The following is a 113,798-nucleotide window of genomic DNA, read 5'->3' as shown; positions in this document are numbered from 1 at the left end:
CTGCCCAGTCCGGTACCGGCATCGCCATGGACATGCGTCGCGCCCTCTGGGATGGCAAGGCCTCGCAAGCAGCGGCGGTTGCCAGCGCAAACGGTAGTGCCGGTACCAGCGAGCGCAAGGACGTATCGGCGCTGCTGAACTCCCGGCGCCTGGCCATGCCCAGCAAGGCCAGCGCGGCCCAGAGTCAGGAAGCCCTGCTGGCAGCGGCGGCCAACACCGCCAATGCCACGGGCAATAGCGCCACCGCTGCCAACGCCACCAACTGGAAGGCCGTGCAGCAGCTGGGCAAGTCTGCCGTAGCCAGCGTGAGCGGCAGTGCGCAGCTCAACGGCGGCGGTGCCGTCTCGCTGGGCCAGACCACCGGGAAGTCGGTATTCCGCTCGCGTCAGGAATTCGTCGACGCCATGCTGCCCATGGCCCAGGAAGCCGCCAAAAAAATCGGTGTGGATGCCCACTATCTGGTGGCGCAGGCCGCCCTGGAGACCGGCTGGGGCAAGTCCATCATCCGCGAGCGGGACGGCAGCACCAGCAACAACCTGTTCGGCATCAAGGCTCATTCGAGCTGGGACGGTGACGTCGCCACCACCCTGACCACCGAATACCGCAATGGCAAGGCGAGCAAGGAAGCCGCGGATTTTCGCTCCTACGATTCCTTCAAGCAGAGCTTCGACGACTACGTGAGCTTCCTGCAGAGCAACGACCGTTACGGCAAGGCCCTGGCCAAGGGTGGCGATTCCAGCCAGTTCATGCACGAGCTGCAGCGGGCCGGCTATGCGAGCGATCCGCAGTACGCCCGCAAGGTCACCCAGATCGCCCGCCAGATGAAGAGCACCTACGAAAACATCGCTGCGGTCGATACCTCGGTAAAGCGTACCTAAGGACAATCCATGGCCAGTCTCATTTCCATCGGGCTTTCGGGTATCCAGGCCAGCCAGTCGGCGCTCAGCACGACCGGCAACAACATCACCAACGTCGATACCGCCGGCTATTCCCGGCAGACGACGGAGCAGTACGCGGCTCCGGCGCAGAGCGTCGGCGTCGCCTACATCGGCAACGGCACGACCCTGGCGGACGTGCGTCGCTCCTACAGCCAGTACTTGACGACTCAGCTGCAGACCAGCACCGCGCTGGACAACGAGGCCCAGACCTTCTCCACGGCGGCCAGCTCGGTGGATTCACTGTTGGCCGACAGCACCACCGGGATCAGCACTGCCCTGAGCAAATTCTTCTCGGCGTTGCAGACGGCCTCGGCCACGCCCACCGATAGCGCCTCGCGTTCCCTGGTGCTGACCAGCAGCTCCACGCTCAGCCAGAGATTCAATTCGCTCTCCAGCCAGCTTTCCGACCAGAGCAGCTACATCAATACCCAGCTGAGTGCCTCGGCGACCCAGGTTAATACGCTGGCGAACAAGATCGCCCAGTACAACCAGGCCATCACCGTGGCCTCTGCCGGCGGCACCACCCCCAACTCGTTGCTGGACGCGCGGGACCAGGCCATCAACGATATGTCCAAGCTGGTCGGGGTGAGCGTGGTCAACCAGGATGGCAACTACAACGTCTACATCGGCTCCGGTCAGCCGCTGGTGGTGGGGGGCTCGGTGAGCTCGCTCAGTGCCCAGTCCAGTACCCTGGATCCCTCGCAATATGCCCTGACGCTGAAAATGCCCAGCGGGATCTCGGTGAATGTCACCCAGTCGATTTCCGGCGGCTCCATGACCGGGCTGGTGCGCTATCGCGACGAGGTGGTGAATCCATCGCTCAACAGCCTGGGCCGGCTGGCCCTGGTGGCTTCGGACTCGATCAACAAGCAGCAGGCCCAGGGGCTGGACCTGAAGGGAAATTTCGGCTCCAAGGTGTTGAACGACATCAACAGCGCCACGGCCATCGCCTCGCGCAGTATCGGGCGCTCCACCAACAGCGACGTCAACGCCAACCTCAATGTCACCATCGCCGACAGCAGCGACCTGACCGTCAGCGACTATCGCGTGGTCTTCACCAGTGCCACCCAGTACAGTGTCACGCGCCTGTCCGACGGCCAGGACCTGGGCAGCCACAACCTCGGCGCCTCGCCCGCGGATGAGATCGATGGCCTGCAGTTGGGTCTCAGGACCGGCAGCGTGGCCGCCGGTGACACCTTCACCGTCCAGCCCACGCGCCTGGCTGCCAGCCAGGCGGCGGTCACCATGACCGATGCCCAGGACCTGGCGTTCGCCTCGCCGCTGAAAGCGGCGAGCAGCGCCGCCAACACCGGGACCGGCACCGTGAGCGCGCCGTCCCTGGTCACCCAGCGCAGCATCTACGACAGCGTTTCGGCCAGCAGCCTGGCGACCAGCGTGCAGAACGCCATGCCGGTGAAACTCCAGTTCGCGGCCGCGGCGAGCGATGGCAGCCAGGGCTACACGATCTACGACGCGGGCGGCAATAGCCTCGGTACCGGCTCCATCGTCGCCGGCCAGAGCAACACGGTGAACGTCAACATAGCGGCCAACGGCTCGACGATACCCAGCGCCTTCACCTTCCAGCTGACCCTGGCGGGCAAGCCTTCCAGTGGGGATACCTTCAGTGTTTCCTTCGGCTCCGCCGGCAGCACCGACAACACCAACGCCCTGGGTCTGTTGAACCTGCAGACGTCGGCCACCGTCGGCAACGCGAGCATGAACAACACCTACAGCAGCCTGGTGGAAACGGTCGGCGCCAAGACCAACCAGGCCAGCCTGGATGCCAGTGCGACGTCGGCGATCCTCAAGCAGGCGCAGGCGAGCCAATCCTCGCTGTCGGGCGTCAACCTGGACGAGGAGGCGGCCAACCTGATCAAGTATCAGCAGTACTACAGTGCCTCGGCGAAGATCATCGAAATCTCGCAGACCGTCTTCAATACATTGATTCAAGCCTTCTAAGGGACGTCGGCCATGCGTATCTCCACCCCCCAGATGTTCTCGTCCAGCACCCAGGGCTACTCCGACGGCTATTCCAACATGACCAAGACCCTGGAGCAGATCTCCAGTGGGGTGCGCATCCAGACGCCGGCGGACGACCCGGTCGGCTCGGCGCGTCTGCTGCAGCTGGATCAGCAGAAGACGCTGTTGACCCAGTACAGCGGCAACATGACCACCGCCAACAATGCGCTGACCAATGAAGAGTCGGTACTGACCACCATCACCAACGTGCTGCAGAATGCGCGCGCCCTGGCCGTGCAGGCCGGCAACGGGTCCTACACCGACGCCAACCGGAGCGCCATCAGCGACCAGTTGGGCGACATCCAGGATCAGCTGTTCTCGCTGATGAACAGCAAGGATGCCAACGGCAACTACCTCTTCGCCGGCAGCAATGGCACGGTGCAGCCCTTCGTCAAGAATCCCGATGGCAGCTACAGCTACAAGGGTGACCAGAGCTCCCTGTCGGTACAGGTTTCCGACACCCTCAACCTGGCCATCAGCGACAACGGCTGGAGCACGTTCCAGAGCGCCCAGAACGCCGACCTGACCACCTCGAGCCTGACCACCAACCCCAATGCCGACGGGACCCAGCGCGTCTTCCTGTCCCAGGGCACGGTGACCGACGACAACAGCTTCAACAGCAGCTTCCGTAGCGGCGCGCCCTACAAGCTGCAAGTCCTCAGCAGCACCCAGTTTAAGATATTTGATGCCAACAACACCGACGTGACCAGCGAGGTCAGTGGCAACGGCTCCTACCAGACGACCACGGGCGATGCGGTAACCGTCAATTTCCGTGGCGCGCAGCTGGCCCTGGACGTGTCCCTGAAGTCCACTGACGACAGTACCGCCACCAGTTCGCTGGTGGCGGGGTACAGCTTCAGTTTCGGGGTCAAGCCGGAGACCTTCGACATCACCCGGACCGCGTCCAACACATCGACCGCCCAGCTCAGCGGTGGCAGCGTTACCAACGCCACCACCTACAGCACTACTTTCCCCAACAACGGCGTGCTGTTGAAATTCAGCTCGGCGACCGACTATTCGGTGTATGCGCTGCCGACCACCACCAGCAGCACCCTGTTGTCCACGGGTACCCTGGGCGGTACCTATCCGGCGTCCATCACCATCAATGGCGCCCAGTTCAGCATCAATTCGGCGGCGGCCAGCGGTGACCAGTTCACCGTGGCCGGCAGCAGCAACCAGACGCAGAACATCCTCGACACCATCAAGAACCTGCGGACCGCCCTGGATACGCCCACCACCAATGATCCCCAGGCCGAACTGAATATCCGCAACGCCGTGGCCTCGGCCATCACCAACCTCGACAACGGCATGAACCAGGTCTACAAGGTCACCTCGTCGCTGGGCGCGCGGCAGCAGACCATCGACACCCTGACCACCGAGAGCCAGAGCCTGTCGCTGTCCAACGCCACCACCCAGTCGTCCATTCGCGACACCGACATGTCCGAGGCCACGTCGAAGCTCACCTTGCAGCAGACCATGTTAGAGGCCGCCCAGGCCGCCTTCGCCAAGGTTTCCCAGCTAAGCTTGTTCGACAAGATCTGAAGGGGACGCCCGGCGCCATGAGCCAGCCATTCGATACCGCCAACATCGAGATCAAGAAACTCTTCGTCACGCCCTTGGCGCAGCTGGTGCATCCCGACGCCGAGCGGCTAAATGCCGAGCTCAGGGCTGTGATCCTGGCGCGTCGCGCGCAGGACGCCGGGACTCGACACAGCAACGAGGGGGGCTGGCAATCGAGCCATGACTTCGACAGCTGGTCCGGCGCACCCGGAGCGGAACTCGCGGCCTTCGCCCAGGCCTTCGCGACCCAGCTCACCGCCGTCCACTCCGCGGAGCACGGCCTCATCGAGCCGTCCTTCCAATGGCGGTACAACGCCTGGGCCAACGTCAACGAAGCGGGGCAGGGCAATGCCCTGCATGGCCATCCCGGAGCCTTCTGGTCGGGCGTCTATTGGGTGGACGACGGCGGCGCCCAGTCCGCCGACTGTGCCGGCGAGCTGGAATTCGTCGATCCGCGTGGCCTGATGCCTTCGGTCTACAATCCCGAATTGCGCATGCGCATCGAAGGCTGCTTGAGCGCGGGCTACTCGACCACCATCAGCCCATCCAGCGGCACCTTCGTGATGTTCCCCTCGTGGCTGATGCACGCGGTACGCCGGTTCACTGGCCAACGGCCACGCATTTCGGTGGCGTTCAACTTCGGTATTTAAGATCGGCTCGATGATGCAACGCCGATCATGGAGGATGACATATGAAGGCAGTTATCTTGGCCGGAGGCCTTGGTACGCGAATCAGTGAAGAATCCCATCTGCGGCCCAAGCCAATGATCGAGATCGGAGGCAAGCCGATCCTCTGGCATATCATGAAGCAATACGCCTTTCACGGCGTGAACGACTTCATCATTTGTCTGGGCTACCGGGGCTATGTGATCAAGGACTTCTTCGCCAACTACTTCCTGCATACTTCCGACGTTACCTTCGACATGCGCGAAAACCGCATGGAGGTGCATCAGAACTACAGTGAGCCTTGGCGGGTAACGCTGGTCGATACCGGAGAGGCGTCCATGACCGGTGGTCGGCTAAAGCGAGTCCGCCGTTATCTGCAGGACGATTCAGCCTTTTGCCTTACCTACGGCGATGGCGTGTCGGATCTGAATATCACTCAACTGATAGATTTCCACCACAGTCATGGTCGCCTAGCTACCGTGACGGCCGTGCAGCCCCTGGGTCGTTACGGATCGCTGGACTGTGTTGGTGATACGGTGCGGGGGTTTATCGAGAAGCCTCGCGGAGACGGCGGCTGGGTCAATGGTGGCTTCTTCGTCCTTTCCCCACCTGTGCTCGACTTCATCGAGGGTGACGATACGATTTGGGAGGACACTCCCTTGTCTCGCCTGGCAGCCGAGCAGCAACTCCACGCCTTCCAACACCAGGGTTTCTGGCATCCGATGGATACGCTAAGGGACAAGAACTATCTCGAGCAGCTCTGGCAGGAGGGCGTAGCGCCTTGGCGGGTCTGGCAATGAACCCAGCCTTCTGGGTAGGCAAACGTGTGCTGGTCACCGGGCATACGGGGTTCAAAGGAACCTGGTTGCTCTGGCTGTTGCACCGGCTCGGCGCGAAGGTGGCCGGATTGGCGTTGCCAGCCACGTCGCCCAGCCTGTTCGAACTGACTGGCGCGCGCTCCATCGTTGATCATCATGAAGGCGATATCCGTGATCTCTCCACAGTGCGCCGGGTCATGGGAGAGGTGCGTCCGGAGATCGTTCTCCATCTCGCTGCCCAGGCGTTGGTCCGCGAGAGCTACAATGACCCGGTAAGTACCTATGGCAGTAACGTCATGGGTACGCTCCATGTGCTGGAAGCGATCAGATCCGTTGGCGGTGTCAGGGCCTGCGTGGTGGTGACTACTGACAAGATCTATGCAAACCGCGAGTGGCAATGGCCTTACCGTGAGAACGAGGCGCTGGGTGGACATGATCCCTATAGCGCCAGCAAGGCTTGTTGCGAACTCTTGGCGGAGTCCTATGCGGCGTCGTTCTTCGCTCCGGAGCGTTACGCTGAGCATGGTGTGGCGATCGCCACCGCGCGTGCTGGCAACGTACTGGGTGGTGGTGACTTCGCAACCAATCGACTGATTCCCGACGTGCTTGCCGCCTGGAGCAAAGGGGGTTCGGTCACCCTGCGTTACCCGTCGGCTGTCCGTCCCTGGCAACACGTCCTGGAACCATTGTCGGGTTATCTCCTGCTGGCCGAACGTTTGACCACCACCGCCGAGCGTGCCCGCGGCGCCTGGAATTTCGGCCCCGCCGAAGACGCCACCTGTACTGTCGAGCGGCTGGTCCAGTTGCTCGCCCGCGACTGGCCTCAAGCACCCGGCGTGCGAGTCGATCCGGCCGAATTGCACGAAGCCGGGTTGCTCAAGCTTGATAGCAGTCGCGCGCGTGAGTACCTGGGTTGGCGGCCCCGTTGGTCGCTGGAGACGTGCCTCTCTCAAACCCTCGCTTGGCATCGAGCGTGGCACGCCGGACTGGATCCGCGGCAGACCACTCAAGCCCAGATCGATAGCTACCTGGGCGCGTCATGACGGACATGGCCCTGCGCGATCTTCCGCTCCCTGGCCTGCGGTTGTTAACGCACCGGACGCATCAGGACGCGCGGGGGCGCTTCTCACGTCTCTACTGCCTCACCTGGCTGAATCAGGCGACAGCCCCATTCACCGTACGGCAGATCAATCTGTCGCAGACGTCACGTTGTGGCAGCGTTCGCGGGTTGCATTATCAACTCCCGCCCTTCAGCGAAGATAAGTTGATTACCTGTCTACGGGGCAGCGTTTGGGATGTCGCGGTGGATGTTCGCCAGGATTCGCCTACCTTTCTGAAATGGCACGCCGAGCGCCTGCAGGCGGGAGATGGTCGCAGCCTGTGGCTACCACCCGGCTTCGCGCATGGCTTTCAGGCGCTCAGCGACGACGTCGAGTTGCTCTACCTGCACAGTGCCGACTACGTACCTGATCAGGAGTCCGGGCTTGCACCCGACGATTCGCGGCTGGGGATCTCGTGGCCGTTGCCAGTCGTCAACCTGTCATCTCGGGATGCGGCACATCCGCCGCTAACGGACGCTTTTCGAGGAATAGTTGTATGAAGTGTCGTGCCTGCCAGTCACCCCTAAGGCTACCGCTGATCGACTTGGGAACGGCACCGCCGTCCAACGCCTTCCTCATCGAATCAGCCCTGAACCAGGTCGAGAATTGGGTACCGTTGAAAGTGATGGTCTGCGAGCAGTGCTGGCTCGTGCAGACCGTGGATTATCGCAGCGCTGAGACGCTATTCGATGCGGATTATGTCTATTTCAGCTCCTACTCGTCGTCCTGGTTGGCTCATGCGCGACGCTATGTAGAGGGCGTCATCGAGCGCTTTAGCCTGGATGAGCGCCATCGGGTGGTCGAGATAGCCGCCAACGATGGTTATCTGCTGCAATATTTTGCCGCCGCGGGTGTTCCCTGCTGGGGCGTGGAGCCCACGGCGAGTACTGCCCGAGCCGCTCGCGCCAAGGGCCTGGAGATACGCGAAGTGTTCTTTGGCGCTGGTAGCGCCAGTGAACTGAGCGCAGAATTGGGTCGTGCCGACTTGATCATCGCCAACAACGTCTTGGCGCACGTCCCAGACATCAACGACTTTCTCGCGGGGTTCTCCCTGCTGCTGGCCCCAACGGGAGTGATCACTTTCGAGTTTCCGCATCTCCTCCGGCTGCTCGAGGCCCACCAGTTCGACACGCTGTACCACGAGCACTACTCCTATCTTTCCCTGAGCGTGGTCAAGCGCCTGGCGTGGAAGCAAGGCCTGGAGGTGTTTGACGTCGAACAGTTGGCCACTCATGGTGGTTCGTTGCGTCTCTACCTCCAGCACCGGAACGACGGTCGCCAGCAGGTGAGCGCAGCGGTGGCGCGACTGCGGCATGAAGAGCAACTCGCTGGGCTCGATAGCGCCGCTCGGTATGCCACCCTGGCACCTGCTGCGGAGCGGATCAAACACGACTTTCTGCGCTTTTTGCTCGAGGCCAAGGCCGCTGGCAAGCGAGTCGTTGGCTACGGTGCCGCGGCCAAGGGCAATACCCTGCTGAACTATGCCGGTGTTCGTCAGGACCTCTTGGCCTGGGTGGCTGATGCCAGTCCGCACAAGCAGGGGCGCTACTTGCCGGGTAGTCGTATTCCCGTGGTGTTGCCCGCTCGGCTACTCGAGGAGCGTCCGGATTATGTGGTGGTGTTGCCCTGGAATCTGGTCGATGAAATTTCAACCGAATGGGCGTCCATCCAGACATGGGGCGGACGCTTCGTGACGGTTGTTCCAGAGCTGACCATCCGATGAGTGTTCTGCTGCTGACAGGAGCCAGTGGTTTCATTGGTAGCCCCTTGGTCAGGCAGCTCCTCGCGCAAGGACATCAGGTCCATGCCACCACGACGCGAACGCCGGAGTCTTGCACAACGCAATCAGGATTGAACTGGCATCGGATCGATCTGCTTGGAGGGGAGGCTGGTATTCAGTCGCTCTGCCGTCGAGTGGGCGCCGATCAACTGATCCATCTGGCCTGGTGCGTTGCGCCGAGCAACTACTGGACGACACCGGACAATCTCAAGTGGATAGTAGCCACTCAACAATTGGTGAGCGCCTTTCATGCCCAAGGCGGACGCCATGCGGTACTGGCAGGAACGTGTGCCGAGTACGACTGGCGCCAGGGTCTTTGTCGCGAGGATGTCACGCCGCTAACGCCGGCTACGCCCTATGGACGCAGTAAAAGACTGGTTCAGGAATGGGCGGTGCTGTTCGGTGAAATGCATGGGCTGAGCGTTGCCTGGGCGCGCATCTTTCACTTGTTCGGGCCTTGGGAAGCGGAGACGCGCCTGGTGCCCTCGGTCATCCGGGCCCTGCTCAGGGGGGAAGCAGCCCTGTGTTCTTCGGGTGAGCAGTGGCGTGATTTCCTGCACGTGGAAGACGTTGCCGCGGCATTCGTCCATCTGAGTGAGCAGCAGGCAACTGGCGTATTCAACGTGGGAAGCGGGGAGCCGGTACAGCTCAAGACCGTGATTGGATATTTGGCCCGGTCCCTGCAGGCGGAAGGTCTCGTACGACTGGGCGCCAGAAAAGCGTCGGAGAACGATCCGGCCTTTCTGGTCTCCGACTCGCGACGTCTGCACGCGTTGGGCTGGCGACCGTCATTTTCTCTGGAGGATGGCTTGGACGACGCGATGTCGTGGTGGCGCTCAAGGCTCCTGACCCACTGAATCTTGCACGTCCGCCGTGCGAAGGAAGGCTATGCAGCTGCAAGGTATGGATCGAGTAGGGCTACGTGATTACGTGACGCGCCAGCTGGAGCACTTCTTTCCTGATGGCCAGGCGCCGGGCCCGAGCCTGGACATAGCCTTGGATAAGGCCCTGCACCGGCTGCAGCATTGCATAGCTCACGTCAAGGCCTGGCACTCGGATCGCTTTGATTACCTACACTCCAGCCAATATGCGACGTTTCTATACTTCCTCGCCAACAGCCTTTGGCAAGTCGACCCGGATGCGCGCGTCTGTACCAAGCTGTTCCTGCTCAACAAGGCACTAAACGGTATCGATCTCTTCTACGAGATCGAGCTGCCACCCGTATTCTTCATTGGTCATTCGGTGGGGATCGTGCTTTCTAAGGCTCGCTATGGAAACTTCCTCGTGCTCTATCAGAACACCACCGTAGGCCGAAACCACGGCATCTATCCCGAGCTGGGAGAAGGTGTCGTCCTCTATCCTAACAGCGCTGTCATCGGTCGTTGCAACGTCGGGCCGCGCAGTTACATCGGTCAGGGGGTGAGCGTGATCAACCGGGATTTACCCGGGCACAGCTGCGTCTTCCAAGCCGAGGCTGGTGACCTACTCTGTCGTGAGCCGAAGCACGACATCCTCGGCGATTTCTTTCGCCTCTGATTGCGCGTCAGGTTTCGCGCTTTCTTCCCCTATTTGCCAGAGTGTCCACCATGAACGATCTCCTGACACTGGTCTTGCTCACCCACAACCGTCCCGCCTTTCTGGAACGTGCTTTGCGGTACTACGCGCGATTTCCTTGTCGCTTGTTGGTACTGGACTCTTCCGCCGTTCCTCAGCAAGCCTTGGTAGAGAGTTTCTCACGGGCTGAATACCGGCATTTTCCAGGTGATACGTTCACCTTCCTAGACAAGCTCAAGGCTGGCGTTCCGCATATCCAAACGCCACTGATGGCCTTCGTGCCAGACGATGATTTCATCCTGGGTGATGCATTGCAGGCGAGCGTGGAGTTTCTGACCGCTCATCCGGACTATTCGACGTGCCACGGCTATTGCCTGATGTATCTTGCCGAAGCGGCTTGTACCGTCTATCTGCGGCGCGATAAGAAGGTTTGCGAGGACCACTCTGCGTCACGGATTGCACAGCGATTGCACACGGGCTTCGGTGAGTACATTCCGCCGTTCTATTCGGTGGTCCGCACTCAGGTCGTTCAAGACTGGTACCGGTTGGTTCCGCAAGACACCACGCTCGAGTACCAGGAGATCGGCCACGCGTTCTATCTGCTGGCGCGAGGCAAAGTAAGGATCCTGCCGCAGCCTTATGTGATTCGCGAACTCAACTACCCGGTTTCGGACCACAACACCGATGTCCGGCTGGCACTGCAGGACAGTACGCCTGCGGGACTTCAACGCAAGCGGCAGTTCGCCGACCTCTTCGGCCAGTTGCTGGTGACACTGGAAGGAGCCGGCACGTCGCCGGGTCAGGCGCGCGATATCCTGTTGGGCGCCTTCCAGCGACTTGCCGATTGCCTGCAGCAGGAGCGCTCCCTCACTGCCGAACGTCTATTTCGGTCGCAGTGGGTGGCGCCCGTGGCCGAGCCGCAGTGGCTGTTCGAGCCCCGCCAAGTGCCGGAGATGCCCTTTTACCGGCCTGAATTCTTCGCGTTTCTGGCACGCCTGGATTTCATGGTGCAGGGTTTGCCGGCTGGCAAGCTGCAACTGCAGCAGCGCGCTGAAATGCAGGCGTTGTTGGCTCCTCTGCTAGATGTCGTTCAGCACGACGGATTCGCGCAAGCCACCGTGGAGCAGCACCAGGGCGATATCCGTAAAGCCGTGGCCGCCTTACCTTTCCATGCAGCCCTGGTGAAATGCATGACCCTTCTGGGCTCCGCCGAGGAGCGCCAACGGTGGCTGGAATGGCAGCAGGCTATCGCCGAATTGCAGCAGGAAGCACCGCAGGCCATCGAAAAGGGCACCGGCTTGCCGGCCGAGGTGACGACTGGCCAGCTATCCATCGACCTGGACGATGTACTGGTACTCAATAGGCCCGTCAAAGACGGCGAGCGCGACCCGGTCGCGGTAGTGATTCACGCGTTCTATCCGGACGTCTTGGCGAGCATTCTCGACCGGCTCGTCCGACTCCAGCAGCCCTTGCATCTTTATGTGACGTGTCCGCCAGAGGCGGCGGAGGCGGTGCAACTCCTGCTGGCCCAGAGCGGCTATCGGCACAGCCTGCTACGCACCGAGAATCGTGGCCGCGACGTCTTGCCTTTCCTGCGCATCCTGCATCTGGTACGGAAGGATGGGCTGCCGGTCGTGTTGAAGCTGCATACCAAGAAGTCGTTGCATCTGGAGTTGGGTGCCGAGTGGGCGGATGCACTTTTTGACGATTTGCTGGCGCCTGCCCGTTTCGAGAAGAGTGTCGCTCAGCTGGAAAGCGGGCAGGGCGTCCTGATGGTAGGGCCGGAAAACGGTCTTCTGCCAGTTTCGCAGTTCCTCAAGGGTAACAATCTGCCCAACCTCCAGCGGCTTGCCCAACGGGCGGGATTGGCCGAAGACCAGATCCTCAATGGCGAGTTCTTCGCCGGTACCATGTTCTTCGCCCACCTTGATGTACTTCAACGCGTCTTGGATCTGGGCCTGGTGGCGGCGGATTTCGAAGCGGAGGCCGGTCAGACAGAAGGTACCCTGGCGCATGCCCTAGAGCGCTTTTTCTATCCTCTTGCCTGTGCGAGCGGCGGTGATCGCCAAGGCCAGGATTATCGCAATTGGTTGAAGACGCGGGTACTTGCAGACGTCGAGTACGAGCGTGTTCCGGCGCGCATCCAGCGCTGGGCGTTCCAGCCGAGCTTGCTGGCGGTGATAGTCGACGAGGTCGGCGACCCAGCCTATGTTCAGCAGACGCTGGATAGTCTTGCCGCGCAGCTCTATGACTGCGCCGCGATCCTGGTGCTATCGGATGCTGAACCCAGCGGCATAGCCGCGGCAGACAACCTCGTCTGGCAATCGCTCGGTGCCGGATGGGCGGCGCAGCTCAACGGCCTGCTGCCGCAAATCGAAGTGGACTGGTTCTTCGTCGTACGTAGCGGTGACCACCTTGATCGCCACGCGTTGTTAGCCGTGGGCGATCGGATCGATAGCCATCCTCAGGCGCTCTGCTATTACACCGACGAGGACGAGATTAGCGGCGATCTCTATCGCGAACCCGTGTTCAAGCCGGGATTCAATCTCGACCTTCTGCGTAGCTACCCCTATGTCGGGCCCGTGTTCTTCATGCAGCGTCAAGCCTTGATCGAGATAGGAGGTTTTACCGAGGTACACGGCGCACTGGCCGGAGTGGACGTAATGTTCCGCTTGGTAGAGCAATGTGGGCTGGACAGCGTCGGGCATATCGCCGACGTTCTGCTGCACGCTCGTCTTCACCTGGGTCGCTGGTTGTCGAACGATCGGATACCAGAACTATCGCGCCAGGTAGTGGGCGCCCATCTGGATCGACTAGGCGTGTCCCACCAATTCATGGTGGGTGCCATGCCGTTGATCAACCGTATAGCCTATCTGAGAGAGACCTCCCCGCTCGTTTCCATAGTCATCCCGACGAAAAACCAACTCCCCATGCTGCGGCGCTGTGTGGAGTCGCTGCTCGAGCGTACCCAGTACCAGAACTACGAGATCCTCGTGGTGGATAACGATAGCCAAGAGGCGGATGCCCGCCAGTGGTTGGCTGGCATGGAAGAGATGGGTAGCTCCAAGGTACGCATCTTGCGCTATCCCTATCCGTTCAACTACTCGGCTATCAATAACTTCGCGATTACTCAGGCACTGGGCGACTATGTCGTTCTGCTGAACAACGATACCGCGATCTTCGACGGGGGCTGGCTCAGCGCCTTGCTCAATCACGCCCAGCGACCCGAGGTGGGTGCCGTGGGCGCCAAGCTCTATTATCCCGATGGCCGCATCCAGCACGGTGGCGTGGTCCTGGGCCTGCGTGGCGTGGCGGACCATCCCTTCATCGGCGAGCCCGGCCAGGCGCCCGGCTACATGCACCGCCTGCAGGTCGACCAGAACTACAGCATAGTGACGGCTGCCTGTCTGATGATACGGAAAGCCATCTATCTCGAAGTAGGGGGAATGGACGAGCAGGACCTGAAGGTTTCGTTCAACGATGTGGACTTCTGCCTGAAGCTCACCGCGGCCGGCTACCTGAACGTCTGGACGCCCTACGCCGTGGTGATGCACGAAGCGAACGTGAGCCAGAATCTGGTCGATACCACGGCCATGGAAGCCAAGATCAAACGTTTCCAGGGCGAGCAGGCGGTCATGTATCAGCGCTGGCTGCCGCGCATCGCGCGTGATCCGGCCTACAACTCCAACCTGAGCCTGGACGGTAGCGGCTTTGCCCTGGATCACCGCAGCGAGACCGGGTGGCATCCCTTCGCCGTTCGCCAACTACCCTATGCGCTGTGCCATCCTGCCGATCCCTATGGGTGCGGGCACTACCGGATACGCAAGCCATTCGAAGCGATGCAAGGCGCGGGATTGCTGGAAGGCGGACTCAGCGAAAGGCTCCTGACTCCGGTGGAAAAGGAGCGGCTGGCACCGACCAGCATCGTCTTCCAGCGCCAGATCATGTCCTTGCAGATCGAATCGATCCGGGAGGCAAAGCGCTATTCCCAGGCGTTCAGGATCTACGAACTCGACGACTATATTGTCGATCTGCCGATCAAGAATCGCCACCGGGCCCATATGCCGAGGGATGTCGCCAAGCAGCTTCGGCGCGGTGTCGCCCTGTGCGACCGCTTCGTCGTCTCGACGGCTCCGCTGGCCGAGGCGTTCAAGGATCTGCATCCCGATATTCGTGTCGCCGAAAACCTGCTGCCGTTGGATTGGTGGCAAAGCGTCAAGGGGCAGCGCCGCGACACCAGCAAGCCGCGCGTAGGCTGGGGCGGTGGCGTCAGTCACGATGGTGACCTGGAGCTGATCAGAGACGTGGTGAAGGATCTCGCGCATGAGGTGGACTGGGTCTTCTTCGGTATGTGCCCCGACGAGCTCCGCCCCTATATCAAGGAGTTCCACGGCGGCGTGCCTATCGACCGCTACGCGGCCAAGCTGGCGAGCCTGGATCTGGATCTGGCGCTGGCCCCCTTGGAAGAAAACCTGTTCAACAACTGCAAGAGCAACCTGCGACTACTGGAATATGGAGCCTGTGGCTTCGCCGTGGTCTGCTCGGACCTGGTCTGCTATCGGGGCGACCTGCCGGTGACCCGGGTGAAAAATCGCTATCGCGACTGGATGGACGCCATTCGCATGCACCTCGCCGACCGGGAGGCCAGTCATAAAGCCGGTGAGGCGCTGCGCGAGGCCGTGCAGCGTGACTGGATGCTGACCGGCGCACGCCTGGAACGCTGGGGTTCTGTCTGGCTGCCGAATTGAGCCAGCCCCCGTACCGAAACCAACGGCCAGAGAAATCTGGCCGTTCGCGTTTGCGGAGCCATCAAGTTTCTCGCCTTCCGCCCGATAACAAGAGGGAGTGAAGACATACGCCTTCGCTGTCTCGTCCAGAGTCAAGGTTTTTCCAAAAAAACCTAAAGAAATCTCCAGGCAAGACGATAACCATATCGAAGGTTCTCCAGGTCACATCGGGCGGTCCCCTTGGCCGGGAGCTAAAGCAGTATCCTAATCCACGAGGTTCTCCATCATGATGACCGTCAATACCAACATCGCTTCCTTGACCGTTCAGAAGAACCTGAACAACGCGTCGGGCAACCTGACCACCGCCATGACCCGTCTGTCCACCGGCCTGAAGATCAACAGCGCCAAGGACGATGCCGCCGGCCTGCAGATCTCCAACCGCCTGACCAGCCAGGTCAAGGGTCTGGACCAAGCCGTCTCCAACGCCAACGATGCCAACGCCATCGCCCAGACCGCCGAAGGCGCCCTGCAGGAATCCACCAACATCCTGCAGCGTATGCGTGTCCTCGCCGTCCAGTCCTCCAGCGGCAGCAACAGCACCGAAGACCGTACCTCGCTGAACCAGGAATTCGAGTCGCTGACCTCGGAACTGACCCGTATCTCCAGCACCACCACCTACGGTGGCGGCAGCAGCGGCATCAACCTGCTGGACGGTACCGCCGGCACCAACGGCACCCTGACCTTCCAGGTCGGCGCCAACGCCAACCAGACCGTCAGCTTCACCCTGAGCAACATGAGCGCCAGCAGCCTGTCCGGCTCCTCGTCGGTAGCCACCGGCGGCCTGGACCTGAGCAGCCTGGGCGTCTCGGCTTCGGGCGGTACCACCAGCTCCAGCGGTACCCTGAGCATCGCCGGCCAGACCGTGACCTACGCCTCCGGCGCCAGCTTCAACGACATCGTCAGCTCCATCAACAACAACATTAGTGGCGTCTCGGCTACTGCGGCCAGCTCGGGTAGCTCGACCATCAACCTCAGCTCCGCCAAAACCATCGACATCGGCGCGGGTACCGGTGGCGCCACCGGCGTATCCAGTGGTTCCTACTCCTCGGTTACCACCACCGGCAGCGTCCAGTCGCTGGACATCACCACGGCGGCCAACGCCCAGAGCGCCATGCAGGTCATCGACGGCGCCCTGAAGCAGATCGATACCCAGCGCTCCACGCTCGGTGCCGTGCAGAACCGTCTGGACTCCACCATCTCCAACCTGCAGAACATCTCGGAAAACGCCACGGCAGCCCGCAGTACCATCCAGGATGCGGACTTCGCGGCGGAGACCGCCGAGATGACCAAGCAGCAGACCCTGCAGTCGGCAGCGACCTCGGTACTGGCCCAAGCCAACCAGCAGCCCGCCTCCGTACTGAAACTGCTCCAGTAATTCTGATCAGGGAAAGGGGAGGGCGCTGCGGCGCCCTTTCCGCGTTGTTAGGTTTTTTGGGAGGGTTGCACCATGAGCATCAACGTGAATTCGGTCGTTACGGGAACTGCCACGACGACCAGCGCGGCAGGGACGCCATCAGGCAACGTCGTTGGCGCCCCTTCCGCTACGGCCAACGCCAGCGGTAACGGAGCGACACTGGCCGACCAGGCCAAGACCGCCCCTGTATCGCCTAGTCGGGAAGAGCTGGAAAAGGCCGTTAAGGATTTAAGTTCCAGCGCCCAAGACTTGCATCGCAACCTTGAGTTTTCCTTAGATCAGGATTCCGGCGTTACCGTGGTTAAGGTGGTAAACAGCGCCAATGGCGAGTTGATCCGGCAGATCCCGTCGGAGGTCGTGGTCAAGCTGGCTGCGGACTTCAAGGAGTCCCGTCACCTGCTCAACGAGAAAGCCTAGTTGGTGTGTCTTTTGCTTTAGTGATGCTACAGCAGCTGGACCGTCAATGTTTTGAGGACAGATCATGACCACTATCTCGTCAACTTCTTCGACTAGTTCGACCACTTCAAGCAGTTCGACTAGCTCGACGACGAGCAATTCTGCGTCCAGTGCCTCCGCCACTTCCGGGGCGATCAAGTCATCCACCGGTCTCGGTTCCGGGATCAACATCGGTTCGATCGTCGAGGTGCTGGTCAACGCCCAAACTGCCGGCAAGCAACAACAGATCACGACTCTGCAAAATTCGGCGCAGAATCGCCTGACTGCAGTAGGTACCCTGACCTCGGCGTTGAACGATTTCCAGTTGGCCGTGGCCAACCTGAATACCACGACCTCCTTTGCCGGATTGACCACGACTTCCAGTACCCCCGCAACGGCGACGGCAACGGTGGATGCCACCGCGGTAGCGGGTACCTATGCGCTGGATGTATCAAATCTTGCGACCGCGTCGAAGGTCGGCACCCAGTACGTCTCGTCCGGGACCACCTTCGGCTCAGGCAGCCTGACGCTGAGCCAGAATGGCAAGAGCTACAATATCAGCGTGAGTGACGGTGCCAGTCTGTCCAACATCCGCGACAGCATCAACAAGCAGAGCGCCACCTCGGGCATCTCGGCGAACGTCGTCACCGACTCCACGGGATCACGGCTAGTCCTGAGCTCCACCACTACGGGCGCCAACTCTACGATCGGCGTGTCGACCACCGGTAGCAGCTCTCTGTCGTCTTTAGCTATCGATGGCACTAAGGCCTATTCGACGTCGGGCGGCGGTTATCTGGTGCAGGGTACCGACGCCAAGTACACCCTAGACGGTTTGAGCATGACTAGCTCCAGCAATACCCTGGATACCGCCGTCACCGGAGTGACCTTTACGCTGGCGGCGCCAGGAAAGACCGACGTTACCGTGGGAGCCAATACCTCTGGGTTGCAGACCAACATCCAGACGTTCGTTGACGCCTACAATACGCTGGTTAATACCATCGGTACCCTTACCAAGGTCAGTACCACGACCGGAGAAGACGGCGCTTCCAGCACGAGCTCCGGGGCCCTGACTAGTGACGCCATGACCCGCACACTCATGCGCAGCCTACAGAGTACGGTTTTCGGTACGTCCGCCGGCAGCGGCAATCTAAAGAACCTTACACAGCTCGGGATTTCCATGACTAACTCGGGAAACCTGACGCTGAACTCTTCGGCCCTTTCCACGGCCCTCGCGACTAACGCCAGCGATGTGCAGAACTTCTTCTCGGCTAAGTCGGGGCTGCTGAACAACATGAACAAGCTGGTCAATACCTATACCCAGAGTGGTACGGGGCTGATCGCTCAAGAGAAGTCGACGATCCAGACCAACCTGACGGATCTCAAGACGCAGCAGACCACGCTCACCGCGCGTCAGGCCAAGCTTACCGATATTCTCACCGCGAAATACAATGCGATGGATAGCCTAGTCGCCAAGCTGAACAGCACCAGCAGTAGTGTGCTGACTACCCTGAACGTGCTGAACAAGAACTCGTCTTCAAGCTGATCCTAGCTGCTTATTAAGGCTAAAGATTGCAGGGCGCGGGCCGATAGCTTGGATATCCAACACAGCATCATCTGTTGATTCCAAGGTAGCCAAATCATGTACGCACAATCTGCAGCGCTGCGCCAATATCAGAATATTGGTGTTCAATCCGGGGTCTTCGAGGCTTCACCGCATCGCCTGATCCAGATGTTGCTGGAGGGTGGTTTGAGCCGCATCGCCCAGGCCAAGGGCGCCATGCAAAACCAGAGGTACCTTTTGAAAGGCCAGTTGATCGGCAAGGCCCTGGCCATCATCGCCGGCCTGCGTGATGCCTTGAACTTCGATGCGGGCGAACTGGCGTATCGCCTCGACGCCCTGTACGGTTACATGGCTACCCGCTTGGCCGAGGCCAACCGTACCAACGATGCTCGCATCCTGGACGAGGTTGCTCAGCTGCTGCGTAATATCAAAGAAGGTTGGGACGGCATAACCGCTGTCTGACCGGGAGGGTGAGAGCCATGGCTACCATCGTTGTTCGTATCAATCAGCTTCGCGGTCAGCTGGAGCAGGCCCTCGTCGAACAGGACTGGGAGGCCATCGGCCGTCTTGATCTGGATTGCCGCCTGGCGGTCGATGTCGCCATGCAGGAAGCGCCGGGTGGTGAGACCGAGCTGACGTTCGCCTTGCAAAATCTTCTCAAGACTTACAAGGCCTTGATCGCCGCCACCACGGCCGAACGTTCTGCCATCGCGGTCGAGCTGACGCAGGCGCAACGCGCCGACAAGGCCGCCAAGGTCTATCAGCTGTTCGGTTGACCGTCATCTGTTGGACAGTAATTCAAAGTTTAGAAATTTCGCCGCCATAAAATTGACCCCGCATCACAATTTGTCTTAACTTGCGCAAGATGCCGACCAGTTGGCACTTGGATGCAGGCGACACCTGCACGTAGCGAACCGACAAGCCGAATTGGGGCAGGGACATGTGGCGTGAAACCAAGATCCTTCTGATCGACGATGAAGCCGAGCGGCGCAAGGCAGTATCGGTCATTCTCGATTTTCTCGGCGAAGATCACCTCGCCTGCACCAGTTCCGATTGGCAAGCCACTCTCGAAGCGCTCGACAGCAGTCGGCAGGTCAGCTGTGTGCTGGTCGGTCGCGTCGACAGCCGGGGCAACAGCGTCGAGCTGCTCAAGCAGGTCGTGGCCTGGGACGAGATGGTCCCACTGCTGTTACTGGGCGAAGCGGCGCAGCCGGAGTGGCCGGACGACGTCCGCCGCCGCGTGCTGGTCTCTCTCCAGTATCCGCTGGCCTACAACAAGCTGCTGGATTCGCTGCACCGCGCCCAGGTCTATCGCGAGATGTACGACCAGGCCCGGGAGCGCGGTCGGCAGCGCGAGCCGGAGTTGTTCCGCAGCCTGGTGGGTACCAGCCGCGCCATTCAGGGTGTGCGCAAGATGATGCAGCAGGTAGCCGATACCGAGGCGACGGTGCTCATCCTCGGCGAATCCGGCACCGGCAAGGAGGTGGTTGCGCGCAATCTGCACTTCCACTCCAAGCGCCGCGAGGCGCCTTTCGTGCCGGTCAACTGCGGCGCCATTCCGGCCGAGTTGCTGGAAAGCGAGCTGTTCGGCCACGAGAAGGGCGCCTTCACCGGCGCCATCACCAGTCGCGCCGGACGCTTCGAACTGGCCAACACCGGCACCCTGTTCCTCGACGAGATCGGCGACATGCCGCTGCCCATGCAGGTCAAGCTGCTACGGGTACTGCAGGAGCGGACCTACGAGCGGGTGGGTAGCAACAAGACCCAGAGCGTAGATGTGCGCATCATCGCGGCGACCCACAAGAATCTGGAACAGATGATCGCCGCGGGCACCTTCCGCGAAGACCTCTACTATCGCCTCAACGTCTTCCCCATCGACATGGCGCCGCTGCGCGAGCGGGGTGAAGACATCCCGTTGCTGATCAACGAACTGATCGCCCGGATGGAGCACGAGAAGCGTGGCTCCATCCGCTTCAATTCGGCGGCGATCATGTCGCTATGCCGCCACGAGTGGCCGGGCAACGTCCGCGAACTGGCCAACCTGGTGGAACGCATGGCGATCATGCATCCCTATGGCGTCATCGGCGTGGCCGAATTGCCGCTCAAGTTTCGCTACGTGGAAGACGAAGCCGATCCCATGGTGGAATCCCTGCGCGAGGAATTGCAGGAACGCGAGGCCATGGCCGGCATTGGAACGCTCGAGGTGTCCTCCTCGGCGCTGCTGCCCAGTGAAGGCCTGGATCTCAAGGACTACCTGGCAAATCTGGAAAAGAGCTTCATCCAGCAGGCGCTGGATGATGCTGGTGGCGTAGTGGCGCGTGCCGCTGAGCGGCTGCGCATCCGTCGCACCACCCTGGTCGAGAAGATGCGCAAGTACGGCATGGGGCGCCGCGACGACGAGTTTGAAGAAGAGATCTAAGGTTCGCCTGAAAAGTCGTATTAGGTAGGCTAAGTCTGTGATTGCAGCGGAGGCAAGCACTAACACTAGCTAGCGTTATGGCCTTTTGAATGAGTGCTGGCGTTGAGCGAGGAGATCGTTTCCCCGCCCGAGGGATGGGACGCCCACGTTGTGATGATCGGCAAATGCTCAATGGCATCCTCTGGATCCTACGCTCGGGCGCAAAATGGCGTGGCTTACGCGATCACTATGGTCCTGGAAAATGGTCTGCCAGGGCTGCTAACAAGTGCGATGACGGTACCTTCGAATCCCTCCTGGCGCCCGCTGCATCTGAAGCTGCGTCAGGATTGTTATGTAGACCTGGACACCTGGATGATCGATGCCAGTACGATCCCCGTGCCTCACGAGCCCTCATGGTAGGCAGAAAAAGCCTACCCAGACGAACCGCTAGATCATGCGCTAGGCAGTAACTGTGACGGACTAGGTACCGCTCCATCTGCTCTGGTAAGTCTATAGGTATCCGCTGACCTCAAGGTTTTGCCCGGGCAGCAGGCCGACTCGCAGCGCGCTTCTTTCCCTGCTCGAAAATGTGTGGTGGCGAGGTACCAAAGATAGGCCATGCGAATGCTGCCGACGTGTCTTGGTCAACGCGGGATTTGATAGCGAAGCGCTTCGGCATCATTGGGACTGCGTGGGTATTAATCTGTCGTTGCCCAACGCAAGAGGCGTCGTAAGCCTCGTTTCAATCAATTCATGTACCACCAGCGCAATGCGGTCGAACGCCTACTCAGCCAGCCAACGGAAAAACGCAGCCTCTCCACTCGGTTCGAGAAGCCGGCTAGCAGCTTCAAGGCAATGGTCACTCTGGCCTGTATGGACTGCTACTGGCACACCGACTTTTCGAAAAAAGCTTGGGTTCTTTGAGTCAAGCATCGACTTGACGGGGCGTCGTTACCCAACTTGACAAGAGCCAGTTCAGAATTGCGGTTCTGCCTACTCCGGAGCCGGCGAGGCTTAGTCTCATGCTGCGCTCAAAGCGATGAATCCATAGTCCGTTTGCGTCAAGGCCGAAGCGATCAGCGCGCCGGTCGCCTTGAGCTGCTCCGCTAATTCGCGGTGCGATACATGAAGCGTCCAGTCCGTGGCCGCATCCATCGGTGGGTTGGTCATCACCTGCTCGGTCGCTGCCAAAAAATCTTGACCGTAAGGTCGGTAGGCGGTGAAGCCATCGCCTTTGAGTGCCGATGTGCGAATGCCTAAGGCTGCGCAAATCGCCGCCTTCTGACCTATTTCATCCCGATCAGCCTGTCGTGACCGCTCGATGAGCGTAATCAGCTCCACGTCCTGCAAACGCCCACCATGAATCAACGTCGGCCCCTGTTCCCAGGCATGCGGCGGACAATCTTTCATATGGGGCCTCAAGGGAAGATGCGGATTAATCTCCATTGGATAGATACGGCAGACCAGGGGTCGCTCGTCATAAATCGAGCAGCGGTTGTCGGCATCTAGTCGCATGCAACGCCCTGGGTTATAGGCGGCGAAGGTAATAGCGACATAGGCGCGTGTCTCCCCGCACCACACCGGAAGAGAGCGCTGCTCGGCATGCTCGCGCTGCACCTGCGAGATCCCTTGACCGTCCTCGAGAAACGCTTCGACCAGGACGAGCAACTCACCCCGTTGCTGAACCCATCGGATCGCCTCGCTCAACGTTAGCGGGATATGGTGCGAGGTGCAGCATTTGCCGCATCCTACGCAAGAAAAGTGAGTGGACATCAGCGTAGCCTCTGGTGTGCAGGGAGATTAATGATCGGCAGAAAAATGTCGCCTTCGGTCTGGAGTGTGATCCATAGCAAGTCTTGCGCCAGCTGAGCTCGGCGCGAAGGGCCATGCGGCTTCGCTAACTAAAAGTACGACTCTTCAGCCAAACTCCAGGCTGGTAGGTAAAGCTGAGCGCAGCGAAGCCAAGCCCAACTTTTCCAGCGCCGACCTCCTGTGTTGGGCTTCGACGATAGAAGGCTTCCGGTCCAACGTGTGCCTGGTAGCTCCCTGCCGGACCTCCCTCATCTACTTCTGCCTATGTGGCGCTCCAAAAGTGGAAAAGGCCATGCCGTTTTCCACGCTACGGCGCCTTGCGCCAGGCCGGCATGGGTCTTGCTCCAGCCTGGATAATGTCAATTGTCCGTCGCGAGTCCTAGCCGATGCCTGCGCAAGCCCTTTCTTCCTCTGTCTCCACAGACGCTGTCGTGGAGGCTTCCGCCCCGGCGCAGGCCCGTGAAGCCCTGGGGCAGATGTCGCGCCAGCTGAGCGAATCCTTCCAGTTGCTCGAAGCCCGGATGAATTCGCTGCAGGGCGAACTGGAGTGGGTATCCGCCCAGCGCCTGCAGGAGCTGGCGGAAAAGGAGCGCCTGGCCAGCCGGCTGCAGAATCTGCTCGATGTGCTGCCCGCCGGCATCGTGGTGGTGGATGGCGCCGGGCGCGTGCGCGACGCCAACCCCGTGGCGGAGGCCCTGCTCGGCGAACCCTTGGCCGGCGAGCTGTGGCGAACGGTGATCGCAAGGGCCTTTGCGCCGCGTCATGACGACGGCCACGAGGTGTCCCTGCGCGACGGCCGACGCCTGTCCATCGCCATCCGCTCCCTGAATGGCGAGCCGGGGCAATTGGTGCTGCTCAACGACCTTACCGAAACCCGCCATCTGCAAGGCGAACTGGCACGGCATGAACGGCTTTCGGCACTGGGTCGGACCATGGCCTCGCTGGCGCATCAGATCCGTACGCCGCTGACCGCGGCGCTACTCTATGCCAGCCATCTGGAGGAGGGTGGTCTGGCGCTGGCGCAACAGCAGCGTTTCGCCAGCCGTCTCAAGGAGCGGCTGCACGAACTGGAAAATCAGGTCCGCGACATGCTGGTATTCGCTCGCGGCGAATTGCCCCTGGCGGATCGACTGACGCCCGCCGCGCTGTTCGCTGCCCTGCGCGAAGCCGCGAACCCGCATCTCGGCGACTGCCCCGTGCGCTGGCAGCTCGATGCCCAGGGCGGGCTGCTCGCCTGCAACCGTGACATGCTGGTGGGTGCTGCCCTGAACCTTATCCACAACGCCCTGCAGGCCATGGCCGGCAGCGGTGGCTCAGCGCGACTCAAGGTGCATCTCCATCGTCGTGACGGGGAGTTGCGCCTGGCGATCAGCGACAGCGGTCCCGGCATTCCACTGGCGGTCCAGCAGCGCCTGGGCGAACCCTTTCTCAGCACCAAGACCACCGGCACCGGCCTCGGCCTGCCGGTCGCCCTGGCGATGGCCAAGGCCCATGGCGGTCGGCTGACCGTGCGCTCCCGGTTGGGCCGTGGCACGGTGGTGACCTTCATCCTGCCGCTGCTGGCGCGCGAGGAGACCTCGGCATGACCCTGCCCATCCTGCTGGTGGAAGACGATCGTGCCCTGCTCGAAGCTCTGGCCGATACCCTGGAGCTCGGCGGCTACCGCTATCGCGCCGTGGATAGCGGCGAGGCGGCGCTGCTGGCGCTGGCCGAGGAGCCCTTTGGCCTGGTGATCAGCGACGTCAACATGCCGGGTATCGACGGGCATCAATTGCTGGCCAGCATCCGACTGCGCGATCCGGCGTTGCCGGTGCTGCTGATGACCGCCTTTGGCAGTATCGAGCGCGCCGTCGAGGCCATGCGCGGCGGGGCGGCGGATTATCTGGTCAAGCCCTTCGAGCCGCGCCTGCTGCTGGAGACCCTGGCGCGCTGCTGCCCCCAGGGCCGGCGAGCGCCCGGTGCTCGGCAGCCGGTGGCGGCTGATCCCCAGAGTCGGCAACTGCTGGAGCTGGCCAGCCGGGTGGCCCGGAGCGAGGCCACGGTGCTCATCACCGGCGAGTCGGGCACCGGCAAGGAGGTGCTGGCGCGCTTCATCCATGACCAGTCGGCGCGGGCGGACGGTCCCTTCGTGGCGGTTAATTGCGCGGCCATTCCCGATCACCTGCTCGAGGCCATTCTCTTCGGGCACGAAAAGGGCGCCTTCACCGGTGCCATCGCCGCCCAGCCCGGCAAGTTCGAACTGGCCCAGGGCGGTACCCTGCTCCTGGACGAGATTTCCGAGATGCCGCTGGGATTGCAGGCCAAGCTGCTACGGGTCTTGCAGGAGCGCGAGGTGGAGCGGGTCGGCGCGCGCAAGCCGCTGGCACTGGACATCCGCGTGGTGGCCACCAGCAACCGCAAGCTGGCGGAGGAGGTGGCCGCCGGGCGCTTCCGTGAAGACCTCTTCTATCGCCTGTCGGTGTTTCCGCTGGCCTGGCTGCCACTGCGCCAGCGACCAGCCGATATCGTGCCCCTGGCCGAACGACTGCTGACGGTCCAGGCCGCGCGGATGAACCGGCCGGTACCCGTCCTGAGCCCGGCCGCACGCCAGGCCCTGGCCGAGCATCCCTGGCCGGGCAACGTGCGCGAACTGGACAACGCGGTGCAGCGGGCGCTGATCCTGCAACCGGGCCACCAGCTGCAGGCCGAGGACTTCGGGCTGCACTGGCTGGCGACCGGGGGCTCCCTGACGCCTGCAACAGCGCCTGTGCCCGCGACAGGCCTGGGCGATGAAGCGCGCCCACTGGATGCCGATCTGCGCGAGCGGGAATTCCAGGTGATCCTCGATACCCTCAGGGCCGAGCGTGGTCGGCGCAAGGAGACCGCCGAGCGCCTGGGCATCAGTGCCCGTACCCTCAGGTACAAGCTTGCGCAGATGCGCGATGCTGGGCTGGACGTGGACCAGGAATTGCTCGCCGGTTGATGAGCGAGCAAGTCGATAGCCGGCTATCTACCTAGAGGGAACCAACCGTCTAAGGCGCTGTTCTAGAGAAAGGATCGCGACTGCGGCGTGGGGTCGCAGAGGATGCATGCCCCCGCCGTCCCGGACCCCGTCCGGCCGCTTTGCTTTCTTCTCCTAGGCGCTGCCTTTGCTGAAAACGGTTTCACGGACGGTGTTTGCCGTTTTCGCCGCGGGTGGCGCGCCTGCCAGCACGAGGACGCTTGCCATGGGTTCCACCGCACCTTCCAGCTCCAACGCCGACCAGCTTGTCATCAATACCATCCGTACCCTGTCCATGGACGCGGTGCAAAAGGCCAACTCCGGCCACCCCGGTACGCCGATGGCCCTGGCCCCGGTCGGCCACACGCTGTGGAGCCGCTTCCTCCGCTATCACCCCGAGCATCCGGACTGGCCCAACCGCGACCGCTTCGTGCTGTCGGTCGGCCATGCCTCCATGCTGCTCTATTCGTTGCTGCATCTCGCGGGCGTCAAGGAGATCGACGAGCACGGCACCGCGACCGGCAAGGAAGCGGTCAGCCTCGACGACATCAAGCAGTTCCGCCAGCTGGACTCCAAGACCCCGGGCCATCCCGAGTACCGCATGACCACCGGCATCGAGACCACCACCGGTCCGCTGGGGCAGGGCTGCGGCAACAGCGTGGGCATGGCGCTGGCGCAGAAGTGGCTGGCCGCACGCTTCAACCAGCCGGGCGTGACCCTGTTCGACTATGACGTCTACGTGCTCTGCGGCGATGGCGACATGATGGAAGGCGTCACCGGCGAGGCGGCCTCCATGGCCGGTCACCTGGGTCTGGACAACCTCTGCTGGATCTACGACAACAACACCATCAGCATCGAAGGCCACACCGAGCTGGCCTTCAGTGAAGACGTGGCCGAACGCTTCCGCGGCTATGGCTGGCACACCCTGCACGTGAAGGATGCCAATGACGCCGAGGCCCTGGCCGCCGCCCTGCATCGCTTCAAGGGCAACACCGGCAAACCGACCCTGATCGTGGTCGACAGCCTCATCGGCTACGGTGCTCCCAACAAGCAGAACACCGCGGCGGCCCACGGCGAGCCCCTGGGGGCGGACGAGATCAAGCTGGCGAAGAAGGCTTATGGCTGGCCCGAGGATGCCGACTTCCTGGTGCCCGACGACGCCCGTCACCACCTGCGCGATGCCCTGCTGGAACGGGCCAGCGGTCTTTACGAAGATTGGAACCGTGCCTTCGATCGCCTGCGTCAGGACGATCCGACCCGCGCCGATGAACTCCAGCGCATGCGCGCCGGTGAGATGCCGGAAGGGTGGGACGCCAGGCTGCCCAGCTTCGATACCGATGCCAAGGGCGTGGCCTCCCGCGAGTCCGGTGGCAAGGCGCTCAATGCCTTTGCCCAGAATATTCCCTGGCTGGTCGGCGGCGCGGCGGACCTGGCGCCGTCCACCAAGACCAATCTCAAGTTCGATGGCGCGGGCAGCTTCTCCGCCCGTGAGCCGTCCGGGCGCAACATGCACTTCGGCATTCGCGAGCACGCCATGGGCTCCATCGCCAATGGCATGGCGCTCTGCTACCTGCGCAGCTTCACCGCCACCTTCCTGGTGTTCAGCGACTACATGAAGCCGCCGATCCGCCTGGCGTCCATCATGGAATTGCCGGTGGTGTTCGTCTTCACCCACGATTCCATCGGCGTCGGCGAAGACGGCCCTACCCACCAGCCCATCGAACACCTGGCGCAACTCCGTGCAACCCCAGGCTTGTTGACCCTGCGTCCGGGTGATGCCAACGAAGCGGTGCAGGCCTGGAAGATCGCCCTGCAGCAGACCAATCGGCCTTCGTGCATGGTGCTGTCGCGCCAGCCGCTGCCGACCTTGGATCGCAGCAAGTACGCCAGCGCCGAAGGCGTGGCCCAGGGTGCCTATGTGGTAGCCGATGCCGAGGGTGGCACGCCCCAGGTCATCATCATGGCTACCGGCAGCGAGCTGGGTCTGGCGATGCAGGCCTATGAGCAGCTCAGCGGCGAGGGTGTGAAGGCGCGGGTTGTCTCCATGCCCTGCTGGGAACTTTTCGAGGAGCAGGACGAGGCCTACAAGCAGTCGGTGCTGCCGGACGAGGTCCTGGGCCGCGTTGCCATCGAGCAGGCCGGCCCCCTGGGTTGGGAGCGCTACATCGGTCGCAAGGGTGCCTCGGTCACCATGAGCACCTTTGGTGCCTCAGCGCCCATCGGCAAGCTGCAGGCGAAATATGGCTACACCGTGGAAAACGTGGTCAAGCTGGCCAAGGAGCAGGCGCAACGCAAAGGGAGCGCCACATGAGCAATCCACTCAAACAGCTGACGGAGCAGGGCCAGGCGGTCTGGCTCGACTTCGTCAGCCGCGAATTCCTCGCCAAGGGTGAGCTGCAAAAGCTGATCGAGCGTGACGGCCTCACCGGTGTCACCTCCAACCCTTCGATCTTCGAGAAGGCCATGGGCCACGGCAGTGACTACGATGCCAGCCTCGAGGCCTTTCTGAAAAAGGCCGATGCCGAGCCGGTGGACGTCTACGAGCATCTGGCCATCGAGGACATCCAGCAGGCGGCCGACATCCTGCGGCCGGTCTATGACCGACTCGAAGGGCGCGATGGTTATGTGAGCCTGGAAGTTTCGCCCTATCTGGCGCTGGATACCCGTGCCACCCTGGAGGAGGCGCGCCGCCTCTGGCAGGCAGTGGATCGGCCCAACCTCATGGTCAAGGTGCCCGGTACGCCCGAAGGGGCGGTGGCCATCCGCACATTGATCGAGGAGGGGATCAACGTCAACGTGACCCTGCTGTTCGATCGGAGTGCCTACATGGCCGTGGCGGAGGCCTATATCGCGGGCCTGGAAGCACGGTTGCACCAAGGCAAGGACATTAGTCGGCTCGCCAGTGTCGCCAGCTTCTTCATCAGCCGGGTCGACGGCGTGCTGGACAAGTTGATCGACGAGCGCAAGGGCAACGATGGCGAACTGGCCGAGTTGCGCGGCAAGGTCGCCATCGCCAATGCCAAGCTGGCCTACCAGGACTATCTACGGTTGATTCAGTCGCCGCGCTGGAAGGTGCTGGAAGCCAAGGGCGCTCATCCGCAGCGACTGCTGTGGGCGTCTACCGGCTCCAAGGATCCCGCCTATCCCGATACGCTGTATGTCGATCAGCTGATCGGTCCCGATACCGTCAACACCATGCCGCCCAAGACCATGGACGCCTTCCGCGACCATGGCACGGCAGCCCCCATGCTGAGCACCGACATCGAAGCCGCGCAGCGTGTCGTGGATGCCACTGTCCGTTTCGGCCTGGATCTCGATGGCGTGGCCAGGCGGCTGGTCAAGGACGGCGCCCGGCAATTCGAAGATGCCGCCGATGCGCTCCTGGGTGCGGTTGGCCAGAAGCGCCTCGATTTTCTCGGCGAACGCCTGAATGCCGCGGACTATCGTCTGCCACAGGATCTGCATGAAGCCGTCGAGGCCCGGCTGGAAGAGGCGCGGCGTGAAGGCTGGTCGCGCCGGCTCTGGCAGGGCGACGCCTCGCTCTGGACCGGTCGTGACGAAGACCAGTGGGTCGGTTGGCTGGCCGCGGCCCAGGGTCGTCAGGCTGATCCCCAGGCGCTGGAAGCCCTGGCTGAAGCGGCGCGCCAAGAGGGCCTGGATACCGTGGTGCTGCTGGGCATGGGCGGTTCGAGCCTGGGTCCGGAAGTCCTGTCCAACACCCTGGGTACCGCCAAAGGCGGACTTACGCTCAAGGTACTGGATTCCACCGATCCGGCGCAGATCGCTGCACTGGAGGAACAAATGGACCTGCACAGGACGCTGTTCCTGGTATCGAGCAAATCCGGCTCGACCCTGGAGCCGGAAATCCTGCGGGCCTACTTTCACAAGGCCGTCGAGCAGGTGCTGGGTGCGGAAGAGGCCCGGCGGCGCTTCGTCGCCATCACCGATCCGGGTTCCAAGCTCGAAGCCAGTGCCACGGCCGAGGGCTATCGCGCCATCTTCCAGGGCGACCCCCACATCGGTGGACGCTATTCGGTGCTGTCAGTGTTCGGCATGGTGCCCCTGGCGCTGCTTGGCCATTCGGTGGCCGACTTCTTCCAGGTGACCCAGCCCATGGTGCTGGCCTGCAGCCCCAGTGCGCCGCCGGCCATCAATCCCGGCATCCGCCTGGGCGTGGTCCTGGGCGAGGCGGTGCGCGCCGGACGCGACAAGGTCACGCTGATCGCGTCACCAGGTGTCGCCAGTCTGGGCGCCTGGCTGGAGCAGCTGCTCGCCGAGAGCACCGGCAAGCAGGGCAAGGGCATCATCCCGGTAGACCTTGAGCCCCTCGGAGAGCCAGCCGTCTACGGTAGGGACCGGGTGTTCGTCAGCCTGGTGCTGGCCGGCGAGGAAGACGCCGAGCGCGACGGTCGCCTGCAGGCCCTGGCCACGGCCGGGCATCCGGTGGTGGACATCCGCCTCGCCCGTGCCGAACTGATCGGCCAGGAATTCTTCCGCTGGGAGGTGGCGACCGAGGTGGCCGGTGCCGTCATCGGCATCAATCCCTTTGATCAGCCGGACGTGGAAGCCAGCAAGATCAAGACCCGTGCCCTTACCGATGGCTACGAGCGCGAGGGTCGTCTGGCCGGCGACGAGCCGCTGCTGGAGGAGGGCACGCTGACGCTGTTCGGCGATGCCGACCTGCAGGGGCAGGACACCGCCCGCGCGGCGATCAAGGCGCACCTGGCACGCTTGCAGCCTGGCGATTATCTCGCCGTGCTGGCCTATCTCGAGCGCAACGCCGTGCACGAGGAGGCCTTGGGCGCCATGCGTGATAGCATTCGCGACAGCAAGCGCGTAGCGACCGTCGGCGGCTTCGGCCCCCGTTTCCTACACTCCACCGGACAGGCCTACAAGGGCGGTCCCAACTCGGGTGTGTTCATCCAGATTACCGCCGATGCCCAGAACGACCTGCAGATTCCAGGGCGGAGTCTGAGCTTTGGTGTCGTCGAGGCCGCCCAGGCCAAAGGCGACCTCGAGGTGCTGGCCGAACGGGGACGGCGCTATCTGCGCGTGCATATCAAGGGCGGCGACATCGACGCCGGCCTGCAACAAATCGTCGAACTGGTCGAGGCGGCGGTCGCCTGACCTCAAGGAGTCATCAGCATGCAATTGGGAATCATCGGACTGGGCCGCATGGGCGGCAACATCGCACGGCGTTTGATGAAGCATGGGCATGAAGTCGCGGTCTACGACCGCAGTGCCGAAACCGTAGCCGGCCTCGGCAAGGAAGGCGCCATCACCGCTGACAGCCTGGATGGCGTCATTGCCGCCCTGGCACAGCCGCGGGCCATCTGGGTCATGCTGCCGGCGGGTGCGCCGACCGAACAGACCATCGCCGAGCTGGCCGACCGCCTGGCTCCCGGTGACGTCATCATCGATGGCGGCAACACCTACTACAAGGACGACATCCGTCGCGCCAAGACCCTGGCCGAGAAGGGCATCGACTATGTCGACGTCGGCACCTCCGGCGGTGTCTGGGGCCTGGAGCGTGGCTACTGCATGATGATCGGCGGCAAGTCCGAGGCCGTGGAGCGCCTGGAGCCCATCTTCGAAGCCCTGGCCCCCGGCTACGGCAGCATCGAGCGTACCCGCGGCCGCAATGCCCCGGACGAACGTGCCGAGCGTGGCTTCATCTTCACCGGTCCGGCCGGCTCGGGTCATTTCGTCAAGATGGTGCACAACGGCATCGAGTACGGCCTGATGCAGGCCTACGCCGAAGGCTTCGACATCCTCAAGATGAAGAACAGCGACAAGCTGCCGGAAGACGAGCGCTTCGACCTGGACCTGGCCGACATCGCCGAAGTCTGGCGCCGTGGCAGCGTGGTGTCTTCCTGGCTGCTGGACCTGACCGCCCAGGCCCTGGCCGGCGACGTTGAACTGGAGAAGTTCTCCGGTTCGGTAGCCGACAGCGGCGAAGGCCGCTGGACCATCGAGGCGGCCATCGAGGAAGCGGTGCCGGTCAATGTCCTGTCCGCCGCCCTCTATGCGCGCTTCCGTTCCCGCCAGCAAGCCACCTACGCCGACAAGCTGCTGTCGGCCATGCGCTTCGGCTTTGGCGGCCACGTCGAAATCCCGCAATAAAACCCCGGCCGTTCCCCTGTGGAGCGGCCACGGGCCGCGTCCCGGGGGACGGCATCAGCCGCCCTCGTGGATAAGGCCCTGTCATGACCGATTCTCCTGCCGTTACTCCCAGCACCGCCGCCCAGGAGCGCCGCTCCTGCACCAAGGCGCCCACCGCGCCGCCAGCCACGCTCTTTCTGTTCGGCGCCAATGGCGATCTGGTCAAACGACTGCTGATCCCCTCGCTGTACAACCTCCTGCGTGACGGTCTGCTCGACGACCGTACCCAGATCATCGGTGTCGACCACAACCCCAACACCGACGAAGGTTTCGCCGACCGGCTGGAAGCCTTCATCCGCGATCAGGCCGAAGCCAAGGGCAAGTCCCGGGACGAGGCGCTGGATGCCGATCTGTGGGGCCAGCTGCGCGGGCGCATCCACTATCTGCAGGGTGACTTCCTCGAAGATGCCACCTATCAGGCGGTAAGCGAGCGCATCGCCCAGGCCGACACCGACAACGCGGTCTTCTACCTGGCCACCGCCGCCCGCTTCTTTGGCGACGTGGCCGAGCGCCTCGGCAAGGCCGGGCTGCTGGAGGAGCGTGAAGACGCCTATCGCCGACTGGTGGTGGAAAAGCCCTTTGGTGCCGACCTGGCCAGTGCCCAGGCGCTTAACCAGCGCCTGCTGGCGAACATGGAAGAAAAGCAGATCTATCGGATCGACCATTACCTGGGCAAGGAGACGGTGCAGAACATCCTGGTCAGCCGTTTTTCCAATGCGCTGTTCGAGTCGTTCTGGAACAATCACTACATCGACCATGTGCAGATCACCGCGGCCGAGACCGTGGGCGTGGAGTCGCGCGGCGATTTCTACGAGAAGACCGGCACCCTGAGGGACATGGTGCCCAACCACCTGTTCCAGCTGCTGGCCATGGTCGCCATGGAGCCGCCGGCATCCTTCAATGCCACCTCGGTGCGTGACGAGAAGGCCAAGGTGGTCGGCGCCATCCGTCCCCAGACCCCCGAAGAGGCCCTGGCCAATTCGGTACGTGGCCAGTACACCGCCGGGACGATGAACGACAAGCCCGTCAAAGGCTATCGCGAGGAAGAGCGGGTCGATCCGCAGAGCCAGACCGAGACCTATGTGGCACTCAAGCTGTTCGTCGACAACTGGCGCTGGGCCGGGGTGCCCTTCTACCTGCGCACCGGCAAGCGCCTGACCGCGCGCGATACCGAGATCGCCATCTGCTTCAAGCACGCGCCCTATGCGCAATTCCGCGATACCAAGATCGACCGGATGCGGCCCAATTACCTGATCATCCAGATCCAGCCCGACGAAGGCATGTGGTTCGACTTCCACGCCAAGCGCCCGGGACCGCTGGTGGAGCTGGAGAACATCCGCATGGGCTTCGCCTACAGCGACTTCTTCGAGATGCAGCCCTCCACCGGCTACGAAACCCTGATCTACGATTCCCTGATCGGCGACCAGACCCTGTTCCAGCGCGCCGACAACATCGAGAACGGCTGGCGCGCCGTGCAACCCATCCTCGACGCCTGGCAACAGGGCGGCGCGGTGGAAAGCTACGCCGCGGGCAGTGCCGGTCCCGCCGGTGCCGATGAACTCCTGCAGAAGGACGGCCGCTCATGGCATCCGCTGACCTGATCCCCATCGACCTGCTGGTGTCGGATATCGACGGCACCCTGGTGCGTGACGACAAGAGCCTGAGCGAGGCGGTGATCGCCGCCGTCAAACGGCTACAGGCGGCCGGCAAGGCCATCACCCTGGTCAGCAGCCGCCCGCCGCGGGCGCTGCTGCCGCTGGTACGGCAACTGGGCATTCATCAGGCGGTGGCCGGTTTCAATGGCGGCAATCTGGTGGAGGCGGACGGTACCCTGATCCGCGCCCATCGCCTGGCGGAGCAGGTCACCCGTCAGGTGCTGGACCGCCTGGACCGTGAAGCCTTCGAGATCTGGCTGTTCGCCGACGACCTCTGGCTGACGCGCGATGGACAGGGCGCCTACGTTCCGCGTGAGACTCGGGCGCTGGGGTATGGGCCGACCGTGGTGGACTCCTTCGAACCCTACCTGGATCGCGTCGACAAGATCGTTGCCGCCGGTAGCGATCACGCCGGCCTCGAAGCCCTGGAGGGTGAGCTGGGCGAGCGGCTGGGGGAGGGCGCCACGGTGCTGCGCTCCCAGCTCTACTACCTAGACATCACTCATCCCAAGGCCAACAAAGGCGATGCCCTCATCGAACTGGCCCAGGCTGCGGGCGTACCGGTGGCGCGCACCGCGGCCATCGGCGATGGCAGCAACGACGTGCCCATGTTCCGCCAGGCCGGTCTGGCCATCGCCATGGGGCAGGCCGGGGCGGCGGTGCGGGAGGCGGCCGACCGGGTAACGGCCAGCAACCAGGAAGACGGCCTGGCCCAGGCTATCGATCGGTGGATCCTGGAGAGCTGATGGCAGGTGGGCGATGTTGGGCTTCGCTGCGCTCAACCCAACCTACAGGACGTGTAGGTTGGGTTACGGCGGCTCCATCGCCGAAGCCCGACATGGCCTACCTTCGCATCAGATGGAAAAGGCTGCGCCGTTTTCCACGCTACGCTCTGATGGGTGATGTCGGGCTTCGCTGCGCTCAATCCAACCTACAAGACGCGTAGGTTGGGTTAAGGCGGCTCCATCGCCGAAGCCCAACATGGCTCGCTCTCGCACCAGGTGGAAAAGGCTGCGCCGTTTTCCACCCTACGCGGGGTCAGGCGGGCGTCCCTCTCCTCCGGCCTACCCCTCGTTCTCCTCCCGATACCCCCGCACATGCTCCACCAGCGCCCGCAGCTTGGGCGCCAGGTTGTGGCGGTTCGGATAGTAGAGGTAGAAGCCGGGAAAGGGCGGCAGATAGTCTTCCAGCACCCGCTCCAGTTCACCCCGCGCCAGATAGGGGCGGAAGGTGTCCTCCATGCCAAAGGTGATGCCGCCTCCGGCCAGGGCGGTGCGCACCATCAGCAGCATGTCATTGGTGGTGATCCGTGGCGCGACGGTCACATCGAAGGCGCGACCGTTCTCGCTGAATTCCCAGCGCCAGGGCGCCACTTCCGGGGCCGGGCGCCAGCCGATGCAGCGATGATCCGCCAGTTCGCGCGGGTGCCGGGGTCGGCCATGACGGGTGAAATAGCCTGGGGTCGCCACCGCCACCTCGCGCTGCGGTCCGGTCACCGGAATGGCGATCATGTCCTGCTCGATCACCTCGCCCAGCCGTACGCCGGCATCGAAACCACGCGCGACGATATCGAATTCCTCGTCGGTGACAGTGATGTCCAGGGTCACCTCCGGATAGGCCTCGACGAAGCTGGCCAGCAGCGGTCCATCGAGAAAGCGCTCGGCGATGGACGTGACCGCGACCCGTAACAACCCTCGCGGCGGGCCGGCGTGGCTGGCGTCTTCCAGGGCGCCCAGCAGACCGGCCAGGGGGCCGGCAATTTTCCGTTGCAAGCGTTCGCCAGCCTCCGTCAGGCGCACGCTGCGGGTGGTGCGCTGCACCAGCGAACTGCCCAGTTCGTCTTCCAGACGGCGGATGGCCTGGCTCACCGCGGAGCGGCTGACGCCCAGGCGATCAGCCGCCACGCGGAAATTGTCGGCGGTGGCCACCACGACGAAGACCTTGAGCAGATTCAGATCGGTGTGCATTGGTAAGTCCGGCTAACCATGGCAGTCAAGATCATGGGAATTATCACGACAATGAGCCTTCGCTAAGGTAGTGGCAAGCCTGGAAGGGCACGCAGCCGACCAGCAGGTCGTCCAGGCAAACCACTCCCTTCAAGAGGAACACTACATGGCTATCGACAAGGTCGTACTCATCACCGGCGCCTCCAGTGGCATAGGCGCGGGCATCGCCCGCGAACTGGGCGCGGCCGGCTGCAAGCTGTTGCTCGGCGCACGCCGCAGCGAACGGCTGGAGGCCCTGGCGGCCGAGATCAACGCCGCGGGTGGCGAGGCCGCCTGCCGCCGGCTGGACGTCACCGACAGCGCCGACGTGGCCACCTTCGCCCAGGCGGCTCGCGAGCGCTGGGGGCGGGTGGACGTCATCGTCAACAACGCCGGGATCATGCCGCTGTCGCCCATGGCCTCGCTCAAGACCGAAGAGTGGATGCAGATGGTCGACGTCAACATCAAGGGCGTGCTCAACGGCATCGCCGCGGTGCTGCCGGAATTCACCGCTCGTGGCGCCGGGCACATCATCAACCTGGGCTCCATCGGTGCGCTGTCGGTGGTGCCCACGGCGGCGGTCTATTGCGCCACCAAGCACGCGGTGCGGGCGATCTCCGAGGGACTGCGCCAAGAGCGCGACGATCTGCGGGTCACCTGCATCCACCCGGGTGTGGTGGAAAGCGAATTGGCTTCCACCATCACCGATCCCGCGGCGCGGGCGATGATGGACGACTATCGCGCCATTGCCCTGCAACCCGACGCCATCGGCCGCGCGGTACGCTACGCCCTCGAGCAGCCGGACGACGTGGACGTCAACGAGATCGTCGTCCGCCCGACCCGCAGCGCCAACTAGACGGTCTCGGCCAGGGCTTCGAGAAAGCGCTCCAGCACCAGATTCGGTCGCCGGCCCTTGCGGGTAACGGCGGCCAGGGTGGTGTCGAAGTGGAAGCGCTCGGGATTCAGGGCGCGCAACTGACCCTGGGTCACCCAGGGTTGGGCGACGTGGTCGGGCAGGTAGCCGATGTAGCAGCCGGTGAGGATGAGAAAGGCCACGCCTTCGCGATCCGAGGCGCGTGCCGTGCAGTTCAGCGCGGCATGGCGCTCGTGGCCGTCCTGGTTGAGGAGGTGATTGGGACCGACGGCGTCCTGAGCGGCCAGGAGGCCGTCGTCCAGCGCCGCGTCGGCCACCTCGAACAGTGGATGGCTGCGGCTGCAATAGAGCAGGGCGCGCTCTTCGTAGAGTGGCAGGTAGTCCAGCCCGGCCAGGGCATTGATCAGCGGCAGCACGCCCAGGTGCAGGTGGCCGTCGAGCACGCCGGTCTCGATCTCGCCGGGCAGGGTCATGCCGATGTTGACCACCACGCCCGGCGCGGCGCGCTTGAGCGCGGCCAGGGCATGGGTGATGCGCATGCGCGGCTGGGTCACCAGGTTGTTGATGATGCCCAGGTTCAGCTCGCCACGCAGGTGCTGGTGCAGCTGGTTGACCTCGCTGCGAAAGCCTTCCAGGGCGGCGAACAGCGACTGGCTGGCCTTGAGTACCTCGCGGCCTTCGTCGGTCAGGGAGAAGCCGGCGCGCCCGCGCTGGCAGAGGCGCATGCCGAGGCGTTTTTCCAGGTCGTTCATGTGCAGGCTGATGGCCGAGCGGGTGATGCCCAGCCGGCCTTCGGCGGCGGTGAAGCTGCCGCATTCCACCACCGTCTTGAACAGCCGCAGCAGGCGGATCTCGAAATCGCCGACCTGGGCGAGCAGGGCCTTGCGCGTCGTCTTCATGGCTGCCACCGCAAATGCGGGACAGCATAAGGCGCCGTCGGGAGCGGCGCCAGCGACCGGTTTCAGGCGCCGATCAGGACCCGGCTGCGCTGCCGGGTGACCTGCTTGACCACCCAGACCGCGGCGATGCAGCAGAGCAGGGTGATCAGCGTCAGGCACAGGCGGGTGCCCAGGTACTGGGCGAAGTTCTGCTCACCCAGCAGGCGACCCAGCACGCGATAGGCGCCGGCGAGATAGCCGTGCAGGAAGTAGATGGCGAAGCTGTAGGCGCCCAGCAGGGCCATGCCCTTGGTCAGGCGGCTCTCGGCGTATCCCGGTGCCTTGACCTTCTGGCTGAAGACAGCGAACAGCAACAGGCACAGTGCCAGTTTCTGCAGCCCGTAGAAGGCACTGTCGAGCACTGCCGCGCCACTCATCAGCACCAGGGCCGCCAGCAGCCAGTAACGCGCCTGGGGCCGTTGCAGTCGCTCGCGCTGTTCGCAGGCCAGCATGCCGCAGAGGTAGATCGGCAGGAAATGCAGTGCCGCCAGCAGCGGATCGGCGTCATTGGCCGGGCGATCGGATACCAGGAAATACAGCAGGCCGACCATGGTCGCCGCCGGTAGCAGGCCACGCTTGACGATCCACTCCAGGGCCGGCGCGAGCAGGAAGATCAGCGTCAGCGCCGGAATGAACCACAGCGGACCCAGGTGGGCGCCAGTGGCCAGCAGCAGGGCGGTCTGGGCGAAGGGCGGCCAGTCATGGAAGGCGTTCATGTCGATCCACTCGTGTTCCTGCTTGAGTCCGGAGACATAGAGCAGCACGGCGGGGATCGAGATCAGCAAATAGGGGAGGATGACGTTCTGCAGCTTCTTGCCCAGATAGACCTGGTAGCTGTATTTGCCGAGGTTGTAGCGAAAGAAGAAGCCCGAGAGGGCGACGAAGATGCAGGTGGTTTCCAGCGACAGCAGATTCAGGGCGATCTGCTGGTGCTCGGTGGTCTGGTAGCTGCCCACGGTCATGTGGTGAAAAACGATGAGAACGGCCGCCAGGCCGCGGATCCAGTTGAGCTGAATCAGCATGGGAGAGGTTTCCTTGAGGAATAGCTGAACCGCGCGCTCTGCCTCGGGAGAGGGGCACGGGTTGGCAAAAGCGGAAAGTGGGCTACGCGGCAGAGACGGCGGACAGGCTACCGCGCCCGGCTGGACTACGCGCCGGGAAGAGAGGTGAGGCGAGGGTGCCTCGGCGCCACGGGACTACGGTGGCAGGCGGCCAGCTTAAAGTGTTTCAAGCAAGTTACTGATTACTAATCAAATTCGTTGGTTTCAAGATGTTTCAGTGGTGCCAAGTTGGCATGGATAATCGTGTTTAGAAAGGGGCTTTCAGGCGATTCATGACCGGATGAGGTGAAGTCGTTCTCCCTCGCCAATCGTTCTCGACCGCCGTTTAAAACGGCATGTTGGGTAAGGATTTAGATGCCTATGTGCGAGAAAAAAACCATTTAACTCACGCAAGACTGGGCGCACTCTGCAGGCTCACCGTCACCGCCCGAGGCCCTGTTATGAACCAGCCGCTGACCGTTTCCCCACCTGTCGCCGCCCAGCTCAACCTGCGTGCCCACTGGATGCCCTTCACCGCCAATCGCGCCTTCCAGAAGGATCCGCGCATCGTGGTGGCCGCCGAAGGCAGCTGGCTGATCGACGACCAGGGTCGGCGCATCTACGACAGCCTCTCCGGGCTCTGGACCTGCGGCGCCGGTCACTCGCGCAAGGAGATCCAGGAGGCCGTGGCGCGTCAGCTGGGCACCCTCGACTATTCGCCGGGCTTCCAGTACGGCCATCCGCTGTCCTTCCAGCTGGCCGAAAAGATGGCCGAGCTGACCCCGGCGGGTCTGGACCATGTCTTCTTCACCGGCTCGGGTTCCGAGAGCGCCGACACCTCGGTCAAGTTGGCGCGGGCCTACTGGCGCATCAAGGGTCAACCGGCCAAGACCAAGCTGATCGGCCGGGCTCGCGGCTACCACGGCGTCAACATCGCCGGCACCAGCCTGGGCGGCATCGGCGGCAACCGGAAGATGTATGGCTCCTTCATGGACGTCGACCATCTGCCCCATACCCTGCAACCGGGCATGGCCTTCACCAGGGGCATGGCCGAGACCGGTGGCGTCGAGCTGGCCAACGAGCTGCTCAAGCTGATCGAGCTGCACGATGCCTCCAATATCGCGGCCGTCATCGTCGAGCCCATGTCCGGTTCGGCCGGGGTGATCGTGCCGCCGGTGGGCTATCTGCAGCGCCTGCGCGAGATCTGCACCCAGCACGACATCCTGCTGATCTTCGACGAGGTCATCACCGCCTTTGGCCGCATGGGCCGTCACACCGGCGCCGAATTCTTCGGCGTGACGCCGGACATCATGAACGTGGCCAAGCAGGTCACCAACGGCGCCGTGCCCCTGGGCGCGGTGATCGCCAGCAGCGCCATCTACGACACCTTCATGAACCAGGCCACGCCTGAGCACATGGTCGAGTTTCCCCATGGCTACACCTATTCGGCCCACCCGGTGGCCTGTGCCGCGGGCCTGGCGGCGCTGGAGCTCATGGAACGTGAGAGTCTGGTGCAACAGGCCGCCGAGCTGGCGCCCAAGTTCGAAGCCTCGCTGCATGGCCTCAAGGGCGCCAAGCATGTGGTGGACATCCGCAACTGCGGCCTGGCCGGTGCCCTGCAACTCGCCCCGCGCGACGGCGATGCGGTGATCCGCCCGTTCGAGGCCGGCATCGCCCTGTGGAAGGCCGGCTTCTATGTGCGCTTCGGTGGCGACACCCTGCAGTTCGGGCCCACCTTCAATGCCAGGATCGAAGACCTGGACCGCGTCTTCGCCGCGGTCGGTGATGTCCTCAATCGCCTCGACTGATCCCCTTTCCAGCGCTCCCCGGCGGGAGCGCCCATCCCTCGTACAAGGAGTCCCTTCATGAGCCTCAAGCATCTCATCGGCGGCCAGCTGGTCGACGGTGGCAGCCGCTGCGCACCGGTCTACAACCCCTCCACGGGTGCGGTCATCCGCGAAGTGCCCCTGGCCGATGCGGCCACCCTGCAGCAGGCCATTGACGCCGCCCAGGCCGCCTTTCCGGCCTGGCGCAACACCCCGCCGGCCAAGCGCGCCCAGGTGCTGTTCCGCTTCAAGCAGCTGCTGGAAAGCAACGAAGAGCGCCTGGTGCAGCTGATCAGCGAAGAGCACGGCAAGACCCTGGAAGACGCCGCCGGCGAATTGCGCCGTGGCATCGAGAACGTCGAATACGCCACTGCCGCGCCCGAGTTGCTCAAGGGCGAATACAACCGCAACGCCGGTCCGAGCATCGACACCTGGTCCGACTTCCAGCCCCTGGGCGTGGTGGCCGGCATCACCCCCTTCAACTTCCCGGCCATGGTGCCGCTGTGGATGTATCCGCTGGCCATCGCCTGCGGCAACACCTTCATCCTCAAGCCCAGCGAGCGCGATCCCAGCTCCACCCTGGCGATCGCCCAGCTATTCGAGGAGGCCGGCCTGCCCAAGGGCGTGTTGAACGTGGTGCATGGCGACAAGGAAGCCGTGGACGGCCTGATCGATGCTCCCGAGGTCAAGGCGCTGAGCTTTGTCGGGTCCACCCCCATCGCCGAATACATCTATGCCCGCGGCACCGCCAAGGGCAAGCGCGTCCAGGCCCTGGGCGGCGCCAAGAACCACGCGGTGGTCATGCCCGATGCCGACCTAGGCAACACCGTCAATGCCCTGATGGGCGCTGCCTACGGCTCCTGCGGCGAGCGCTGCATGGCCATCTCGGTGGCGGTCTGTGTCGGTGACCAGGTCGCCGATGCCCTGATCGCCCGGCTCGTACCGGAGATCGAGAAACTGAAGGTCGGCCCGGGCACCCAGTGCGGCCTGGACATGGGCCCGCTGGTCACCGGCGCGCACCTGGACAAGGTCACCGGTTATGTCGTCGACGGCGTGGCTGCGGGCGCCAAGCTGGTGGTGGACGGCCGCAGCCTCAAGGTCGCCGACCATGAGGAAGGCTTCTTCCTCGGTGGCTGCCTGTTCGATCAGGTCACCCCGGAGATGCGCATCTACAAGGAGGAGATCTTCGGCCCAGTGCTCTGCGTGGTGCGGGTCAAGAGCCTTGAAGAAGGCATTGCCCTGATCAACGCCCATGAATACGGCAACGGCACCTGCATCTTCACCCGCGACGGCGAAGCGGCGCGGCTGTTCGCTGACCAGATCGAGGTGGGCATGGTCGGCATCAACGTGCCCCTGCCGGTGCCGGTGGCCTACCACAGCTTCGGCGGCTGGAAACGCTCGCTGTTCGGCGACCTCCACGCCTACGGCCCGGACGGCGTGCGCTTCTACACTCGCCGCAAGACCATCACCCAGCGCTGGCCGCAACGCGAGGCTCAGGAGGCTTCGCAGTTCGCCTTCCCCAGCAACGGCTGACCGCTGGAACGTCCATTCCTTGGCCTGCCGCACAGCAGGCCGGCCAGGGAAGGCCTTACCCTTCGGCTGCCCCCAGCCGCCGAAGTCCCCATGCCTGCCTCCACCTTCACAGCCGTCGCCCGTCTCGGGTGTGTGATTGGCCTCCTGCTCGCGAGCCTGACCGGCTGTAGCAGCCAGTCCGCCCAGGACATCGCCCGGCAATTCGGCAAGACCCGTCCCAGCGAATTCCTGCAGACCAGCTCCGACCGCATGGCTACCCTCGCCATGCAGGCCAATCTGCAGAGCCTCTATCGGCTGATGAACAAGCTCTACCTGCGCAATCCGGCCGAATGGAAGAAGACCGGCCTGCCCGATGCCGCCAGCGCCGAGCGCGAGATCCGCCTGGCCATCGAGCAGCAGCGCAGCCTCCCTGCGCTGGGCGGACGCAAGGACGTGGCGGCCCTGAGCTACGTGCTCGCCGACGACTACCGCGGCGACCGCGTCGGCGCCTTCATCTATGCCATCGGCAGCATGATCATCGCGGCCCACGGCAATCGCACCGAGTTCTACATCACCGATGTGGTGAATGCGCGCTTCGTCAACAACGCGGCCCGCAACATCGAGAAGGCCACCTGGCTGCTCGGCCAGCGCAAGAACGCCGAGGGCGAACCGCTGCTGTTCGCCAACGAGATATCGGAGGAGGGCAGCAACCTCAGCTTCGCCACCGAGTTCGGCAAGATCGTCGCCCGGCTGGACCTGCTCGCCCAGTTGCTGGACGAGCGCTACCGGCGCATCGGCGTCAACTACGCCCAGAGCCTGCTGTTCATCAATTTCCTGCCGGTGCAGTAGCGCCTTCGACCGAGCGTCCCTTAGAGTCGAGAGACCTCGACAACCATAACAAGGGGTTCTCTCATGGTCGCTGCCTTGCGCATCGCCCTTATCGGCGCCGGCAACATGGGCCGCCAGCACCTGCATCATCTTCAAGCCGCGCCGAGTGCCCGGCTGTGCGGCCTGGCCGACCCCGATCCGATGGCGGCCGAGCTGGCCGCGCAATGGGCCGTGCCGCATTTCCGCGATCATCGCCAGCTGCTGGAAACCGTGCGCCCGGAAGCGGTGATCGTCGCCAATCCCAATGCCCTGCACGTCGCCACAGCCCTGGATTGCCTGGCCCTCGGTATCCCGCTGCTGCTGGAGAAGCCCGTGGGGACCACGTCGGAAGAGGTGGCTCAACTGCTGCACGCCCAGCGCGACCGGCGCGTACCACTGCTGGTCGGTCATCATCGTCGTCACAATCCGCTGATCGCGCGGACCCGCGAGCTGCTGCGTCAGGGCGCCATCGGCCGCCTGGTCACCGTCACCGCACTGTGGCAACTGCAGAAGCCTGAGAGCTATTTCGAGAGTGCCTGGCGCCGCGAAGCGGGGGCCGGGATGCTGCTCACCAACCTGATCCACGACCTCGACCTGCTGCGTCATCTCTGTGGCGAGGTGCGCCAGGTCCAGGCCTTCGCCGACAACGCCCTGCGCGGCTACGCCAACGCCGACAGCGCCGTGATCAGCCTGCAATTCGAAAGCGGCGCCTTGGGCAGTCTCACCGCCAGTGACGGCGCCGTCGCGCCCTGGAGCTGGGAGCTCACCAGTGGCGAGAATCCGGTCTATCCCCACCAGCCGGACCAGTCCTGCTATCTCTTCGCCGGGACCGAAGGCGCCCTGAGCGTGCCGCAGCTGCGCCTCTGGCGCTATGCCGAGCCGGGCGCCGGCTGGCACCAGCCGCTTGCAACAGAGCTGCGGGCCGCGGCCCCGGACGAGGCCCTGCGGCTGCAGCTGGAGCACTTCGTGCGGGTCGCGCGGGGCGTGGAGGCCCCCCTGGTCAGTGCCGAGGATGCCGCCCGTACCCTGGCGCTGGTGGCCGCCGTGGAGCGTGCCGCCGCCAGCGGCACGGCGCAGCACCCGGCAGCGCCCTTGCCAGACTAGAGCTCCTTACAGCGGCTTGGTCAGTTCCTTGGCGCGGTCATAGGCCTTGGAAAAGCCCTTGAGCGACAGGCTTTCGCTGGCGGTCTCGCCGTTAGCGACCGGGGTGGTCACGGTCAGGCGACCGCCGCGCTGCAACTGCTTGAAGACGTCTCCGACGAATTCCACCGGCACCACGCAGCCCTGGGGGATGCAGGTGTGGAAGGGCCGATTCTCCAGGCTGCGCTTGTCGATCTGCAGCGAGATCGGCTTGGTCACCGCCACCCCAAAGGGCAGCACCAGGATACCGTCCACGCCTTCACGATTGGGGCGCAACTCGGTGACCAGCATGCGCTGGCCCTTGGCGCTGTCCTTCTGCTGGGTGATGGCGCACAGCTGCGCGGAACGGTCCGCGTTGCGGGCGATGCGGCAGATCACCTGCCAGTCGCCATACTTCTCCGTGACCGATGGCTGGGGTTCCTGGGCGTTGGCAGGCGCCGACTGGGCGAAGGCCTGGCCGGCGAGCAGCAGGGGCGCGAGGAACAGGGCCGAGCGGAGGAAGCGCTGAGACATGGAGAGTCCTTGGCAGGAGGGAAAGAGCCTCAAGGGTAGGGCATCGCTCCGCCAGGGAACACCCCGGCACGACGATCAGACCTTTTTGACGAACTCGGATTTGAGCTTCATCGCACCTATGCCATCGATCTTGCAGTCGATGTCGTGGTCGCCTTCGACCAGGCGGATGTTCTTGACCTTGGTGCCGACCTTGACCACCAGCGACGAGCCCTTGACCTTGAGATCCTTGATCACGCTGACGGTATCGCCGTTCTGCAGGGTATTGCCGACCGCATCGCGGATCACCTTGGCTTCAGCCGCGCTACCGGCGTCGCCGGGCGTCCATTCATGGGCGCATTCCGGGCAGATCAGCTGATCGCCATCGGCGTAGGTGTATTCGGAAGCGCAGAGGGGGCAGGGCGGCAAAGCAGTCATGGCGGGGCACCTGGCTGGAAAAGCCGCGCATTGTATAGGGTTTTAGCCCGGCGCGGGTGGAGGCCATGCCCTAGGCTGCCAGCTGTACCTCGACCACGGTACCGTTGTCGTTGCGGTAGTGCGCCTCGCCGCCGAGCTGTTCGGCCAGGCTCTTGATGATCTTGAAGCCCAGGCGCTGGCTGGTGCGCGGATTGAATTGCTGCGGCATGCCCCGACCGTTGTCGGCGATCCGCAACAGCAGGCGCTGATCGTCGCCGCGCTGCAGGCTGATGCTGATCAGGCCACGCTGGCTGGCGTCGAAGGCGTGCTTGAGGGAATTGGTCACCACCTCCGCCACCAGCATCGACAGGGTGGTCAGGCGGGGCAGGTCGAAATTGAGCGGTTCGGCGGTAATGGCGCAGGAGACATTGGCCTGTCCCGCGGCGGCCAGCAGATCACTGGTCAGCAACTGCAGGTGATGGGCCACCGGCTGATCGGCATCGGCGGGGTCGTGCAGGCGCCGGTGGATGCGCGAGATGCTCTCCAGCCGCGAACGGGCTTCTTCCAGGGCCTGGGATGCCTGGCTGTCGCCGGGCAACTTGAGTTGCTGCAGCATGAGCAGCGAGGCGATGAACTGGATGTTGTTGGCGACCCGGTGCTGCAACTCCTGGAACATCGTCGTCTGGACGTTGTAGAGGTCGTGGATCACCTGCTGTTCGGCGCGCAGCCGGGCGCTGGCCGTGTGCATGTAATGGATCAGCACGATGTCGACGCTGACGATGACCACATAGAAGGCCAGTGCCAGGGCACCCTGGGGCCCTACGTCGAAGGTCCAGCCCGGCGGAATGAAGAAATACCAGGCGGCCAGTCCGGACAGCACGGCACACAGGGTGCCGGCGCGGCTGCCGCAGAAGAAGGCGGTCAGGATGACGGCGGGAAAGAAGGTCAGGTAGGGAAAGCCCTGCATCAGGACGTCCACCAGGGCGAAGCGTGCCGCCAGGGCTAGGGCGAACGCCAGCAAGGCGAGGCTGTAGGCCAGTGCCGGACGAGCGCGGATCCTGCTGCTGAGATCGCTGCTCCAGTGACGACGAGACGACGGATCCAAGGCTCTGACCTGCGGGGTAGACGGCGGCGGCGCCAGCTTAACGCAAAGCCGTCTCGCTTGGGCGGATGGTGGCACCAAAGGTGGCTCTGTCCGGCTCGACGGCGATCTCCTGTACAAGGCCTGCACCTTCCTGAGCGAAAGTGCTGGCTCTGCGCGGGACGGGGCCTTTTTCTTGTACAGGGCGCCCTTGGTCGTACAGGTCAGGACGGCAGTGAAACATTATTGTCAAACGACTACGTCTTAACCATCACAGGATCCGCTCATGAATCGCCAGCGCGTATTGGTCGCCGAAGATGAGCCCATCCTGCTGGACCTGTTGCGGGAACTGTTCGAGGACTTGGGTTATCAGGTGCACGCCTTCGGCAGCGCCGATGCGGCCTGTGCCTTTCTGCAGGACGAGCAGCCGCAGCTGGATCTGCTTTTCACCGATGTGCGCATGCCGGGAATCCTGAGCGGCGTCGACCTGGCGCTACAGGCGCGGGGGCGGCAGGCCAATCTGCCCATCGTCATCACCTCGGGCTATTGCGACGACAATCCCGCTCGTCCCGCGCGGGTGACTTTTCTGCCCAAACCCTGGGATCTGGAGGCGCTGCACCGCAGTTGCCCGCCGCCCGGGCGGCGATCGCACTACGCCTAGGCCCTCTGCAGGGCCCCGGTAGCAGGCGGATTGCGCCCATGAAAAAGCCCGTAGCGGTTACCCGCTACGGGCTTTTCAGATTTTGGCTCCGCGACCTGGACTCGAACCAGGGACCCAATGATTAACAGTCATTTGCTCTACCGACTGAGCTATCGCGGAACAACGGGGCGTATCTTACTGATAGATAACGGGAAGTCAAGCCTCGGCAGCACCTTGATAAGGCGCTGCCGGAAGCGCCGTCTTAGCCCTTCAGGACGGCGGCGATGGCCTGGACGGTCGGCGGCAGATTGCGCTCATTTAGCGCCGCCACGCAGATGCGTCCGGTGCTGACCGCATAGATGCCGAATTCGCTTTTCAGCCGCTCGACCTGTTCGGCGGTGAGGCCGGAATAGGAGAACATGCCGCGCTGGGCGTTGACGAAGGCGAAGTCGCGAGTGGCGCCGGCCGCGGCCAGGCCTTCAACCAGGGCGTTGCGCATGGTGCGGATACGCTGGCGCATCTCGCCCAGCTCGGCTTCCCAGAGGGCGCGCAGCTCGGGATTGCTCAGCACGCTGGCGACGATGGTGGCGCCATGGGTCGGCGGGTTGGAGTAGTTGGTGCGGATCACGCGCTTGACCTGGGACAGCACCCGGGCGCTTTCCTCGCGGCTCTCACTGACCAGAGTCAGGGCGCCGACCCGCTCGCCGTACAGCGAGAAGGACTTGGAGAAGGAGCTGGAGACCAGGAAGGTCAGGCCGGAGTCGGCGAACAGGCGTACCGCCTGGGCGTCTTCCTCGATGCCGTCGCCAAAGCCCTGGTAGGCGATGTCGAGGAAGGGCACCAGGTTGCGCGCCTTGACCACATCCAGCACCGCCTGCCAGTCGGCCGGCTGCAGATCCACGCCGGTGGGGTTGTGGCAGCAGGCGTGCAGCACCACCACCGAGCGCTCCGGCAACGCCTGGAGGTCGGCCAGGAAACCTGCGCGATTCAGGCCATTGCTGGCGGCGTCGTAATAGCGATAGTTCTGCACGGGGAAGCCGGCGCCCTCGAACAGCGCACGATGGTTTTCCCAGCTCGGGTCACTGATGGTGACCACGGCATCCGGCAGCAGCCGCTTGAGGAAGTCGGCGCCGATCTTCAGCGCGCCGGTGCCGCCAACGGCCTGCACGGTGATGGCACGGCCTTCGCGTACCAGGCTCGACTCGGCGCCGAACAGCAGGTGCTGGACGGCCTGGTCGTAGGCGGCGATGCCCTCGATGGGCAGGTAGCCACGCGGCGCCTGGGCGGCCACGCGCTGCTGCTCGGCCTCGGCCACGGCGCGCAACAGCGGAATGCGGCCCTGCTCGTCGTAGTAGACCCCCACGCCCAGATTGACCTTGTGCGGACGGGCATCGGCGTTATAGGCCTCGTTCAGGCCAAGGATGGGGTCGCGGGGTGCCATTTCGACGGCGGAGAACAAACTCATGGGGCAGGGGCTCGAATGAGGGGTGAAGGGAAGGGCGGAACGCTCAGGAAGCGGAAGTATAGCCCCCTGCAGGCGCCATCGCGACCGACCTCCGTCGGAGCTTTCCTGACGTGCGGCGGCGTAGGCGGATTGCAAAAGGGCGCTTGCGACCTCATCTGGGTGGTTCCAGCTTTTTCCTCGTCCGCATCGCCCTGGCCCCCGGCCGGCGCGGTGTCGTCCGTGCATTTCCGCGCTACTGAGGCAGCCATGTCCGCATTCCAGCTCTCCACCCGCTATACCCCGGCCGGCGACCAGCCCGAAGCCATTCGCCAGATGGTGGAAGGCCTGGAGGCGGGCCTGTCGCACCAGACCCTGCTCGGCGTGACCGGCTCCGGCAAGACCTTCAGCATCGCCAACGTCATCGCCCAGGTGCAGCGCCCGACCATGGTGCTGGCGCCGAACAAGACCCTGGCCGCCCAGCTTTATGGCGAATTCAAGGCCTTTTTCCCGAACAACTCGGTGGAGTACTTCGTCTCCTACTACGACTACTACCAGCCGGAAGCCTATGTGCCCTCGTCGGACACCTTCATCGAGAAGGACTCGTCCATCAACGACCACATCGAGCAGATGCGCCTGTCCGCCACCAAGGCGCTGCTGGAGCGCAAGGACGCCATCATCGTCGCCTCGGTGTCCTCCATCTACGGCCTGGGCAGTCCCGAGGCCTACCTGAAGATGGTCCTGCACCTGGATCGCGGCGATCGCATCGACCAGCGCACCATCCTGCGTCGCCTGGCCGAGTTGCAGTACAGCCGCAACGACATGGAATTCGCCCGCGCCACCTTCCGGGTACGCGGCGACGTGATCGACATCTTCCCCGCGGAATCCGATCTCGAAGCGGTACGCATCGAGCTGTTCGACGACGAGGTGGAAAGCCTGTCGGCCTTCGATCCCCTCACCGGCGAGGTGATCCGCAAGCTGCCGCGCTTCACCTTCTATCCCAAGACCCACTACGCCACGCCGCGCGAGACCCTGCTGGGCGCCATCGAGAACATCAAGCTGGAGCTCGCCGATCGCCTGGAATGGCTGCGCAGCCAGAATCGCCTGCTCGAAGCCCAGCGCCTGGAGCAGCGCACGCGCTTCGACCTGGAAATGATCCTCGAGCTGGGCTATTGCAACGGTATCGAGAACTACAGCCGCTACCTGTCCGGGCGCGGTCCGGGCGAGCCGCCCCCCACCCTCTATGACTATCTGCCGAGCAACGCCCTGCTGGTGATCGACGAATCCCACGTCACCGTTCCGCAGATCGGCGCCATGTTCAAGGGCGACCGTTCGCGCAAGGAAACCCTGGTGGAGTACGGCTTCCGCCTGCCCTCGGCGCTGGACAACCGGCCCCTGAAGTTCGAGGAGTGGGAAGCCGGTGCGCCCCAGACCATCTTCGTCTCGGCTACCCCCGGTCCCTATGAGGAAGAACACGCCGGCCGCGTGGTCGAGCAGGTGGTGCGACCCACCGGCCTGGTCGATCCGATCATCGAGATCCGTCCGGCCACCACCCAGGTGGACGACCTGCTCTCCGAGATCCGCCTGCGCGTGGCCCAGGAGGAGCGGGTGCTCTGCACCACCCTGACCAAGCGCATGGCCGAGGACCTCACCGACTACCTGGCCGACCACGACGTACGGGTGCGCTACCTGCACTCCGACATCGACACCGTGGAGCGGGTGGAGATCATCCGCGACCTGCGCCTGGGCACCTTCGACGTCCTGGTGGGCATCAACCTGCTGCGCGAAGGCCTGGACATGCCGGAAGTTTCCCTGGTGGCGGTGCTCGATGCCGACAAGGAAGGCTTCCTGCGCTCCGAACGCTCGCTGATCCAGACCATCGGCCGGGCGGCGCGCAACCTCAACGGCAAGGCCATCCTCTACGCCGACAACATGACCGGCTCCATGCAGCGCGCCATCGACGAGACCGAGCGGCGGCGCAACAAGCAGCTGGCCTTCAACGAAGAACACGGCATCGTGCCCCAGGGCATCAAGAAGGACATCCGCGACATCATGGAAGGTGCCGCGGCCCCGGGTGCCAAGGGCAAGCGCCGGATGGCCAAGGCCGCCGAGGACCAGGGCGAATACGCCGCCGAACTGCGCTCGCCGAGCGAGATCGGCAAGCGCATCCGTCAGCTCGAAGAGAAGATGCTGCAACTGGCGCGCGACCTGCAGTTCGAGTCCGCCGCCCAGCTGCGCGACGAGATCCAGGCCCTGCGCGAGCGTCTGGTTCAGGTCTAGGTCCGCTCCAACTGGCAGCGCCAGGGCTGGCGCTGCTACCATTCTGCCTTTGTCCCTTCGCGTTTTTCGAGAAAGCCGATGACCACCGTTCGCACGCGCATCGCGCCGTCGCCCACCGGCGACCCGCATGTCGGTACCGCCTATATCGCCCTGTTCAACCTCTGCTTCGCCCGCCAGCACGGCGGTCAGTTCATCCTGCGTATCGAGGATACCGACCAGGTCCGCTCGACCCGCGAATCCGAACAGCAGATCTACGACGCCCTGCGCTGGCTGGGCATCGAGTGGGACGAGGGCCCCGACGTCGGCGGCCCCCATGGCCCCTATCGGCAGAGCGAGCGTGGCGAGATCTACTGGAAGTACGCCCGGGAGCTGGTGGAGAAGGGTCATGCCTTCCTCTGCTTTGCCACCCCGGAAGAACTCGACCAGATGCGCGCCGAACAGCAGGCGCGGGGCGAGACCCCGCGCTACGATGGTCGCGGTCTGCGGCTGACCCCGGAAGAGGTGCAGCAGCGCCTGGACGCCGGCCAGCCCTATGTGATCCGCATGAAGGTGCCGGAGGAGGGCGTCTGCGTCGTTCCCGACCTGCTGCGTGGCGAGGTCGAGATCCCCTGGGATCGCATGGACATGCAGGTGCTGATGAAGGCCGACGGCCTGCCCACCTACTTCCTCGCCAACGTGGTCGACGACCACCTGATGGGCATCACCCACGTCCTGCGCGGCGAGGAGTGGCTGCCATCGGCGCCCAAGCTGATCAAGCTCTACGAATACTTCGGCTGGGAGCAGCCGCAGCTCTGCTACATGCCGCTGCTGCGCAATCCCGACAAGAGCAAGCTTTCCAAGCGCAAGAATCCCACTTCGGTGACCTTCTATCAGCGCATGGGCTATCTGCCCGAAGCCATGCTCAACTACCTCGGCCGCATGGGCTGGTCCATGCCCGACGAGCGCGAGAAATTCACCCTGGACGAGATGGTCGAGCATTTCGACCTCCAGCGCGTCTCCCTGGGCGGTCCGATCTTCGACGTCGAGAAGCTCTCCTGGCTCAACGGCCAGTGGCTACGCGAGCTGAGCCCCGAGCGCTTCGCCGCCGAGGTGCAGCAGTGGGCGCTCAATCCCGAGTACCTGCTCAAGATCGCCCCGCTGGTGCAACAGCGGGTCGAGACCTTCAGCCAGATCGCCCCGCTGGCCGGCTTCTTCTTCAGCGGCGCCCTGAATCTGGATCCTGCGCTGTTCCAGCACAAGAAGCTGTCCGCCGACCAGGTGCGATTGGTCATGCAGCTGCTGCTGTGGAAGCTCGAAGCCCTGCGCCAGTGGGACAAGGAACGCATCACTGCGGTGATCCAGGCGGTCGCCGAGCACCAGCAGCTCAAGTTGCGCGACGTCATGCCGCTGCTGTTCGCCGCCATCACCGGCCAGGCCAGTTCGGTCTCGGTGCTGGATGCCATGGAGATCCTCGGTCCGGACCTCACCCGCTTCCGCCTGCGCCAGGCGGTCGAGCTGCTGGGTGCGCCCTCCAAGAAGGAAACCAAGGACTGGGAGAAGCTGCTGGCCGAACTCGGCTGACAGTCTCTCGGCCGACCCCGACATCGGGGTCGGCTTCCCCCTCGCGCCAGGATGGCCCCATGACCTCCGTGACTCCCCGGCGGCACAATCTGCTCGAAGACGTGCTGGCCTTGCTTAGCGCGACCCTGATGATCGCCCTGGCAGTCAATCTCTATCGCCAGGCCGGCCTGCTCACCGGCGGTACCGCGGGCCTGGCCTTTCTCGCCCAGTACGGCACGCGTCTCTCCTTCGGTCAGGCGTTTTTTCTCATCAACCTGCCGTTCTACTGGCTGGCCGTGCGGCGCATGGGCTGGGCCTTTACCCTGCGGACCCTGGCGGCCGTGACCCTGGTGTCGCTGCTTACCGAGCTGACCCCGAGCTTCGTCGCCTTCAGTGCCCTGCAACCCCTCTATGCCGCTGTGGTTGGCGGCGTACTGATGGGCGTGGGGCTGCTGATCCTCTTCCGTCACCAGGCCAGCCTCGGCGGCATCAACATTGCCGTGCTCTATCTGCAGCAGCGCTATGGCTGGCGAGCGGGCAAGGTGCAGATGGGCATCGATTGCCTGATCGTCCTGCTGGCGCTGTTGGTCGTCGAGCCCGGCGCGATCCTCGTCTCGATCCTGGGCGCCGTGATCCTCAATCTGACCCTGGCGATCAACCATCGGCCCGGGCGTTACAGCGCCATCAGCTAGGGGCTTTCCGTCGCGCAGGCGCAACTTCGATTGGTCCGCGACCCGCCTTGGCTTTAAGATGGCGCCCATTTTCGGCGGCTCGACCGTCGTCATCGCAAGTTGAAGAGGTCTCCATGAGCTGCGATTTCCTGGCACAAGCCCTTCCCGGCGTACAGAAACTCTCGCCCTACGTGCCCGGCAAGCCCGTCGATGAACTGGCCCGCGAACTGGGCATGGCGCCGGCCAGCATCGTCAAGCTCGCCAGCAACGAGAACCCGCTCGGCCCCAGCGCCAAGGCTCTCGAAGCCATTCGTGCTGAACTGGCCGAGCTGACCCGCTATCCCGATGGCGGCGGCTTCGATCTCAAGCAGGCCCTGAGCCAGAGGTTCGGCGTGGCCACCCATGGCATCACCCTGGGCAACGGCTCCAACGACATCCTCGAACTGGTTGCCCGGGCCTACCTGGCGCCCGGCTACAACGCCGTGTTCAGCGAGCACGCCTTCGCCGTCTATCCTCTGGTGACCCTGGCCATCGGCGCCGAAGGCCGCAGCGTCCCGGCCAAGGACTACGGGCATGACCTCGACGCCATGCTCGCCGCCATCGATGCCGATACCCGGGTGGTCTTCATCGCCAATCCCAACAACCCTACCGGCACCTGGTTCGACAGCGAGGCCCTGGCACTCTTCCTTGCCCGCGTACCCGAGCACGTCCTGGTGGTGCTGGACGAGGCCTACATCGAATACGCCGAGGGCGACGAGCTGCCGGACGGCCTGGCGTTCCTCGCCCAGTACCCCAACCTCATCGTCTCGCGCACCTTCTCCAAGGCCTATGGCCTGGCCGCCCTGCGCGTCGGCTATGCCTTCTCCTCGCCGACCGTGGCCGACGTCCTCAATCGGGTGCGCCAGCCGTTCAACGTCAACAGCCTGGCCCAGGCCGCGGCCTGTGCTGCCCTGGCCGACAGCGACTACCTGGCCCGCAGCCGGGCTCTGAACGATGCCGGCATGGCCCAGCTGGAAGCCGGTTTCCGCGATCTGGACCTTAAGTGGATTCCCTCCCGTGGCAATTTCATCGCCGTGGACCTGGGGCGCGACGCCGCGCCGATCAACCAGGGGCTGCTGCAGGAGGGCGTCATCGTCCGGCCCGTCGCCGGCTATGGCATGCCGACCTTCCTGCGCGTCTCCATCGGTACCGAAGCGGAAAATGCCCGCTTCCTGGCGGCCCTGGGCAAGGTCCTGGGTCGTGGCTGAAGTGGCCACCCCCCTGATCGACCGTCTCGTCGTTGTCGGCCTGGGCCTGATCGGCGGCTCCTTCGCCAAGGGCGCCCGCGCCAGTGGTCTCTGCCGTGAGGTGGTCGGGGTCGATCGCGATCCCGAGACCCGCCGGCTGGCGGTCGAGCTGGGCGTGGTCGACCGCTGCGTCGCCGAGCTGGGCGATGCCTGCCCGGGTGCCGACGTCATCCAGCTCGCCGTGCCCATCCTGGCCATGGAGCGGGTGCTGGCCGATCTCGCGGCCTTACCGCTGCAGGGTGCCATCCTCACCGACGTCGGCAGCGCCAAGGGCAACGTGGTGCGCGCCGCTCGCCAGGCCTTCGCCGGCCAGTCGCTGCGCTTCGTGCCGGGTCATCCCATCGCCGGCTCCGAGCGCAGTGGCGTCACCGCAGCCAACGCGGCGCTGTTCAACCGGCACAAGGTCATCCTCACGCCGCTGGAAGAGACCCTGCCGGCCGATCTGGACAAGGTGGATCGGCTCTGGCGTGCCATAGGGGCCGATGTCGAGCACATGACCGTCGAGCATCACGACCAGGTCCTCGCCGCCACCAGCCACCTGCCGCACCTGCTGGCCTTCAATCTGGTGGACTCCTTGGCCAAGCGCAGCGAGAACCGCGAGATCTTCCACTACGCCGCCGGCGGCTTCCGCGACTTCACCCGCATCGCCGGCAGCGATCCGACCATGTGGCACGACATCTTCATCGCCAATCGCGAAGCCGTGCTGCAGGCCCTGGACACCTATCGCGCCGATCTCGACGAGCTGCGCGGCGCCATCCAGGCCGGCGATGGTCAGTTCCTCATGGAGGTGCTGACCCACGCCCGCGGCGCGCGCGAATATTTCGGGCGCATCCTCGCCAGTCGTACCCAGGCCGGCGCTCAGGTCGCCGTCCATCAATCCCTTACGGAGGGGCACTCATGAGCAGTACCGCACCCGTCATCACCCTCGATGGCCCCGGCGGTTCGGGGAAGGGCACCCTCGCGGCGCTGGTCGCCCGCCAGCTGGGCTGGAATCTGCTGGATTCCGGCGCGCTCTACCGCCTGCTGGCCTTCGCCGCCCGCAACCATGGCGTGGACTACACCAACGAGGAGTCGCTCAAGCTGCTGGCGGCCCACCTGGACGTCCAGTTCCTTGCCGGGCATGAGCACGGCCAGCGCATCATCCTCGAAGGCGAGGACGTCACCGACGTCATCCGTACCGAAGAAGTGGGCGCCGGCGCCTCCCAGGTGGCGACCCTGCCCGCCGTGCGCGATGCCCTGCTGCAGCGCCAGCAGGCGTTCCGCGAGGCGCCTGGTCTGGTCGCCGATGGTCGCGACATGGGCACCGTGGTGTTTCCGGACGCCGAGCTGAAGATCTTTCTGACCGCCGGTGCCGAGGAACGGGCACAGAGGCGTTATCTTCAGTTGAAGCAGAAGGGCGAAAATGTTAGCTTGCCTGCCCTCCTGGAAGAGATCCGTGAGCGGGACGCCCGCGATAGTCAGCGTAGCGTTGCTCCGCTCAAGCCGGCCGACGATGCCGTCGAGCTGGATTCCACGCATCTCTCCATACAACAGGTATTGGAACGCATCCTGACCCTGGCCGCCGAACGCGACCTGGCTGGATGAAGGCCGAGACTCATCCGAGTCGTCGGTGAAAGCTGCCGGGAACCAGTCGCATCCCGGCAGCCGGATGGTAACCACTCACCCCGCATGGGCTGGTCATGCGGTAGCCGGATACATCGGGTATCCATACAACAGGTATGAACATGAGCGAAAGCTTCGCAGAACTCTTTGAAGAAAGTCTGAAATCCCTCGACATGCAGCCGGGCGCCATCATCGTCGGCACCGTGGTGTCGATCGATGGCGACTGGGTTGTGGTCGATACCGGCCTGAAATCCGAAGGCCTGGTTCCGCTCGAGCAGTTCTACAACGAACAAGGCGAGCTGACCATCAACGTGGGTGACGAAGTCCACGTAGCCCTGGATGCCGTCGAAGACGGTTTCGGCGAAACCAAAGTGTCTCGCGAAAAGGCCAAGCGCGCCGAATCCTGGCTGGTCCTGGAAGCCGCGTTCAGCGCCGACGAAGTGGTCAAGGGTGTCATCAACGGCAAGGTCAAGGGCGGTTTCACCGTCGACGTCAGCGGCATCCGCGCGTTCCTGCCGGGCTCCCTGGTCGATGTCCGTCCGGTGCGTGACACCACTCACCTGGAAGGCAAGGAACTCGAGTTCAAGGTCATCAAGCTGGACCAGAAGCGCAACAACGTTGTCGTTTCCCGTCGTAGCGTCCTGGAAGCCGAGAACAGCGCCGAGCGTGAAGCTCTGCTGGAATCCCTGCAGGAAGGCCAGCAAGTCAAGGGTATCGTCAAGAACCTCACCGACTACGGTGCGTTCGTCGACCTGGGCGGCGTGGACGGCCTGCTGCACATCACCGACATGGCCTGGAAGCGCATCAAGCATCCGTCGGAAATCGTCAACGTCGGCGACGAGATCGACGTCAAGGTGCTGAAGTTCGACCGCGAGCGCAACCGCGTTTCCCTGGGTCTGAAGCAGCTGGGCGAAGATCCGTGGGTCGCCATCAAGGCCCGTTACCCGGAAGGCACCCGCGTTCAGGCGCGCGTCACCAACCTCACCGACTACGGCTGCTTCGCCGAGCTGGAAGAGGGCGTGGAAGGCCTGGTGCACGTGTCCGAAATGGATTGGACCAACAAGAACATCCACCCGTCCAAGGTCGTTCAGGTCGGCGACGAAGTGGAAGTCATGGTCCTGGATATCGACGAAGAGCGTCGTCGTATCTCCCTGGGCATCAAGCAGTGCCGCGCCAACCCGTGGGAAGAGTTCTCGGGTCAGTTCAACAAGGGCGACCGCATCTCCGGCACCATCAAGTCGATCACCGATTTCGGTATCTTCATTGGTCTGGAAGGCGGCATCGACGGCCTGGTGCACCTGTCCGACATCTCTTGGAACGAAACCGGCGAAGAAGCCGTGCGTCGCTTCAAGAAGGGTGACGAGCTGGATACCGTGATCCTGTCCGTTGACCCGGAGCGCGAGCGCATCTCCCTGGGCATCAAGCAGCTGGAAGACGATCCGTTCTCCAACTACGCCTCCCTGAACGAGAAAGGCACCATCGTGCGCGGTACCGTCAAGGAAGTCGATGCCAAGGGCGCTGTCATCACCCTGGCCAACGAGATCGAAGGCGTCCTGAAGGCGTCCGAAATCAGCCGTGACCGCGTCGAAGACGCCCGTAACGTGCTGAAGGAAGGCGACGAAGTCGAAGCCAAGATCATCAGCATCGATCGCAAGAGCCGCGTGATCAGCCTCTCCGTCAAGTCCAAGGACGTCGACGACGAGAAGGAAGCCATGAGCTCCCTGCGTAGCAAGCAAGAGCCTGCTGCTGGCCCCACCACCATTGGCGACCTGATCAAGGCGCAGATGGAAAGCCAGAACTAAGTTCGAGCTTGAATAAAAGGCGACCCTTCGGGGTCGCTTTTTTTTGCCTGGCGAAAAGTGGGCAGGGTGGTCATGACCCGTAAAAAGTTGCCGGGACCAAAGTCGCCCGCTTGACTTTTCAAAAATCCGCCGGCGTGCTAAAAGTCCTTGGAGGTGATCTAGCCGCTTGATAACGAAGGAAAAATCCATGACCAAGTCGGAATTGATCGAGCGCATCGTTTCCTATCAGGGGCAGTTGTCGTCCAGGGATGTCGAGCTGGCGATCAAGACCATGCTGGAGCAGATGGCCCAGGCACTTTCCACCGGAGACCGTATCGAGATCCGGGGCTTCGGCAGCTTCTCGCTGCACTATCGCGAACCCCGTACGGGACGCAATCCCAAGACCGGCGAGTCGGTGCTGCTGGACGGCAAGTTCGTTCCGCACTTTAAGCCAGGCAAGGAGCTGCGGGACAGGGTCAACGAGCTGGAGCCATAAAGCCGTCGGCCACTGGCGGTCTTTTCCCTGGCTGTCCGGCAAGAGGTTGATTTTCCTGGTTTTTTTGGCTAGCCCTAAGTCGTCAAAAAAGCGTTATCCACAAGGTTATTATCGGTATTTTGACGTTTACAAAAAAAGTCAAGCCGTTTTGATATTTTTGTAGACGGGTTCCGATTTTTGTATGAGACTTCCTTCACATAAGGTCTTGGGTGACCTCGTAGTCCACGCCGAGTGAGGAAGTTGTCATGCGCCACTATCTTTTCATCTGGATCGGTATCGCCGCCTGCTTCACCAGCATGCACCTCGGTCATCCCTTCCTCGCTGTAGCCGCTCTGGCCGGTAGCTGGATGGTTGCCCTGTTCCTGCAGCCCGCTCAGCGCGTCGAGAGCTTCTCGCGTCACTACGTTGCCCAGCCGACCGCTCGTTTCCAGGCCGTCGAAGTCCAGGCTTCCGCCAAGAGCTTCTAAGATTCTCAAGTTTTTCGGCCCGCCGAGCTCAGGTTCGGCGGGCTTTTTTATGCCTGCGTTTTGCGTGGCTAGGCCCTCGCGGGGCAATGTCTTACCATAAGCGCCCTTCCTGGCTGACTGGCACGGCGCAACGCATTGATGGAACGCAAGATTCTGGTGACAGGGGCGGGGGGCTTCGTCGGCGCAGCCCTGGTTCGGCAGCTACAGGCCAAGGGCTATCGGGTGGTCGCCGCGCAGCGCCAGCCGGCAGTTGCCTCGGTCGCGGGCAGGGTGATTCCGGTGATCCGTGAGTTGTCCGCCGATACCGACTGGTCCGCGCCCCTGGCAGGGGTGGATACCGTCATCCATCTCGCCGCCCGGGTCCATCAGCTGGGCGAGCAGCCAGGCGAGGCCAGCGAGGCTCGCTACGATGAGGTGAATCGGGCGGCAACCCTCAAGCTGGCCCGGGATGCCCTGGCTGCCGGCGTCCGTCGCTTCATCTTTGTCAGCAGCATCAAGGTAAACGGTGACTGGACACTTCCCGGCAAGCCCTTTCGCGCTGACGATCTTCCCGCGCCCACCGATGCCTACGCGCGTTCCAAGGCCGCGGCCGAACAGCAGCTGCTGGCGCTGATGGCCGAGACCGGGCTGGAGGTGGTCATCGTGCGTCCACCGCTGATCTACGGGCCCGGGGTAAAGGCCAATGTGGCCCGTCTGCTGGACACCCTGGCGCGGGGCGTGCCACTGCCGCTGGGGGGCGTTCGGCACAACAGGCGCAGTCTGCTCGCGCTGGAGAATCTGCTCGACCTGTTGATCCTGTGCATCGTGGCGCCCAAGGCGGCCGGTGCCATCCTGCTGGTCAGCGACGATGAAGATCTCTCCACCGCCGAGCTGCTCGAATCGCTGGCCGAAGGCCTGGGTCGGAAACCCCGGCTGATTGCCGTTCCGTCCGCCTGGCTCGAATGGGGCGCCAGATTGCTGGGGCGGGGTGAGGTGGCGCAACGTCTCTGTGGGTCGCTGCAGGTCGACATCCAGCCCACCAAGACCTTGCTGGGCTGGCAGCCCCCGCTGTCGGCGCGGACCGCCTTGCGTGCGCTGGGTGCGCAACGGGCCAGTGCGGAGGGGCGGAAATGATGCTGCTCCTGTTGCTCCTGGCCGGCGGCTGCAGCTGGCTCGGCACGGCGGCGCTGCGCCGCTATGCCTTGTCCGGAGGCCTGCTCGACGAACCCAATGCGCGCAGTTCGCACCAGGTGGCGACGCCTCGAGGCGGCGGCCTGGCGATCGTCGTGGTGTTCGTGCTCGGCTGTGTGGTGCTGCGAATGCTGGGGCAGCTTGATCCGGCTTCCTGTAGCGTCCTGATAGGGGCGGGGCTGCTGGTGGCGGTGCTCGGCTTCGTCGACGATCATCGGCACGTGGGCGCCGGCTGGCGTCTGCTGGGTCACTTCCTGGCGGCGGTCGCTGCCCTGCTGTGGCTGGGCGGCTATGGCGCGCTTTCGGCGCAGCTGTCCGTTATTCTGGGGCTGCCCGGCTGGCTGGTGATGACCCTGGGCGTCCTCTATCTGGTCTGGCTGCTGAATCTCTACAACTTCATGGACGGCATCGATGGTATCGCCGGCGTCGAGGCGCTCGTCGTCTGTCTGGGCATGGCGCTGATCTATGCCGTGACCGGCCATGGCGCCTTGCTGGGCGCACCGCTGCTCCTGGCGGCGGCCGTGGGTGGCTTCCTGTGCTGGAATTTTCCGCCGGCGCGCATCTTCATGGGCGATGTCGGCAGTGGCTTTCTCGGTCTGATCCTCGGCATGCTGTCGTTGCGGGCGGCACTGGTGGAGCTGTCGCTGTTCTGGGCCTGGCTGATCCTGCTCGGCGTCTTCGTGGTCGATGCGACCTGGACCCTGTCGCGGCGGCTGAGCCGGGGCAAGAAGCCCTACGAGGCTCATCGCACCCACGCCTATCAGTGGGCCTCCCGTCAGCATGGCGCCCATCGCCCGGTGACCCTGGCGGTACTCGCCATCAACCTGTTCTGGTTGCTGCCTATCGCTTTGCTGGTGGGGCTGGGGCTTTTAAGTGCCATACTGGGGCTCTTGCTTGCCTATGGGCCTCTGCTTTGCCTGGCCCTTCGATACCATGCTGGGACCGATGAGGTAGCCATGGCTGCGCAGTCCACCGGATTCAGGGATTAGGGACACTGACATGTTGCGTGACCATCTGGTCAAGCTGAACCGGCGTACCAAGAGAGTCATCCAGGTCGCGGTCGACCTGTTACTGATCTGGCTCTCGCTCTGGTTGGCCTTCTATCTGCGCCTGGGTTCCGTGCAGATGATCGAGCCCTTCAGCGGGCATGCCTGGCTGTTCATCACTGCGCCGGCCATCGCCATTCCCCTGTTCATCCGCTTCGGCATGTACCGCGCGGTCATGCGCTACCTGGGCAACGACGCCCTGATCGCCATCGCCAAGGCGGTGACGCTGTCGACGCTGCTGCTGTCGGTAGTCATCTACTGGTATCGCGATCTGCCGGAGATCGTCCCGCGTTCGATGATCTTCAACTACTGGATCGTCAGTCTGATCCTGATCGGCGGCCTGCGTCTCGCGCTGCGCCAGTATTTCCTGGGCGACTGGTATCGCGCCATCACCGTGCCCTTCATCAAACAGCCGGACGAGCTGCCACGGGTCGCCATCTACGGCGCCGGCTCGGCGGGCAATCAGCTGGTCGCGGCGCTGCGCATGGGCCGCGCCATGCGTCCGGTGGCCTTCATCGACGATGACAAGAGCATCGCCAATCGCATCATCGCCGGGCTCAAGGTCTACACCCCCAAACACATCCAGCAGATGATCGACGAGACGGGGGCCGAGGAGATCCTCCTGGCGATCCCGTCCGCTACTCGCGCGCGGCGGCGTGAGGTGCTCGGTCTGCTGGAACCCTATCCGCTGCATGTCAGAACCGTACCGCGGATCAGCGACCTGGCCTGCGGCAAGGTACAGGTGGACGACCTCCAGGAGGTCGACATCGCCGATCTGCTGGGACGCGATCCGGTGACGCCCCGGCCCGAGCTGTTCGCCCGTTGCATCACCGCTCAGGTGGTGATGGTGACCGGGGCAGGGGGGTCCATCGGTTCCGAGCTGTGCCGGCAGATCATCGGCCAGAAACCGCGCACCCTGATCCTGCTCGACCACGCCGAATTCAACCTCTACAGCATCCACCGCGAGCTGGAGACCTATATCCAGCGCGAAGCCCTGCCGGTCACCCTGGTGCCGGTGCTCGGCTCCATTCGCAATGCGCCGCTGCTCTTGCAGGTGATGCGGCACTGGAAGGTGGCCACCCTCTACCACGCGGCGGCCTACAAGCACGTACCCATGGTCGAGCACAACATCGCCGAGGGTTTCGGCAACAACGTCCTGGGCACCCTCAATGCCGCCCAGGCGGCCATCCAGGCTGGCGTGACCAGTTTCGTGCTGATCTCCACCGACAAGGCGGTACGGCCCACCAACATCATGGGCAGCACCAAGCGCCTGGCCGAGATGATCCTGCAGGCCCTGAGTCGCGAGGCGGCGCCCGTGCTGCACGGGCAAACGGACGGTATCCATCAGGTCAATCGCACCCGCTTCACCATGGTGAGATTCGGCAACGTGCTGGGTTCGTCCGGTTCGGTAATTCCGCTGTTCAGGACCCAGATCCGCAAGGGTGGGCCGGTTACCGTTACCCATCCCAAGATTACGCGCTTCTTCATGACCATCACCGAGGCCGCCCAACTGGTCATCCAGGCGGGCGCCATGGGCGAGGGCGGGGACGTCTTCGTGCTCGACATGGGCGAGCCGGTGCGCATCGTCGAACTGGCCGAGCAGATGATCAAGCTGTCGGGCCTGAGCGTCCGCTCGCCGGCCAATCCCCATGGCGATGTCGCCATCGAGTTCACCGGGCTGCGACCCGGTGAAAAACTCTATGAAGAGTTGCTCATCGGTGACGACGTGAGTCCGACCTCCCACCCGAAGATCATGCGCGCCAGCGAAGACTTCCTGGCCTGGGATGCCTTCCGGGCAGCCCTTGTCGAGCTGAGCCGCGCGATTGATGCGGGTGATTACCTCCGTGTCCGGCAACTGCTGCGCGACACCGTCGCCGGCTATTCGCCAGAGGGCGACATCGTCGACTGGCTGCATGGCAAGAGATCCATCGAGTGATCCCGTCCGCGCTTTCTTTCAGCCTGGATTTGAAGCCGAGCACAGAAGCGGCAGCCGCCCAGCGCTAGGCTGAACTTTCTTTTCCTGCCACTGTTTAACTCAGGTCTTTGGGTACATGGCCGTGGCTGTGACCCAAGCCAGGGATGGCTGCGCCGTCCTCCGATGTCTCGTCCGCAGCGCCGGGCGCGATGATGTACAAATCGATATAGGCAGGATTCAGGATGAAGGTACTGGTAACAGGTGGCGCGGGTTTCATTGGTTCCGCCGTGGTACGTTTTCTTATCAACGAGACCCAATGCAAGGTTGCCAACGTCGACAAGCTGACGTACGCCGGTAACGTGGATTCCCTGGCCGAAGTCGCCGACTCCGACCGCTACGAATTCCACCAGGTGGACATCTGCGACTTCGCCGCCCTGCAGCAGGTCTTCGCGTCCTTCCAGCCCGACGTGGTCATGCACCTGGCTGCCGAGTCCCATGTGGACCGTTCCATCGAGGGCCCTGCCGCCTTCATCCAGACCAACGTGGTCGGCACCGGCGTCATCCTCGAGGTGACCCGTGCCTACTGGAACGACCTGGCGCCGGAAGCCAAGGCAGCCTTCCGTTTCCACCACATCTCCACCGACGAGGTCTACGGCGACCTGCACGGCACCGACGACCTCTTCACCGAGACCACGCCCTATTCCCCGAGCTCGCCCTATTCGGCTAGCAAGGCCGGCAGCGACCATCTGGTACGTGCCTGGGGTCGGACCTACGGTCTGCCGGTACTGGTGACCAACTGCTCGAACAACTATGGCCCCTATCACTTCCCCGAGAAGCTGATCCCCCACGTCATTCTCAATGCCATCCATGGCAAGCCGCTGCCGATCTATGGCGATGGCTCCCAGGTGCGTGACTGGCTGTTCGTCGAAGATCATGCCCGTGCCCTCTACACCGTGGTGACCCAGGGCGAGGTCGGCGAGACCTACAACATCGGTGGCCATAACGAGAAGCGCAACCTGCAGGTCGTCGAGACCATCTGCGACCTGCTCGAAGAACTGGCTCCGCAGAAGCCCGAGGGTGTCGAGCGCTATCGCGACCTGATCACCTTCGTCAAGGATCGTCCCGGTCACGACATGAGATACGCGATCGACGCCAGCAAGATCGGCCGGGAGCTGGGCTGGACACCGGAAGAGACCTTCGAGACCGGCATGCGCAAGACGGTAATCTGGTACCTGAACAATCGTGAGTGGTGGCAGCGGGTACTGTCCGGCGCCTACCGCCTCGAGCGTCTCGGCGAAGCCGTTTAACGATCCTATCGCGGACATGCCCGCGGGCGTGTCCGACCGACAGCAACAGTCAATTTTCAGAGGACGATTGCCATGAGCAAATACAAGGGAATTCTGCTGGCCGGTGGCTCCGGTACCCGTTTGCACCCCATTACCCTGGGCGTGTCCAAGCAGTCGCTGCCGATCTACGACAAGCCCATGATCTACTATCCGCTGTCCGTGCTGATGCTGGCCGGTATCCAGGAAGTCCTGATCATCTCGACGCCGGCCGACCTGCCCGGCTTCCAGCGCATGCTCGGCGACGGCAGCCATTTCGGCATGCAGCTGAGCTACGCCGAGCAGCCCAGCCCGGACGGTCTGGCCCAGGCCTTCATCATCGGTCGCGAATTCGTCGGCGATGACAACGTCTGCCTGGTCCTCGGCGACAACATCTTCTACGGCCAGCACTTCAGCGAGACGCTGCTCAAGGCTGCCAGCGTGGACAAGGGCGCCACCGTCTTCGGCTACTACGTCGCCGACCCCGAGCGTTTCGGTGTGGTCGAGTTCGACGAGCAGGGCAAGGCCCTGAGCATCGAAGAGAAGCCCAAGAAGCCGAAGTCCAACTACGCCGTCACCGGTCTGTATTTCTACGACAACGACGTGCTGGACATCGCTGCCAACATCAAGCCGTCGCCCCGTGGCGAGCTGGAAATCACCGACGTCAACAACGAGTACCTGCGCCGTGGCTCGCTGAACGTTTCCCTGCTGGGCCGCGGTTTCGCCTGGCTGGATACCGGTACCCACGACGCCCTGCTGGAAGCCGGTCACTTCGTCCAGACCATCGAGAAGCGCCAGGGTCTGAAGGTCGCCTGCCTCGAAGAGATCGCCTTCCAGAAAGGCTGGATTACCTGCGAGCAGATGGCCATGCAGGCCGAAGCCCTGAGCAAGACCGGTTACGGCCAGTACCTGGCGCGGCTGTGCAAGGAGCAGGACTGATGCAGGTCTTCGACACCGCGATCCCGGACGTCAAGCTGATCGAACCCAAGGTCTTCGGTGACGACCGCGGCTTCTTCCTGGAGTCCTTCCAGGCGGAGCGCTATGCCCAGCAGGCGGGGATCACCCTGCCGTTCGTGCAGGACAACCATTCGCGTTCCGCCCGGAACGTGCTGCGTGGTCTGCATTTCCAGCGCAGCAAGCCGCAAGGCAAGCTGGTGCGCGTCGTGCGCGGCGAGGTGCTGGACGTGGCCGTCGACATCCGTCGCGGTTCGTCCACCTTCGGCAACGTGGTCGCCGAGATTCTCTCGGAAGACAACAAGCGCCAGCTCTGGATACCGCCGGGCCTGGCCCACGGCTTCGTGGTGCTGTCGGAAACCGCTGATTTTGAATACAAGTGCACAGATTATTACGATCCCTCTGATGAAGGGTCTTTGATCTGGAATGATCCGGATCTGAATATCGACTGGCGGGTAACGGATCCCATCCTGTCCGCCAAAGATGCACAAGGCCTTCGATTGGCGGAGCTGTATAGATGAAGATACTGGTTACCGGAGCTAACGGTCAGGTCGGACGCTGTCTGACCGATCGTCTTCAGCGTTCAGAACTGGCATGGGAGGCCCATGGACGTGCCACTCTGGATATCGCTGACGAAGGCTCGGTAACCAGCCATCTCGAGCGGTTCGCTCCGGACGTCGTGATCAATGCGGCCGCTTACACGGCGGTCGACAAGGCCGAGCAGGAACCCGAGATCGCCGCCCGCGGCAATATCGAAGGTCCCGCGGTGCTTGCCCAGGCCTGCGGTGCCGCCGGCATCGCCCTGCTGCACCTGTCCACCGACTATGTGTTCGACGGTACCGCCACCGAACCCTATCAGGTCGAGGATCCGGTCAGCCCGTCCGGGGTCTATGGCATGACCAAGCTGGAAGGGGAGAACCGCGTGCTCTCCGCCTGTCCGCGCTCGGTGGTGCTGAGAACCGCCTGGGTGTTCAGCGAACACTGCAACAACTTTCTCAAGACCATGCTGCGGCTCGCTGCCGATCGCGACGAACTGCGGGTGGTGAGCGACCAGGTGGGTTGCCCGACCTACGCCGGTCACATCGCCGATGCGCTGTTGCAGATCGCCGTCCAGGCCGAAGCTCAGCCTGAGCAGACGGCCTATGGCCTCTATCACTTCGGCGGCGACAGCGGCCTGAGCTGGTGCGACTTCGCGCGCTACATCATCGATGCCGGCCAGGAGCTGGGCATGCTGGAGCGGGCGCCGCTCATCACCGGTATCGCCACGTCCGAGTTTCCCACCCTGGCCAAGCGCCCGGCCTATTCCATGCTGGATTCCAGCGCGCTGGAGCAGCACTTCGGCATCCCGCCGAGCGACTGGCGCCAGGGCGTTCGCCAGACCCTGCTGGCGCTCAGGACCGAGCGTGCTCAGGCAGGGTCACTGGTGAGTTGACCGCCTGAACCCTTGCGTTAAGCTCTCCGAATCAAACAGCGGAACAAGGAGGTTCCTCTATGAGATTCATCTGGATAGTGACGTTGCTGGCCCTGTTCGGTCCCTGGGCCAATGCCTGTGAGTCTGGCACGGGTGCTGCAGCCAAGCCTGCCTCGAGCGCCGACCTGGCACCCCTGAACATCAACGTCGCCGACGTCACCGCGCTGCAACGTCTGCGGGGGATAGGGGCCGTCAAGGCACAGGCGATCGTCGACCATCGCCAAGCCCATGGCGCCTTTGTCTCGGTGGACGAGCTGCTCGAGGTCAAGGGCATCGGCAAGGCCCTGCTGCAACGCAACCGCGAACTGCTCAGCGTCGACTGATTTTCGGCAAACTTTAACCGTCTCTCTGCACCTTTTTCCCAAGCCATTGTTTTGGCTGGATTTTTAGGATCTGGCACAAGCATTGCTCTATCTCTGACACGAGTGGGTACGGCGTCAATTTCCCGTGCCAGAGGAGCAGAGCAAATGGTTCAAGGTGTCGAGTTCAATCGGTTGATGCTGGAAATGCGTTCCATGCAGACCGAAGCCATGGCCCGGTCGAAAGCCGTCGTAGCTCCGGCTGCCGGCGCGGAACAGGTCCAGGGCCCGAGCTTCGCCGACATGCTCAGCAAGGCCGTGGGCTCCGTCAACGAGACCCAACAGACCGCCGGTGAGATGGCCAAGGCCTTCGAGATGGGGCAGGGCGGCGTCGACCTCACTCAAGTCATGATCGCTTCGCAGAAGGCCAGTGTCTCCGTGCAGGCCTTGACCCAGGTACGCAACAAGTTCGTTCAGGCGTACCAAGACATCATGCAAATGTCGATTTGAGGACGGTCTAGAAAATGGCTGAAGCTCTCACCAACGCACCCGTCCCGACGACCAGGCCCGAGGCTGAAGACAAGCCCAAGAAGTCGCTGCTGGGTCTCAGCTTTCTCGACAACCTGTCCGACATGCCGCTGCTGCGGCAGATGGGGCTGCTGATCGGCCTGGCCGCCAGCGTCGCCCTGGGCTTTGCCGTGGTGCTCTGGACCCAGCAGCCGGACTATCGGCCGCTGTACACCAGCATGAATGGTCTCGACGCCAATCAGGTGCTGCAGGCCCTGGGCGCGGCCGACATCGGCTACAAGGTCGATCCGAATTCCGGCGCCCTGCTGGTCAAGTCCGACGACCTCGGCCGGGCGCGCATGAAGATGGCCGCAGCCGGCATCACTCCCTCCGATGGCAATGTCGGCTTCGAGCTGCTGGACAAGGAGCAGCCGCTGGGCACCAGCCAGTTTATGGAAGCGGCCAACTATCGTCGCAGCCTGGAAGGCGAACTGGCCCGGACCATCTCCAGTCTCAACGGCATCAAGGGCGCCCGGGTACACCTGGCGATCCCGAAGAGTTCGGTGTTCGTCCGCGACGAGCGCAAGCCGAGCGCTTCTGTGCTGGTCGAGATGTATCCCGGCCGTACCCTGGATTCCGGTCAGGTCATGGCCATCATCAACCTGGTCGCCACCAGCGTGCCGGAACTGGACAAGTCCCAGGTCACCATCGTCGACCAGAAGGGGCAGCTGCTGTCCGACCAGCAGAACATGTCCGAGCTGTCGATCGCCGGCAAGCAACTGGACTACACCCACAAGATGGAAGGCTCCCTGACCCAGCGCGTGCAGAACATCATGCAGCCGGTGGTGGGCAACGGTCGTTTCAAGGCGGAAGTCGCGGCAGACGTGGATTTCAACGCCGTGGAATCGACTGCCGAGCAATTCAATCCCGATCAACCGGCACTGCGCAGCGAGCAGCAGAACAGCGAGCAGCGCCAGACGTCCGGCGGCGGCGCCCAGGGCGTGCCCGGTGCCCTGTCCAACCAGCCGCCCGGTCCGTCCTCGACGCCGGAGAAGGCCGGTGCCCAGGGTGGCGGCGCCAACTACATCGCTCCCGGCCAGCCGCTGCGCGACGCCAACGACCAGTACATCTACGACAGCAAGACCAGCCTGCCGGCGACCCTGCCGTACCCGACCGACAAGCGTGAGCAGAACACCCGTAACTACGAGCTGGACCGCAGCATCAGCTATACCCGTCAGCAGCAGGGCCGTCTGCGTCGACTTTCCGTCGCGGTGGTACTGGACGATCAGGTCAAGGTCGATGCGGCCGGCAAGGTCAGCCATCAGCCCTGGACCCCCGAAGACCTGGCTCGCTTCACCCGTCTGGTGCAGGATGCCGTGGGCTTCGACGCCAGCCGTGGCGACAGCGTGAGCGTGATCAATGCGCCCTTCGCCCCGGTGCAGCAGGAAGAGATCGAGAGCATTCCCTTCTACCAGCAGCCCTGGTTCTGGGGCGTGGTCAAGCAGGCCCTCGGCGTCCTCTTCATCCTGGTGCTAGTCTTTGGGGTGCTGCGTCCGGTGCTGAAGAATCTGTCCGGTGGCAATACCAAGGACGCCGCCGCCCTGGCCGCTGCCGGTGGTGCCGGTGCCCTGGGTGCCGGCGGTCTGGATGGCCTGTCGGACGATCTGGCCGACGACAAGGTGAGCCTGGCCGGTCCGGCACCGCTGTTGCTGCCGAGCCCGAGCGAGGGCTATGACGCTCAACTGACCGCCATCAAGCAGCTGGTCAACGATGATCCGGGCCGTGTCGCCCAGGTAGTGAAGGATTGGATCAATGGCGACGAATGAAGCGCAACTTTCCAAGGTAGAGAAGGCCGCGATCTTCCTCCTGTCGCTGGGCGAGGCCGATGCCGCGCAGATACTGCGCCACATGGGGCCAAAGGAGGTACAGAAGGTCGGTACCGCCATGGCCCAGATGCGCAACGTCAACCGCGAGCAGGTCGAGCGGGTGCTGGGCGACTTCATCGAGGTGGTGGGCGACCAGACCAGTCTGGGCGTGGGCGCCGACGGCTACATCCGCAAGATGCTCACCCAGGCCCTGGGCGAGGACAAGGCCAGCGGCCTGATCGACCGCATCCTGCTGGGCGGCAACACCAGCGGCCTGGACAGCCTGAAGTGGATGGAGCCACGGGCGGTGGCGGATGTGATCCGCTACGAGCACCCGCAGATCCAGGCCATCGTGGTGGCTTACCTGGATCCCGACCAGGCAGCCGAAGTCCTTGGCCACTTCGATCACAAGGTGCGCCTGGACATCGTCCTGCGCGTCTCCTCGTTGAACACCGTGCAACCGGCGGCGCTCAAGGAACTGAACCTGATCCTCGAGAAGCAGTTCTCCGGCAGCGCCAGCACCACCCGTACCGCCCTGGGCGGCGTGAAGCGTGCCGCCGACATCATGAACTACCTGGACAGCTCGGTCGAAGGCCCGCTGATGGACGCGATCCGCGACGCGGATCAGGATCTGTCGGGACAGATCGAGGACCTGATGTTCGTCTTCGACAACCTGTCCGATGTCGACGATCGCGGCATCCAGGCGCTCCTGCGCGAGGTGTCCTCCGATGTGCTGGTGCTGGCGCTCAAGGGCGCCGACGACGGGATCAAGGAGAAATTCTTCCGCAACATGTCCAAGCGCGCGGCCGAGCTGCTGCGCGACGATCTGGAAGCCAAGGGGCCGGTGCGATTGTCCGAGGTAGAGGGGGCGCAGAAAGAGGTGCTCGCCGTGGCCCGCCGCATGGCCGACGCCGGCGAGATCGTGCTCGGTGGCAAGGGCGGCGAGGAAATGGTCTGACGCCTTGCCGGAATTGGCCTGTGCTTTGCTAAGGTCTGGTCAGTAGCGGTTTTCTGACGGACAGGTAATGAGCAAAGAAGCGGCGAGCGAGCTGATCAGGGCGCGGGATCTGGAGACCTTCGACGTCTGGCGACTGCCAGCCTTCGACAGCTTCGACGCACCTGCAGAAATTCCTGTGCCCGCGGCAGTCGAGCCCGAGCCCCAGCCGGAGCCCCAGATCGAAGAGGTCCCGGTCGAAGAGGTCCAGCCGATCACCCTCGAAGAGCTGGAGGCGATCCGCCAGGAGGCCTATAACGAGGGCTTCGGCACCGGCGAGCGCGACGGCTATCATGCCGGCCAGCTCAAGGCGCGCCAGGAAGCCGAGGCGGCCCTGACCGCCCGGCTGGCCAGCCTGGAAACCCTGATGAGCCATCTGCTCGATCCCATCGGCGAACAGGACCAGGCTCTGGAAGCCGGCATGGTGCAGCTGGTCCGGCATATCACCCGCGAGGTCATCCAGCGCGAACTCACGCTAGACTCCAGTCAGTTGGGTCAGGTGGTGCGCACGGCGCTGAAGCTGCTGCCCATGGGTGCCGACAACATCCGCATCCAGGTCAGCCCCCAGGACTTCGAGCTGATGAAGGCCTTGCGTGACCGCCACGAGGAAAAATGGCGCATCCTTGAGGACGAGACCCTGATGCCTGGCGGTTGCCGGATCGAGACCGAGAGCAGCGTCATCGATGCCAGCATCGAGACCCGCCTGACCCAGGCGCTGACCCAGCTGGCCGAACAGCAGCGCCACCAGGCGACCCAGCCCCAGGAAGCCGATCTGCACATCGATATCGAGGATGCCTCCCATGCGTCTTGAGCGTCTGAGTTTCGAACGCCGCCTCAGCGGTTACGATGAAGCCATCCGGGTCGAGCAGCAGCCGGTGATCGAAGGCCGCCTGCTGCGCATGGTCGGTCTGACCCTGGAGGCCGAAGGCCTGCGCGCCGCCGTCGGCAGCCGCTGTCGGCTGATCAATGGCGGTGGCTATCAGCCGGTGGAAGTCGAGGCCGAGGTAATGGGCTTCAACGGCAACAAGACCTTTCTCATGCCGGTGGGCAGCCTGGCCGGCATCGCGCCCGGCGCCCGGGTTGTGCCGGTGCCGGACACCGGTCGCCTGCCGATGGGCATGTCGATGCTGGGGCGCGTACTGGATGGCCTGGGCAACGCCCTGGACGGCAAGGGTCGCATGCGCGCCGAAGACTGGGTGCCGATGGACGGCCCCACCATCAACCCGCTCAAGCGCGAGCCCATCAGCGAGCCCCTGGACGTCGGCATCCGCAGCATCAACGGTTTGCTGACGGTAGGTCGCGGCCAGCGTCTTGGCCTGTTCGCCGGTACCGGCGTGGGCAAGAGCGTGCTGCTCGGCATGATGACCCGGCTGACCAAGGCCGAGATCATCGTGGTCGGGCTGATCGGCGAGCGGGGTCGCGAGGTGAAGGAATTCATCGAGCACATTCTCGGTGAAGAGGGCATCAAGCGGGCGGTGGTCGTGGCCTCGCCGGCGGACGATGCGCCCCTGCTGCGCCTGCGCGCGGCCATGTACTGCACCCGCATCGCCGAATACTTTCGCGACAAGGGCAAGAACGTGCTCCTGCTGATGGATTCCCTGACCCGCTATGCCCAGGCGCAGCGGGAGATCGCCCTGGCCATCGGCGAGCCGCCGGCGACCAAGGGCTACCCGCCGTCGGTGTTCGCCAAGCTGCCGCGCCTGGTGGAGCGGGCCGGCAACGCAGAAAAAGGTGGGGGTTCGATCACCGCGTTTTATACTGTGCTCTCGGAAGGCGACGACCAGCAGGATCCCATCGCCGACTCGGCGCGTGGCGTGCTGGATGGTCACTTCGTGCTGTCGCGGCGGCTGGCCGAGGAAGGGCACTATCCGGCGATCGATATCGAGGCGTCCATCAGCCGGGTCATGCCCCAGGTGGTCAGCCCGGAGCATCTGCGCAACGCCCAGCGCGTCAAGCAGCTCTGGTCGCTCTATCAGCAGGCCAAGGACCTGCTCAGCGTCGGTGCCTATGTGCCCGGCGGGAATGCCGAAACCGATCTGGCGATCGCCCGCTATGCGCCCATGCAGCAGTTCCTGCGCCAGGGCCTGCGCGAAAGCGAGTCGCTGGAGCAGAGTTCCGCCAATCTCCAAGCCGTGTTGGGAGGCTGATAGATCATGAAAGGCAGAGCCGAGCGTCTGGGTCCGGTGGTGGAGATGAGCGAGCGCGACGAGCGCGACGCCGCCCAGCGCCTGGGACAATGCCAGCAGCAACTGGCCCAGGCCGAGTTCAAGCTGGGCGAATTGCAGCGCTATCGCGAGGATTACCAGCAGCGCCTGGTGGTCAACGGCAGCCGTGGCGTCACCGGGCAATGGCTGATCGGCTATCAGCGCTTTCTCAGCCAGCTGGAAGAGGCGATCGGCCAGCAGGAGCGCAACGCCCAGTGGCACCGCGACGTGGTGGCCAAGGCACGCACCCAGTGGCAGGAGCGCTATGCTCGCCTCGAAGGCCTGCGCAAACTGGTCGAGCGCTATCGCCAGGAACAGCGCCAGGTCGAGGACAAGCGTGAACAGAAACAGATGGACGAATACGCCCAGCGGGCGCGCTCGACCTATATTTAGGCCAGGCCCCGCCTTCGTTCCTTCTTTTGGTCAGTGAGAATGCCGATGTTTTCCTCCCATCTCGATCCGGAAACGCTCGCCGCCCTGCGCGACTGCATGGAGGAGGAATACGTCGATCTCATCGAAACCTTTCTGCTCGACTGCGAAGAACGCATCGCCGAACTCAAGCGTAGCGTGATCGGTGGCGATGCCGAGCAGGTTCGCCAGCTGGCGCACAGCTTCAAGGGTAGCGCCGGCAACATGGGCGCCGCGCCCCTGGCCCAGCTGTGTCGGGACGTGGAGGAGGGCGCGCGGCGCCGGGCGACTACCGCCGAACTGGCCATGGGGGTTTCCGCCATGGAGCGCGAATTCGCCATTGTCCGCATCCTGTTCAAGGTCGAGCGCCAACGCTACGCGGGCTGACCTTGTCAAAGCGCTGGCGTTTCTGGCTGGCGCGCAACTTGCTAGATACCCGGAAACCCGTCGTTCGGAGCTCTCCATGGCCGTCGTGCCCGATTTCCTTTTGAATACCGCCACCTCTCCAGCCGGCACCGGCCGGGCGGCGGCCAAGACCCCCTTCCAGGATCGCCCGGCAGCCCAGGAGCGGTTCGCCGATGTCTTCGCCCAGGAGCAGCCGCGTGAGTCGGTGCGCAGCGAAAAGCCGCGCGACGCCAGCGACAGCAAGGCCCCGACCCAGGCGCGCAAGAACGAACCCGGGCGTGCCCGGGATGACGATGACCGAGTGAAGCGCTCCAGCGATGACGACCGCACCGCGGACGCTAAGCCCCAGGCCGACAGCACCGCCAAGAGCGGCGAGCAGTCGGCAGCCGCTACCGACGACAGCGGCAAGACCTTGCCGGTGGCCCAGGGCGAAGACGCCAAGGCACCCGTCGATGCGCTGCTGGATCCGCTGTTCATGTTCGGCATGACCGGCCAGTTCCCGCCACCCGTGGCCACGCCGGCGCCTGCGCCTCAGCTGCCGACCGGGACGGCGGAAGCGACCGCCACCGCCACCACCCAGGCCCTGGATCCGGCCGCGCTGCTGGGCGCTGCCGTGGCTACCGCAGCCCAGGCGACCGCCACGGGTGCGGGGACGGGCGTGACGGCGACCCCGGCCAAGGCCGGCGAGCAGCAGGCCGCGGACGACGGTCTGGCGCAACTGCTGGGCCAGATGCCCCAGGCACAGGGTGACGCCGCCAAGTCCGCCACCAACGCCAACAACCTGGCGGCCACGCAGCTGCAAGGCTTGCTGCCGGCTGATGGCGCCCCCGCTCAGGTGGCGGATCAGGCGGCCAGCGCGGCCCTGGCCGCGACGCTGGACAAGGGCGATGGGCAGGACGCGGCGGTACCGAGCAAGACCGATGCCTTCGCCGACAAACTCACCGCCCTGTCGCAAGCCCTCAGCACGCCCGCCGCGACAGCTCGCCCGGTCACGGCCACGGTGCCTGGCCAGCCGCTCAGCCCGCAGGCGGGCAACTTCAGCGAGGCGGTGGTCGACAAGGTCATGTGGATGTCCAGCCAGAATCTCAAGACCGCCGACATCCAGATGGAGCCGGCGCAACTAGGCAAGCTGGAGGTGCGGATCGACATGACCCAGGACCAGACCCAGGTCACCTTCACCAGTCCCCACGCCGACGTGCGGGAGGCGCTGGACAACGGTAGCCAGCGCCTGCGCGAACTCTTCGCCCAGCAGGGCATGAACCTCGCCAACGTCAACGTTTCCGATCAGTCGTCCGGTCAGGGCTGGCAGCAGTCGCAGCAGGGTGGCCAGAGCGATAATTCGCGTCGCGGTAGCCGCGGCGCGGGCGGGGGCGAGGACGAAGCGGTGGCGAATGTCGCCGAATCCCGCGGCTCGGCGACGCTCGCGGCGCGCAGTCTGGTCGACTACTACGCGTGACAGGCCGCCGGCTGCCAGGTGACAGCCTCGGCCGCACCTGCTATATCCCCTTCGTATCAATAGGTTAGCTGCGTCACCCAACAGGGGTGACGCGCAGCACAGGATTCGGTCGAGCACTTATGGCGAAGAAGCAGGCCCCTGCGGCAGAGGGTGCAGCCGCGGAAGGCAAGGGCAAGGGCAAGCTCAAACTCATCATCATCATCGTCGTGGCCCTGCTGCTGGTCATTGGCGCCTCGGTGGGCGCGACCTGGTTCCTGCTCGGCAAGAAGAGCGCCGAGCCCGAGCATGCCGCGCCGGCCGCCCCGGCGGCACCCGTGCACCTGGCGGCGGTCTACCAGGCGCTGGTGCCGGCCTTCGTGGTCAACTACAACGCCGACGGTCGCCAGCGCTACATGCAGGTCACGGTGACCCTGATGGGGCGCGACCAGGCGCAGATGGATGCGCTCAAGGCGCAATTGCCGCAGGTCCGCAACCAGCTGGTGATGCTGTTTTCCGGCCAGGACTTCAACAGCCTCCTGACGCCGGTGGGCAAGGAGATGCTGCGCCAGCAGGCCACTAGCAAGGTTCAGGAGCTGGCGAAGAAACTGACCGGCCAGACTGCCATCGAACAGGTATTGTTCACCAATCTCGTCCTGCAATAGGTAACGCCATGGCCGTGCAAGATCTGCTCTCTCAGGATGAAATCGATGCCCTGCTGCACGGGGTCGACGATGGCATCGTCGAGACCGAGACCGATGCCGAGCCGGGCACCATCAAGGGCTATGACCTCACCAGCCAGGATCGCATCGTCCGCGGACGCATGCCGACGCTGGAGATGATCAACGAACGCTTCGCCCGCTATACCCGGGTCAGCATGTTCAACCTGTTGCGGCGTTCGGCCGACGTCTCCGTCGGGGGAGTGCAGGTCACCAAGTTCGGTGAATACATCCATTCGCTGTACGTCCCCACCAGCCTCAACATGGTCAAGATGAAGCCGCTGCGCGGTACCGCGCTGTTCATCCTCGATGCGCGGCTGGTATTCAAGCTGGTGGACAACTTCTTTGGCGGTGACGGCCGCCACGCCAAGATCGAGGGCCGTGAATTCACGCCGACCGAACTGCGCGTGGTGCGCATGGTGCTCGACCAGTGCTTCGTCGACCTCAAGGAAGCCTGGGGCGCCATGCTCGACTGCCAGTTCGAATACATGAACTCCGAGGTCAACCCGGCGCTGGCCAACATCGTCAGCCCCAGCGAAGTGGTGGTGGTGAGTACCTTCAACATCGAACTGGATGGCGGTGGCGGCGAACTGCACGTGACCATGCCCTATTCGATGATCGAGCCGATCCGCGAGATGCTCGACGCCGGCTTCCAGTCGGACGTGGACGACCAGGACGAACGCTGGGTCAAGGCCCTGCGCGAGGACCTGCTCGATGTGCGCGTGCCGCTGGAGGCGACGGTTGTCCGGCGCCAACTCAAACTCCGCGATATCCTCAACATGCAGCCCGGCGACGTGATTCCGGTGGAAATGCCGGAGGAGATGCTCATGCGAGCCAACGGCATGCCCACCTTCAAGGTCAAGATGGGCGCACGCAAGGGCAACCTGGCCCTGCAGATTCTCGAACCGGTCAGCCGCGGCCGCTGAGCGACAACCGATTTTTCCGTCCGGGCCGAGGCCCGGCGTAGCACGAGACCCAGACGATGGCAGACAACCCCGAAGAACAAGCCCTGGCGGACGAGTGGGCCGCGGCCCTGGCCGAAGCCGGTGATGCCAGCCAGGACGACATCGACGCCCTGATGGCCCAGGGTACCCAGGTCGAAGCCCCCAAGCCGCCCAAGGCGCCGGTGGAAGAATTTGGTCAGAGCAGTGGGGGTTTGGCAGTGACTGGCATGGAAGGGCCCAACCTGGATGTGATCCTAGACATCCCGGTGACCATCTCCATGGAGGTCGGCCACACCGACATCTCCATTCGCAACCTGCTGCAACTCAACCAGGGCTCGGTCATCGAACTCGACCGTCTGGCCGGCGAGCCGCTGGACGTGCTGGTGAATGGTACGCTGATCGCCCACGGTGAAGTGGTGGTGGTGAACGAGAAGTTCGGGATCCGCCTGACCGACGTCATCAGCCCCACGGAACGTATCAAGAAGCTGCGGTGATCCATGAAGAGTCTGCTCCTGCCGCTGGGTCTCCTGCCCCTGACCGCGCGTGCCGCCGAAGCCACCTCGCCGGGGCTGGATGTGGGGGCGCAGGTCGGCCAGCTGCTGCTCGGCCTGCTGCTGGTGATCGCGCTGATCCTCGGTCTGGCCTGGCTGGTGCGTCGGGTGCAGCAGCAGGGGCCGCGCGGCCAGCAGGTGATCAAGGTGATCTCCACCCAGCACCTGGGCCCGCGCGAGCGGCTGGTGCTGGTGCAGGTCGGCCAGGAGCAGCTGCTGATCGGCGTCGCTGGCGGACGGATCACGCCGCTGCACAGCCTGCGCGAGCCGGTGCGACTCGGCGAGACCGAGGCGCCGGCGCCGGAATTCGCCCAGCGCCTGCTGGAACTCATCAGCCGCGACCCCAAGGCGAAACCATGATCCCTGCGCGTCTACCGGCCGGTCTGGGGCGCACTCTGGGCTGGCTACTGGGCCTGGCCGTGCTGCTGTTCGCGCCCCTGGCGCTGGCGCAGCAGGCCGGGCAGGCCAATCCGCTGTCGATTCCGGCCATTACCCTGAGTACCAACGGCCAGGGGCAGCAGGAGTATTCGGTCAGCCTGCAGATCCTGCTGATCATGACGGCGCTGAGCTTCATTCCAGCGTTCGTCATGTTGATGACCAGCTTCACCCGCATCGTCATCGTCTTCGCCATCCTGCGCCAGGCGCTGGGTCTGCAGACCACGCCGTCCAACCAGGTGCTGGTGGGCATGGCGCTGTTTCTCTCGCTGTTCATCATGGCGCCGGTGTTCGACCGCATCAACACCACCGCCGTGCAGCCCTACCTGAACGAACAACTCAGTGCCCAGGACGCCATCTCCCGTGCCCAGATGCCGATGAAGGACTTCATGCTGGGGCAGACCCGGCAATCGGACCTCGACCTGTTCATGCGGCTGTCCAAGCGCACCGACATTCCCAGTGCCGATCAGGCGCCCTTGTCGATCCTGGTGCCGGCCTTCGTCACCTCCGAACTCAAGACCGCCTTCCAGATCGGCTTCATGATCTTCATTCCCTTCCTGGTCATCGACCTGGTGATCGCCAGCGTGCTGATGGCCATGGGCATGATGATGCTGTCGCCGATGATCATCTCCCTGCCGTTCAAGCTGATGCTGTTCGTCCTGGTGGATGGCTGGGCGCTGATCATGGGTACTCTGGCCAGCAGCTTCGGCACCGTCTAGCGGTGCCCCCTTTGCGTGGAGAAGCGAAATGACCCCTGAAGTCGCCGTCGATCTGTTCCGCCAGGGCCTCTGGCTCACCGCCTTGCTGGTAACGGTGCTGGTGGTGCCGAGTCTGATCGTCGGCCTGATCGTAGCGGTCTTCCAGGCGGCGACCCAGATCAACGAACAGACGCTGAGCTTTCTGCCGCGGCTGATCGTCACCCTGCTGACGCTGATCGTGCTGGGTCCCTGGATGGTCCGGCAGCTCATGGAGTTCATCCAGACCTCGGTCGCCAACATCCCGCGGCTGATCGGCTAGCCCATGCTCGCCCTCAGCGACGCCCAGATCGGCGGCTGGGTCGGCAGCTTCCTGTTTCCGCTGTTTCGCATCGCCGCGCTGCTGATGACCATGCCGATCATCGGCACCACGCTGGTCCCGGTGCGGGTGCGGATGTACCTGGCCCTGGCCTTGAGTCTGGTGCTGGTGCCGACCCTGCCGCCGATGCCGCAGGTGGATGCCATCAGCGCCCAGGCTTTGCCGCTGATCGTCGAGCAGATCCTCATCGGCGCGGTGATGGGCTTCAGCCTGCAGCTGTTCTTCCATGTCTTCGTGGTGGCGGGGCAGATCATCTCGACCCAGGCGGGCCTGAGCTTCGCGTCCATGATCGACCCGGTCAACGGCGCCTCGGCGCCGGTGATGGGCCAGTTCTTCACCATGCTGGTGACACTGCTGTTCCTGGCCATGAACGGCCACCTGGTGGTGTTCGAGATCCTCGCCGAAAGCTTCGTCACCCTGCCGGTGGGGGATACCCTGAGCGTCGAGCACTTCTGGCAGGTCGCCGGGCGGCTGGGCTGGGTATTGGGCGCCGGCATCCTGCTGGTGCTGCCAGCCATCACCGCGCTGCTGGTGGTCAACATCGCCTTCGGCATCATGACCCGCGCAGCACCGCAGCTGAACATCTTTTCCGTCGGCATGCCGTTGATCGTGGTGCTGGGCATGGTCATCGTCTGGCTCGGCACCGCCGACATCCTCTCCCACTATGAAAGTCTCGCCACCGAGGCGCTGCAATGGCTGCGCGAACTGGCCCGAGAACGCTAGGAGATACGCCACATGGCTGAATCCGATGGCGAAGACCGCACAGAAGACCCCACGGAGAAACGCAAGCGTGATTCCCGGGAGGAGGGTCAGCTCCCGCGATCACGCGAACTCGGCACGGTGGCGGTCATGCTCTCGGGAGTCGGCGGCCTGCTGATGTATGGCGCCTTTCTGGGCGGCAAGCTGCTAGAGGTGATGCGCAGCAACTTCTCCCTGCGGCGGGAGGAGGTCATGGACGAGCGCTTCATGGGCACCTTCCTGCTGGCCTCGGGCAAGGCGGCGATGATCGGCATGCTGCCGATGATCGCCCTGGTGGTGATCGCCGCCATCATTGGTCATATCGCCCTGGGTGGCTTCCTGTTCTCCGGCAAGGTGCTGGCGCCCAAGCCGAGCCGGATGAATCCCATGTCCGGCATCGCCCGGATGTTTTCCAAGCATTCCCTGGTGGAGCTGCTCAAGGCGCTGGGCAAGTTCTTCATCATCCTGGGCGTGTCGGTGATGGTGCTGATGAGCGAACGCACGGCGCTGCTGCAGATCGCCAAGCTGCCGACCGAGCAGGCGCTGCTGCACAGCATGCAGGTGGTGGGGCATGCCACCCTGCTGCTGGCCATGGGGCTGCTGATCATCGCCGCGGTGGACGTGCCCTTCCAGATCCTCAGCAATCGCAAGAAGCTGATGATGACCAAGCAGGAGATCAAGGACGAGTACAAGGACAGCGAGGGCAAGCCCGAGGTCAAGGGCAAGATTCGCCAGATGCAGCGACAGATGGCGCAGCGACGGATGATGGCCGAGGTGCCCAACGCCGATGTGGTCATCACCAACCCGACCCACTTCGCCGTGGCGCTCAAGTACGATGCGGCCAAGGGTGGGGCGCCGGTGCTGGTGGCCAAGGGCAGCGATTTCACCGCATTGAAGATCCGCGAGATCGCCCAGGAGCACCAGGTCTCGCTGCTGGAGTCGCCGGGGCTGGCGCGGGCGGTGTATTTCTCCACCGAAGTGGACCAGGAGATTCCGGCCGGGCTCTACGTCGCCGTGGCCCAGGTCCTGGCCTATGTCTATCAGCTCAGGCAGTTCCGCGCCGGACGCGGGCGCAAGCCCAAGCTGTCCGATCTGCCCATCCCGCCGGATCTGCGGCGGGATGAGGAGGGGAAGGCGCCTACTTGATGACGCCGCAGGCGACGCGCGCGCCGCCACCGCCCAGCGGCTTGGGCTGGTCGGCATAGTTGTCGCCACCGGCATGCACCATCAGCGCATGGCCCTTGAGTTCTTCGAGGCGCTTGAGGCGCGGCGCCAGCACCGGCTGGGTGGCCTGGCCGTCGGCAGTCACATAGAGCGCCGGCAATTCGCCCAGGTGGCCGTCGTCCGACCAGGGCGCGCTGTGCTTGCCGGTGTTGCGCGGATCCAGATGGCCACCCGCGGCGCCACCCGCGGTCAGGGTGCCATTCACCTCGGCCGCGCCGCAGTTGGGCTTGGTATGGACATGGAAGCCATGGATGCCGGGCTCCAGGCCCTTGAGGTCGGGCGTGAACACCAGGCCGTACTTGGAACGGGTCACCTGCACGCTGCCGACGCTTTCGCCCACACCGTCGGTCGTGACCTTGTTCAGCGGGATCGTCAGGGATTCGGCCGCCTGGGCGGTTCCGGCCAGGCAGGTAGCCAACAGCGTCGCGGTCCAGATTTTCATGATGATGTTCCTCGGATAGGCGCGCTAGCGCGGGTCCCTAGACAGACTCATGGCCTCCGCCCACGGTTCAGCCGACGGATCCGGTGATCCGTAACCAGTCCTGTATCACCCCAGGGAAAACCTCGCTGATTCAAGGTCTTGAGCAGTTGGCCCGGAGCTTGCTCAAGCCCCTGCGAACAGTGCGCTGCGTCAACTTTCCGTGACGACGGCACCGGCAAGCGAGGAATGGGTGTGAAAGTCGACAAATCCATGATGATGGGCAACATGCGCGGTCTGGCTCGCGGCAACCTGGGCGTGCCGCTGGCCGTCCTGGCGATGCTCGCCATGATGACCTTGCCGATGCCGCCGTTCCTGCTGGACGTGCTGTTCACCTTCAACATCGCCCTGTCGATCGTGGTCCTGCTGGTCAGCGTCTACGCCCTGCGGCCGCTGGACTTCGCGGTCTTCCCGACCATCCTGCTGGTGTCGACCCTGCTGCGCCTGGCGCTGAACGTGGCCTCGAGCCGCGTCGTGCTGCTGCACGGCCAGGACGGCCACGATGCCGCGGGCAAGGTCATCCAGGCCTTCGGCGAGGTGGTGGTCGGCGGCAACTACGTGGTCGGTGCGGTGGTGTTCGCCATCCTCATGATCATCAACTTCGTAGTGGTGACCAAGGGTGCCGGCCGTATCTCCGAGGTGTCGGCGCGTTTCACCCTGGACGCCATGCCCGGCAAGCAGATGGCCATCGACGCCGACCTCAATGCCGGCATCATCGACCAGGTCGAAGCCAAGAAGCGTCGGACCGAAGTGGGCCAGGAAGCCGACTTCTACGGTTCCATGGACGGTGCCAGCAAATTCGTCCGCGGCGACGCCGTCGCCGGTCTGCTGATCCTCTTCATCAACCTCATCGGCGGCATGGCCATCGGCATGGCCCAGCACGGTCTGCCGTTCGGCGAAGCGGCGCGCATCTACGCCCTGCTGACCATCGGTGACGGCCTGGTCGCCCAGGTCCCCTCGCTGCTGCTGTCGGTCGCCGCGGCCATCATGGTGACCCGGGTGTCCTCGGCCGAGGACATGGGCCAGCAGGTCAATCGTCAGATGTTCGCCTCGCCCAAGGCGCTGGCGGTCTCGGCCTTCATCATCATCGCCATGGGCCTGGTCCCGGGCATGCCGCACCTGCCGTTCCTCGGCCTGGGCGGTGGCGCCGCCGCCGGTGCCTGGCTGATCTACAAGCGCCAGCGCCAGGCCAAGCAGACCGCCGAAGTGGAGGCCAAGAAGCAGCAGGACCTGGCGCCCGTGCAGCGTCCGGCCGAGGCCAAGGAGCTGGGCTGGGATGACGTGACCCCGGTGGACATGGTCGGTCTGGAAGTCGGTTACCGGCTGATCCCCATGGTCGATCGCAACCAGGGTGGCCAGTTGCTGGCGCGGATCAAGGGCGTGCGCAAGAAGCTGTCCCAGGACCTCGGCTTCCTCATGCCGTCGGTGCACATCCGCGACAACCTGGACCTGCTGCCCAACGCCTATCGTCTGACTTTGATGGGCGTCAGCGTGGCCGAGGCCGAGATCTATCCGGATCGCGAACTGGCCATCAACCCCGGTCAGGTCTACGGCTCCCTCAACGGCGTCGCCGCCAAGGATCCGGCATTCGGTCTGGAGGCCGTCTGGATCGACGTCACCCAGCGCGACCAGGCCCAATCCCTCGGCTACACCGTGGTCGATGCCAGCACCGTGGTCGCCACGCACCTCAACCAGGTGCTCTTCAAGCACGCCCACGAGCTGATCGGTCACGAGGAAGTCCAGCAATTGCTGCAGGTGCTGGCCAAGAGTTCGCCCAAGCTGGCCGAAGAACTGGTGCCCGGCATCGTCTCCCTCTCGACCCTGCTCAAGATCCTCCAGCAGCTGCTGCAGGAGCAGGTGCCAGTCCGCGACATCCGTACCATCGCCGAAGCCATCGCCAACGTCGGTCCGCGGAGTCAAGATCCCGCCGCCATCGCCGGTGCCGTACGGGTCGCGCTGTCCCGCGCGATCGTCCAGAACATCGTGGGAATGGAGCCTGAGCTGCCTGTTATCACCCTTGAGCCAAGGTTGGAACAGATGTTGCTAAGTAGTATGCAGAAGGCCGGTCAAGGCGCCGAGGACGGCATGTTCCTCGAGCCTGGCATGGCTGAAAAACTGCAGCGTTCCCTTATCGAGGCAGCGCAGCGTCAGGAAATGATGGGTAAGCCAGTGGTGCTGCTGGTAGCCGGTGCGATCCGCGGGATGATGTCCCGCTTCGCGCGGATGGCGGCACCGAACATGAGTGTTCTGGCCTACCAGGAAATTCCGGACAACAAGCAGGTCACCATCGTCGCTACCGTTGGCCAGAATGGCTGAGGTCTAGATCATGCAAGTCAAACGTTTCTTCGCTGCCGATATGCGTCAAGCCATGAAGCTGGTACGCGACGAGCTGGGTCCGGATGCCGCCATCCTCAGCAACCGCCGGGTCGCCGGCGGGGTCGAGCTGACCGCGGCGCTGGACTATCAGGCTCCGGCACCGGCTGCGCCCAACGCGGAGCTGCAGGCGGAGTTGCGCAAGACCCATGCGAAGATCGCCCAGGCCCATGCCGACCTCAGTATCCGTGCACCGGGCGTGCCCTCGGCCGCGCCGAAGGACAAGCAGCTGCTGGGCGCCATCAGCGCTGCCGACAGCCGTCGCGAGCCGGTGATCGCCCCGCCGCGTGCCCCTCAGCCCGCCGCCGCGGCGCCTGCCGCCAGTGCCGTGCCGGAAGACCGCCGCGCCCTGGAAGCCATGCGCAGCGAACTCAGTGGCCTGCGTGAACTGCTGGAAGTCCAGCTCGGTTCCATGGCCTGGACCCAGGTGCAGTCCACCCGTCCGCAACAGGCCGGCCTCTGGCGCCGTCTGCAGCGCATGGGCCTGCCCGCCGATCTGGCCCGCCACCTACTCGACAGCGTGGCCAAGATCCAGGATCCGCGGCATGCCTGGCGCATGCTGCTGGCCAATTTCGCCCAGCTGGCCAAGACCACCGACGCCAAGATCCTGGAGGAGGGCGGTGTCGTCGCCTTCGTCGGTCCGGCCGGCATGGGCAAGACCACCACCCTGGCCAAGCTCGCCGCCAACTACGTGCTCAAGTACGGCCCCCAGAGTCTGGCGCTGGTCAGCATGGACAGCTTCCGCATCGGTGCCCAGGAGCAGATCAAGACCCTCGGCCGCATCCTCGACGTGCCGGTCACTCTGGTCGATCCGGGCCAATCCCTGGCCCAGGCGCTGGCACCCCTGGCGCGCAAGCGCCTGGTACTGATCGACACCGCGGGCATGCCCGCCAATGATCCGGCGCTCAAGGTGCAGCTCGAAGCCCTGGCCAACCGCCAGCTGAAGATTCGCAACTACCTGGTACTGGGTGTCACCAGCCAGAGCCAAGTGCTCAAGGCGGCCTACCACAGCTACCGGCGCTGCGGCCTGAGCGGCTGCGTGCTGACCAAGCTGGACGAAGCCGCCAGCCTCGGCGAAGCCCTGGGCCTGGCCATCAGCCAGCGCCTGCCGGTGGCCTACATCGCCGACGGCCCGCGCATCCCGGACGACCTGCATCTGGCCCGCAGCCACCAGCTGGTGAGCCGCGCCGTGAGCCTGCAGGCGCCCGAGGAGCCGAGCGAAGAAACCATGGCCGGCATGCTTGCCGGCCTGTATCAAGGCAATGCCCGCCGCGCCGGTTAGCGCAGACGAACGGTAGTGGTGCATCGCATGCCTGGGCACGCCAAATGCACTTGGTCTAAAGTGTGACGGATTTCAATCAAAGGTATCAGGCAATGGGTAGCATGCATCCCGTCCAAGTCATAGCGGTCACGGGCGGTAAAGGCGGTGTCGGCAAGACCAATGTGTCGGTCAACCTGGCCTTGGCCCTGGCCGATATCGGGCGGCGCGTCATGCTGCTCGACGCCGACCTGGGCCTCGCCAACATCGACGTTCTGCTCGGCCTGTCGCCCAAGCGCACCCTGGCCGATGTCATCTCCGGCGAGTGCGAGCTGCGCGACGTGCTGCTGCACGGCCCGGGCGGCATCCGCATCGTTCCGGCGGCCTCGGGCACCCAGGCGATGGTCAATCTGACGCCGGCCCAGCACGCCGGTCTGATCCAGGCCTTCAGCGACATCAGCGAAAACCTCGACGTGCTCATCGTCGATACCGCTGCCGGCATCGGCGACCAGGTGGTCAGCTTCGTTCGCGCCGCCCAGGAAGTCCTGGTGGTGGTGTGCGACGAGCCCACCTCCATCACCGATGCCTACGCCCTGATCAAGCTGCTCAATCGCGACCATGGCGTCACCCGTTTCCGAGTTCTGGCGAACATGGCGCTGACGCCCCAGGAAGGTCGCAATCTCTTTGCTAAGCTGACCAAGGTGACCGACAGATTCCTGGATGTCGCCCTGCAGTATGTGGGCGCCATTCCGTTCGACGAGGCGGTGCGCAAAGCCGTGCAGAAACAGCGCCCCGTGTTCGAAGCCTTTCCGCGTGCCAAGGCCTCGCTGGCCTTCCGTGCGGTAGCTCAGAAAGTCGATGGCTGGCCGCTGCCCGCCAATCCGCGCGGCCATCTCGAGTTCTTTGTCGAGCGCCTTGTGCAACCAGCCATCGGTACCCACGCATGACAGCATCCAGCGGGCTTCGCATGTACAGCAAAACCTCGGAACGTACCCAGCAGGAGCAACTCATCAACCGCTACGCGCCGTTGGTGAAACGCATCGCCTACCATCTCCTGGCGCGGCTGCCGGCCAGCGTGCAGGTCGAGGACCTGATGCAGGCCGGCATGATCGGTCTGCTGGAGGCCTCGCGCAAATATGACGCCGGCAAGGGCGCCAGCTTCGAGACCTACGCCGGCATCCGCATCCGCGGCGCCATGCTCGACGAGGTCCGCAAGGGCGACTGGGCACCGCGCTCGGTGCACCGCAACACGCGCATGGTCACCGACGCCATTCGCGCGGTGGAAGCGCGTACGGGGCGCGACGCTAAAGATTCCGAAGTCGCGGCCGAACTTAAATTGAGTCTGGATGAGTACTACGGCATCCTTGGCGACACCATGGGGAGTCGCCTGTTCAGTTTCGACGACCTCATGGAGGGTGGTGAGCATGGGCTCGAGGAGAGCGGTTCGCATGAACTCGAACCCGGTCGCGGTCTGGAGGACGAGCGCTTCCGCAAGGCCCTGGCCGACGCCATCGCCAATCTTCCGGAGCGTGAACGTCTGGTGCTCTCGCTGTATTACGACGAGGAACTCAACCTCAAGGAAATCGGCGAGGTGCTGGGCGTGAGCGAGTCACGCGTCTGCCAACTTCACAGTCAATGCGCGGCACGCCTGCGGGCGCGGCTGGCGGAATGGCGTTCGCGTTAACCGGCTGGTACTCAGGCTACTACGATTGCTTAGGCGCGCCTTGCGGCGTGTGTGCGGATTAGGACGGAGGTCGACTTGGACAAGAACATGAAAATCCTCATCGTGGACGATTTTTCCACGATGAGACGCATCATCAAGAATTTGCTGCGCGATCTGGGATTCACCAATACCGCCGAAGCAGACGACGGCAACACCGCCCTGCCGATGTTGCAGAGCGGCAACTTCGATTTTCTCGTCACCGACTGGAACATGCCCGGCATGACCGGCATCGACCTGCTGCGCCAGGTGCGCGCCGACGCGCGCCTGAAAACCCTGCCGGTGCTGATGGTGACCGCCGAGGCCAAGCGTGAGCAGATCATCGAAGCCGCTCAGGCCGGCGTGAATGGCTATGTGGTCAAGCCTTTCACCGCCCAGGTGCTGAAAGAAAAGATCGACAAGATCTTCGAGCGGGTGAACGGCTGAAGAAAGCCGCGGGGACGTTATGGATCAGCTTGGCACCAACAGCTTCAGCGACTTCGAGTCGAATCTAAAACAGCACGCCCAGGAGCTGGTGAAATGCCTGGAAAGTGGCGACTTCACCCAGGCGGTGCATGTCATCAATGAACTCAACCAGTTGCGTGACCGGGGGCTCTACCAGGAAGTCGGCAAGCTGACCCGCGAGTTGCACAACGCCATCGTCAACTTCGAGATCGATCCGCGCGGCATGGCCGGCGAAGAGGTCTCCCAGATCAGCGATGCCACCGATCGTCTCTCCTACGTGGTGAAGATGACCGAGAACGCCGCCAACCGGACCATGGATCTGGTGGAGGAGAGCGCGCCCCTGGTAGGCAACTTCGGCGACGAAGCCCGTGCCGTGCATGCCGACTGGAAGAAGTTCATGCGCCGGGAAATGGGCGCGGACGAATTCCGCGAGCTGGCCAAGCGCGTCGATGCCTTCCTCAGCCACAGCGAGAGCAGCGCCGAACAACTGTCGGCCAAGCTCAATGACATCCTCCTGGCGCAGGACTACCAGGACCTTACTGGTCAGGTGATCAAGCGCGTGGTCAATCTCGTCGGGCAGATCGAGAAAGACCTCGTCAAGCTGGTGATGATGGCCAGCCAGGTCGATCGCTATACCGGCTTCAGTCACGATCACAGCGCGCTGATCGAACAGAATCGAAAAGAAAAGACGATGAAGGGTGAAGGTCCGCAGATTCATGCCGATAAGCGTGAAGACGTCGTGGCCGCTCAGGTCGACGTCGACGATCTTCTATCCAGTCTGGGCTTCTGACCCAGACCCTCTTGGGGAGTGCAGGAATGAGCTTCGACGCCGATGAAGAGATCCTCCAGGATTTCCTGGTAGAGGCCGGCGAGATTCTCGAACAGTTGTCGGAACAATTGGTCGAGCTGGAAAGCCGTCCGGATGACATGGATCTGCTGAACGCCATCTTTCGTGGCTTCCATACCGTAAAGGGCGGTGCCGGTTTCCTGCAGCTCCATACCCTGGTCGAGTGCTGTCATATCGCGGAAAACGTTTTCGACATCCTGCGCAAGGGCGAACGCCGCGTGGATGCCGAGCTGATGGATGTGGTGCTGCAGGCACTGGATTCCGTCAACGAGATGTTTGGTCAGGTACGGGAGCGCGAAGAGCCGACCCCGGCCTCGCCCGAGTTGCTGGCGGCGCTGGCTCGCCTGGCCGATCCGGCCGGCAGCGAACCGGCGCCGGTAGCGGCTGCGCCCGTAGCCGCCACTCCGGTGGCCGCGGCACCGGCGCCCGTCGCTGCTGCTGCAGCTGCCGAACCGGAATTGAGCGATGCCGATTTCCAGAATCTGCTCGATGCCCTGGGCAGCGAGCCGAGTGCGGCAGCGCCTGCGGCCGCCAGTGGTGACGACATCACCGATGACGAATTCGAAGCCCTGCTTGATCAGTTGCACGGCAAGGGCAAGTTCCATGACGCGCCGGCCGCTGCGCCTGTTGCTGCCGCAGCTCCTGCCGCCGTTGCGGCCAGCGGTGATGACATCACCGATGACGAATTCGAGGCCCTGCTGGACGAATTGCACGGCAAGGGCAAGTTCGTCGCGAACGAGGCCGCGGCACCTGTCGCAGCAGCCCCGGCGGTAGCGGCTCCAGCGGCGGCGGGTGGTGGTGACGAGATCACCGACGACGAATTCGAATCCCTGCTCGACGAATTGCACGGCAAGGGCCGATTCAGTGGTCCCGCGGCAGCCGCCGACGCTGTAGCCGCACCTGCCACTGCTGCGCCGGCACCGGTCGCTGCGCCTCAGCCCGCGCCTGCACCCGCGCCGAAACCGGCTCCGGTTGCCGAGGTCGCGGTGCCCAAGCCGGCAGCGGCAGCGCCCGCCGAACGTCCCACCAGCGAAGCGGAGACCACCGTGCGGGTCGATACCGCACGGCTGGACGAGATCATGAACATGGTCGGCGAGCTGGTGCTGGTGCGTAACCGCCTGGTGCGTCTGGGCCTGAACAGCGGCGACGAGGCCATGGCCAAGGCCGTGTCCAATCTCGACGTGGTCACCGCCGACCTGCAGACCTCTGTCATGAAGACGCGGATGCAGCCGATCAAGAAGGTCTTCGGTCGCTTCCCGCGCCTGGTCCGCGATCTGGCGCGCAGCCTGAAGAAAGAGATCAACCTGGAGCTGGTCGGCGAAGAAACCGACCTGGACAAGAACCTGGTCGAGGCCCTGGCCGATCCGCTGGTGCACCTGGTGCGCAACGCGGTCGACCACGGCATCGAAGGGCCCGCCGAACGTGAAGAAAACGGCAAGTCCCGTGCGGGGCGTGTAGTGCTCTCCGCCGAGCAGGAAGGCGACCACATCCTCCTGTCGATCTCCGATGACGGCAAGGGCATGGACGCGGATCTGCTGCGCAACAAGGCCGTGGAAAAAGGCCTGCTCGACCGCGACGCGGCCGATCGCCTGACCGAGACCGAGTGCTTCAACCTGATCTTCGCCCCGGGTTTCTCCACCAAGGCCGAGATCTCCGACATCTCCGGCCGTGGCGTGGGCATGGACGTGGTCAAGACCAAGATCAGCCAGCTCAACGGCACGCTGAACGTCTACTCGACCAAGGGCCAGGGCTCCAAGATCGTCATCAAGGTGCCCCTGACCCTGGCGATCATGCCGACGCTGATGGTGATGCTGGGCAACCAGGCCTTCGCCTTCCCGCTGGTCAACGTCAACGAGATCTTCCATCTCGACCTGTCCCGCACCAACGTGGTGGACGGCCAGGAAGTGGTGGTGGTGCGCGACAAGGCGCTGCCGCTGTTCTACCTCAAGCGCTGGCTGGTGCCCAATGCGGCCCATGTGGAGCAGGGGGAAGGGCATGTGGTGATCCTCTCGGTGGGCACCCAGCGCATCGGCTTCGTGGTCGATCAGCTGGTGGGCCAGGAAGAGGTGGTCATCAAGCCACTCGGCAAGATGTTGCAGGGAACGCCCGGCATGTCCGGAGCGACCATCACCGGCGACGGGCGCATCGCGCTCATCCTCGATGTGCCCAGCATGCTCAAGCGCTACGCCCGTCGCGGACTCTGAGTCGGCCAGGTACGAGCGGCGTCAGGCCCTGGGCCTGGCGCCATCGGGTGGCCTGCGCCGCCCCAGTTAGGAGTTTCAACGTATGCCGGTAAAAGTACTGGTGGTGGACGATTCCGGCTTCTTCCGGCGTCGGCTCAAGGAAATCCTGGCGGCCGATCCCAACATCTCGGTGGTGGGCACGGCCAGCAACGGGCGCGAAGGGGTCGACCAGGCCCTGGCGCTGCGGCCCGATGTCATCACCATGGACTACGAGATGCCGATGATGGACGGCATCACCGCGGTCCGCCACATCATGCAGAAATGCCCGACCCCGGTGCTGATGTTCTCCTCGCTCACCCATGAAGGCGCCCGGGTCACCCTGGATGCCCTGGATGCCGGCGCGGTCGACTACCTGCCCAAGAATTTCGAGGACATCTCGCGCAATCCGGCCAGTGTGCAAAAGCTGCTGTGCGAGAAGATCCACCATATCGCCCGTTCCAACCGGCGCTTCGCCGTGGCTCCCAGCGTCGCGCCGGCGACGCCCGCGAGTGCTTCCGCGGCACCGGCCACGGCCCGCCCGGCAGCGCGTCCGGCCGCGCCTGGCGGCGCTGCGGCAGGTCACGCGTCCGCGGCCCCGGCTTCGCCGCCGCCCAAGCGCAAGCACTATCGCCTGGTGGCTATCGGGACCTCCACCGGTGGTCCGGTGGCCCTGCAACGGGTGCTTACCCAGCTGCCAGCCAATTTCCCGGCGCCCCTGGTGCTGATCCAGCACATGCCGGCGGCCTTCACCAAGGCCTTCGCCGAGCGCCTGGACAAGCTCTGCCGCATCAGCGTCAAGGAAGCCGAGGACGGCGACCAGTTGCGTCCGGGACTGGCTCTGCTGGCACCCGGCGGCAAGCAGATGATGGTGGACGGTCGCGGCATGGTGAAGATCCTGCCCGGCGACGAGCGCCTCAACTACAAACCCTGCGTCGACGTGACCTTTGGTTCCGCGGCCAAGGCCTATGCCGACAAGGTGCTGGCAGTGGTCCTGACCGGCATGGGCGCCGACGGCCGCGAAGGCGCGCGGATGCTCAAGCAGGTCGGCAGCCAGGTGTGGGCGCAGGATGAAGCCAGCTGCGTCATCTACGGCATGCCCATGGCCATCGCCAAGGCCAATCTGGCCGACGCCGTCTACGGCCTGGACGACATCGGCAGACACCTGACCGAGGCCTGTTCGTGACGGCAGGCGTTTACTGGCCAGAAGGGCATTGAGCGTGGACGTTCTCAGCCTCATCGGCATCCTGCTGGCGTTTACCGCCATCATGGGTGGCAACCTGCTGGAGGGCGGTTCCTTCACCGCCCTGGCCAATGCTCCGGCGGCGCTGATCGTGGTCGGCGGCACCTTGGGCGCCGTCCTGCTGCAGACCCGCCTGCCGGTGCTGCGCCGGGCCCTGACGATGCTGGCCTGGGTGTTCGTGCCGCCGCGGCTGGACCTCGTCGGCGGCATCCGCAAGGTGGTCAACTGGAGCAACGTCGCGCGCAAGGAAGGCCTGCTGGGTCTCGAACCCCTGGTCGCCCGCGAAGCCGATCCCTATGCCGCCAAGGGCCTGCAGCTGCTGGTGGACGGCACCGAACCCGAGGCCCTGCGCAGCATTCTCGAGGTGGATCTCTACGGCCAGGAAGATCGCGACATCGCCGCCGCCAAGGTCTATGAAGCCATGGGTGGCTATGCACCCACGGTCGGGATCATCGGCGCGGTAATGGGCCTGATCCACGTCATGCAGAATCTCGCCGATCCCTCCCAGCTGGGCAGCGGCATCGCCGTGGCCTTCGTCGCCACCATCTATGGTGTCGGCTTCGCCAACCTGCTGTTGCTGCCGGTCGGCAACAAGCTCAAGGCACTGGCCCAGCAACAGTCCCGCTACCGGGAAATGCTGCTGGAGGGCCTGATGTCCATCGGCGAGGGCGAGAATCCCCGCTCCATCGAAATGAAGCTGCAAGGTTTTCTGGACTAGGAGGACGCCGCATGCCTCGTCGCCGCCGCCGTCCCGAAGAGCACGAGAACCACGAACGCTGGCTGGTCTCCTACGCGGACTTCATCACCCTGCTGTTCGCCTTCTTCGTGGTCATGTATTCCATCTCCTCGCTGAACGAGAGCAAGTACAAGGTGCTGTCGGACAGCCTGTCCGGCATCTTCAGCCAGCCGGAGCGTTCGCTCAAACCCATTCCCCTCGGTGATCAGCGTCCCGCGGGCGTGACACCGACGGTGATGGACGCCAGCGCCGCTCAGCCGGTCAGAGGCGCCCCCAGCGATCCGCTGCAGCAGATCGCCGACAGCGTGCGCGCCACCTTCGGCGATCTCATCGCCGGCGACCAGTTGAACATCAAGGCCAGCGAGATGTGGCTGGAAATCGAACTCAGCTCCAACCTGCTGTTCGCCAGCGGCGATTCCCTGCCGAGCAATCCCGCCTTCGGTCTCATGGAGAAGGTGGCCAAGATTCTGGCGCCGTTCAGAAATCCGATCCAGGTACAGGGCTACACGGACGACCGCCCCATCAGCACGGCGCTGTATCCCACCAACTGGGAACTGTCCGCGGCCCGCGCGGCCAGTATCGTGCGGCTGCTGATCGGCAACGGCATCGCTCCGCAGCGCCTGGCCGTGGTGGGCTATGGCGCCTATCAACCGGTGGTCGACAACACCAACGACGTCAATCGCGCCCGCAATCGGCGCGTGGTCCTGCTGATCTCGCGCAATCTCGACCTGTTCCGGCCACAGAGCACCTTGCAAAATCCGTCGACTGGCACACAATCTGCAGCATCGCCTGGAGAACCGGCGCCCGGGGTGGCGCCCGTCAAATCTTCGTCGCCGGCCACCAAGCCGGCACCTTGACCCGGCTGGTCGTGTCGTCGGGAGGAAGTCTGCACATGAGAGTCTGGGCTGTCGCCAATCAGAAGGGTGGGGTGGGCAAGACCACCACCACCGTTGCCCTCGCCGGGTTGCTCGGCGATGAAGGCAAGCGCGTCCTGCTGGTGGATCTCGATCCCCACGGCTCCCTGACGAGCTATTTCGGTCAGGATCCGGACAGCCTCGAACACAGCGCGTTCGATCTGTTCCAGTACGGTGGCCAGGTTCCGGAAGGGCTGCCGAAGCGGCTGCTGCTGCCCACCAGCCATCCGCAGCTGTCGATGCTGCCGTCCAGCACCGCGCTGGCTACCCTGGAGCGTCAGTCGCCCGGCCAGAGCGGCCTGGGCCTGGTGATCTCCAAGAGCCTGGCACAGCTGTGGAACGATTTCGATCATGTGCTGATCGACAGTCCGCCGTTGCTCGGCGTGCTGATGGTCAATGCCCTGGCGGCCAGTCAGCATCTGGTGATTCCGACCCAGACCGAATTCCTCGCGCTCAAGGGACTCGAGCGCATGGTCAACACCCTGACCATGATCAACCGCTCGCGCAAGCAGGCGCTGCCCTACACCATAGTGCCGACCCTGTTCGACCGCCGTACCCAGGCCTCCATCGGCACGCTAAAGGTCCTGCGCAGCACCTATCCGGCGCAGCTGTGGCAGGCCTTCATTCCCATCGATACGCGGCTGCGCGACGCCAGTCGTTCCGGGCAGGTGCCGTCGCGCTACGAGATGAACAGCCGCGGCGTCATCGCCTACCGGGCGTTGCTGCGGCATCTGCTCGACGGGGCGCCCAGCAGCCAGGTCGCCTGATTCAAGTTTTCCACCCTGCCGGCCGATAGGCTGGACAACTCACCCACGTAGATCGCCATGAGCCAACCGACGTCTCTCGACAATCGTCCTCAGCGTGTCCTCCAGGGCTATCTCGATGCCCTTTTGCTGGACGCGTTCCTGGAACTGCCGACCGCCGAAGCCACGCCGGTCGTGGCGCCCGTGGTGGCACCGGCTGCGCCGATCGCCAGCGTGAGCGAAGACGAATTCGCCGCCGCGGTGCGCGAGGAGCTCGAACGGGATGCCGCGTGGCAACCCCGGGTCGTGCCGCTGGCAGCCCGCCGTGCCGGCGTCGGCCTGCCCGAGGTGCTGCAGCCCGCAACCCAGGTGCCGTTGCCGCCGGAAACCGACATCGAGCTGGACTGGCGCGTCCCCGAACTGGCGCCCGCTGCCGAGCCGGCGCGTCCGGTGGTGGAGGGCATTGCCCTCGGTACCCCGGCGGTGCATCCCGCCGCCGCAGCGGGCGTACCGCCCAGCGCCGTGCACCTGGAAGGTCGCCCCGAGTGGGGCGAAGAGCCCTTCGAATGCCTGCTGTTCGACGTGGCCGGCCTGACCCTGGCCGCGCCCCTGGTGTGCCTGGGCTCCATCTACCCGCTCACCGACGAAGAGTTGACGCCGCTGTTTGGTCAGCCAGACTGGTTCCTGGGCCTGCTACCCTGCCAGGCAGGCAACCTGCGCGTGCTCGACGCAGCCCGCTGGGTGATGCCCGAGCGCTACCGCGACGACTATCGCGAAGGCCTGAAATTCGTTATATCGCTGCAAGGCCTGGACTGGGGCCTGGCCGTGCATGGCGTCAGCCATTCGGTACGGCTGGATCCCGCTGAGGTCAAATGGCGGAATCAGCGCGCTACCCGGCCCTGGCTGGCGGGTACGGTGATCGATCAGATGTGTGCGCTGCTGGATGTGGCGGCGCTCGCTGAACAGGTGGTGGGTGGCCGTCGCTAGGGCTGCCCGCTGCAACTAACCGGCGGGTTCGCCCGCTTCGCCGCACGTGCGGTATTTGACGAGGCTAGGGAACATGAAAAAAACGTCCGCACAGGGTTCCGAAGATCCGGTCCTGCAATGGGTCACCTTCCGCCTGGATAACGAGACCTACGGCATCAACGTGATGCAGGTCCAGGAAGTCCTGCGCTACACCGAAATCGCTCCGGTCCCGGGTGCGCCGAGCTACGTGCTGGGCATCATCAACCTGCGCGGCAACGTGGTGACGGTGATCGACACCCGTCAACGCTTCGGTCTGCTGCCCACCGAGGTCACCGACAACACCCGTATCGTCATCATCGAGGCTGACAAGCAGGTCGTCGGCATCCTGGTCGACAGCGTGGCGGAGGTGGTCTATCTGCGGCAGTCGGAGATCGAGACCGCACCGAACGTCGGCAATGACGAATCCGCCAAGTTCATCCAGGGCGTGTGCAACAAGAACGGCGAGCTGCTGATCCTGGTCGAGCTCGACAAGCTGATGACCGAAGAAGAGTGGTCGGAGCTGGAAAGCATCTGATGCTCGTCGGGCTGATCCTGCTCAGCGTTGCCCTGGGGCTGGCCTGTGCCGGCCTCGGCGGTTGCTGCTGGTTGCTCTGGCAGCGCCAGCAGCAGCAGGCGGCCAAGCTGGCCGAGCGGGAAGCCCTGGTCGACAAGCGCATGCAGATCCTGCTCAAACGCCTGGAAACCTACCAGGCCGGGCAGGTGCGCATGGGCGAACAGGTGCAGGGACTGGCCCAGGTGGTGGCACCCTTGCCCGATCGGTTGACCCAGATCGAGCAGAGCGACCCCACCAGTCTGTCGTTTTCCCAGGCGGCACGCCTGGTGGGACTGGGCGCCAGCGCCGACGATCTCACCCAGGCCTGCGGTCTGTCCCAGGCCGAAGCCGAGCTGGTGGCCCGGCTGCACCGGCAGCGCCAGCAGCGCCAGCAGCGTTCCGGCTGATCAGGCCGGCTGCGCAGGATCGCCGCCTCAGCTGACGATCCAGTGGTAGAGCGCGATCACCACCAGTACCGCCAGCACCGGCTTGGCGATGCGGTAGGCCTTGGGATGGCGCCGCTTGAATTTCTTCACGCCACCACCGATGCGATCCCCGAATCTCTTGCTGAAGGCATAGGCCTGGTTGATGCCGCCGACGCGTTCCCCTTCGACGTTCTGCGGTGCCGTGGCATTGCCGAGGAAACGGCTGACCGCCTGATTGACACGGGTCAGCAGGCGGTTGCGCAGCGGACGCTCGACGTCGCAGAAGAGAATGACCCGGGTCTGGTCGGTCTCGTTCTTGACCCAGTGCACGTAGGTTTCGTCGAACATCACGTCTTCGCCGTCGCGCCAGGCATAGGGCTGGCCATCGACATAGATGCGACAGGCGTCCGAGTTCGGCGTGGCCAGGCCCAGGTGGTAGCGCAGCGAGCCGCCGAAGGGATCGCGATGGGGATTCAGATGGCTTCCACCCGGCAGCAGGGCGAACATGGCGCCCTTGACGTTGGGGATCTGCCGCACCAGTTCGACGGTCCGCGGGCAGAGCGTCTGGGCTGAAGGCAGCGGCTCGCCGTACCAGGTCAGGTAGAAACGCTTCCAGCCCTTCTTGAAGAAGGAACCGAAGCCGGCGTCATTGTCCTTTTCCGCGGCGCGGATATAGCCCTCGTCGAACAGCCGCAGGGCTTCGACGCGAATCTCCTGCCAGTTGTCCTTGAGCACGTCCAGCTCGGGAAAGCGGCTGCGATCCAGATAGGGTTTGGACGGCACGCTGGAGAACAGGTACATCAGGGCGTTGTAGGGGGCGAACACGGCCGAGTGGTTGACCAGCTGGCGCAGGAAAGGCAGCCGAGCGCGTCCGCGAAGGTGGACGAAGAGCACGCTGGCGACGAAGAGCAGGACGATCGCGAAGGTAATCATGGGCGAATTGTGATCGGCAGCGCCCGAACCAGGGGCGGATAGGTAATGACCGCATTATTTCACCCCAGAGAAAGGCTTGCACTCGCTTCGTCGGCTGCGCAGGATGGACACCCTGGCGCGCGGCCGCTTTCGAGCCGCGCCCCCTTGGATGATCTAGACGAGTCGTATCGATGAGCATGTCCCTACGCGACCAGCTGCTGAAAGCCGGATTGGTCAATGAAAAGCAGGCCAAGCAGGCCGTCAAGCAGAAGCAGAAGCAGACCCGCATGGAGCATCGCGGGCAGACGGAGAAGGACCGCTCCCAGGAGCTGGCCGTCCAGCAGGCCCAGGCGGAGAAGCTGGCCAAGGACCAGGAGCTCAATCGCGCTCAGGAAGACAAGAAGAAGCGCAAGGCCGAGCAGGCACAGATCAAGCAGCTGATCGAGACCAGCCGCCTGCCCAAGCTGAGCACCGAGGACTACTACAACTTCGTCGACGACAAGAAGGTCAAGCGCCTGTCGGTCAACGTCATGATGAGAGATAAGCTCAGCAAGGGCAGCCTGGCCATCGTGCGCTACGAAGGCCGCTACGAGGTGGTGCCCCGGGCTACCGCCGAGCGCATCCAGGAGCGGGATCCCAAGCGGGTGGTGCTGCTCAACGTGCAGAGCGGTGAGCCGGATCCGGACGATCCCTATGCCGCCTATCAGGTGCCGGACGACCTGATGTGGTAAGTGGCCAGGTCAGGCGTTCTGCCTGACCAGCATGTAGATGCGGTAGACGGCGATACTGGGGATCAGCTGCAGGAAGCCCGAGAGGGTCTGCAGTGCGATCTCCGCTACCGCGGCCTCGGCGAAATGCCGGGTGATCCAGGCGTCGAGCAGCCAGGCCGGCAGGACCGTGGCCAGGATGCACGCCAGCAGGGTGAAGAAGTGCCCGCGGCTCAGCCGGAAGCTGCCACGCAGGGCGTCCAGCGGCGCCTGTCCCTCCAGCACCAGCAGATTCTCGGCGAAGGCCAGCTTGGCCATGATCAGAAAGCCCGGCACGATCAACAGCGAGAAGCCCAACATCACCAGCCCCGAGGTCAAGGCCGCGAGGATGGCGAAGCGCGGCCAGAGCAGCAGGGCGGCGCCCCAGACGCCACTCAGGCGCGGGGTATTGCCCTGGGTGCGTGCCTCCAGAAAGATCAGTAGGGCGGCGGTGTACAGCGGATAGCAGAGCAGGCTCACCAGCATGTCCCACAGGCCACCACTGGCCCCGAAGCGTTCCAGCACCTGATAGCGCAGCAGGGCTTCGAGCAGCAGCCAGGGCAGGGTGAGGACGGCCAGGGGCCGCAGATTGCGGGCAAAGAAAGACAGCGAGTCGCGCAGGATATCGACAGGGTTCATGCAGCTCTTCCAGACGTTCAGGAGGGCAGTCTAGCAGGGCGACCCGTTCGCCCGCAGGCGTTCGAGCATGGCCGCGCTGGAGGTGACGGTGGCGTATTCGCCGTGCAGATTGGCCATGGCCATCGCATGGACCTCCTCGGCGCTGCGCGGCCGACCGGAGAAGTCGGTCTTGGCGAAGGTGTAGCAGGCGTCTTCGGCGACCCAGGTGGTGAAATCCAGATTGCCGGCGCTGCGCGCGGTGGCCTCCACCGAGTTCTCGCTGGCCACGCCGCAGATCAGCAGCGAGGCTATGCCGCGCTGGTGCAGCCAGCGCTCCAGGCCACTGTTGGCGAAGGCGTCGGGGACCTGCTTGTCGAACACCGTCTCGCCGGGCAGCGGCGCCAGCGCCGGCTGGAACTGGACGCCGGGCTGTCCCGGCCAGAACACCGAAGTCGGACTGCGCGACAGGTGCCGGACGTGCAGCAAGGGCGCCCCGGCCTGGCGCCAGGCCGCCAGCAGGTCGCCCATGCGCCGCTCGGCGTCCGGGTGGTTGCGTGGCCCCAGGTGGGGCGCGCGGATTCCCTGTTGCTGGTCGATCAGGATAAGCAGCGGCGGCATGGGCGAGTCTCGCGGAGAAAGCGGCAGACTCCCCCAGCACAGGCCGGTTGTCCAGTCACCGGCGCGGCGCTGGAACTCGCTGCATCGGTATCCCTTCAGAAGAGAGAACCCGGAGCGGCGGGGCCTGGCTGAATCCGCGCTGAACATAGCGCGGGTCCTGCTTGAAAAGCCGCTACAACGCCTCTATCTGGCATAGCGGCGCACGCCGCTGCGCCTTTCGACATCCAGGCCGTTCCCAGGGGAAGGCCGCCAGTAGACCGTCTGCGGGAGGGTCACCATGCAACGCGAAGAAAGCCAGCTGATCGAAGGTCTGTTTGACCGTCTCAAGACCACGGAAGCCCAGACCGCACCCCGTGACCGGGAAGCCGAGGCGCTGATCCAGCAGCGCCTGCGCGAGCAGCCCGCGGCACCCTATTACATGGCCCAGGCGATGCTGATCCAGGAGGCCGCCATCAAGCGGCTGGACCAGCGCGCCAAGGAACTGGAAAACCAGATGGCCCAGGTTCAGCAGAATCGTCCAAGCAGCGGTGGCTTCCTCTCCAGCCTGTTCGGCGGTGGCGGCAGCCAGGCAACGGGCGGTCAGGCACCGGCCAACGCCGCGCCGTCGCGCGGCTGGAATGACCCGGGTCCGGCAGCGCCGCGTCCCGCCAATCCGGGGTATGCCCAGCCCAATCCCGGCTATGCCCAGCCCGCACCCGGCTATGGCGCACCCCAGGCCGCGCCCTCGCGCATGGGCGGCTTCATGGGCGGTGCGCTGCAGACCGCGGCCGGGGTAGCCGGCGGCGTGCTGGCGGCCCAGGCCATCTCGGGCCTGTTCCATCACTCGCAACCCGAGGAGATCGTCAACGTCATCAACGAGACCCCGACCGCCGACCAGGGTTTGGCCGATGCCGGCTCCCAGGGGGGCTGGGCGGACAACGCCAGCTACGACAATGGCGGGGGTTTCCAGGATGCCGGTGGCTTCCAGGATAATGCCGGCTTCCAGGACGCCGCCGACTATGGCGATACCGGCGGCGGTGGCTTCTTCGACGACAGTGGCGATGACGACTCCTTCATCTGACAGGATGTCGCGTTCCGCCAGCCCTGGTGCCGCAAGGCGCCAGGGCTTTTTTCTGCGCGCCGTCAGCTGGGCATGAGCGGCAGCGGGCGCTCGAAGGGCGTCGACAGCACCACCACGGTCCGGCTCATGCCGAATCGGGTCAGCTGATCGATGAGGCTTTCCAGTTCGCCCATGTCGCGTACGGCGACCCGCAGCATCAGGCAGTCTTCGCCCGTAACCCGGTGACAGGCGAGCAGTTGGGGGAGGGCTTCCAGCTTCTTCAATACCGGGCCCTGACTGGTACTGTGCAGGCGCAGGGAGATCAGGCATTCGGTGCCGTAGCCCAGAGCGCGGCGGTCGATACGGGCGCCATAGCCGGTGATGATGCCGGTGTCTTCCAGCTTGGCGATGCGTTCGGCGATGGCCGGGGCGGAGAGGCCCAGCCGGCGACCCAACTCCGCATAGCTGGCGCGGCCGTCCACCAGCAGCAGGTCGATGAGCCGACGATCGATATGGTCCATGTCTGGTCCCCTGCCTTCGAATCGAAGGTCGCTATCCCTAGAATAGGCTGAATCAAAGGCTGGTCGGGCCCTTTCTCCCTCGACTGTATCTTAGCCGTCCCGACACGCGCTCCTACAATGTCAGCCTGACCCCTCAGGACTCTTGCGCATGGACACCTCCGCCTCGCCCTGCCTCGCGCCGCCACGCCTGCCCAGCTGGCTGGCGCTGCTGGCAGCCTTCTTCGCGCTCTATGTGGTCTGGGGTTCCACCTATCTGGTCATTCGCATCGGCGTGGCCCATTGGCCGCCGCTGTTGTTGGCGGGGCTGAGGTTTCTTATCGCCGGGAGTCTCCTGCTGGGCTGGTTGCGCTGGCGCGGGGCGCCCTGGCCAACGGCGCGCGAGACCTCCGCGGCCGCGGTGATCGGCATCCTGCTCCTGGGCGTCGGCAACGGCGGGGTGACCCTGGCCGAGCATTGGGGCGTGACCTCCGGTATCGCCGCCTTGTCGATCGCCACGGTCCCCCTGTTCACCCTGCTGTTCGGTCTGCTCTGGGGGCAGCGCAACACCCTGCTGGAATGGGCCGGCATCGCCCTGGGTCTGGTGGGGATCGCCCTGCTCAATCTGGGCGATACCATGAGCGCCACGCCGCTCGGGGCCGCGGTGATCCTGCTCGCCGCGGCGGCCTGGGCCTTCGGCTCGATCTGGAGTCGCTACCTGCCGTTGCCGCGTGGCGCCATGGCCAGCGCGGTGGAGATGCTGGTGGCGGGCGTGGTGCTGCTCGGCGCCAGCTACCTGAGCGGCGAGCGCCTGCAGCACTGGCCGGCCCTGGGTGGCTGGCTGGCGCTGGGCTATCTGGTGGTGTTCGGTTCGCTGATCGCCTTCAGCGCCTATCTCTACTTGCTGGGGCGGGTAAGACCGGCGGCCGCCACCAGCTACGCCTACGTCAATCCGGTGGTGGCGGTGCTGCTGGGGACCCTGTTCGCCGGCGAGCGGATCGGTCCGGCCGAAACGCTGGCCATGCTGGTCATCGTGGGCGCGGTGGTGCTGATCGGGTTGCCGCAGTGGCGACGTCGCTGAGAGCAGGCTAGGCTGGCGCGTCATCCAAGCGGAGTCCGTCATGAGCCAAGCAGTCACCCCAGCCTTTGCCGAAGAGCCGCTGGAGGCTACCGAGATCCGCGTCCTCGGCAGTCTCATCGAGAAGCAGCTGACCACACCGGAAAGCTATCCCCTGACCCTCAATGCCCTGGTGCTGGCCTGCAACCAGAAGACCAGCCGCGAGCCGGTGCTCAACCTCACCCCAGGCGAAGTGGGGCAGGGACTGCGACGTCTGGAAGAACGCGGCCTGGCACGCCTGGTCATGGGCAGCCGGGCGGATCGCTGGGAACAGCGGCTGGACAAGGCCCTGGAGCTCCCGCCTCCCCAGTGGGTGCTCTGCGCCCTGCTGTTCCTGCGCGGGCCCCAGACCCTGGGCGAATTGCTGGCCCGCAGCGGCCGGATGCACGCCTTCGACGATACCGAGCAGGTGCGCCACCACCTGGAGCGCCTGATCGCGCGCGGCCTGGCCACTGGCCTGGGGCGACAGCCTGGCCAGCGCGAAGAGCGTTATCTGCATCTGTTCGGCAACGTGGCAGAACGCGACGCCCAGGTCGCGCAGCTGGGTAGTGCCGCCGAGAGCGGTACCCCTGTCGGCGGACGTGAAGGCCGGCTGGAAGCGCTGGAAGCCCGCATCGCCGCCCTCGAAGAGCGCCTGGCGCAACTGGAAGAAGCCGCTCAGCGCGGATAGAGCGGCGGCAGGGTGTCGTGCACAGCCTCCGGCGTCAGCGGCGGCAGGGCATTGATCGCCTGCCACAGCGTCTCGCCCTGCCAGCGCTGGCCGGCTTCGCTGTAGAGCGATCCGTTGAGGTCGTCGAGCGCGGCGGCCAGGGGCTCGAAACGTGCCCCCATGGCCGCCAGGGTTTCCGGTTGCTGCCGGGCCCAGGCGTCCAGGGCGTGACGGGTGGCGTGGGGGTCGTTGCTCTGGCAGGCGCGGCGCAGCTCTTCGCGCTGCAGGCGGCTGTCGAGATCGGGCACGGTCGGCAGGACCGCCGGCTGACGGCGGGCGCGCCACCAGAGGCCGAAGCCGAGCAGGGTAGTCAGGGCGAAGAAGGCCGTCGCCAGCTGCCAGCGCCAGAGTCCCCGGTCACTGCCGGTGATCTTGGCCGCCGCTGATGCCACCGGTTGCAGCGTCGGATCCTCGGCGACCACCAGGGGATGGGCGGGCAGGGTAGCCCGCTCGAGGGTATCGGTCTCGGTGTTCCACCAGACCACCTCCACCGGCGGCAGGACCTTGTCACCCGTGGAGGTGGGAATCAGGGCGACCCGTTCCTCGCGTTGCCCGACCAGCCCGCGCGCCTGGGTCTGCAGCGACAGCCGCGGTTGCTCGGCATAGCGCTTCACGCCCTCGATCTCCGGCAGCACCAGCGGGGGGAGCTGACCAGGTGCCAGGCCTTCGGCACGCAGCTGCAGCGTGCGGGTCAGGGCGCTGCCCTCGCGGGCCTCTTCCGGGGCGGGATTCCATTGTTGCGTCAGGGTCAGGCTGCGCGCCGGCACCCAGGGCGTCTGCGGCGGATAACTGGCCGGTTGTGGCAGAACCTCCAGGGTCAGCGCCGGAGTGCGCAGCTGGATCGGCTGGCCAGCGCGCGAGCTGTCGTCGAGGCCACCTGCGAGGGTGGCGCTGAAGGTCTGGGGTGGCAGGACCAGGGTACCGCTCTGCAGCGGATGGATGGCGTAGCGCCATTCGATCACGCCATGCCGTACCCCCTCGACGTCGCGCTCGTAGACCTGTGGAGTGCCGAGCAGATCCACCCGCGCATCGCTGGGATTGGGCGGGGTGAGCACATGGTCGTCATAGAGCGCCACGGCGTGGTAGAGGCGGATGGTCAGGATGGTCTCCGCCTGCACATAGAGCCGGGTGCGCTCCACCGCGGCTTCCAGATAGACCGGTTCGCGGGTCTGGCGCCTGGCGGCAGTGGCCTCCACGGTAACGGTCAGCGGCTGGCTGCGGGCGCCGTCCAGGGTCAGGGCAGGAATGGTCAGGGCGCCGCTGGCCTTGGGTTGCAGGGTCACGTTCCAGCGCGTGGTCACCCGCTCGCCGGGCGGCAGGCTGTTCTGCCGTACCCCGAGCACCCGGAAGTCCTGCTCGAGCGGGCCGAGATCGGGCTTGCCGAACTGGGCGGGGTCGGTGGTCTCGAGGATGAGCTCCAGCGTCTCGTTCTGACTGAGCTGGTTGCGCTCCAGGCGCGCGCTGAGATCCGCCGCCTGGAGCAGGGGCGCGAGCAGCGCGAGGGGCAGCAGCAACGGATAGGACTTCATTGCAGCGCGCTCTCCTCGCGTTGTTGTTGCTGGTACCAGAACTTGCGGCGCAGCAGCTCGGCCGGGTTGTCGGGGATCTCTCGCAGCCACTGTTCGGCCGCCTGACGCTGTTCTTCCGCCAGGGGATCTTCGGCATAGGCGGGACTGACGAGCCAGTCCGCGCCGGCCTGGGCCTGCGGCTGCGGGCTGGCCGCGGCGGCTGCAGCGGAAGGCGGGGTACCGCTATTGGCCGGCTCGTCCGCCTGGGCGCTGCTCTGGCTGGCGTTCTGCGCCTTGCGACTGCGGGCGGCGGCCTCGGCCTGGGCTGCGGCGCGTTGGGCCAGCAGGCGTTCGAGGCGATTGCGATTGCGCAGGGCGGGGGTCAGATCCGGGCGCAACACCAGCGCCGCCCGGTAGGCACGCAGGGCCTCGTCCAGGCGTCCGGCCATGGCCAGGGCGTTGCCGCGATTGTAGTGGCCGTCCGCCGACGGATCCCGGGCGAAGGCCGCGGCGGCGCCGCTGAAGTCGCCGGCGCGATAGAGCGCCACGCCGCGCCAGCGCTCGTCGCTGAAGAGGTCGGCGGCCGCGCCGGCCTGGTCGTCGGCCAGCAGCTGCAGGGCCTGCTGGTCGCGCCGCAGCCAGAGGTCGTCCCAGCTGCCGGCCTGCGCCGGAGGGGGCGTCAGCAGCAGACAGAAGGGCAGGCTCAGCAGCCAGCCGCGGCGCGCGCCGCAGGCGACCAGGAGCAGCAGAGGCAGCAGCAGCAGGTAACCCTGGTCGCGCCAGTCCGAGGGGGCCTGGCCGTCGCTGGCTCGCACAGCGCCGGGACGCTCCAGCAGGCCGAGACGGCGCAGGTCGCTGTCGTCACGCTGCAAGCGCTGATAGCGTCCGCCCAGCGCCTGGGCGACGCCCTGCAGGTGGCCTTCGTCCAGTCGGGCGATGCGGATGCCGCCGGCGGCGTCGCTCAGGTAGTTGCCGGTCTCGGCGGCCACCGGGGCACCCTGGGGCGTACCCGGGCCGAGGATCGCCAGCTGGCGCAGTCGACCCTGCAGCTGGCGCTCGAGGCCCAGGCGCTCGCGGTCGTCCAGGTCGCTGGCGATGAGCAGCAGCCGGGCGCTGGCGCTGGGCGCCGGACCGAGCAGCTCCAGGGCCTGGGCGATGCCCAGGTCGGCGCGCTGCCCGGGCACCGGCATGATCGACGGCCGCAGCGCCTTGAGCAGGTTGTCCATGGTTGGCAGGTCGTCGGTCAGGGGCACCAGGGTGTGGGCGCTGCCGGCATAGACGACGATGGCGGTCTCGCCGTCCTGGCGCGCCTTGAGCAGGTCCTGCAGCTTGCGCTGCACGGCCAGCAGGCGGTTCGGGGTGACGTCGGTGGCGAGCAGATCGGGCGTCAGCGCCAGCACCACCACCAGCGGATCGTTGCGGCGAAAGCTCTGCGCTTCGCCCTGCTGCCAGCTGGGACCGGCCAGGGCCAGGCAGGCCAGCACCCCGGCCAGGCCCAGCAGCACCAGGCCAAGGGGCGAGCGCTGGCGATCGCTGTCACTGAGCAGCCAGGGTTGCAGCGCCGGAGGCAGCAGCGCCTGCCAGCGCCCGTGGCGATGCCGGCGCCGGCGCAGCGAGCCGATCACCAGGGCGACCGGCACCAGGGCCAGTAGCCACCCGGGACGCAGGAACAGCGGCAGCCAGTCGTTCATCGGGCCTTGCCTCCCCGCTGCCAGCGCTGCGGCCACGGCAGGCGGCCGAGCGCCAGGGCCAGGCCGAGCAGCAGCGCCCCGGCCAGCGGCCAGGGATAGAGTTCACGGGTGGGACGGGCCTGGTCCGGCTGCTGGCGGATGGGTTCGAGGCGATCGAGCTGGAGAGACACGGCGGCCAGTTCGGTGCTGGATCTCACCCGGAAATAGGCGCCGTTGGTGACCTCGGCGAGGTGGCGCAGCATGGGTTCGTCGAGATCGCTGGGTGTCGCGCCGGCACCGAGGGTATCCGGATCGGCGCCGATGCCCAGGGTATAGACGCGCACCCGCTCGCTGGCCGCCAGGCTGGCCGCCACCTCGGGCGTCACCACGCCGCCGTTGCTGGCGCCATCGGTGACCAGGATCAGGGTGCGGCTGTTGTCCGGTCGCTTGCGCAGGTGCTTGACCGCCAGCCCCACGGCGTCGCCCACCGCCGTGTTGCGCCCGGCCAGGCCGATCTGGGCTTCTTCGAGGAGGGCATGCACGGTGCGTCGGTCGGCGGTCAGGGGCGCCTGCAGATAGGCCTGGGAGCCGAACAGGATCAGGCCGACACGATCGTCCTGGCGACTGTCGATGAAGCGGCCGAGCAGTTGCTTGACCAGCGTCAGGCGGCTGACATTCTCGTCGCCCAGCGGCATGTCCGGGGTGTCCATGGACCCGGAGACGTCCACCGCCAGCAGGAGGTCGCGCCCGCTCACGTCCAGCGGCTGGGGCGGTCCCACCCATTGCGGGCGCGCCGCGGCGGCCAGGATCAGCAGCCAGCCCAGCAGAAAGGGCAGCAGGCGGCGGGTGCCGCTCAGGCCGCCGGTGTGGCGGATGCGTCCGCCCAGGTGTTCGAGTTCACCGAGGAATTCCACGCGCAGGGCCGCCTGGCCGCTGTCGGCCGCGGGCAGCAGCACGCGCAACGCCCAGGGCAGCGGCAACAGCAGCCACAGCCAGGGCCAGGCGAATTCAAACATGCTTGCGGATCCAGGTGGCGACGGCGTCCTGCAGGCCGTCGATGACGCGGTCATTCAGGCGGCAGTCCGGGCGATAGCCGCCGTCCACCAGAATCATGTAGCGCGTCAGGCCGGCCGCCGGGCAGCGCGAATCGAGAAAGGCCAGCCAGTCGCGGCCGCTCAGGGTCTGGCTGAGCTGATCCGGATAGCTGGCGCGGCAGAGGCGCTTGAGCAGCGCATTCAGCGCCTGCAGCCAGGGTCCGGCCGGCGCGCCATAGGGACGCGGCAGGCGGGCCAGTTCGGCCAGGGCGGTGGTACGCAGATCCTCTTCGGTGGTCGCCTCGACGGGGAACGCGCTGTCCAGCGGCCGCCGGCCGCGACGGTGGCGCAGAAAGAAACCCAGGGCCACCACGACCAGCAGCAGCAACCACCAGCCCGGCGCCGGTGGCCACCAGGCCGGTTCCGCTGGCAGCCGCAGCGGCTCCAGCGTCGGCAGGCCGGGGGTCACGAGGTGTACCCCGGGCGATGTTGCCGCAACAGGTGCCGCAGCTGTTCGACCAGATCGTCCGCCGTGGACAGCGGCAGCAGCGGAATGCCCAGACGCAGGCTGAGTTCGGTCCAGCGTTCACGGCGCTGCGCGGCCTGCTCGGCATAGCCCTGGCGGACGTCGGCGCGATCGGTATCCAGCTCCACCTCGGCCTGGCCGCTGGTGAAGCGCAGCAGGCCGGCCTGGGGCAATGCATGATCCAGCGGATCGGAGAGCGGTAGCAGGACCAGGTCACTGTGCCGCGAAAGCAGGGTGAGGTGCTGCTCGGTGGCCACGTCCAGGCTGCGCTCGTCGCAGATCACCAGCGCCAGGCTGCCGGGACGCAGCACCTCGCGAGCACGGCGCAGGACCTGGTTGAAGGTGATGCGCGGCACCTGTGCCAGGGCCGGGTCGTGCAGCGCCCGATTGGCGTTGATCAGGTGATCGAAGAAGCGCAGCAGATTCTGCTTGCTGCGTCGCGGGCGCACCTCGTGCAGGCGTTCGCCGCCGAAGATCATGCCGCCGATACGGTCGTTGTGCTCCAGCACCGCCCAGCCGATCAGCGCGGCCAGCCGACCGGCCAGCACCGACTTGAATTGCTGGCGGGTGCCGAAGAAGGTGCGCGGACTCTGCTCCAGCAGGAGATAGACCGGGCGCTCGCGCTCTTCATGGAACAGCTTGGTATGGGGTTCGCGGGTGCGGGCGGTGACGCGCCAGTCGATGGCCCGGACGTCGTCGCCGGGCTGATAGGCGCGCACCTGGTCGAAATCCACCCCGCGGCCGCGCAGGCGCGAATGGTGCAGGCCGATCAGCGGGCTGCGGCGTCCGGCGGCGGAAAACAGCTGCACTTCGACCACCCGGTGGCGCATTTCGATGAGCTCGGCCAGGCTCAGGGTCACGCCGTTGCGCTCGGCCATCTCAGGCCACGGCCACCAGATCGAGGATGCGCTGCACCACCCGGTCGTGATCGATGCCGGCGGCTTCCGCCTCGAAGGACAGGATGACGCGGTGGCGCAGGACGTCGAAGACCACCGCCTGGATATCCTCCGGGCTGACGAAGTCCCGCCCGGCCAGCCAGGCATGGGCGCGGGCGCAGCGATCCAGGGCGATGGAACCACGCGGGCTGGCGCCATAGGTGATCCAGTGCGCCAGGTCCTGGTCGAAGCGCCCTGGGGTGCGGGTCGCCATGATCAGCTGGACCAGGTATTCCTCCACGGCATCGGCCATGTACAGCCCGAGCACCTCGCGACGAGCCGCATTGATCTCCGCCTGGGTGACGCGCTCGGTTGGCAGGGTCTCGCCGTCCAGGGCTTCGCCGCGGGCCTGGGCCAGGATGCGACGCTCCACCGAGGCGTCGGGGTAGCCGATCTTGACGTGCATCAGGAAGCGATCGAGCTGGGCCTCGGGCAGCGGATAGGTGCCTTCCTGCTCGATGGGATTCTGGGTGGCCATCACCAGGAAGAGGTCGGGCAGGGCATAGGAGGTGCGGCCGATGCTCACCTGGCGTTCGGCCATGGCTTCCAGCAGCGCGGACTGCACCTTGGCCGGCGCCCGGTTGATCTCGTCGGCGAGCACCAGATTGTGAAAGATCGGCCCCTGCTGAAAGGAGAAGGTCGCCGTGTCCGGGCGATAGATCTCGGTGCCGGTGATGTCGGCCGGCAGCAGGTCGGGCGTGAACTGGATGCGGTGGAAATCGGCCTCCAGGCCTTCCGCCAGGTCCTTGATGGCCTTGGTCTTGGCCAGCCCCGGGGCACCTTCCACCAGCAGATGACCATCCGCCAGCACCGCGATGAGCAGGCGCTCCACCAGGGTTTCCTGGCCAAGGATCTGGCTGGTCAGGTAGGTGCGAAGCATCTGCAGAGCGTCACGGTGAGCCATGGGACATCCTGAATACGGCACTGGAGCGGTCAAGGGTGCTGGATTTTACTGCAAGCGGCGGCTGCCGCCCATGCCTGTGCTGACGTCGCAACCAGAGCAGTCCTTGACGAAATTTTGACGAGCTCCTGCTCAGGCTGGGCGATTGACGGCGCGGTGGAGGTCTCGCTTCGGCCAAGCCCGAGCGGCCAAGACTGGCGCGATCGCGCCGGAGGGTTAAACTCCCACGCCTGCCGACCGCGCCCGAGGCCTCTGCGTGGCCGATCCCGAGCCGCTGGCCACGCGCCGCGAATCCCTGCTGCTTTTGACAAGGTGTTTTCATGTCGCAAACGGAAGTCCCCCAATCCCCGCGCACCCCCGGCATCCGGCCGGTGCCGACGCTGGGTAGCCACCTGAGCTTCGTCCTGGGCTGCGGCCTGGCGCTGCTGGTCATGTTCACCCTGCTGCGCCTGGCGTTGCTGGGCTACAACACCGACCTGATCGGCGATTCACCCTTCGCCACCTTCGCCGAGGCCTTCTTCAACGGCGCGCGCTTCGACCTGCGCCTGGTGGTCTATATCTGCGTGCCCTCGCTGCTCTGTCTGTTGAGCGCCAGAGCCATGGCCGCGCGCCGGTTGCAGGCCGGGTGGTTCACCCTGGCCGCCAGCCTCTGCCTGCTGCTGGGCGTCGGCGAGCTGAATTTCTATCGCGAATTCCACCAGCGCCTGAACAGCCTGGTGTTCCAGTACATGCAGGAAGACCTGCACACCGTCACCAGCATGATCTGGAACGGCTTCCCGGTGGTGCGCCTGCTGCTGGCCTGGGCCGTGGCGACCCTGCTGTTGGGCCTGGTGTTCTTTGGCGTCGAGCGGGCCACCCGGCGTCATGCCGCGGCGCGACCGGCCGCCTGGTATCGCCGGGGCGCGGTCTTCATGCTCTGCCTGGTGGTGGCGGTCGTCGCCGCCCGTGGCACCCTGAGATCCGGGCCGCCGCTGCGCTGGGGCGACGCCTATACCACCGACTCGATGTTCGCCAACCACCTCGGTCTGAACGGCACCCTGACCCTGATCAATGCCGCCGAGAACAGCTTCTCCGATCACCGCGACAACAGCTGGAAGGCCACCATGCCGGTCGCCGAGGCGCTGGCCACCACTCGGCAACTGCTGCTGACCCCGCGTGACGAACTGATCGACGCGGACAAGGCCGCCGTCCGCCGGATCTACACCCCGCCCACCGACGGCCAGCTGCCCAAGGTGCGCAACGTGGTGGTGATCCTCATGGAAAGCATGGCCGGTCGCTATATCGGCGCCCTGGGCAGCGAAGACGGCATCACCCCCAACTTCGACGCCCTGGCCAAGCAGGGCACCCTGTTCACCCGCTTCTTTTCCAACGGCACCCACACCCACCAGGGCATGTTCGCCACCATGGCCTGCTTCCCCAATCTGCCGGCCTTCGAGTACCTGATGCGCATGCCCGAGGGCGCCCACCAGTTCTCCGGTCTGCCGCAACTGCTCAGCACCCGGGGTTTCAACGACGTCTACGTCTACAACGGCAACTTCCAGTGGGACAACCAGTCCGGCTTCTTCAGCAACCAGGGCATGACCCGCTTCGTCGGTCGCGAAGACTTCGTCAATCCGGTGTTCATGGACCCGACCTGGGGTGTCTCCGACCAGGACATGTTCGACCGCTCGGTGCAGGAACTGGACAAATTGGCCAAGGCGCCGGACGGCAAGCCCTTCTATGCGCTCTTGCAGACCCTGTCCAACCACACCCCCTATGCGCTCCCCAAGGACCTGCCGGTCACCCCGGTCACCGGTCACGGCTCGCTCGACGAGCACCTCACCGCCATGCGCTATGCCGACTGGTCGCTGGGGCAGTTCTTCGCCAAGGTCAAGCACGAACCCTGGTACCAGGACACCCTGTTCGTCATCGTCGGTGACCACGGCTTCGGCAACAACGAGCAGATCACCGAGATGGACCTGTCGCGCTTCAACGTGCCGCTCTTGCTGATCGGTCCGGGCGTGCAGGAAACCTTTGGCACCCGGCGCGACACCGTGGGCAGCCAGATCGACGTGGTGCCCACGGTGCTGGCCCGCTTCGGCCGGCCGACCCAGCACCAGTGCTGGGGCCGCGACCTGCTGGGCCTGCCCCAGGGCGATCCGGGCGTGGCGGTGATCAAGCCGTCGGGCAGCGACCAGACCGTGGCCCTGGTCACCGGCGATCGCATCCTGGTCAAGCCGCGTGATCGCGACGCCGTGCTCTATCGCTATCACCTGGGCACCCAGGCCGGTGGCGAGGTGCTCAAGGGCGACGCCAGCGCGCCCGAGTTGCAGAAGCGCCTGGAAGCCTTCATCCAGACCGCTACCGCCAGCCTGCTGGGCAATACCACCGGCATGACCGACAGCAAGGCCGCCGAGGCTCAGCGCCAGTAACGCCTGTTCCTGACGTTCGCCCAAAAAGAAAGGCCGCCCCGAGGGCGGCCTTTTTCATTGACGGAGGGATCAGGCGGCGATGATGACGTCTTCGGCCTGCAGCCCCTTGTCGCGCTGGATCACCGAGAACTCCACGCGCTGGCCTTCCATCAGCACCCGATGGCCTTCGCCGCGGATCGCGCGGAAGTGCACGAAGATGTCGTCGCCGGTGTCGCGGGAGATGAAGCCGAAGCCCTTGGAGGTATTGAACCACTTCACCGTGCCGCGCTCGCGGTCATCGGCCAGCGGGCGTGCCGGGGCGGCCGCAACGGGCACCGGACGCGCCACCTGGCGCGGGCGCGCCTCGGCATCGATTACCGGGGTACTGCCGGCCGGGGCGCGAAACTTCTCCGGCAGGCTGGCCAGGGCGGCGACCAGGGTCAGACCCAGCGGCAGCAGCTCGGCCGGCAGGCCGCCGATCTGCTCGAGGGGCGCCAGCAGGATGAAGGTCTGGGCCACGACGGCGAGCACCAGCAGGGCGCTGGCGAGTTTCTGGGCACCGCTGCTGCGGCTACGGGAGAAGGGTGTGAAGAGGAGGGTGGCAAGACCCAGCAGGGCCAGGTGGATGGACTCGGGTTGATCGAAGGACGAGGTGTCGGACTGCAGTCCGGGAATCGCCGATAACAGGAGCGCAGCGGCGCCCACCACGACATGGACAGTAGATAACGTGTTCAATGTGAAATCACCTTGGGATAGATAACACGGGTCTGCCGAAACTGCCGGAGCGATGCCCGACAGCGGAATGACCCGGCGCGAAAAGCGCGTCCTTATTAAACCCAAAAGGTGAGGGCCGCTCAATCGTGGCACCGTCGCGGGCTGCGGCCCGCGACGGTGGCCGGACTCAGGCGGCCAGCAGGCTGCGCAGCATCCAGGCGGTCTTTTCGTGGGTCTGCATGCGCTGGGTCAGCAGATCGGCGGTGGGCTCGTCGCTGACCTTGTCCAGCAGCGGGAAGATGCCCCGGGCGGTCCGCACCACGGCTTCCTGGCCCTGCACCAGCAGGCGGATCATCTCCTGGGCGTCCGGTACGCCTTCCTCTTCCTTGATGCTCGACAGCCGGGCGTAGGCGGCATAGGTGCCCGGCGCCGGGAAGCCGAGGGCGCGGATGCGCTCGGCGATGTCGTCCACGGCGACCGCCAGCTCGGTGTACTGGGTCTCGAACATCAGGTGCAGGGTGTTGAACATCGGCCCGGTCACGTTCCAGTGGAAGTTGTGGGTCTTCAGATACAGGGTGTAGGTGTCGGCCAGGAGGCGCGACAGGCCCTCGGCGATCTGGGCACGATCCTGTTCGGCGATTCCGATGTTGATTTCCATGCGTGCAGCTCCTGTGCGGTGGTTTGCGAAGGGCTTCGAGGCTACCACAGAACCGCTGGCCGTTTAGCCAGTGGTTGGGTCGTGAGTGGCACCGCGATGTTCGATACAATGATACGGAATGATATAGAATCTCCCGTTCAGTCGAGCGCCCGGTCCTGCGGGCCCGGCGCCTCCACGCATTCAGCCTGTTCTAGAGAAGCGAAACCACGACCATGATGCGCAGCCACTATTGCGGCCAGTTGAACGAGAGCCTGGACGGCCAGGAAATCACCCTCTGCGGTTGGGTCCACCGCCGCCGTGACCACGGCGGGGTCATCTTCCTCGACATCCGCGATCGCGAAGGCCTGGCCCAGGTGGTGTTCGATCCGGATCGCGCCGAGACCTTCGCCAAGGCCGACCGCGTGCGCAGCGAGTACGTCGTCAGGCTCACCGGCAAGGTGCGCCTGCGTCCCGAAGGCGCGCGCAACGCCAACATGGCCTCCGGCGCCATTGAGGTGCTGGGCTACGAGCTGGAAGTGCTCAACGAGGCGGAAACCCCGCCGTTCCCGCTGAACGAGTACACCGACGTCGGCGAAGAGACCCGCCTGCGCTATCGCTTCATCGATCTGCGTCGTCCGGAGATGGCCGAGAAGCTCAAGCTGCGTTCGCGCATCACCTCCAGCATCCGCCGCTACCTGGACGAAAACGGTTTCCTCGACGTGGAGACCCCGATCCTGACCCGGGCCACCCCCGAGGGTGCCCGCGACTACCTGGTGCCCAGCCGCACCCATCCCGGCAGCTTCTTCGCCCTGCCGCAGTCGCCCCAGCTGTTCAAGCAGCTGCTGATGGTCGCCGGCTTCGATCGCTACTACCAGATCGCCAAGTGCTTCCGTGACGAAGACCTGCGTGCCGACCGCCAGCCGGAATTCACCCAGATCGACATCGAGACCAGCTTCCTCGATGAAAAAGACATCATGGACATCACCGAGACCATGGTGCGCAACCTGTTCAAGGAAGTGCTGGACGTCGAGTTCGGCGAGCTGCCGCACATGACCCTGGCCGAAGCCATGCGTCGCTTCGGTTCCGACAAGCCGGACCTGCGCATCCCGCTGGAACTGGTGGACGTGGAAGACCAGCTCAAGGACGTCGACTTCAAGGTTTTCGCCGGTCCGGCCAACGATCCCAAGTGCCGCGTCGCCGCCCTGCGGGTACCGGGCGGGGCGAGCATGCCGCGCAAGCAGATCGACGACTACACCAAGTTCGTCGGCATCTATGGCGCCAAGGGCCTGGCCTACATCAAGGTCAACGAGCGCGCCGCCGGCGTCGAGGGCCTGCAGTCGCCCATCGTCAAGAACATCCCGCTGGACAACATCGATGTCATCCTCGACCGCGTCGGCGCGGTGGATGGCGACATCGTGTTCTTTGGCGCGGACAAGACCAAGGTCGTTTCCGAAGCCCTGGGCGCGCTGCGCATCAAGCTCGGCCACGACCTCGACCTGCTGACCTGCCAGTGGGCGCCGCTGTGGGTGGTCGACTTCCCGATGTTCGAGGAAAACGACGATGGCAGCCTGACCGCCATGCACCACCCCTTCACCTCGCCCAAGTGCGACCCGCAGGCGCTCAAGGCCAATCCGGGCGCAGCCCTGTCGCGGGCCTACGACATGGTGCTCAACGGCACCGAGCTGGGCGGCGGTTCCATTCGTATCCACGACAAGAAGATGCAGCAGGCCGTCTTCGAGGTCCTCGGCATCAGCGCCGAGGAGCAGGAAGAGAAATTCGGCTTCCTGCTGGATGCCCTGAAGTTCGGCGCACCGCCCCATGGTGGCCTGGCCTTCGGCCTGGATCGCCTGGTGATGCTGATGACCGGCGCCTCGTCCATTCGTGAAGTCATCGCCTTCCCGAAGACCCAGAGCGCGGCCGACGTCATGACCCAGGCGCCCGGCGCCGTCGATGCCAAGGCTCTGCGCGAGCTGCACATCCGCCTGCGCGAGCAGCCCAAGGCGGAATAAGTCCTATCGGCGGAGGGCGCCCGGGTGGATGCCCTCCGTTTCCCTTTTCAGTGCGCCGCGGCCCTCGCCGCCGGTGCCGTCTTCGAAGACATTGGAGTAGCTTATGGCCGGTCATTCCAAGTGGGCCAACATCAAGCATCGCAAAGAACGCCAGGATGCCAAGAAAGGCAAGATCTTCACCAAGATCATCCGTGAGCTGACCGTGGCCGCGCGCCAGGGCGGCGGCGTTCCAGCCGATAACCCCCGCCTGCGCCTGGCGGTGGACAAGGCGCTGACCGCCAACATGACCCGTGACACCATCGACCGGGCCATCGCCCGCGGCGTGGGTGCCGGCGAAGGCGAGAACGTCGAGGAACTGACCTATGAAGGCTACGCCCCGAGCGGTGTCGCCATCATCGTCGAAGCCATGACCGACAACCGCAACCGTACCGCGGCCGAAGTCCGCCACGCCTTCAACAAGTGCGGTGGCAACCTGGGTACCGACGGTTCGGTGGCCTATCTGTTCGAGCGCAAGGGCCAGATCAGCTACGCCCCCGGCCTGAACGAAGACGCCCTGATGGAAGCCGCCCTGGA

104 protein-coding genes, 1 tRNA gene and 3 pseudogenes (2 of these 108 running past the window's edge) are annotated in these 113,798 nt (G+C 64.6%); 85 read left to right on the top strand and 23 right to left on the bottom strand.

Translation table 11 applies throughout. The features are described from left to right. The 18 genes and pseudogenes from flgJ to PVZ77_RS16785 form a co-directional block, all read left to right on the top strand. Positions 1–878, top strand: the 3' portion of a protein-coding gene (gene flgJ / locus PVZ77_RS16870; RefSeq protein ID WP_273807683.1) for a flagellar assembly peptidoglycan hydrolase FlgJ. It extends 394 nt beyond the left edge of the window; only the last 878 of its 1,272 coding nucleotides appear in the window; the start codon falls outside the window, past its left edge; the stop codon is at positions 876–878. Positions 879–887: 9 nt separating this feature from the next. After that, entirely contained in the window at positions 888–2,897 is a 2,010-nt protein-coding gene (flgK, locus tag PVZ77_RS16865; protein ID WP_273807682.1) for a flagellar hook-associated protein FlgK, read from the top strand. A 12-nt stretch (positions 2,898–2,909) separates the two neighbouring features. After that, complete coding sequence (locus PVZ77_RS16860) at positions 2,910–4,499, top strand: flagellar hook-associated protein 3 (protein ID WP_273807681.1); 1,590 nt, start codon at positions 2,910–2,912, stop codon at positions 4,497–4,499. Positions 4,500–4,516: 17 nt separating this feature from the next. Further along, entirely contained in the window at positions 4,517–5,167 is a 651-nt protein-coding gene (locus PVZ77_RS16855) for a TIGR02466 family protein (RefSeq protein ID WP_158892990.1), read from the top strand. Positions 5,168–5,208: 41 nt separating this feature from the next. Continuing rightward, positions 5,209–5,982: a glucose-1-phosphate cytidylyltransferase gene (rfbF, locus tag PVZ77_RS16850; RefSeq protein ID WP_273807680.1), complete on the top strand. Its 774-nt coding sequence runs from the start codon at positions 5,209–5,211 to the stop codon at positions 5,980–5,982. Beyond that, positions 5,964–7,043 carry a CDP-glucose 4,6-dehydratase gene (gene rfbG, locus PVZ77_RS16845; RefSeq protein WP_273807679.1) on the top strand — a complete coding sequence of 360 codons (1,080 nt, stop codon included), beginning with the start codon at positions 5,964–5,966 and terminating at the stop codon, positions 7,041–7,043. The genes rfbF and rfbG overlap by 19 nt, the downstream gene beginning before the upstream one ends. Next, the gene (locus PVZ77_RS16840; protein WP_273807678.1) at positions 7,040–7,600 is read left to right on the top strand and encodes a dTDP-4-dehydrorhamnose 3,5-epimerase family protein; all 561 of its coding nucleotides are present in this window, start codon (positions 7,040–7,042) and stop codon (positions 7,598–7,600) included. Before rfbG ends, PVZ77_RS16840 begins: the two co-directional genes overlap by 4 nt. Then, positions 7,597–8,823, top strand: coding sequence for a class I SAM-dependent methyltransferase (locus tag PVZ77_RS16835; protein WP_273807677.1), 1,227 nt, complete (start codon positions 7,597–7,599; stop codon positions 8,821–8,823). Before PVZ77_RS16840 ends, PVZ77_RS16835 begins: the two co-directional genes overlap by 4 nt. Then, positions 8,820–9,737, top strand: a complete 918-nt coding sequence (locus tag PVZ77_RS16830) for an NAD-dependent epimerase/dehydratase family protein (protein WP_273807676.1) — start codon at positions 8,820–8,822, stop codon at positions 9,735–9,737. The genes PVZ77_RS16835 and PVZ77_RS16830 overlap by 4 nt, the downstream gene beginning before the upstream one ends. Positions 9,738–9,768: 31 nt before the next feature. Further along, positions 9,769–10,416, top strand: a complete 648-nt coding sequence (locus PVZ77_RS16825) for a hypothetical protein (RefSeq protein WP_273807675.1) — start codon at positions 9,769–9,771, stop codon at positions 10,414–10,416. A 50-nt stretch (positions 10,417–10,466) separates the two neighbouring features. Further along, complete coding sequence (locus tag PVZ77_RS16820) at positions 10,467–15,182, top strand: TIGR00180 family glycosyltransferase (RefSeq protein WP_273807674.1); 4,716 nt, start codon at positions 10,467–10,469, stop codon at positions 15,180–15,182. A gap of 262 nt (positions 15,183–15,444) precedes the next feature. After that, positions 15,445–16,596: a flagellin N-terminal helical domain-containing protein gene (locus PVZ77_RS16815; RefSeq protein WP_273808041.1), complete on the top strand. Its 1,152-nt coding sequence runs from the start codon at positions 15,445–15,447 to the stop codon at positions 16,594–16,596. 72 nt (positions 16,597–16,668) lie between these two features. After that, the gene (locus PVZ77_RS16810; RefSeq protein ID WP_273807673.1) at positions 16,669–17,052 is read left to right on the top strand and encodes a flagellar protein FlaG; all 384 of its coding nucleotides are present in this window, start codon (positions 16,669–16,671) and stop codon (positions 17,050–17,052) included. A 64-nt stretch (positions 17,053–17,116) separates the two neighbouring features. Further along, complete coding sequence (gene fliD, locus PVZ77_RS16805) at positions 17,117–18,613, top strand: flagellar filament capping protein FliD (protein WP_273807672.1); 1,497 nt, start codon at positions 17,117–17,119, stop codon at positions 18,611–18,613. A 96-nt stretch (positions 18,614–18,709) separates the two neighbouring features. Then, the gene (fliS, locus tag PVZ77_RS16800; RefSeq protein ID WP_273807671.1) at positions 18,710–19,093 is read left to right on the top strand and encodes a flagellar export chaperone FliS; all 384 of its coding nucleotides are present in this window, start codon (positions 18,710–18,712) and stop codon (positions 19,091–19,093) included. A gap of 17 nt (positions 19,094–19,110) precedes the next feature. After that, positions 19,111–19,407: a flagellar protein FliT gene (locus tag PVZ77_RS16795; protein ID WP_208692043.1), complete on the top strand. Its 297-nt coding sequence runs from the start codon at positions 19,111–19,113 to the stop codon at positions 19,405–19,407. Positions 19,408–19,571: 164 nt separating this feature from the next. Next, positions 19,572–21,050, top strand: coding sequence for a sigma-54 dependent transcriptional regulator (locus tag PVZ77_RS16790; RefSeq protein WP_273807669.1), 1,479 nt, complete (start codon positions 19,572–19,574; stop codon positions 21,048–21,050). A gap of 137 nt (positions 21,051–21,187) precedes the next feature. Further along, positions 21,188–21,499, top strand: a pseudogene (locus PVZ77_RS16785) (transposase); the annotation flags it as partial. Between the two features lie 550 nt (positions 21,500–22,049). Here the strand turns inward: PVZ77_RS16785 and PVZ77_RS16780 are convergent. After that, a complete protein-coding gene (locus tag PVZ77_RS16780; protein ID WP_273807667.1) occupies positions 22,050–22,802 on the bottom strand; it encodes a YkgJ family cysteine cluster protein in 753 nt (250 codons plus the stop codon). A 425-nt stretch (positions 22,803–23,227) separates the two neighbouring features. On the opposite strand from PVZ77_RS16780, the gene PVZ77_RS16775 reads away from it, so the two are divergent. The 7 genes from PVZ77_RS16775 to PVZ77_RS16745 all read left to right on the top strand — a co-directional run bounded on the left by PVZ77_RS16775 (position 23,228) and on the right by PVZ77_RS16745 (position 34,384). Continuing rightward, complete coding sequence (locus PVZ77_RS16775) at positions 23,228–24,427, top strand: sensor histidine kinase (protein ID WP_443218010.1); 1,200 nt, start codon at positions 23,228–23,230, stop codon at positions 24,425–24,427. Further along, complete coding sequence (locus PVZ77_RS16770) at positions 24,424–25,803, top strand: sigma-54-dependent transcriptional regulator (protein ID WP_273807665.1); 1,380 nt, start codon at positions 24,424–24,426, stop codon at positions 25,801–25,803. Before PVZ77_RS16775 ends, PVZ77_RS16770 begins: the two co-directional genes overlap by 4 nt. Before the next feature lie 244 nt (positions 25,804–26,047). Then, entirely contained in the window at positions 26,048–28,132 is a 2,085-nt protein-coding gene (tkt, locus tag PVZ77_RS16765) for a transketolase (RefSeq protein ID WP_273807664.1), read from the top strand. Further along, entirely contained in the window at positions 28,129–30,948 is a 2,820-nt protein-coding gene (locus PVZ77_RS16760; protein ID WP_273807663.1) for a bifunctional transaldolase/phosoglucose isomerase, read from the top strand. Before tkt ends, PVZ77_RS16760 begins: the two co-directional genes overlap by 4 nt. A gap of 18 nt (positions 30,949–30,966) precedes the next feature. Then, the gene (gene gnd, locus PVZ77_RS16755; RefSeq protein WP_273807662.1) at positions 30,967–31,944 is read left to right on the top strand and encodes a phosphogluconate dehydrogenase (NAD(+)-dependent, decarboxylating); all 978 of its coding nucleotides are present in this window, start codon (positions 30,967–30,969) and stop codon (positions 31,942–31,944) included. An 83-nt stretch (positions 31,945–32,027) separates the two neighbouring features. Then, positions 32,028–33,584, top strand: coding sequence for a glucose-6-phosphate dehydrogenase (zwf, locus tag PVZ77_RS16750; RefSeq protein ID WP_273807661.1), 1,557 nt, complete (start codon positions 32,028–32,030; stop codon positions 33,582–33,584). Beyond that, positions 33,566–34,384, top strand: coding sequence for an HAD family hydrolase (locus PVZ77_RS16745; RefSeq protein ID WP_273807660.1), 819 nt, complete (start codon positions 33,566–33,568; stop codon positions 34,382–34,384). The genes zwf and PVZ77_RS16745 overlap by 19 nt, the downstream gene beginning before the upstream one ends. Positions 34,385–34,702: 318 nt before the next feature. On the opposite strand, the gene PVZ77_RS16740 is transcribed toward PVZ77_RS16745, so the two are convergent. Beyond that, positions 34,703–35,605, bottom strand: coding sequence for a LysR family transcriptional regulator (locus PVZ77_RS16740; protein WP_273807659.1), 903 nt, complete (start codon positions 35,603–35,605; stop codon positions 34,703–34,705). A gap of 145 nt (positions 35,606–35,750) precedes the next feature. Here PVZ77_RS16740 and PVZ77_RS16735 point away from each other — a divergent pair, with 145 nt between their 5' ends. Beyond that, a complete protein-coding gene (locus PVZ77_RS16735; protein WP_273807658.1) occupies positions 35,751–36,479 on the top strand; it encodes an SDR family oxidoreductase in 729 nt (242 codons plus the stop codon). Here the strand turns inward: PVZ77_RS16735 and PVZ77_RS16730 are convergent. Together PVZ77_RS16730 and PVZ77_RS16725 are read right to left on the bottom strand one after the other, a co-directional pair. Continuing rightward, positions 36,476–37,396, bottom strand: coding sequence for a LysR family transcriptional regulator (locus tag PVZ77_RS16730; RefSeq protein ID WP_273807656.1), 921 nt, complete (start codon positions 37,394–37,396; stop codon positions 36,476–36,478). The genes PVZ77_RS16735 and PVZ77_RS16730 overlap by 4 nt on opposite strands. Before the next feature lie 62 nt (positions 37,397–37,458). Continuing rightward, positions 37,459–38,457: an acyltransferase family protein gene (locus PVZ77_RS16725; protein ID WP_273807654.1), complete on the bottom strand. Its 999-nt coding sequence runs from the start codon at positions 38,455–38,457 to the stop codon at positions 37,459–37,461. Between the two features lie 479 nt (positions 38,458–38,936). Between PVZ77_RS16725 and PVZ77_RS16720 the strand changes: the two genes are divergently transcribed. From PVZ77_RS16720 to PVZ77_RS16705, 4 genes are all read left to right on the top strand, one after another. After that, positions 38,937–40,283, top strand: a complete 1,347-nt coding sequence (locus PVZ77_RS16720) for an aspartate aminotransferase family protein (protein WP_273807653.1) — start codon at positions 38,937–38,939, stop codon at positions 40,281–40,283. A 57-nt stretch (positions 40,284–40,340) separates the two neighbouring features. After that, positions 40,341–41,834 carry a CoA-acylating methylmalonate-semialdehyde dehydrogenase gene (locus tag PVZ77_RS16715; RefSeq protein WP_273807652.1) on the top strand — a complete coding sequence of 498 codons (1,494 nt, stop codon included), beginning with the start codon at positions 40,341–40,343 and terminating at the stop codon, positions 41,832–41,834. Positions 41,835–41,924: 90 nt separating this feature from the next. Then, positions 41,925–42,662: a hypothetical protein gene (locus PVZ77_RS16710; RefSeq protein ID WP_273807651.1), complete on the top strand. Its 738-nt coding sequence runs from the start codon at positions 41,925–41,927 to the stop codon at positions 42,660–42,662. Positions 42,663–42,725: 63 nt separating this feature from the next. Beyond that, positions 42,726–43,784, top strand: coding sequence for a Gfo/Idh/MocA family protein (locus PVZ77_RS16705; RefSeq protein WP_273807650.1), 1,059 nt, complete (start codon positions 42,726–42,728; stop codon positions 43,782–43,784). A 6-nt stretch (positions 43,785–43,790) separates the two neighbouring features. Here the strand turns inward: PVZ77_RS16705 and PVZ77_RS16700 are convergent, their stop codons facing one another. The 3 genes from PVZ77_RS16700 to PVZ77_RS16690 all read right to left on the bottom strand — a co-directional run bounded on the left by PVZ77_RS16700 (position 43,791) and on the right by PVZ77_RS16690 (position 45,831). Further along, the gene (locus PVZ77_RS16700) at positions 43,791–44,333 is read right to left on the bottom strand and encodes an invasion associated locus B family protein (RefSeq protein ID WP_133862419.1); all 543 of its coding nucleotides are present in this window, start codon (positions 44,331–44,333) and stop codon (positions 43,791–43,793) included. A gap of 75 nt (positions 44,334–44,408) precedes the next feature. Next, entirely contained in the window at positions 44,409–44,747 is a 339-nt protein-coding gene (locus tag PVZ77_RS16695) for a zinc ribbon domain-containing protein YjdM (RefSeq protein ID WP_273807648.1), read from the bottom strand. A gap of 70 nt (positions 44,748–44,817) precedes the next feature. Beyond that, the gene (locus PVZ77_RS16690; protein WP_273807647.1) at positions 44,818–45,831 is read right to left on the bottom strand and encodes a sensor histidine kinase; all 1,014 of its coding nucleotides are present in this window, start codon (positions 45,829–45,831) and stop codon (positions 44,818–44,820) included. A 262-nt stretch (positions 45,832–46,093) separates the two neighbouring features. Here PVZ77_RS16690 and PVZ77_RS16685 point away from each other — a divergent pair, with 262 nt between their 5' ends. Continuing rightward, entirely contained in the window at positions 46,094–46,468 is a 375-nt protein-coding gene (locus PVZ77_RS16685; RefSeq protein ID WP_273807646.1) for a response regulator, read from the top strand. An 83-nt stretch (positions 46,469–46,551) separates the two neighbouring features. Here the strand turns inward: PVZ77_RS16685 and PVZ77_RS16680 are convergent. Both PVZ77_RS16680 and PVZ77_RS16675 read right to left on the bottom strand, forming a co-directional pair. Beyond that, a tRNA-Asn gene (locus PVZ77_RS16680) sits at positions 46,552–46,627 on the bottom strand. Positions 46,628–46,709: 82 nt separating this feature from the next. Continuing rightward, the gene (locus PVZ77_RS16675) at positions 46,710–47,912 is read right to left on the bottom strand and encodes an amino acid aminotransferase (RefSeq protein WP_273807645.1); all 1,203 of its coding nucleotides are present in this window, start codon (positions 47,910–47,912) and stop codon (positions 46,710–46,712) included. Positions 47,913–48,158: 246 nt separating this feature from the next. On the opposite strand from PVZ77_RS16675, the gene uvrB reads away from it, so the two are divergent. The 33 genes and pseudogenes from uvrB to flhB all read left to right on the top strand — a co-directional run bounded on the left by uvrB (position 48,159) and on the right by flhB (position 79,609). Continuing rightward, positions 48,159–50,168: an excinuclease ABC subunit UvrB gene (uvrB, locus tag PVZ77_RS16670; protein WP_273807644.1), complete on the top strand. Its 2,010-nt coding sequence runs from the start codon at positions 48,159–48,161 to the stop codon at positions 50,166–50,168. A 78-nt stretch (positions 50,169–50,246) separates the two neighbouring features. After that, entirely contained in the window at positions 50,247–51,728 is a 1,482-nt protein-coding gene (gltX, locus tag PVZ77_RS16665) for a glutamate--tRNA ligase (RefSeq protein WP_273807643.1), read from the top strand. Between the two features lie 59 nt (positions 51,729–51,787). Further along, entirely contained in the window at positions 51,788–52,399 is a 612-nt protein-coding gene (locus tag PVZ77_RS16660; protein ID WP_273807642.1) for a YitT family protein, read from the top strand. Positions 52,400–52,512: 113 nt separating this feature from the next. Continuing rightward, on the top strand, positions 52,513–53,625 hold the full coding sequence (gene hisC / locus PVZ77_RS16655; protein WP_273807641.1) for a histidinol-phosphate transaminase: 1,113 nt from the start codon (positions 52,513–52,515) through the stop codon (positions 53,623–53,625). Next, positions 53,579–54,538 (top strand): annotated as a pseudogene (locus PVZ77_RS16650) (prephenate dehydrogenase/arogenate dehydrogenase family protein); the annotation flags it as partial. The gene hisC and the pseudogene PVZ77_RS16650, both read left to right, overlap by 47 nt. 23 nt (positions 54,539–54,561) lie before the next feature. Then, entirely contained in the window at positions 54,562–55,248 is a 687-nt protein-coding gene (gene cmk, locus PVZ77_RS16645) for a (d)CMP kinase (RefSeq protein ID WP_007160398.1), read from the top strand. Positions 55,249–55,388: 140 nt separating this feature from the next. After that, on the top strand, positions 55,389–57,068 hold the full coding sequence (gene rpsA, locus PVZ77_RS16640) for a 30S ribosomal protein S1 (RefSeq protein ID WP_007160397.1): 1,680 nt from the start codon (positions 55,389–55,391) through the stop codon (positions 57,066–57,068). 187 nt (positions 57,069–57,255) lie between these two features. After that, positions 57,256–57,543 carry an integration host factor subunit beta gene (gene ihfB / locus PVZ77_RS16635; RefSeq protein WP_133862410.1) on the top strand — a complete coding sequence of 96 codons (288 nt, stop codon included), beginning with the start codon at positions 57,256–57,258 and terminating at the stop codon, positions 57,541–57,543. A 245-nt stretch (positions 57,544–57,788) separates the two neighbouring features. Then, on the top strand, positions 57,789–58,010 hold the full coding sequence (locus tag PVZ77_RS16630; protein ID WP_273807639.1) for a hypothetical protein: 222 nt from the start codon (positions 57,789–57,791) through the stop codon (positions 58,008–58,010). Between the two features lie 138 nt (positions 58,011–58,148). Continuing rightward, entirely contained in the window at positions 58,149–59,123 is a 975-nt protein-coding gene (locus PVZ77_RS16625; protein ID WP_273807638.1) for an NAD-dependent epimerase/dehydratase family protein, read from the top strand. Next, positions 59,123–60,169, top strand: coding sequence for an MraY family glycosyltransferase (locus tag PVZ77_RS16620; RefSeq protein WP_273808039.1), 1,047 nt, complete (start codon positions 59,123–59,125; stop codon positions 60,167–60,169). Before PVZ77_RS16625 ends, PVZ77_RS16620 begins: the two co-directional genes overlap by 1 nt. 10 nt (positions 60,170–60,179) lie before the next feature. After that, entirely contained in the window at positions 60,180–62,162 is a 1,983-nt protein-coding gene (locus tag PVZ77_RS16615) for a polysaccharide biosynthesis protein (protein ID WP_133862406.1), read from the top strand. Positions 62,163–62,383: 221 nt separating this feature from the next. Further along, a complete protein-coding gene (gene rfbB, locus PVZ77_RS16610; RefSeq protein ID WP_273807637.1) occupies positions 62,384–63,448 on the top strand; it encodes a dTDP-glucose 4,6-dehydratase in 1,065 nt (354 codons plus the stop codon). A gap of 72 nt (positions 63,449–63,520) precedes the next feature. Continuing rightward, entirely contained in the window at positions 63,521–64,402 is an 882-nt protein-coding gene (gene rfbA, locus PVZ77_RS16605; protein ID WP_133862404.1) for a glucose-1-phosphate thymidylyltransferase RfbA, read from the top strand. Next, positions 64,402–64,938 (top strand): dTDP-4-dehydrorhamnose 3,5-epimerase, encoded by a 537-nt coding sequence (gene rfbC, locus PVZ77_RS16600; protein ID WP_273807636.1) that lies wholly within the window; start codon positions 64,402–64,404, stop codon positions 64,936–64,938. The genes rfbA and rfbC overlap by 1 nt, the downstream gene beginning before the upstream one ends. Further along, positions 64,935–65,849 carry a dTDP-4-dehydrorhamnose reductase gene (rfbD, locus tag PVZ77_RS16595; RefSeq protein WP_273807635.1) on the top strand — a complete coding sequence of 305 codons (915 nt, stop codon included), beginning with the start codon at positions 64,935–64,937 and terminating at the stop codon, positions 65,847–65,849. The genes rfbC and rfbD overlap by 4 nt, the downstream gene beginning before the upstream one ends. A 59-nt stretch (positions 65,850–65,908) precedes the next feature. Further along, positions 65,909–66,211, top strand: coding sequence for a ComEA family DNA-binding protein (locus PVZ77_RS16590; RefSeq protein ID WP_273807633.1), 303 nt, complete (start codon positions 65,909–65,911; stop codon positions 66,209–66,211). Positions 66,212–66,355: 144 nt separating this feature from the next. Then, complete coding sequence (gene fliE / locus PVZ77_RS16585) at positions 66,356–66,697, top strand: flagellar hook-basal body complex protein FliE (RefSeq protein WP_273807632.1); 342 nt, start codon at positions 66,356–66,358, stop codon at positions 66,695–66,697. Positions 66,698–66,711: 14 nt separating this feature from the next. Then, the gene (gene fliF, locus PVZ77_RS16580; protein ID WP_273807631.1) at positions 66,712–68,520 is read left to right on the top strand and encodes a flagellar basal-body MS-ring/collar protein FliF; all 1,809 of its coding nucleotides are present in this window, start codon (positions 66,712–66,714) and stop codon (positions 68,518–68,520) included. Next, positions 68,507–69,517, top strand: coding sequence for a flagellar motor switch protein FliG (fliG, locus tag PVZ77_RS16575; RefSeq protein WP_133862399.1), 1,011 nt, complete (start codon positions 68,507–68,509; stop codon positions 69,515–69,517). The genes fliF and fliG overlap by 14 nt, the downstream gene beginning before the upstream one ends. Before the next feature lie 67 nt (positions 69,518–69,584). Next, a complete protein-coding gene (gene fliH / locus PVZ77_RS16570) occupies positions 69,585–70,364 on the top strand; it encodes a flagellar assembly protein FliH (RefSeq protein ID WP_273807629.1) in 780 nt (259 codons plus the stop codon). After that, positions 70,354–71,700 (top strand): flagellar protein export ATPase FliI, encoded by a 1,347-nt coding sequence (fliI, locus tag PVZ77_RS16565; protein WP_017642072.1) that lies wholly within the window; start codon positions 70,354–70,356, stop codon positions 71,698–71,700. The genes fliH and fliI overlap by 11 nt, the downstream gene beginning before the upstream one ends. 6 nt (positions 71,701–71,706) lie before the next feature. Next, the gene (fliJ, locus tag PVZ77_RS16560) at positions 71,707–72,150 is read left to right on the top strand and encodes a flagellar export protein FliJ (RefSeq protein WP_133862397.1); all 444 of its coding nucleotides are present in this window, start codon (positions 71,707–71,709) and stop codon (positions 72,148–72,150) included. Positions 72,151–72,195: 45 nt separating this feature from the next. Continuing rightward, positions 72,196–72,552, top strand: a complete 357-nt coding sequence (locus tag PVZ77_RS16555) for an Hpt domain-containing protein (protein ID WP_158889348.1) — start codon at positions 72,196–72,198, stop codon at positions 72,550–72,552. A 76-nt stretch (positions 72,553–72,628) separates the two neighbouring features. After that, positions 72,629–74,026 (top strand): flagellar hook-length control protein FliK, encoded by a 1,398-nt coding sequence (locus tag PVZ77_RS16550; RefSeq protein WP_273807627.1) that lies wholly within the window; start codon positions 72,629–72,631, stop codon positions 74,024–74,026. Positions 74,027–74,145: 119 nt separating this feature from the next. Continuing rightward, positions 74,146–74,667, top strand: a complete 522-nt coding sequence (gene fliL, locus PVZ77_RS16545) for a flagellar basal body-associated protein FliL (protein ID WP_027597975.1) — start codon at positions 74,146–74,148, stop codon at positions 74,665–74,667. Positions 74,668–74,675: 8 nt separating this feature from the next. Beyond that, a complete protein-coding gene (gene fliM, locus PVZ77_RS16540; protein ID WP_017642077.1) occupies positions 74,676–75,647 on the top strand; it encodes a flagellar motor switch protein FliM in 972 nt (323 codons plus the stop codon). Positions 75,648–75,703: 56 nt separating this feature from the next. Beyond that, positions 75,704–76,159, top strand: a complete 456-nt coding sequence (gene fliN / locus PVZ77_RS16535; RefSeq protein ID WP_133862393.1) for a flagellar motor switch protein FliN — start codon at positions 75,704–75,706, stop codon at positions 76,157–76,159. Positions 76,160–76,162: 3 nt separating this feature from the next. Beyond that, positions 76,163–76,576 carry a flagellar biosynthetic protein FliO gene (gene fliO / locus PVZ77_RS16530; protein ID WP_133862392.1) on the top strand — a complete coding sequence of 138 codons (414 nt, stop codon included), beginning with the start codon at positions 76,163–76,165 and terminating at the stop codon, positions 76,574–76,576. Further along, positions 76,573–77,370 carry a flagellar type III secretion system pore protein FliP gene (fliP, locus tag PVZ77_RS16525; RefSeq protein WP_273807626.1) on the top strand — a complete coding sequence of 266 codons (798 nt, stop codon included), beginning with the start codon at positions 76,573–76,575 and terminating at the stop codon, positions 77,368–77,370. Before fliO ends, fliP begins: the two co-directional genes overlap by 4 nt. A gap of 28 nt (positions 77,371–77,398) precedes the next feature. Next, positions 77,399–77,668, top strand: coding sequence for a flagellar biosynthesis protein FliQ (fliQ, locus tag PVZ77_RS16520; RefSeq protein ID WP_093254840.1), 270 nt, complete (start codon positions 77,399–77,401; stop codon positions 77,666–77,668). Positions 77,669–77,671: 3 nt separating this feature from the next. Continuing rightward, entirely contained in the window at positions 77,672–78,448 is a 777-nt protein-coding gene (fliR, locus tag PVZ77_RS16515; protein ID WP_273807624.1) for a flagellar biosynthetic protein FliR, read from the top strand. Positions 78,449–78,460: 12 nt separating this feature from the next. Further along, positions 78,461–79,609, top strand: coding sequence for a flagellar biosynthesis protein FlhB (flhB, locus tag PVZ77_RS16510; RefSeq protein WP_273807623.1), 1,149 nt, complete (start codon positions 78,461–78,463; stop codon positions 79,607–79,609). On the opposite strand, the gene sodC is transcribed toward flhB, so the two are convergent. After that, a complete protein-coding gene (sodC, locus tag PVZ77_RS16505; RefSeq protein ID WP_273807622.1) occupies positions 79,602–80,129 on the bottom strand; it encodes a superoxide dismutase [Cu-Zn] SodC in 528 nt (175 codons plus the stop codon). The genes flhB and sodC overlap by 8 nt on opposite strands. A gap of 249 nt (positions 80,130–80,378) precedes the next feature. Between sodC and flhA the strand changes: the two genes are divergently transcribed. From flhA to PVZ77_RS16435, 14 genes are all read left to right on the top strand, one after another. Continuing rightward, positions 80,379–82,481 carry a flagellar biosynthesis protein FlhA gene (gene flhA / locus PVZ77_RS16500; protein ID WP_252977320.1) on the top strand — a complete coding sequence of 701 codons (2,103 nt, stop codon included), beginning with the start codon at positions 80,379–80,381 and terminating at the stop codon, positions 82,479–82,481. A gap of 10 nt (positions 82,482–82,491) precedes the next feature. Further along, complete coding sequence (gene flhF, locus PVZ77_RS16495; protein ID WP_273807621.1) at positions 82,492–83,820, top strand: flagellar biosynthesis protein FlhF; 1,329 nt, start codon at positions 82,492–82,494, stop codon at positions 83,818–83,820. 92 nt (positions 83,821–83,912) lie between these two features. Beyond that, entirely contained in the window at positions 83,913–84,743 is an 831-nt protein-coding gene (gene fleN, locus PVZ77_RS16490) for a flagellar synthesis regulator FleN (protein ID WP_017642087.1), read from the top strand. Further along, entirely contained in the window at positions 84,740–85,480 is a 741-nt protein-coding gene (gene fliA, locus PVZ77_RS16485) for an RNA polymerase sigma factor FliA (RefSeq protein ID WP_027597968.1), read from the top strand. Before fleN ends, fliA begins: the two co-directional genes overlap by 4 nt. A gap of 87 nt (positions 85,481–85,567) precedes the next feature. Further along, positions 85,568–85,942, top strand: a complete 375-nt coding sequence (locus tag PVZ77_RS16480; protein ID WP_169853335.1) for a chemotaxis response regulator CheY — start codon at positions 85,568–85,570, stop codon at positions 85,940–85,942. 19 nt (positions 85,943–85,961) lie between these two features. Next, the gene (locus tag PVZ77_RS16475) at positions 85,962–86,750 is read left to right on the top strand and encodes a protein phosphatase CheZ (RefSeq protein ID WP_133862384.1); all 789 of its coding nucleotides are present in this window, start codon (positions 85,962–85,964) and stop codon (positions 86,748–86,750) included. Between the two features lie 26 nt (positions 86,751–86,776). Then, positions 86,777–89,011 (top strand): chemotaxis protein CheA, encoded by a 2,235-nt coding sequence (locus PVZ77_RS16470; RefSeq protein WP_273807620.1) that lies wholly within the window; start codon positions 86,777–86,779, stop codon positions 89,009–89,011. A gap of 82 nt (positions 89,012–89,093) precedes the next feature. Then, positions 89,094–90,212 (top strand): protein-glutamate methylesterase/protein-glutamine glutaminase, encoded by a 1,119-nt coding sequence (locus tag PVZ77_RS16465; RefSeq protein ID WP_273807618.1) that lies wholly within the window; start codon positions 89,094–89,096, stop codon positions 90,210–90,212. 34 nt (positions 90,213–90,246) lie between these two features. Then, a complete protein-coding gene (locus tag PVZ77_RS16460) occupies positions 90,247–90,987 on the top strand; it encodes a flagellar motor protein (RefSeq protein WP_133862381.1) in 741 nt (246 codons plus the stop codon). 11 nt (positions 90,988–90,998) lie between these two features. Further along, the gene (gene motD / locus PVZ77_RS16455) at positions 90,999–91,862 is read left to right on the top strand and encodes a flagellar motor protein MotD (protein ID WP_273807617.1); all 864 of its coding nucleotides are present in this window, start codon (positions 90,999–91,001) and stop codon (positions 91,860–91,862) included. A gap of 35 nt (positions 91,863–91,897) precedes the next feature. Continuing rightward, positions 91,898–92,686 (top strand): ParA family protein, encoded by a 789-nt coding sequence (locus PVZ77_RS16450; protein WP_273807616.1) that lies wholly within the window; start codon positions 91,898–91,900, stop codon positions 92,684–92,686. Positions 92,687–92,743: 57 nt separating this feature from the next. Continuing rightward, entirely contained in the window at positions 92,744–93,649 is a 906-nt protein-coding gene (locus PVZ77_RS16445; protein WP_273807615.1) for a chemotaxis protein CheW, read from the top strand. Positions 93,650–93,722: 73 nt separating this feature from the next. Beyond that, entirely contained in the window at positions 93,723–94,202 is a 480-nt protein-coding gene (locus tag PVZ77_RS16440) for a chemotaxis protein CheW (RefSeq protein ID WP_007160357.1), read from the top strand. Next, complete coding sequence (locus tag PVZ77_RS16435; protein WP_273807614.1) at positions 94,202–94,627, top strand: DUF2802 domain-containing protein; 426 nt, start codon at positions 94,202–94,204, stop codon at positions 94,625–94,627. The genes PVZ77_RS16440 and PVZ77_RS16435 overlap by 1 nt, the downstream gene beginning before the upstream one ends. 27 nt (positions 94,628–94,654) lie before the next feature. On the opposite strand, the gene PVZ77_RS16430 is transcribed toward PVZ77_RS16435, so the two are convergent. After that, positions 94,655–95,578, bottom strand: a complete 924-nt coding sequence (locus tag PVZ77_RS16430) for an aspartyl/asparaginyl beta-hydroxylase domain-containing protein (protein ID WP_273807613.1) — start codon at positions 95,576–95,578, stop codon at positions 94,655–94,657. A 170-nt stretch (positions 95,579–95,748) separates the two neighbouring features. On the opposite strand from PVZ77_RS16430, the gene PVZ77_RS16425 reads away from it, so the two are divergent. After that, entirely contained in the window at positions 95,749–96,288 is a 540-nt protein-coding gene (locus PVZ77_RS16425) for a DUF2058 domain-containing protein (RefSeq protein ID WP_133862375.1), read from the top strand. A gap of 9 nt (positions 96,289–96,297) precedes the next feature. On the opposite strand, the gene PVZ77_RS16420 is transcribed toward PVZ77_RS16425, so the two are convergent. Then, positions 96,298–96,942: a YciC family protein gene (locus PVZ77_RS16420; protein WP_273807612.1), complete on the bottom strand. Its 645-nt coding sequence runs from the start codon at positions 96,940–96,942 to the stop codon at positions 96,298–96,300. Positions 96,943–96,972: 30 nt separating this feature from the next. Further along, complete coding sequence (locus PVZ77_RS16415; protein ID WP_273807611.1) at positions 96,973–97,539, bottom strand: cysteine hydrolase family protein; 567 nt, start codon at positions 97,537–97,539, stop codon at positions 96,973–96,975. A 277-nt stretch (positions 97,540–97,816) separates the two neighbouring features. On the opposite strand from PVZ77_RS16415, the gene PVZ77_RS16410 reads away from it, so the two are divergent. Further along, positions 97,817–98,599, top strand: a complete 783-nt coding sequence (locus PVZ77_RS16410) for a DUF2076 domain-containing protein (RefSeq protein WP_273807610.1) — start codon at positions 97,817–97,819, stop codon at positions 98,597–98,599. A gap of 62 nt (positions 98,600–98,661) precedes the next feature. Here PVZ77_RS16410 and PVZ77_RS16405 read toward each other — a convergent pair whose 3' ends face one another. Beyond that, positions 98,662–99,099 carry an Lrp/AsnC family transcriptional regulator gene (locus PVZ77_RS16405; protein WP_273807609.1) on the bottom strand — a complete coding sequence of 146 codons (438 nt, stop codon included), beginning with the start codon at positions 99,097–99,099 and terminating at the stop codon, positions 98,662–98,664. A gap of 148 nt (positions 99,100–99,247) precedes the next feature. Here PVZ77_RS16405 and yedA point away from each other — a divergent pair, with 148 nt between their 5' ends. Continuing rightward, the gene (gene yedA, locus PVZ77_RS16400; RefSeq protein ID WP_273807608.1) at positions 99,248–100,156 is read left to right on the top strand and encodes a drug/metabolite exporter YedA; all 909 of its coding nucleotides are present in this window, start codon (positions 99,248–99,250) and stop codon (positions 100,154–100,156) included. 40 nt (positions 100,157–100,196) lie between these two features. Next, entirely contained in the window at positions 100,197–100,862 is a 666-nt protein-coding gene (locus PVZ77_RS16395) for a YceH family protein (RefSeq protein ID WP_273807606.1), read from the top strand. Here the strand turns inward: PVZ77_RS16395 and PVZ77_RS16390 are convergent. From PVZ77_RS16390 to PVZ77_RS16365, 6 genes are read right to left on the bottom strand one after another with little or no spacing between them, the layout of a single operon-like run. Then, a complete protein-coding gene (locus tag PVZ77_RS16390; RefSeq protein WP_273807605.1) occupies positions 100,850–102,430 on the bottom strand; it encodes a BatD family protein in 1,581 nt (526 codons plus the stop codon). The genes PVZ77_RS16395 and PVZ77_RS16390 overlap by 13 nt on opposite strands. Next, on the bottom strand, positions 102,427–104,100 hold the full coding sequence (locus PVZ77_RS16385; RefSeq protein WP_273807604.1) for a tetratricopeptide repeat protein: 1,674 nt from the start codon (positions 104,098–104,100) through the stop codon (positions 102,427–102,429). Before PVZ77_RS16385 ends, PVZ77_RS16390 begins: the two co-directional genes overlap by 4 nt. Then, positions 104,097–105,095 carry a VWA domain-containing protein gene (locus PVZ77_RS16380; RefSeq protein ID WP_273807603.1) on the bottom strand — a complete coding sequence of 333 codons (999 nt, stop codon included), beginning with the start codon at positions 105,093–105,095 and terminating at the stop codon, positions 104,097–104,099. Before PVZ77_RS16380 ends, PVZ77_RS16385 begins: the two co-directional genes overlap by 4 nt. Beyond that, the gene (locus PVZ77_RS16375) at positions 105,088–105,582 is read right to left on the bottom strand and encodes a DUF4381 domain-containing protein (protein WP_273807602.1); all 495 of its coding nucleotides are present in this window, start codon (positions 105,580–105,582) and stop codon (positions 105,088–105,090) included. Before PVZ77_RS16375 ends, PVZ77_RS16380 begins: the two co-directional genes overlap by 8 nt. Further along, positions 105,579–106,517 carry a DUF58 domain-containing protein gene (locus PVZ77_RS16370; protein WP_273807601.1) on the bottom strand — a complete coding sequence of 313 codons (939 nt, stop codon included), beginning with the start codon at positions 106,515–106,517 and terminating at the stop codon, positions 105,579–105,581. Before PVZ77_RS16370 ends, PVZ77_RS16375 begins: the two co-directional genes overlap by 4 nt. Position 106,518: 1 nt before the next feature. Beyond that, the gene (locus PVZ77_RS16365) at positions 106,519–107,478 is read right to left on the bottom strand and encodes an AAA family ATPase (protein WP_133862363.1); all 960 of its coding nucleotides are present in this window, start codon (positions 107,476–107,478) and stop codon (positions 106,519–106,521) included. Between the two features lie 317 nt (positions 107,479–107,795). Between PVZ77_RS16365 and PVZ77_RS16360 the strand changes: the two genes are divergently transcribed. Further along, complete coding sequence (locus PVZ77_RS16360) at positions 107,796–109,886, top strand: LTA synthase family protein (RefSeq protein ID WP_273807598.1); 2,091 nt, start codon at positions 107,796–107,798, stop codon at positions 109,884–109,886. Positions 109,887–109,955: 69 nt separating this feature from the next. Here PVZ77_RS16360 and PVZ77_RS16355 read toward each other — a convergent pair whose 3' ends face one another. The 3 genes and pseudogenes from PVZ77_RS16355 to PVZ77_RS16350 all read right to left on the bottom strand — a co-directional run bounded on the left by PVZ77_RS16355 (position 109,956) and on the right by PVZ77_RS16350 (position 111,237). Continuing rightward, positions 109,956–110,171, bottom strand: a complete 216-nt coding sequence (locus tag PVZ77_RS16355; RefSeq protein WP_166655908.1) for a cold shock domain-containing protein — start codon at positions 110,169–110,171, stop codon at positions 109,956–109,958. A 120-nt stretch (positions 110,172–110,291) separates the two neighbouring features. Continuing rightward, a pseudogene (locus PVZ77_RS25920) lies at positions 110,292–110,732 on the bottom strand (cold shock domain-containing protein membrane protein); the annotation flags it as partial. Between the two features lie 34 nt (positions 110,733–110,766). Then, positions 110,767–111,237, bottom strand: a complete 471-nt coding sequence (locus tag PVZ77_RS16350) for a Dps family protein (RefSeq protein ID WP_132832088.1) — start codon at positions 111,235–111,237, stop codon at positions 110,767–110,769. A gap of 212 nt (positions 111,238–111,449) precedes the next feature. Here PVZ77_RS16350 and aspS point away from each other — a divergent pair, with 212 nt between their 5' ends. Further along, positions 111,450–113,225, top strand: a complete 1,776-nt coding sequence (aspS, locus tag PVZ77_RS16345) for an aspartate--tRNA ligase (RefSeq protein WP_273807597.1) — start codon at positions 111,450–111,452, stop codon at positions 113,223–113,225. Between the two features lie 103 nt (positions 113,226–113,328). Then, positions 113,329–113,798 carry the 5' portion of a YebC/PmpR family DNA-binding transcriptional regulator gene (locus PVZ77_RS16340; RefSeq protein ID WP_273807596.1) on the top strand. It continues 277 nt past the right edge of the window, so 470 of the gene's 747 nt are visible here — the first part of the coding sequence; its start codon is at positions 113,329–113,331; its stop codon lies beyond the right edge, outside the window.

Source organism: Pseudomonas sp. SHLD1, assembly GCF_028640935.1.
Taxonomy (GTDB): Bacteria; Pseudomonadota; Gammaproteobacteria; order Pseudomonadales; family Pseudomonadaceae; genus Chryseomonas; species Chryseomonas aestiva.
This window is presented reverse-complemented; position numbering and strand designations above follow the sequence as displayed.

Coding starts and splice junctions, on each gene's coding strand:
- flgK (WP_273807682.1), top strand. CDS start 888: ATGGCCAGTCTCATTTCCATCGGGCTTTCGGGTATCCAGGCCAGCCAG.
- PVZ77_RS16860 (WP_273807681.1), top strand. CDS start 2,910: ATGCGTATCTCCACCCCCCAGATGTTCTCGTCCAGCACCCAGGGCTAC.
- PVZ77_RS16855 (WP_158892990.1), top strand. CDS start 4,517: ATGAGCCAGCCATTCGATACCGCCAACATCGAGATCAAGAAACTCTTC.
- rfbF (WP_273807680.1), top strand. CDS start 5,209: ATGAAGGCAGTTATCTTGGCCGGAGGCCTTGGTACGCGAATCAGTGAA.
- PVZ77_RS16840 (WP_273807678.1), top strand. CDS start 7,040: ATGACGGACATGGCCCTGCGCGATCTTCCGCTCCCTGGCCTGCGGTTG.
- PVZ77_RS16835 (WP_273807677.1), top strand. CDS start 7,597: ATGAAGTGTCGTGCCTGCCAGTCACCCCTAAGGCTACCGCTGATCGAC.
- PVZ77_RS16830 (WP_273807676.1), top strand. CDS start 8,820: ATGAGTGTTCTGCTGCTGACAGGAGCCAGTGGTTTCATTGGTAGCCCC.
- PVZ77_RS16825 (WP_273807675.1), top strand. CDS start 9,769: ATGCAGCTGCAAGGTATGGATCGAGTAGGGCTACGTGATTACGTGACG.
- PVZ77_RS16820 (WP_273807674.1), top strand. CDS start 10,467: ATGAACGATCTCCTGACACTGGTCTTGCTCACCCACAACCGTCCCGCC.
- PVZ77_RS16810 (WP_273807673.1), top strand. CDS start 16,669: ATGAGCATCAACGTGAATTCGGTCGTTACGGGAACTGCCACGACGACC.
- fliD (WP_273807672.1), top strand. CDS start 17,117: ATGACCACTATCTCGTCAACTTCTTCGACTAGTTCGACCACTTCAAGC.
- fliS (WP_273807671.1), top strand. CDS start 18,710: ATGTACGCACAATCTGCAGCGCTGCGCCAATATCAGAATATTGGTGTT.
- PVZ77_RS16795 (WP_208692043.1), top strand. CDS start 19,111: ATGGCTACCATCGTTGTTCGTATCAATCAGCTTCGCGGTCAGCTGGAG.
- PVZ77_RS16790 (WP_273807669.1), top strand. CDS start 19,572: ATGTGGCGTGAAACCAAGATCCTTCTGATCGACGATGAAGCCGAGCGG.
- PVZ77_RS16780 (WP_273807667.1), bottom strand. CDS start 22,802: ATGTCCACTCACTTTTCTTGCGTAGGATGCGGCAAATGCTGCACCTCG.
- PVZ77_RS16775 (WP_443218010.1), top strand. CDS start 23,228: ATGCCTGCGCAAGCCCTTTCTTCCTCTGTCTCCACAGACGCTGTCGTG.
- PVZ77_RS16770 (WP_273807665.1), top strand. CDS start 24,424: ATGACCCTGCCCATCCTGCTGGTGGAAGACGATCGTGCCCTGCTCGAA.
- tkt (WP_273807664.1), top strand. CDS start 26,048: ATGGGTTCCACCGCACCTTCCAGCTCCAACGCCGACCAGCTTGTCATC.
- PVZ77_RS16760 (WP_273807663.1), top strand. CDS start 28,129: ATGAGCAATCCACTCAAACAGCTGACGGAGCAGGGCCAGGCGGTCTGG.
- gnd (WP_273807662.1), top strand. CDS start 30,967: ATGCAATTGGGAATCATCGGACTGGGCCGCATGGGCGGCAACATCGCA.
- zwf (WP_273807661.1), top strand. CDS start 32,028: ATGACCGATTCTCCTGCCGTTACTCCCAGCACCGCCGCCCAGGAGCGC.
- PVZ77_RS16745 (WP_273807660.1), top strand. CDS start 33,566: ATGGCATCCGCTGACCTGATCCCCATCGACCTGCTGGTGTCGGATATC.
- PVZ77_RS16740 (WP_273807659.1), bottom strand. CDS start 35,605: ATGCACACCGATCTGAATCTGCTCAAGGTCTTCGTCGTGGTGGCCACC.
- PVZ77_RS16735 (WP_273807658.1), top strand. CDS start 35,751: ATGGCTATCGACAAGGTCGTACTCATCACCGGCGCCTCCAGTGGCATA.
- PVZ77_RS16730 (WP_273807656.1), bottom strand. CDS start 37,396: ATGAAGACGACGCGCAAGGCCCTGCTCGCCCAGGTCGGCGATTTCGAG.
- PVZ77_RS16725 (WP_273807654.1), bottom strand. CDS start 38,457: ATGCTGATTCAGCTCAACTGGATCCGCGGCCTGGCGGCCGTTCTCATC.
- PVZ77_RS16720 (WP_273807653.1), top strand. CDS start 38,937: ATGAACCAGCCGCTGACCGTTTCCCCACCTGTCGCCGCCCAGCTCAAC.
- PVZ77_RS16715 (WP_273807652.1), top strand. CDS start 40,341: ATGAGCCTCAAGCATCTCATCGGCGGCCAGCTGGTCGACGGTGGCAGC.
- PVZ77_RS16710 (WP_273807651.1), top strand. CDS start 41,925: ATGCCTGCCTCCACCTTCACAGCCGTCGCCCGTCTCGGGTGTGTGATT.
- PVZ77_RS16705 (WP_273807650.1), top strand. CDS start 42,726: ATGGTCGCTGCCTTGCGCATCGCCCTTATCGGCGCCGGCAACATGGGC.
- PVZ77_RS16700 (WP_133862419.1), bottom strand. CDS start 44,333: ATGTCTCAGCGCTTCCTCCGCTCGGCCCTGTTCCTCGCGCCCCTGCTG.
- PVZ77_RS16695 (WP_273807648.1), bottom strand. CDS start 44,747: ATGACTGCTTTGCCGCCCTGCCCCCTCTGCGCTTCCGAATACACCTAC.
- PVZ77_RS16685 (WP_273807646.1), top strand. CDS start 46,094: ATGAATCGCCAGCGCGTATTGGTCGCCGAAGATGAGCCCATCCTGCTG.
- PVZ77_RS16675 (WP_273807645.1), bottom strand. CDS start 47,912: ATGAGTTTGTTCTCCGCCGTCGAAATGGCACCCCGCGACCCCATCCTT.
- uvrB (WP_273807644.1), top strand. CDS start 48,159: ATGTCCGCATTCCAGCTCTCCACCCGCTATACCCCGGCCGGCGACCAG.
- gltX (WP_273807643.1), top strand. CDS start 50,247: ATGACCACCGTTCGCACGCGCATCGCGCCGTCGCCCACCGGCGACCCG.
- PVZ77_RS16660 (WP_273807642.1), top strand. CDS start 51,788: ATGACCTCCGTGACTCCCCGGCGGCACAATCTGCTCGAAGACGTGCTG.
- hisC (WP_273807641.1), top strand. CDS start 52,513: ATGAGCTGCGATTTCCTGGCACAAGCCCTTCCCGGCGTACAGAAACTC.
- cmk (WP_007160398.1), top strand. CDS start 54,562: ATGAGCAGTACCGCACCCGTCATCACCCTCGATGGCCCCGGCGGTTCG.
- rpsA (WP_007160397.1), top strand. CDS start 55,389: ATGAGCGAAAGCTTCGCAGAACTCTTTGAAGAAAGTCTGAAATCCCTC.
- ihfB (WP_133862410.1), top strand. CDS start 57,256: ATGACCAAGTCGGAATTGATCGAGCGCATCGTTTCCTATCAGGGGCAG.
- PVZ77_RS16630 (WP_273807639.1), top strand. CDS start 57,789: ATGCGCCACTATCTTTTCATCTGGATCGGTATCGCCGCCTGCTTCACC.
- PVZ77_RS16625 (WP_273807638.1), top strand. CDS start 58,149: ATGGAACGCAAGATTCTGGTGACAGGGGCGGGGGGCTTCGTCGGCGCA.
- PVZ77_RS16620 (WP_273808039.1), top strand. CDS start 59,123: ATGCTGCTCCTGTTGCTCCTGGCCGGCGGCTGCAGCTGGCTCGGCACG.
- PVZ77_RS16615 (WP_133862406.1), top strand. CDS start 60,180: ATGTTGCGTGACCATCTGGTCAAGCTGAACCGGCGTACCAAGAGAGTC.
- rfbB (WP_273807637.1), top strand. CDS start 62,384: ATGAAGGTACTGGTAACAGGTGGCGCGGGTTTCATTGGTTCCGCCGTG.
- rfbA (WP_133862404.1), top strand. CDS start 63,521: ATGAGCAAATACAAGGGAATTCTGCTGGCCGGTGGCTCCGGTACCCGT.
- rfbC (WP_273807636.1), top strand. CDS start 64,402: ATGCAGGTCTTCGACACCGCGATCCCGGACGTCAAGCTGATCGAACCC.
- rfbD (WP_273807635.1), top strand. CDS start 64,935: ATGAAGATACTGGTTACCGGAGCTAACGGTCAGGTCGGACGCTGTCTG.
- PVZ77_RS16590 (WP_273807633.1), top strand. CDS start 65,909: ATGAGATTCATCTGGATAGTGACGTTGCTGGCCCTGTTCGGTCCCTGG.
- fliE (WP_273807632.1), top strand. CDS start 66,356: ATGGTTCAAGGTGTCGAGTTCAATCGGTTGATGCTGGAAATGCGTTCC.
- fliF (WP_273807631.1), top strand. CDS start 66,712: ATGGCTGAAGCTCTCACCAACGCACCCGTCCCGACGACCAGGCCCGAG.
- fliG (WP_133862399.1), top strand. CDS start 68,507: ATGGCGACGAATGAAGCGCAACTTTCCAAGGTAGAGAAGGCCGCGATC.
- fliH (WP_273807629.1), top strand. CDS start 69,585: ATGAGCAAAGAAGCGGCGAGCGAGCTGATCAGGGCGCGGGATCTGGAG.
- fliI (WP_017642072.1), top strand. CDS start 70,354: ATGCGTCTTGAGCGTCTGAGTTTCGAACGCCGCCTCAGCGGTTACGAT.
- fliJ (WP_133862397.1), top strand. CDS start 71,707: ATGAAAGGCAGAGCCGAGCGTCTGGGTCCGGTGGTGGAGATGAGCGAG.
- PVZ77_RS16555 (WP_158889348.1), top strand. CDS start 72,196: ATGTTTTCCTCCCATCTCGATCCGGAAACGCTCGCCGCCCTGCGCGAC.
- PVZ77_RS16550 (WP_273807627.1), top strand. CDS start 72,629: ATGGCCGTCGTGCCCGATTTCCTTTTGAATACCGCCACCTCTCCAGCC.
- fliL (WP_027597975.1), top strand. CDS start 74,146: ATGGCGAAGAAGCAGGCCCCTGCGGCAGAGGGTGCAGCCGCGGAAGGC.
- fliM (WP_017642077.1), top strand. CDS start 74,676: ATGGCCGTGCAAGATCTGCTCTCTCAGGATGAAATCGATGCCCTGCTG.
- fliN (WP_133862393.1), top strand. CDS start 75,704: ATGGCAGACAACCCCGAAGAACAAGCCCTGGCGGACGAGTGGGCCGCG.
- fliO (WP_133862392.1), top strand. CDS start 76,163: ATGAAGAGTCTGCTCCTGCCGCTGGGTCTCCTGCCCCTGACCGCGCGT.
- fliP (WP_273807626.1), top strand. CDS start 76,573: ATGATCCCTGCGCGTCTACCGGCCGGTCTGGGGCGCACTCTGGGCTGG.
- fliQ (WP_093254840.1), top strand. CDS start 77,399: ATGACCCCTGAAGTCGCCGTCGATCTGTTCCGCCAGGGCCTCTGGCTC.
- fliR (WP_273807624.1), top strand. CDS start 77,672: ATGCTCGCCCTCAGCGACGCCCAGATCGGCGGCTGGGTCGGCAGCTTC.
- flhB (WP_273807623.1), top strand. CDS start 78,461: ATGGCTGAATCCGATGGCGAAGACCGCACAGAAGACCCCACGGAGAAA.
- sodC (WP_273807622.1), bottom strand. CDS start 80,129: ATGAAAATCTGGACCGCGACGCTGTTGGCTACCTGCCTGGCCGGAACC.
- flhA (WP_252977320.1), top strand. CDS start 80,379: ATGATGATGGGCAACATGCGCGGTCTGGCTCGCGGCAACCTGGGCGTG.
- flhF (WP_273807621.1), top strand. CDS start 82,492: ATGCAAGTCAAACGTTTCTTCGCTGCCGATATGCGTCAAGCCATGAAG.
- fleN (WP_017642087.1), top strand. CDS start 83,913: ATGGGTAGCATGCATCCCGTCCAAGTCATAGCGGTCACGGGCGGTAAA.
- fliA (WP_027597968.1), top strand. CDS start 84,740: ATGACAGCATCCAGCGGGCTTCGCATGTACAGCAAAACCTCGGAACGT.
- PVZ77_RS16480 (WP_169853335.1), top strand. CDS start 85,568: ATGAAAATCCTCATCGTGGACGATTTTTCCACGATGAGACGCATCATC.
- PVZ77_RS16475 (WP_133862384.1), top strand. CDS start 85,962: ATGGATCAGCTTGGCACCAACAGCTTCAGCGACTTCGAGTCGAATCTA.
- PVZ77_RS16470 (WP_273807620.1), top strand. CDS start 86,777: ATGAGCTTCGACGCCGATGAAGAGATCCTCCAGGATTTCCTGGTAGAG.
- PVZ77_RS16465 (WP_273807618.1), top strand. CDS start 89,094: ATGCCGGTAAAAGTACTGGTGGTGGACGATTCCGGCTTCTTCCGGCGT.
- motD (WP_273807617.1), top strand. CDS start 90,999: ATGCCTCGTCGCCGCCGCCGTCCCGAAGAGCACGAGAACCACGAACGC.
- PVZ77_RS16450 (WP_273807616.1), top strand. CDS start 91,898: ATGAGAGTCTGGGCTGTCGCCAATCAGAAGGGTGGGGTGGGCAAGACC.
- PVZ77_RS16445 (WP_273807615.1), top strand. CDS start 92,744: ATGAGCCAACCGACGTCTCTCGACAATCGTCCTCAGCGTGTCCTCCAG.
- PVZ77_RS16440 (WP_007160357.1), top strand. CDS start 93,723: ATGAAAAAAACGTCCGCACAGGGTTCCGAAGATCCGGTCCTGCAATGG.
- PVZ77_RS16435 (WP_273807614.1), top strand. CDS start 94,202: ATGCTCGTCGGGCTGATCCTGCTCAGCGTTGCCCTGGGGCTGGCCTGT.
- PVZ77_RS16430 (WP_273807613.1), bottom strand. CDS start 95,578: ATGATTACCTTCGCGATCGTCCTGCTCTTCGTCGCCAGCGTGCTCTTC.
- PVZ77_RS16425 (WP_133862375.1), top strand. CDS start 95,749: ATGAGCATGTCCCTACGCGACCAGCTGCTGAAAGCCGGATTGGTCAAT.
- PVZ77_RS16420 (WP_273807612.1), bottom strand. CDS start 96,942: ATGAACCCTGTCGATATCCTGCGCGACTCGCTGTCTTTCTTTGCCCGC.
- PVZ77_RS16415 (WP_273807611.1), bottom strand. CDS start 97,539: ATGCCGCCGCTGCTTATCCTGATCGACCAGCAACAGGGAATCCGCGCG.
- PVZ77_RS16410 (WP_273807610.1), top strand. CDS start 97,817: ATGCAACGCGAAGAAAGCCAGCTGATCGAAGGTCTGTTTGACCGTCTC.
- PVZ77_RS16405 (WP_273807609.1), bottom strand. CDS start 99,099: ATGGACCATATCGATCGTCGGCTCATCGACCTGCTGCTGGTGGACGGC.
- yedA (WP_273807608.1), top strand. CDS start 99,248: ATGGACACCTCCGCCTCGCCCTGCCTCGCGCCGCCACGCCTGCCCAGC.
- PVZ77_RS16395 (WP_273807606.1), top strand. CDS start 100,197: ATGAGCCAAGCAGTCACCCCAGCCTTTGCCGAAGAGCCGCTGGAGGCT.
- PVZ77_RS16390 (WP_273807605.1), bottom strand. CDS start 102,430: ATGAAGTCCTATCCGTTGCTGCTGCCCCTCGCGCTGCTCGCGCCCCTG.
- PVZ77_RS16385 (WP_273807604.1), bottom strand. CDS start 104,100: ATGAACGACTGGCTGCCGCTGTTCCTGCGTCCCGGGTGGCTACTGGCC.
- PVZ77_RS16380 (WP_273807603.1), bottom strand. CDS start 105,095: ATGTTTGAATTCGCCTGGCCCTGGCTGTGGCTGCTGTTGCCGCTGCCC.
- PVZ77_RS16370 (WP_273807601.1), bottom strand. CDS start 106,517: ATGGCCGAGCGCAACGGCGTGACCCTGAGCCTGGCCGAGCTCATCGAA.
- PVZ77_RS16365 (WP_133862363.1), bottom strand. CDS start 107,478: ATGGCTCACCGTGACGCTCTGCAGATGCTTCGCACCTACCTGACCAGC.
- PVZ77_RS16360 (WP_273807598.1), top strand. CDS start 107,796: ATGTCGCAAACGGAAGTCCCCCAATCCCCGCGCACCCCCGGCATCCGG.
- PVZ77_RS16350 (WP_132832088.1), bottom strand. CDS start 111,237: ATGGAAATCAACATCGGAATCGCCGAACAGGATCGTGCCCAGATCGCC.
- aspS (WP_273807597.1), top strand. CDS start 111,450: ATGATGCGCAGCCACTATTGCGGCCAGTTGAACGAGAGCCTGGACGGC.